Source organism: Solimicrobium silvestre (genome assembly GCF_002976435.1).
Lineage (GTDB): Bacteria > Pseudomonadota > Gammaproteobacteria > Burkholderiales > Burkholderiaceae_D > Solimicrobium > Solimicrobium silvestre.
The window spans coordinates 1-115,343 of record NZ_PUGF01000008.1 but is presented as its reverse complement, the minus strand read 5'-3'; the positions used below and the strand labels follow the sequence as shown (position 1 = coordinate 115,343).

Below are 115,343 nucleotides of genomic sequence, written 5' to 3'. Positions count from 1 at the left end.
TGAAGCCGTTAGATGGCATGGGCGGAGCCGGTGTTTTTAAAGTCAGCGCCGATGGCTTGAATTTAGGTTCGATTATTGAGACCTTAACCGGCAACGGTACGCGCACGATTATGGCGCAGCGTTATATTCCTGAAATTACGTTGGGCGACAAACGAATACTGCTGATCGGCGGCAAAGTCGTGCCCTTTTCCTTGGCAAGAATTCCGCAAGGAAGCGAAGTGCGCGGTAATCTGGCGGCGGGTGGTGTTGGTGTGGCGCAACCATTGTCGGCGCGCGATACGGAAATTGCCGAAGCGTTGGCACCGATTTTAGCGCAACGCGGTTTATTATTAGTCGGTTGTGATGTCATAGGGAACTTCTTAACCGAAGTGAATGTCACTAGCCCTACTTGTTTCCAGGAAATAACTCAACAAACAGGGTTTGATGTTGCTGCACTGTTTATTGATGAATTAGAGCGAGCATAAGTAATGGTTGGAATCCTCATCATGGCGCATGCACCGCTAGGCAATGCCTTTATAACGGCTGCTCGACATGTGTTTAGATGCATGCCTGAGCATCTTGAGGCAATTGATGTGATGCCAGATCAAAATCCGGAAGAAGTGATTCAGCTCGCCAAACTGGCGATTGCGCGTCTGAATTTAGGTAATGGGGTGTTGGTTTTGACGGATGTATGTGGTGGAACTCCTTCCAATTGCAGCCAAAAACTGGATGCGTTGGACCAAGTTGCGGTGTTGGCGGGCTTGAGTTTACCGATGTTGCTGCGGGCCCTTACCTATCGTCATGATAATTTGGACGTGGTGTTTGAAATGGCACAGGCCGGTGCACAAAATGGTGCAGTGAGAGTAGATAACCGTTTGCGGATAGCGCCAGGCTAATAGGACAATTAGGTGCTATGCGTTACAACACAAACAATTAATTCAAAAGTAAAAAGGGAATATATGGTGCAGGTGGAATTGGAAATTGTTAATAAGCTTGGTCTCCATGCGCGAGCATCGGCTAAATTCACGCAATTGGCATCAAAATACGCATCGGAAGTTTGGGTTATGCGGAACAATAAACGAGTCAACGGCAAATCGATTATGGGTGTGATGATGTTGGCGGCCGGTAAAGGCAGCCGGATTACCCTGGAAACGACCGGTACCGACGAACAAGAATGCAGCACTGCTATTGCTACCTTAATCGCCGAAAAATTTGGTGAAGGGGAGTAATAAGGTCGTAAAAGCTGAGGTAACAGCGGTAGTTAGCAAGGGACGGCGCTACCAATTTACCGTAACAAAATCGTCAGCCAATAATACAAATTAAAAACAAAAATTAAAAATAACGGAGAAACATGGCCTCATTTACATTGCAAGGTATACCTGTTTCACGCGGAATTGCGATAGGTCGTGCGCATTTGTTGCGCCCTGCTGCGTTGGAAGTGCAGCATTACCTGGTGGGGCAAGAGCAAGTCGAGGCGGAAGTACTGCGGCTGCAAAATGCCCTGGCAGAAGCAGAGCGTGAGTTGCAAAAAATCTGGTCTGATTTACCTGCTGATGCGCCCTCCGAGTTGGGTGCATTTTTGGATGTGCATTCGCTGTTTTTGTCCGATCCGATGTTGGCGCAAGCGCCGTTGGAAATTATCCGCACCCGTCATTACAACGCGGAATGGGCTTTGGTCACTCAAATTGATGTGCTGTTAGCGCAGTTTGATGAAATTGAAGACGACTACCTGCGGGAACGCAAAGCCGATATCGAACAAGTCGCTGACCGTCTGTTAAAACTACTGACCGGCAGCGCCACTACACTGCCCCCGAATGCGGGCGTGGATGAATTAAATACCCACATGATCGTCGTGGCGCGTGATATTTCACCGGCCGACATGATGCAATTCCAAGACTCTGCCTTCGTTGGTTTTGTAACCGATGAAGGTGGACGCAGCTCGCATACCGCCATTGTTTCTCGTAGTTTAGGTATTCCGGCCGTGGTGGGAATGGGTAACGCCAGTCATTTAATTCAGCAAGACGACTGGTTAATTATTGACAGCGTAGCTGGCGTGGTGATCGTCGCCCCGCAGCAGATTATTCTTGACGAATATCGCGAAAAGCAAGCAGCAATTCAACGCTTCCGTAAAAAACTCGCCAAGTTAAAAAAGACCTCGGCAGTTACCAAAGACGGCACGCCAATTACCCTGTTAGCCAATATCGAATTACCAGAGCATGCTGCCGCCGCGAATGAAGTTGGTGCTTCCGGCGTAGGTTTGTTTCGATCTGAATTCCTGTTCATGGGACGCGACGGCATCTTGCCTTCTGAAGAGGAACAGTTTGAAGCATATCGCGCTACCGTGCAGGCTATGAAAGGCCGGCCAGTTACGATACGCACCTTGGACGTCGGTGCCGACAAGCCTCTGGATGAAGCTGATGTTGCCACCTTGAACCCGGCCTTGGGTTTGCGTGCGATCCGTTATTGCCTGGCCGAGCCGCAATTATTCTTAACCCAATTGCGAGCGATTTTGCGCGCTTCGGCGTTTGGCAAGGTCAATATCCTGATTCCGATGTTGTCGCATTTGTTTGAAATTGATCAAACGCTGGCGATGGTGGCGCAAGCCAAACAGCAACTGATTTTGCAGGGTATTGCATTTGATGCTGACATTAAAGTGGGGGCGATGATAGAAGTACCGGCAGCTGCACTGAGCTTGCCGATGTTCGTCAAAAAAATGGATTTTCTCTCCATCGGCACCAACGATTTAATTCAATACACCTTGGCAATCGACCGTGCCGATTACGCTGTAGCGCATTTGTACGATGATGTGCATCCTGCGATTTTGCAGCTGCTCGCGATGACGGTCGCAGCGGCGGATAAGGCGGGAATTCCAGTCGCAATTTGCGGTGGCATGGCCGGTGATATCAAGCTGACGCGTTTGTTGCTGGGAATGGGTTTTAGAGAGCTTTCCATGCCGCCTGCGCAACTGCTGGAAATTAAACAGGAAGTGATGAATATCGATTTGCTGCTGTTTAATCCCATTATCAAAAAAATCTTACGCAGCTATGAGCCGGAAGTGATCGCGGAAGGTATCCGCGCATTGCAGTTGTTGTGATCAATCAGGGATCATATAAATGCGTAAATAAGCCTTATTTACGCATTTATTTTCGTCTTTTATACATCCTCATGTTGGAGTATTTTTTTAATTAATTTTTCAAATCGATGAGTTTCTGTAATACTGAAATGAGTTGTCAGTCAGTATATTTTGGTGATCGACGCTTCACGGCACAAATAAGACAACCATTTAAATAATGGGGGCGAATAAAGATGCTCACATCTAGGTTGTTAGATAACTGCGAATACTTACTTGACGCTTATAACGGAAGACACCATGAATGCCGACCTCAAAAACTTCAGAGAATGGTATGTGTACACCCTAAACGGAATGTATCCAAGGCGTGAATCCGGCATCGCAGTTTTCATACTTTCGCTTCCTCTTCTCGAACGCTACCTTCGGCAGAAAAACGGACTCACCCCGAGCGACGGCCTCTCTGACGCGTGTATGACTGATTTGTATAACCTGTTCGGAGCTCTAGCAAATGTGCAGGTTGCTAGAAAGTTCTGGAATGTTTATCGCAATGGCTTTTTGCATGAAGCCACGCTTTCTCTGAAAACGAGTGGTGGTAAGGACTTACCTGTAGGCGTGCTAAGTCACGACATACAAGATGCTATTACAGTCGAAGCTAACGGAAGTTTCTTGGTTCATCCAGTTCTCTTTAGCCAATGTGTCATACAAGTAATTGAGAAAAATTTTGCCGTTTTCTCTGGCGCAGGCACTTCATTGCCAACTGTCAATCGGTACAAACTCATTCCTGAGCCACCGAGTGGGCCACATTTCTACGAAGGAACAAGCGCAGCTTGGGTACCAAAGAAACCATGAGACGATAGGCAAGTCTTATTAAAGCGCTTGGATACTAATGGGGGGCTTTCATGAACTGCCTATGTCTCTTGTGGACAGAGACCACCAGTGTTCAGGACGACATGTTGAATGCCTGCTGCTTCCATTGCGGACATTGGAAGAAAAAAGCTATTTTCCAATTTTTAAATTGTTGTCTGTAATTAAAGAATGGCGGCAATGAGACGATAAAAAGTCGGCTCTGATTGACGACCCCTGATAATACCCATTGTCTGCTAGCGTACAGACTTCACCTTGAAATTCTTGTAAACAAGGTTATGGCAAGTCGGAAGACTTAGCCCAATATCCTGGAAAAGTCATGCCTGCAAAATTTCTTAAAATTCTGTTCTACATCACAGCACCCCTATTGCTCATCGTCGTTATTTCTATGACGTTGTTATTTACGTACGATTGGAACCAAGCGCGGCCATTCATTAACCGTACAGTATCAAGTAGCATTGGCCGTGACTTTGCAGTGCGTGGTGATCTGAAAATACAGCTTATATCTGGATCGCAGACGGAGTCTGGCTGGGAGCGTTATCTGACTACTCTTCCCATCCTGCGTATTAGCGCTGACGACGTACAAATCAGCAATCCTTCCTGGAGCCATGTCGGCGCTCAAATGGCAAGCGCACGCCGTGTTGTTGTGTTGTTGAAGCCGTTCGCGCTTCTGAGTAAGGAAGCGATTGTGACCGAACTTGATTTGGATACGCCGCTGGTCGTGCTCGAACGGCGGGCTGATGGAAGCAACAGTTGGTCGTTGCCAGATAACGGGCCATCGACTTGGGCTGTACAGATACAGCGTCTGGCCTTCGCCGATGGCAATATGCGTTACGTCGACTACGGCATCAATCTCGATTTACACGCTCGGGCTACTTCGGTTGCCGGTGATGCCTTAGCTGCGCCGGATCAAACTAAAAATGCCCTGACAGCGCAGCAATTCGGCCTTCAATTTATTCTTGGCGGCACTTACCATCACGCAGCTATATCTGGCAGTGGCAAGTTGGGCTCGGTGCTGACCCTGGAAAACAAAAGCACAGTTTTTCCGATACAGGCGGATATGCAGATCGGCGCAAACAAGATTGCATTCAATGGCGTTATCACCGACCCGCGCGCACCCTCCGGCATCAACGTGGAACTGACACTGGGCGGCACCAGCCTAGCGGCGCTCTACCCATTGACCGGTGTGCTGTTGCCTGAAACTGCGGCATACAAGACGCGTGGCCGTTTGCTGGGGCAAAAGGAACACGCTAATTGGAACTGGACCTATCAAAATTTCATTGGTACCGTCGGCGCGAGTGATCTGGCTGGCACGCTGCAGTATGTCTACCGTTTGCCGCGTCCACTTTTGCGCGGTGCCGTAACGTCTAACCAGTTGAGATTGGATGATCTCGGCCCGATAATCGGCGCAGATAGCAATGAACATAAAATAGCGCGTGGCGAGGCGCCGATTCAGCCTGACGGAAAAGCCTTGCCGGTCGAGCAATTCCATACTGCTCAGTGGGGAGCGCTTGATGCTGACGTGAAATTCAGCGGAAAACATTTGATCCGGACTCACGATATTCCGCTCGACAACATCGTCACAGATATTCATTTAGAGAACAAGGTACTCAGCCTGGCGCCGCTGTACTTTGGACTGGCCGGTGGTGACGTTACATCCAATATTGTGTTGGACGGTCGGAAGCCCGCGATTGATGCGCAGATAAAAATGGCGGCGCGTAACCTACAACTACGCGAGTTGTTCCCGACGCTGCAATCGATGAAAGCGAGTTTTGGAGAGATTAATGGCGATGCCGCATTGACTGGGCACGGCAATTCGGTATCGGCGATGCTCGCCAGCTCGAATGGAGAGTTGGTCGCAACGATGAGTCAGGGATCGGTAAGTCGGTATATCTTGGAGGCAGCCGGACTGAACGTTGCAAATGTGTTGTTCGTGAAAATGTTTGGCGATAAACAAGTGCGGTTGAACTGTTTGGTGAGTGATTTTGCCGTTAATGCGGGTGTGGCCGGGGTGCGGCATTTTGTTATAGATACCGACGACGCTATCGTTAATATAACCGGCGAAGTAGATCTGTCCCGCGAACTGTTAAATCTGGATGTGCGGCCTAATACTAAGGGAATGCGCATATTTTCCTTGCGTTCACCACTGTACGCCAAGGGCAGTTTCGAGCATCCAGATGTTGGCCCCTACAAGGGCCCGCTTGTGCTGAGGGCTACGGCAGCGATTGCACTAGCGGCTCTGTCCCCGCCAGCCGCTGCGTTGGCCTCGGTGAACTTGGGTACGACACCGATCATTGACTGTCCAGCGGAGTTGAACAAAGCGCTACGGACGCGTAGTGCACCAAAGTCTGAGCCGACTGCATCTCCCGCCGGGCGGGTCAGTAATAAGGAAATTCAAAAAAGTCGTGAGGAAAAATAAGATTGCCCTGCGGGTAAAGTTCCTACGCGAGCATAGTCATTTAAGTTATTAACGGTAGTTACATTGATATCGTATTGACGGCTGTAGGCGTTTTCAAGGAGCATTTGATTTCAGCCAGTAGGTAAGCTTGTTATGCCTTGTAGCTGGTGTTACCATAGTAACACCGTTTAATTGAAGGAGTCAGGTATGTCCACCACGTCGTTGAAACTTCCCGATAATCTCAAGCAACGTGCCGTTGCTGCTGCACAGCTGCAAGGTGTATCCACGCACGCATTCATGATCAATGCGATCGAGCAGGCTGCCATCGCAGCGGAATGTCGGGCTAATTTTATTGCGGAAGCGCATGCAGCGCGGAAGCAGATGTTGGAAGTCGATCAAGGCTATGACGCCGACGAAGTTCATGCGTACATTCAAGAACGCATCGCAGGTAAAAAAATTGCGCAGCCAAAGGCAAGATCTTGGCGCGGTTAATTTATTCGCAGATTGCGCTGCGCGACCTTGAAAAACTGACCGATTTCTTGCTTGAGACTGATCCATTAGCGGCTACGGAGACGGTTGAGTTAATCGAAGAGGCGGTCGTCATATTGAAGCATCATCCGTTGATAGGCCGGCTAGTCGAATTGGATCTGCGAGAATTGGTTATTTCTCGCGGCAAGACTGGTTATATTGCTTTGTATAGCTTTGAGGTTGACCAGAATGCCGTTTTGATACTCGCAATTCGCCATCAACGCGAGGCCGGGTATGCTGGTGGATGATGTCATCAAAGCGCTCAGGGCTGCAATCATCAATGCCGAGCGGGCTAGCATTCCTACATTTAGGGTAATTTGTTGGAATGTTAGCGCATGACTCTTTTTGAATTCCAAACTCCATAAGTCGGTGACACCGACGTCAACTCCCGCTTGAAACAGCAAGGTGCTGATCTTGCCGCGCTATCGGTTCTTGTGCCGTGGAAAATGCCTTCTACTCGCGTCTGGCGTATTGATGATTATGTTGCTTTTACAGGCAATAAAGTTGCTTTTTCTAAATTTGTGTTAATGTTTTAAATCGATGAATGGCTGACAGTTCACTTTAGTAATGCTGCCTTTCACTATATTTTTCAAATCAGACTCCAAAGAGATTTATATGGATATACAAATACAATCAATTGGTGTTGTAGATGCTATTCGACCACATGCTGAAGATGATTTTTGGGGCGGCGAGGAATCTTGCATAACGCTTTCAGATCAATTCGAACCTGAAGCACTGCTAGGCCTGTCTGAGTTTTCTCATATTGAAATTATTTTTTTATTTCATGAGGTTGACCCTGCAAAAATTGTCTTCGGTGCACGTCATCCGCGCAATAATTTGAATTGGCCAAAAGTAGGTATTTTTGCGCAACGAGGCAAGAATAGACCAAACAGACTTGGGAGCACAATTTGCCGTCTAATTCGTGTACATGGAAATCAATTATTTGTTTCCGAACTTGATGCTATTAATGAAACGCCAATAGTTGATATTAAGCCTGTGATGTCGGAATTTTTGCCGCGTCATGATGTCAGCCAACCGAAATGGTCACATGAAATCATGAATGAATATTGGCTTGAAAAAGCTAAATAGAATGTAAATTGACGGCGGGCTTATGGCCGGCCTTGTATTTGGCGGCGAAAGTCGATGCGTAGGGGAGCCTGGCGAGGGCATGTTTATGTGTTGGTCGATAATAAAACCACATCTTCGGTCGAAATGTTCGCTTCTCAAATGAAAGATAGTGGCATTGCTAAAATTGTCGGTAGTCAATCAGGAGGAACTGGTTGCGGATTTATGGCTGAAGGAAAGCCGCTTGAATTACCCAATTCAAAATTGAGATTTTGGATACCAAATTGTGCTCGGTTGCGTAGCGACATGGTTATTAATTCAACCATTTTTCTAAAGCATTCATTGGGCTATCAGAGCATATTTAAATCATATACGGCGTATCAGTAGTGTCCCAACGTTCTCACGCCAGGAGCTTGTAAGTTAATGATTTACTTGCATAAAACGACGAATTTGTTTGGTCTCGATTTGAACGTCGAGGCGCAAAATAGGTGCTTTTTGCGGATTTCCGCTCAACGCTACTATGCATCATGGCAAACTCGTTTTTTCGCAGATCATGACTTATCTGCCATTGACCACGTTTCGTCGATGCGTTGCGGCGCACCGGGGCGAACACATGGTCAAGAATTTTTCTTGTTTGGATCAATTCTTCGCTATGGCATTCGCTCAGCTGACCTACCGAGAATCCCTGCGCGACATCGAAGTCAATCTGCGGGCGCAAGCGCACCGGCTTTACCACATGGGATTTCGAGGCGAAACCATTTCTCGCAACACGCTGTCGAATGCGAATGCCACTTGTCCGTGGCAGATTTATGCCGATTTTGCGCAGCATCTGATTGCGATGGCTCGACCTCTGTATGCCGACGAACCGATGGGAATCTATTTGGACGCCACTGTGTATGCCTTCGATGCAACCACAATCGATCTGTGTTTGTCTGTTCATCCATGGGCGCCGTTTCGCTCCACCAAAGCTGCAATCAAATTGCATACTCTGCTCGACCTGCGTGGTTCGATCCCGACCTTTATTCATATCACCGACGGCAAGACCCACGAAGTCAATATTCTGGACGATCTGGCTATCGAGCCAGGTGCATTTTATCTGATGGATCGCGGCTACCTGGATTTCAAACGGCTGCATCGTCTCCACGAGCTGAACGCTTTCTTTGTAACCCGAGCCAAGAGCAACACCAAATTCAAGCGCCGTTACTCCCACCCGGTCGATCGAGCCAGCACCAATCTCATTTGCGACCAGACTGGCGAGCTGCCGTTGTATTACGCAAGCAAGGATTATCCAAGGACGTTGCGGCGCGTTGTCGTCAAAGACGAGAACGGAAAACGCCTCATATTCTTGACCAACAATTTTGCGCTCAAACCGGAACTGATCGCCGCGCTGTACAAGCAGCGCTGGCAAGTCGAATTGTTCTTCAAATGGATCAAACAACATTTGCGTATCAAATCCTTTTTGGGAGCCAGCGAAAACGCCGTCAAAACCCAAATATAGATTGCCGTCGCCACATATGTTCTTATCGCCATCGTGAAAAAACGGTTGCATTTGCCTCACAGCCTTTACGAAATTCTACAAATCTTGAGTTTGACTATGTTTGAAACAACACCTTTAAATCAACTACTTACGCCGCCATCAAATTTGCCTGATGGTGAAAATCAACCAGAACAGATGTCTCTCCTATGAGAAACGTTGGGACACTACTGACGGCGTATATGATTTAAATTTTAGGAATTAAAAAATCTACTCAACATTCGGTACCAAGCTCAACAAATCGGTTACACCGACATCTACTCCCGCTTGAAACAACAAGGTACTGATCTGACCGCGATGATGGGTTTGATGGTTGAAGAAATGCTGCAAAACGTCCTTGAGCCGTTTGTTGCTGGCAACGCCATCGGTTCTTGTGTAGTGCAGTATGCTTTCTAAATCAGCTTCCGTGATTTCTAAAACCAGCTGTTTAATGATTTGATCCAAAGATAGTCGGTGCTCAAACCAACTTGCCAAATCGGTAAATCTATTCTGGTTTAATCCAGTGGGTTTGGGGCTATCTTGAATTGCCAATAAGCTGGAAAACTGGGATGGATGGTGTGCAATACGTTGCAGCCAGATCGTATCGGCTGCAATCAGGTGATTTAGCGTGCCCATTATCGAACCAAAGAAAGCGCCCCGGTCTTGCAGTAATTCTTCTGCACTGAGTTTTTGTGCAGCATGAAAATTACGCAGGTTCATTTCCGCATTGTAGGTTGCAAATAAAACCAAATTTTCGCGCATGGGGTGCCTTCTTGTTGGGTGGAGTTCAGCAAATTTACATGAATTTATCAGCGCAGTAAATTAAATGCTGTGGCACAACCTAGGGACACCGTATTAAAACGTCATCCCTGCGCGGGGATGACGTTGTGGAAAGTGGGCGGCTAAAGCGCATTGCACCAGTTAATAAACCTCCGGCACGATAATGTCCGATGACATCGGCAAACGTTCATAGTCTTCATGGCGTTCACGCTGCGGTAAGGTAATTGCCTGATGCGTTATCTCTTCATACGGCATCTGCGCTAACAAGTGATGGATGCAATTTAAGCGCGCTTTTTTCTTGTCATTGGCCTGCACCAACCACCAAGGAGCTTCGGCAATGTTGGTACGTTCCAGCATGATTTCTTTGGCCTTGGTGTACTCTTCCCAACGCCGCCGCGACTCTAAATCCATCGGGCTTAATTTCCATTGTTTGAGCGGATCGTAAATGCGCCCTAAAAAGCGCGCATGCTGTTCTTCATCGGAGATGGAAAACCAGTATTTGATAACCTGAATTCCCGAGCGCACCAGCATGCGTTCAAACTCAGGAACCGTACGGAAAAACTCTTCATATTGGTCATCGGTACAAAAATTCATGACCCGTTCTACGCCAGCGCGGTTGTACCAGCTGCGGTCAAACAGCACAATTTCACCGGCGGCCGGCAAGTGCGAAACATAGCGCTGGAAATACCACTGGGTTTGTTCGCGGTCATTCGGTGCAGGCAAGGCCGCAACCCGGCAAACACGCGGGTTAAGCCGCTGGGTGATGCGCTTAATCACGCCACCCTTGCCTGCCGCATCACGCCCTTCAAATAAAATCACTACTTTATGGCCGGTATGTACCACCCAATCTTGCAGTTTAACCAGCTCGGCCTGTAAGCGAAATAACTCACGAAAATATAACCGGCGATTCTCTTTATCCGCCGCAGTCGGCTCAGGCGCGCCTTCATCGGTGAAGGATTCTAAAGAACGGTCGTCAACTAATTCCAGTTCTAATTCTTCATCATTACTATCGGCGAGTTCGCTATGTATACGGCTGAGTAGTTCTTCGTTATTTAATCTCATGGCTTAAGTTCCTATGGTTAAAAAAGGTGCGAAAACAGCCAATACAACGAACCGGAAAGCAAAATCGCAACCGGCAAAGTCAACACCCAGGCCATGGCCAGATTACGTATCGTCGACATTTGCAAACCAGAGCGATTCGCCGCCATCGAGCCAGCAACGCCGGACGAAAGTACGTGTGTGGTTGAGACCGGCAAGCCGAATACGTCGGCAGCACCAATCGTCAGCATCGCCACTAATTCTGCCGAAGCGCCTTGTGCGTAAGTTAAGTGAGTCTTGCCAATTTTTTGACCGACGGTCACAACAATGCGCTTCCAGCCGACCATCGTGCCCAGGCCCAAGGCAATCGCCACAGCGATTTTTACCCACAGAGGAATGAATTTGGTCGCGTCATCAATTTGCTTTTTGAATGCGGTGAGGTTGGCTTTGGTGTCTGCGTCAAAATTAACGGCAGGATTTTTATCAAGGACGCGGATGGCTTCGGCCACCAGATACATATCATTCCGGACGTTAGTTACATTGGTAGCGGGTACGTTGGCGAGTGAGCCGGATTCTTTGACGCGTTCACCAATAGCACCAGTTAACGTTGACAATGCCGGGAGGGCTTCCGGTGTTAATTCTTTGGTGCGAATAAAGGTGATGAGCGTGTCACGCGAAGCTGCTGTAGAGGCCGCGGGAGGCAAGGACAACGGCGCTGTATATTTGTCGAGTGAAATTTGAGTAACATGCGCGACCGCGACGAATTGCGTTACGTGGTCAACCGGCATGGCACGGTTCAGCGCATAAGCCATCGGCACAGTACCAACCAATATCAGCATAATTAAGCCCATACCTTTTTGGCCGTCGTTAGAGCCATGTGCAAAAGACACGCCGGTGCAGGTCAAAATCAGCAAGCCACGGATCCACCATGGCGGCGGCGTATTGCCAACTGGCGCTTCATATAGTTCTTTGCTTTTTACAAAAGCGCGCATTGCTAATAACAATAATGCCGCGCAAACAAAACCAACCAGCGGTGACAGTAATAACGAGTAACCAACCTTGGTCGCTTGTGCCCAATCGACACCGCTGGTTCCGGTGCGACCATGCATTAACGCGTTGGCAATACCTACGCCGAGTATCGAGCCGATCATGGTATGTGATGACGAAGCCGGCAGACCCAGCCACCAGGTACCTAAATTCCAGATAATAGCGGCGATCAATAAGGCGAACACCATTGCAAATCCTGAGCCGGAGCCAACTTGTAGAATTAGTTCAACCGGTAGCAGTGAAATGATACCGAAAGCTACCGCGCCGCTGGACAGCAGCACACCAAGAAAGTTAAAGCAGCCAGACCACATCACGGCAAAATTGGGCGGTAATGAATGTGTATAAATAACGGTTGCGACGGCGTTGGCGGTGTCATGGAAACCATTCACGAATTCAAAACCCAGCGCAATTAGCAAAGCCAAGCCTAGTAAAAAATAAGGCAGCCATTGCGTGGTGGTAGGGCCTGCTTCAGTGACATCGGCAGTCAGGCTCATTGCTGTGTAGATAAGGCCTAACAGCAGCAGAACCGCGAATAGGATCAGAGTCGCCGGCCCGGTTTTATGCTCGCTGAGCGCGGATGGAATAGTCGATGTGGCATGCGGCGGAACCGCCGCATTCAGTTGTGCGCTTGAATCCATGGCAAATTGCCCCCAAGAGTAAATTAATTAACCGGCTTAATTTACAGGCCATATGTGACTGACATATGACCTTATGTGGCTTGAGGTGGACAGTACAGCGCAACGAAGTCATTAACTCTGCTGCTCGTCGGAGGTAGATCAGCGAATCAGAGTGCAGCTAGCGCTTGCTCCAGATCGGCGATCAAGTCATCAACATGTTCAATGCCGATTGACAGGCGCACCGTGTCTTCGGTTACACCTGCTTTGATCAATTCTTGAGGACTAAGCTGACGATGCGTTGTGGAAGCCGGGTGGCACGCCAGCGATTTGGCGTCGCCGATATTGACTAACCGTGTGAATAATTGTAACGCATCCTGAAAGCGCCCTCCTCCTGCCAAGCCGCCTTCAACGCCGAAGGTGAGGATGCCGGAAGGCCGTCCACCCAGATATTTTTGCGCCAGCGCATGGTCGCGGTGTTCAGGTAGTCCGGCGTAATTGACCCATTTCACTTTTTTATGCGCCTGTAAATATTTGGCAATCTTGATGGTGTTGTCGGTGATGCGATCCATGCGCAAAGCCAGTGTTTCTATGCCTTGCAAAATCAGGAAGGCATTGAACGGTGAAATCGCCGCGCCCATATTTCGCAGCGGTACCACCCGTGCCCGACCTATATAGGCCGCCGCGCCCAGTGCTTCGGTGTACACCACGCCGTGATACGAGACATCCGGTTCATTCAGGCGGGGGAATTTTTCTTTATGGTCAGCCCAGGGAAACTTACCGGAGTCAACGATAATGCCGCCCAGCGAATTGCCGTGTCCGCCCAAATATTTGGTCAGCGAGTGCACCACAATATCGGAGCCGAATTCAAATGGGCGTAACAGGTACGGCGAGGGTACGGTGTTATCCACAATCAGCGGTATGCCGTGCTTGTGCGCGATGGCGGCAATTGCTTCGATGTCGGTGATATTACCTAAAGGATTACCGATCGCTTCGACAAAAATCGCCTTGGTTTTGGTGTCGATTAAGCGCTCGAATGAAGCCGGTTCTCGGTGGTCTGCAAAGCGGGTGGTAATGCCGAATTGCGGCAGCGTATGCGCCAGCAGATTATAGGTGCCGCCGTACAGAGTCGTCGCAGATACAATATTGTCGCCCGCTTCGGCAATGGTTTGAATTGCGTAAGTAATGGCTGCCTGGCCGGAAGCCAAGGCCAATGCGCCGATACCGCCTTCCAGTTCGGCCACACGTTTTTCCAGCACATCCTGAGTCGGGTTCATGATGCGCGTGTAGATATTGCCGGCCACCTTCAGATCGAACAAATCGGCGCCGTGCTGGGTGCTGTCGAAGGCGTAAGAACTGGTTTGATAAATTGGAACTGCGGCTGCTTTGGTGGTGGGATCCGGTGAGTAACCACCGTGTACTGCAATCGTTTCAAGTTTCATTACCGCTTCCCCATGACGAATGGCCGACAACATTGTGAGCCTCGTTGACATAATAAAAACAGGGGGATGGTTAGCGCAACGAATTAAAAGCTATATCCTTATTCGGTGCAGTACTTTAACGGAAGTGCATTTAAAAAAGGGCAGCAATTGAATAACCCTGATTTTAAGCCTGTCGAATTCGGCGGGTTTAAAAAGCAGGTTGGTCTGAATAGATTTTAATTCCCTGCACAACCAGCTGGTTTGTAGATGCGCTCAGCAGAAGCAGGATAAGTGGCCAGTTTATTGGCTGGGCGACGCGGGCGCGCAACCAGTTCGCCACCGCAATTGGGGCAGATATTGTTGAGTTTTGAATTGGCACAGGATGCGCAAAACGTGCATTCAAATGAGCATATTTTTGCTTCTGTTGCATCGGGAGGCAAATCGCCATTACAGCATTCGCAGTTGGGGCGTAATAGAAGCATGGTTTTTTTCCTTCAATGAAGCAGAGGGATGATGGTTAACAAGCCCCAGCATCCCTCTAAAAATAACTATGCGTTTAATTTGGCTAGCAACAACGCTTTCATCTCCGTCGGATTGCCCTTGCCCTTGGTTGCTTTCATCGCCTGACCTAGCAACGAGTTAATGGCTTGCTCTTTACCGGCGCGGAATTCTTCGACCGATTTCTGGTTGGCGGCCAACACGTCATCGATGATTTTTGCCAGTGCACCCGGATCGGAAATCTGCTTCAATCCTTTGGCTTCAATTACCTGATCCGCCAAATTCACGTCAGCAGATGGTGCTTGCCACATCGCGGCAAAAACCTCTTTGGCGATTTTGTTAGAAATCGTGCCGTCGGCAATGCGCTGCAATAATAAGGCAAGCTGCTCAGCTTTAACCGGAATGGCGGTCATTTCCATGCCTTCGCGGTTTAATGTAGAGGCAACGTCGCCCATCATCCAGTTGGCAGCAGGCTTGGCTTGCGCTGCTCCGGCGTGCGTAACTACGGCTTCAAAGTAATTGGCGCTGGCCTTGGTTTGGGTGAGTACCATTGCGTCATATTCCGACAGGCCGAATTGCTCGATGAAGCGGCTGCGCATGGCGGCAGGTAGTTCCGGCATATCGGCTTTAACGCGGTTGATCCATTCCTGGCTAATGACTAGCGGCAGTAAATCTGGGTCTGGGAAGTAGCGGTAATCTTGCGAATCTTCTTTGCTGCGCATTGAACGGGTTTGTTTTTTATCTGGGTCATACAAACGCGTTTCTTGCACTACCCGGCCACCGTCTTCAATCAATTCAATCTGGCGACGTACTTCAATGTTGATGGCTTCTTCCAGAAAGCGGAACGAATTCAGGTTTTTAATTTCGCAGCGAGTACCGAATTCAACTTGCCCAACCGGGCGTACCGATACGTTGGCGTCGCAGCGGAACGAACCCTCTTGCATATTGCCATCGCAAATACCCAACCAGGTTACTAACGAATGTAGGGCTTTGGCATAAGCCACCGCTTCGGCAGCGCTGCGCATTACTGGCTCAGTCACGATTTCTAACAGCGGCGTACCTGCGCGGTTTAGGTCGATGCCGCTCATGCCTTGGTAATCTTCATGCAGTGATTTACCGGCATCTTCTTCCAAATGGGCGCGGGTCAATTGCACTGAACGGATTTCGGTTTTACCGTCACGCTCCATCGCAAAGCTAACTACCCCGCCCTGCACTACCGGTAATTCAAACTGGCTGATTTGGTAGCCTTTAGGTAGATCGGGGTAAAAATAGTTTTTACGCGCAAAGACCGACATCGGCGCGATAGTTGAGTTGACTGCCAAGCCAAACTGAATCGCTTTTTCAACTGCACCGCGATTCAAAACCGGTAACACACCGGGTAAAGCCAAATCAACCGGGCTGGCCTGCGTGTTAGGTTCAGCGCCAAATTGAGTGGTTGAACCGCTAAAAATTTTTGATTTGGTTGAGAGCTGTGCGTGCGTCTCGAATCCAATAACGACTTCCCATTGCATGGTTATTCCTTTTTTATACAGATGGTGTTTGAGTATGCCAAGCAGTGGCCAATTGGTATTGATGCGCAACGCCGAGTAACTTGGCTTCGCTGAAATAATTACCAATCAATTGCAAGCCAACCGGGCGTTTGCTGTTCTTTTCGCCTTGTCCAAAACCGCAGGGAAGCGACATGCCCGGTAAACCGGCCAAGCTGGTGGACAGCGTAAAAATATCGGCTAAATAGTTAGCAACCGGATCATCGGCTTTATCGCCTAAATCCCAGGCAACGGTTGGTGCCACCGGCCCCATAATGACATCACACTGCTTGAACGCTGCTTGAAAATCTTCGGCGATCAAACGGCGAATTTTTTGCGCTTGTAAATAATACGCATCGTAATAGCCGTGCGAAAGTACATAGCTTCCTACTAAAATCCGACGTTTGACTTCATCGCCAAAACCTTCAGTACGCGATTTTTTATACATATCGGTTAAGCCATCGTAGTTGGCAGCGCGATGACCATAACGCACACCATCAAAACGGCTTAAGTTGGACGACGCTTCTGCTGGTGCAATCACGTAATACACCGGAATCGAGAGCTCGGTTTTTGGCAAAGAAATATCGACCAAGATTGCGCCTAAATCTTCGTATTTGGCTAATGCCGCGCGTACTGCCTGTTCTACGTCGGTAGCTAAACCTGCACCAAAAAATTCGCGCGGTACGCCGATGCGCAAGCCCTTCAGCGGCGTGTTTAAGTCGCGACGGAAATCTTCGTTTGGATGTTCTAAGCTGGTTGAGTCGCGGGCATCAAAACCCGCCATGCTATTGAGCAGTAAGGCGCAGTCTTCTGCTGTTTGGGCGATAGGACCACCTTGGTCGAGTGACGAAGCAAAGGCGATCATGCCGAAACGCGATACCCGTCCGTAAGTGGGTTTAATACCGGTCACGCCGCAAAATGAAGCCGGTTGGCGGATCGAGCCGCCGGTATCCGTTGCCGTGGCGGCTGGTGCTAAACGGGCAGCAATCGCTGCCGCGGAACCACCGGAGGAGCCGCCCGGAACAGCGCGTTTGTCCCACGGATTTTTGACTGCGCCGAAAAATGAATTTTCATTGGCGGAGCCCATCGCAAATTCATCGCAATTCAGTTTGCCAAGCGTAACCATGCCAGCCTGGTTAAATTGTTCAACCACCGTCGCGTCAAAGGGGCTGGTGTAATTGGCTAACATTTTGGAGCCGGCAGTAGAACGCCAGCCGCGCGTCACAAAAATATCTTTATGCGCAATTGGAATGCCAGCTAAGGCGTGCGGGTTGGGCTGCGCTAATAATTTGTCTGCGTGCGCTGCCTGTGCCAACGTTAAGGCCGGATCAACATGGGTGAACGCATTTAAATCGGATGCGGCAATACGGTTTAAATAATGTTGTGCTAACTCCGTAGCAGAGAGCTGTTTGCTGTGCAGCAAAGCTGAAATTTCGGTAAGCGTTTTGGTGTGCATGATGTAATGTGTTCTTGGCGATTGAGTGGTTCAACAGGATGCGAAAGGTTGCAAAAGAAAGCAAATAATTAAGAAGCGATTAGCTAATTATTCGATTACTTTCGGAACCAAATACAGGCCATCTTGCGTAGCAGGAGCGGATTGCTGGTAAGCCTCGCGATGGTTGGTTTCGGTCACCAGATCTTCGCGCAGACGTAATGCTAAATGATCTACAACCAAGGCGAATGGATGGCTGAGCGGTTCTATGCCAGCCGTATCAATCGTTTGCATTTTTTCTACCAATGCAAAAATGCCATTTAGTTGTTCTAAGGTTTTGCTGGTCTGTTCGGCGTTTAATTCCAAATGCGCCAAATGAGCAATGCGAGTCACATCGGTTTCTTTAAGAGACATAATTTTGAGGCGGCACAGCCGCAGTGGTTCTTTTCCAACTCAACAAAGCGGAGCAATAAGCTGAAAAGCAGACAACTTTATGGCAACGCAGTAGTTCTTGATTTGATTTGGGAAAGAAATAAATGGTTAAAAAAACAAATCCAGCTAAATGTCACAGCTAAAATGCGAATGTTATTGCATGTAACTGATCTAAATTTATGCAAATTATAAGGTAGAATGCGGGGTTAATGTCTGAGATGTGGTTGGACAACGCGCTAGACAACATGTAAGGCAAGTTTTAATTGAATTATCAGGCAATACCCCCTATTCCCCAAATACTAAACGCGCACCTTAGCGCACAGGATTAACATGTTCGGTTTTTTTCGTAGTTATTTTTCTAACGACCTGGCAATTGATCTAGGTACAGCAAACACCCTCATTTACGTACGTGGCCAAGGCATTGTTTTAGATGAACCTTCGGTAGTGGCGATTCGTCAAGAAGGCGGCCCAAACGGCAAAAAAACTATTCAGGCAGTTGGTAAAGAAGCCAAGCAGATGCTGGGTAAAGTGCCGGGTAATATCGAGGCAATTCGCCCGATGAAAGACGGCGTAATCGCCGATTTTACCGTGACCGAACAAATGCTGAAGCAATTTATCCGCATGGTTCACGACACAAAATTTTTCAAACCTTCGCCACGTATCATCATTTGCGTTCCTTGCGGTTCTACCCAAGTGGAACGTCGCGCAATTCGCGAATCCGCTTTAGGTGCAGGCGCATCGCAAGTGTATTTGATTGAAGAGCCAATGGCTGCGGCAATCGGCGCTGGCTTGCCAGTCTCCGAAGCGACCGGTTCGATGGTGGTGGATATCGGCGGCGGTACTACGGAAGTCGGTATTATTTCCTTGGGCGGTATGGTTTATAAAGGCTCGATCCGGGTTGGCGGCGATAAATTTGACGAAGCGATTGTGAATTACATCCGTCGCAACTACGGCATGTTAATTGGTGAGCAAACTGCAGAAGCAATTAAGAAAACCATCGGTTCGGCTTTCCCAGGTTCCGAAGTAAAAGAAATGGAAGTAAAAGGACGCAATTTGTCGGAAGGTATTCCACGCTCCTTTACCATTTCAAGCAATGAAATTCTCGAAGCGTTGACGGATCCGCTCAACAACATCGTGTCTGCTGTTAAAAATGCCCTGGAACAAACTCCTCCTGAACTCGGTGCTGATATTGCTGAAAAAGGCATGATGCTGACCGGCGGTGGTGCGTTGTTGCGCGACTTGGATCGTTTGTTAATGGAAGAAACCGGTTTGCCAGTGATTGTTGCTGAAGATCCGTTGACGTGCGTGGTGCGTGGCTCTGGCATGGCGCTAGACCGCATTGAAAAACTGGGCTCGATGTTCTCTTACGAGTAAAGAATCAGCGTCCAGCTGAACGTATGTAATCAGCCAGTTGCGCGCATGCACTCACGCCTTAGACAAGAAACAGCATAAAAACAGCACCAACACTTTGTTTTGACTGCTGTTTTTCTGTTTTTGTGCCGGATGAACAGCAAAGTGTAGTGCAAATTATTAATCGGTAATAATGATCAAAGACGATGGAATACAGACCACCACCACTGTTTAAACAAGGCGCGTCGGCACGTGTCAAAGTGGTCTTCTTCTCTTTGGTCGCCCTCATGCTGTTAGTGATCGATGCGCGCTTACAGACGCTTGAACTGGTGCGTCAAGTCGTTGGTTCCGCCTTATACCCCCTTCAAATGTTGGCAGTCATGCCGCGCGACCTGGCGTACAACATGGGCGATTATTTTACCCAGTTGACGGCCTTGGAAAAAGAAAATGCTGCGCTAAAACGCTCTCAATTAGAGCAGGCACTGAATGTGCAACATGGTCAGCAACTCCAATTTGAAAATGCCCAGTTACGCCGCTTATTGGCGACCAGCGAACATGTTCCGGTGAAATCGGTCATGGGCGAAATTCTGTACGATGCGCGTGACAGTTTTAGTCGCCGCATTATCGTCAATCGCGGCATTAAACATGGTGTCGCTTTAGGGCAACCTGTGATTGACGATCAAGGCGTGGTCGGACAGATTACCCGGGTGTTTCCATTCACTTCAGAAGTAACGCTGTTGACCGATAAAGATCAGGCGATACCGGTCCAGGTACAGCGTAACGGATTGCGTAGCGTGATCTACGGCAAGGGGCAAGTCGGTAATTTGGAGCTGCGCGTTCCTAGTAACGCCGACATTAAAGCCGGTGATATTCTGGTTACTTCGGGCATTGATGGCATCTACCCGCCAGGCTTATTCGTTGCGCGCGCTACGGTTGTTGAAAACAGCGCTTCCACTACTTTTGAACGAATAGTTTGTTTGCCGATGGCCGGTTTAGATCGTCATAAAGAAGTGTTGATACTATTGGTTGCAACGCACATCGAAGCGCGACCTGAAGACGAAGATAATAAGGCAAAAAAAGTTAACCGTAGAGTCACGCGTGACAGCGCGGAGTCAACGACTAAGGTAAAAGAACCGGTAAAAGAAGACGCGAAAGATGCAGTAAAAGAAGCAGAGAAAGTAAGCCAGCCATGAACCGCCCCCATTACATTTTATTGCCAGCGAGCTCGGCTTTTATTTTTATTAGCTTGCTGCTAACCTTTTTGCTGAACTTCCTGCCATGGGGCACGATGATAGGGGTACCCGATTTTGTGGCGTTGACTCTGGTTTTCTGGAGCATCCATCAACCACGTAAAGTCGGCATAGGTGTAGCTTTTGCCATGGGTTTGCTGATGGACGTGCATACTGCTTCTTTGCTCGGTGAAAATGCCTTGGCGTACACCTTGTTATCCTATTTCGCCATTACCATCCATCGACGGGTACTTTGGTTTACGCCGATGACACAGGCGCTTCATGTGTTCCCCTTGTTCTTATTGACGGAAATCATACGAGCAGTGATTCAATTGTGCGTCAATGGTAAATTTCCCGGTTGGCTATTTTTTGTTGAGAGCGCAGTGACCGCGGCATTATGGCCCTTGGCAACGTGGATTCTATTAGCTCCACAACGACGCACCGTAAATCGTGATGATACGCGCCCGATTTAACGCGTTGATTTATTCTGCATTTTCCCACTCGCTAAAAAGATAGCATGACTGAATTTAAAAACACCGAACGCGAGCTGTATTTTTTCCGGATACGCTTATTCGCGATAGCGGGCTTTATTCTTTTATGTTTTACGCTGTTGTTTGCGCGTTTCGTCTGGCTGCAAATCGTCAAGCATGAAGTCTATGCAACTCAGGCGGAAGATAACCGTATTTCGATTGTTCCCGTAGTACCCAACCGTGGCCTCATTCTGGACCGTAACGGTGTGGTACTAGCGCGTAATTTTTCTGCCTATACCCTGGAAATTACACCCTCTAAAATCAACCAGGATTTAGATGTGGTGATCGACCAGTTAGCTGAGCTGGTGGACATTCAACCCAAACATCGTAAGCGTTTCAAAAAACTCATGGAAGACTCCAAGAGTTTTGAGAGCTTGCCAATACGCACCCGACTTACCGATGAAGAAGTGGCGCGCTTTACTGTGCAACGATTCCGCTTTCCCGGCGTAGAAATTCAGGCGCGCTTATTCCGTCAATATCCCTTAGGTGAAATCGCTTCGCATGTGATCGGATATATCGGCCGTATTAGTGCGTCGGATGCTAAAAAACTCGACGCGTCTGAAGAAGACTCCGACAATTACTTTGGTACCGATTACATCGGCAAAGAAGGTTTGGAAAAAAGTTATGAGCGTCAATTACATGGCACCACCGGCAGTGAGGAAGTGGAAGTTTCGGCACGCGGTCGCGCAGTACGTGCGCTATCGCGCGATCCTGCAACATCCGGTAGCAACCTGATTTTATCGATCGATATCGAATTACAAAAAATTGTCGAAGAAGCGTTTGGCGACAAGCGCGGCGCATTAGTGGCGATTGATCCTGAAACCGGTGACGTGTTGGCCTTTGTTTCCAAACCTACTTATGACCCGAACTTGTTTGTGGAAGGGATCGATCAAGCCAATTGGGATAGCTTAAATACGTCCATCGATAAACCCTTGGTTAATCGTGCACTATCCAGTAGCTATCCGCCCGGTTCCACCTATAAACCATTTATGGGTTTAGCCGGATTGGAATTAGGGAAACGTACCCCCAGTTCCGCTATTGCCGACGCTGGTTATTTTATGCTGGGTGGACATCGGTTTAATGATGACAAAGTAGGCGGACATGGCATCGTCGATTTGTACCGGTCTATCGTTGTATCCTGCAACACCTACTACTATATGTTAGCCAACGATATCGGCGTAGATGCGATCCATGATTTTATGGCACCGTTTGGCTTTGGTGAAAAAACCGGCATCGATCTGGAGCACGAAAGCTCGGGCATATTACCTTCCACCGCATGGAAACGCGCCAGATATAAAAAGCCGGCCCAGCAAAAATGGTTTGCCGGTGAAACCATTTCGCTCGGTAACGGACAAGGCTATAACAGTTTTACCATACTGCAAATGGCACATGCCGTCGCTACGCTAGCCAATAACGGCATCGTCATGAAACCGCATTTAGTGAAAATGATCGAAGACCCGCAAACTCATGCACGTACTCTTACCGTGCCAAAGGAAAGCGCACGGATTCCGTTAAAGCAAGAAAATATCGACTTCATTAAGAACGCGATGGCAGGCGTGACGAAATTCCCTGAAGGTACTTCACGGCTGGTATTCGTCAATGCCGGTTATGAATCTGCCGGTAAAACCGGTACCGCGCAAGTGATCGGGATTAAAAAAGGTGAGAAATATAACGCCAATAATATCGCCTTACGTTTCCGCGACCATGCTTTATATACCGCATTTGCCCCCGTCGATAAGCCAAGAATTGCGATTGCAATGATTGTAGAAAACGGTGGTTTTGGTGCCGCTGGAGCGGCGCCGATTGCCAAGTTGGCGTTAGATTATTATTTGCTCGGCAAGCGTCCGGGCGATAAAGAAAAAGAAATGCTGAAGGAAATGGACAAAGATACGACGCCGGTAGAGCATGTTGATCCATCCCAGATGCAATCTGAAGCTGAAGCAAAGGCAGAAGCCGAGTCTGAAGGTGGTCCACAACCGGGTGCTGTTACTTCAGCGCCTAAAGAATAATCGGAGCATCCACTATGCGCAGACATCACTCGCCCTGGCAAACCATTAAACCTTACGTAACCGTATTTGATGGCCCGTTGGCGATCATCATTTTTTTGATTATGTCAGTCGGTATTGTCACTTTATATTCGGCCGGAATTGATTTCCCCGGGCGCGTGCAAGATCAGCTACGTAATATTTTGGTAGCGTTTATTGTCATGTGGATAGCGGCCAATGTGCCCCCACAAACCTTGATGCGCTTTGCTGTTCCCTTATATACAGTAGGTGTTAGTTTGCTGATCGCGGTAGCCATCTTTGGTATCGTTAAAAAAGGTTCGCGACGCTGGATCAATATCGGCATGGTGGTGCAACCTTCCGAGTTAATGAAAATTGCGATGCCGCTGATGCTGGCGTGGTTTTTTCAGAAGCGTGAAGGTGCTGTGGGTTGGCGTGAGTTTATCGTGGCGGCGCTGCTGCTAATATTGCCGATCGCTTTCATCGTCAAACAGCCAGACTTAGGTACGGCAATGCTGGTATTGGCGGCCGGTATGGCAGTGATATTTTTGGCCGGATTATCATGGCGTGTGATTATCGGTGTCATCGTATTAGCGTTAGCCAGCATGCCGCTGGTGTGGCATAGCATGCATGATTACCAGCGCGAGCGGGTACTTACCTTAATCGACCCCACCACCGATCCGCTCGGCAAAGGTTTCCATATTATTCAGTCCACGATTGCCGTGGGTTCCGGCGGTATTACCGGCAAAGGCTGGCTAAAAGGCACACAGGCGCATTTGGAATTTATTCCTGAACGCACCACCGATTTTATTTTTGCGGTATTTTCAGAAGAATTCGGTTTGATCGGATGTTGCGTTTTATTGGTGCTCTATCTGCTGCTATTTACCCGCGGTTTAATGATTGCGGCTAATGCACCTACTTTCTTTACCCGCTTACTAGCCGGCTCGATCACCACCATATTTTTTACCTATGCGTTTGTTAACATGGGTATGGTCAGCGGTATTTTACCGGTGGTTGGTGTGCCGCTGCCGATGATGAGTTATGGCGGAACGGCATTGGCGACACTGGGCTGGGGTGCTGGTATTTTGATGAGTATTCAGCGCCATAGAAAATTAATCCAGAGCTAGGGCTTCCTCAAAACCGCTCCAGCGGCGCTACCCTTGCAGGGCGCACACTGGCAAGCCAGTGTCGTTCCGCAGGCAACAACGGTGTTGTTGAATTCCCTGCGCCACCTCTCCTTGCCGTACATTCGTACTGTCTGTGTCGGCGCGGTGTAGTCGGGGTTTCAGGCGATATATCGCCTGCCGACGGAACGAACTTCCCACAGGGGGAAGTTTCCTTCGCGACCAAAGGATGTTTAGCCTTGCAGGAACAATTTTGCGGAAGTCCTAAAAACCAGTTTCAATAAACGGGAACAACGATGCATAGTTTGAAAAGCCGGTCTCAATTAGTAGCGATTACATTATTAGGTTTACTGCTAGCCGCATGTGGGAGCGCGCCGAAAGTAGCTGCTCCAAGTAGCGCCGGTAGCACAAATTCGACCAAGACTTCTTCCATTCCAAGTGCCGCGGGACAGCCAGCGCCTAACTTACCCAAAGCTGGTTCCGGCCGCGGTGCTTATTATAAAGATGACGGCCCTGGTGAAAATCCGCCGCCCGGCCTGGAGTTAACGTTAGATGCAGAACCGAAACTTGAGCCGTATTCAGTTTCCGGTAACAAGCCTTACGTGGTGTTTGGAAAAACCTATACCCCGATGATTGATGATCGCGCATTTAGTCAGCGTGGCACAGGCAGTTGGTATGGTAAAAAATTCCACGGACAACGCACCTCGTCCGGCGAGCTGTACGACATGTACAAAATGACCGCTGCCCATCCGACCTTGCCTATTCCTTCTTATGCACGGATTACCAACATCAGTAATGGCCGGCAGGTGATCGTAAAAATCAATGATCGTGGCCCATTTCATACCAATCGGATTGTTGATCTATCGTATACCGCGGCCTTAAAGCTGGACTATTTAGGTAAAGGAAGTAGTGAATTGCTGCTAGAACGTTTGTTGCCTGCCGACATAGAAAAAATGGCAGAAAACAAAAAGAATAATGTGGGCGATAAACTGGCCAGTGCTCCGCCGCCGGTTGTTACGTCTATCGTTGCTCCCACCGTTGTTGTTCCGGTAATTGCCGAACAAGCAGCTGCGGCACCGGTAAGAGTTGTGCCAGCCGCCACCGATACCGCCAGTTTTGAAGCCTTGGTTGCAACCCATGCCAGTTCAGAAGATGTTGCTCAAGTGCCGGTTGTGATTAGTACACCGAACAACACCAGCGGATTTTATTTGCAGTTTGGTGCGTTTGGATTGCGTTCCAATGCCGAGGCGACATTTACCCATTTGCAAAGCAAGCTCAAGCAATTGCCTGCTTTTGAAATCGTTCAGCAAGGTACTTTGTATCGCTTATTCAGCGGCCCTTTTGCCAGTCGGGATGAGGCTAATAATGCACTGCAACTGGCGATGAGTATTGGTATTCCCAAGCCGGTGATTGTGCAGCGTTGAGCAGTAAACTCGAGTTAAAAATGCTTAATTAAGAGAGGATTTTCGCCACTCTCATATGCTTCAACTATTTTTGAGCCATTTTTAACGTATTTAATGGGTTTTTCATTGAATACAAAACTTATTTATTGGCAGTAAATATTTAGCATTTTTTCTCATCATATCCATATCCAAAGCGCCACTGACTGAAACAAGGAAAGTGGTCGCATCTAGGCTACCCGCACTAGCCCACCAAAACGACATAGACGTCGATTATTTTTACACAGAGCAACGGAATAAATTATTTTTATGGATAAGTCATTGAATAAATGGCGTATTTAAAATTGGTATGAAATTTGCTTGTTCCTAATGAAATCATAAAAACGGGATTTTAAGGAGAACTAGTCATGAATACACGAAATCAAACTTTTGTAAAAAAAGCGCTCTTCGCGATGATGTTTGTCGGCGCAAGCGCGCAAGCTGTGCCATTCACCTATACCGGATCGATAGTCGACTACACCATCACCACTTCAGGAGTTTATGACCTCACCGCAGCAGGTGCACAGGGTGGATCAGGTAATGGTGTTGGTACCACAGGTGGTTTGGGTGCGCAGATAAGCGGTGATCTTTTCCTCACCACCGGTACTCAGCTGGGTATTGTGGTTGGTGGACAAGGCTTAACCGGTAACTTCGGCGGGCTGGCAGGCGGTGGTGGTGGTGGTGGATCTTTTGTCTACATCATCGGCTCAACCTCACCGCTGATCGTAGCCGGTGGCGGTGGCGGTGCCGGTTACATTGACGCGACAGTTGGCGGTGGCGGTCAAACTACAACATCTGGCCAAGCAGGATTTGGTGCTGGCGGCGGTGCGGGCGGTAGCGCTGGTTCCGGTGGTGCGGGTGGTAATGATGAAATTGGCGACAATGGCGGCGGCGGCGGCGGTTGGGGTGGTAACGGCGGCGATGGTGTCGGCACGACTTATACGCAAACCGGTGGTGCGGGCTTAGGCGGTGCGGGTGCTTTTAGTTTCTTGGCAGGTTTTGGTGACTGCGATCCTTCAGTTCCAGCATGTGCTAACGGCGGCTTCGGTGGCGGCGGCGGCGGCGGCTGGCAAGGTGGTGGTGGCGGTGGCGGTTATTCAGGCGGTGGCGGTGGTGATGGTACTACCGACGGCGGGGGCGGCGGTGGATCGTACATCGACGCTTCTTTTCTGAGCATCGGCTCGATGATTGGGGGAAGCGATACTTCCGATAATGGTGCCCCATTAGGCAATGCCAATAATGGTTTTGTGAATATTGATATGGTTTTGTTAAGCAACCCAGTTCCTGAACCTTTAACCTTGGCTCTGATGGCGATAGGCTTGGCTGGACTCGGATTCATTAGACGTAAAAAAGCACGTATTTAACGTACTTCCTTCTTTGTTCATTCTATTAACCCCGCTTCGGCGGGGTTTGTTTTTGATGATTCTGCTTGTTATACAGTAATGAAAATCGCATTGAATTGGTTTAGTTGCCATGGATGATCAAGCTCAGAATAAGAGCCCCAGCGGCAATTTGAAGCATTATGATACAATGCGATACAAAGCTCTCTATACAACATAGTGACGTACTATTTGGTGCGGGAATGGGGCTGATTTCATTTAAAGAAAATATTTCCAATGCGGATTCTTCATTACAGCAAGCCATTTACCTTTTCGTGGTTACAGTTTTTTACAGATTTCAAATGGGCATTTAAACAAATGCACTCGGGTCGTAAAGATGCATCCTGGAAACGTGCAATTCGATTCATGTTCCACACCATGTTTCATGTAAAAACCAGCGCAAATTGGCTGCGGTTTTTATCTGGAAATAGTGTGCTGGCAAACTCCACGACAGAAGCTACCTTCTTCGACCGGATCCATCGTCCCTTTTTTGATAAAAGAAGCAATACCCGCCAGCGCACGCAACTTTTGCTCGCTCATTTTGATATCCTGACTCATATTTTGGATGCAAAGCAGCTGCAGTCAGTAATGAGTGGGAGCGGTATAAATCTCGCTTCGTTAATCGGGAAAACTGGCGAAGTTATTGACGTTAACTTAACGCGCTTCCCCGATTTTGATAAAGAAGGCGGCGCATCGCTGGAGCTCACTGTCGATGGCAAAACAATTCTGCTGCTGACGTTTACGCTGACACGGAAATATAACAATATCGCACTCACTATCGGTGGAATTCAATCAAGAGAGCATGCCCAGACCGATTGCAGAACGTTGTTACGCGACGCTACTCACGCGTTGCACGGCATTCAGCCACGGATTTTAATGATTGAAACGTTGCGCAGTATTGCTCAGCAGCTGGCTTGTAACACCATTGAATGTGTCAATGAAAATAACCATATTTATCGCGCCTTACGCTACCGTAATAAACGGGTGATTCATGCTCAATATAATCAATTATGGTTATTAGTCGGTGGCATCGAAATGACGAATGGCAATTTTTCGATTCCAAGTTTTGTTGAAGAAAAATCAATCGAATCCAGACCGTCAAAAAAACGTAACGAATACCGTAATCGTGCCACTCTGTTACACAGCGTTCGTACCCAAGTGTGTGAAGTAATTCCACCTTTTAGTCTGATCAACAAGAACACGAATGCGGCCGCAACGGTAAAAATTGATGCGATATTTTCGAATACAACAATCGAAGCGTTATAGGTGATTGTTCGTAGTTGTTAAACAAGGGTGAGCTAATCGCTTAGGATTAGCTCAACTTGATTGCTGTCGTATAAGCCTTAGCGAACTAGCTTGATGTCGAAGCGTTGATTTTCGATAAGTCCAAGCAGGTTGCCGAATGGGGCTCTCAATTCTACAATGCGAAGCCATCGTCCGTGGATAATCGCACCAAGTCCCAGTGTGCAGAACACTTCCGGGTCAATATTTGCCCACTCCCCAAAACGACACATTCACGCAATTCTGGTTCTCCGTTGAGGTACTTTACAGTGCGTATTCCTCACCAATTTGTGCGGTGTTTTCTTATGCGAAAACGCGGCTATTTTCAGCGATAAATCCAGCCACATAAAACAAGAGTGCTAACGAGATACCTTGAAAAGGCAGTTTAAACCAGTATAGTTTTGCCATAGTAAGATAGGCACACAGCGTGACCAAACCTGTTAATCCAAGGAAATATGAGTGAAATAACAGCATAGGTTGCTGCGCTGCCAGGTAACCGAACATAACGCCAAATAAAATTGCACCAAGACTATGGCTCGCATTAAAACCGATCCATGCATTCCATATGCTAGTCCTACGACTAATAACAGGTGATGTTGTCTTCAATCGTTCCGTTAATTCGGCGTCACGCGGATGAAGTTTATTCCCCAAATAAGTAATCGCTAAATGAGCCAGACCTAGCAATAAAATTATTCCGGCACTAATGAGAACAAGCAGCTGTGCAAGCATGGTGATTTATCCTATCTTTTAACGCTGATTTCAACTGGCGCATGGTGTCACGAAAATAGTGGAAGTACAAAAATAGCTAACGCAATATCGATATCGTTCACTCATCCCCAAGCAGTTGCTCTAACCTTCTTGGGTAGTGGTTCAGGAAGTCACGTGTAATCGCAAAGTGCTCGGTATCTTCGTACGCAACTTCAGCAATCCCAGTTCCATCAAACTGCAGAATTTTGGCGTTTGGATACGCGAGCAAGATCGGGGAATGGGTTGCGATAATGAATTGCGATTCGTTTTGTACCAGTTGATGAATTGCCGATAATGCGGCAAGTTGCCTGTTAGGCGACAGCGCCGCTTCCGGTTCGTCAAGCAGATAAAGGCCGTTGCCACGAAACTTGTTTATCAATAATTGCATAAAAGCTTCGCCATGTGAACAGGCGTGGAGCGACCTGTCCGGTGTGCCAATTGCGTCCATATAGGTGGCGACATTGAAAAAACTTTCTGCCCTCAAAAAATAACCATCGGTTGGTTTTCGAAAACTCTTACGGAGCTTTAGCGATGCATGAAGCGGCGAGACTGAATCGGTAGTGTAAAGCAATTGAACATTCTTGCTACCTCCTTCCGGACCAAATCCCATAGCCAGGGCAATTGCTTCAAGAATGGTCGACTTGCCGGAACCGTTTTCTCCAACAAAGAAAGTGACGTCGGGATGGAATTTTAAAAAATTGAGTTCTTGTACTGCCGGAATGGAAAATGGATAGCTGTTCAGGTCAATATCGGCGTCAGGCCGGATTGAAATTTCTTGCAGATAGGGGCGCGCTGAAAGTGTGTTGGACATAGCAATTTCCTATCTACCTAGGGCTAATTCGATTTGTTAAATTTTTGAAATTGATGCCTCAATAGATGGCCAGATGACTGCTTGGGCAACAATGACTTTTTCATTGTTATAGGTAACTGAAGGCGGGCCATAGAGTTTGTAGCCAAGCGCGACAGCTTCGCTTACACGCATACAAAATTTTGCGTCATCTGGGCCGGTAAGTACCCGATAGGTTGGCAAATTGTCCGGTGGTGAAGAAGCGTTTGCATTCATTATGTAATTCCTGGATAGATGAGAATTTGCTAAAAGTAATTCTAGTTTTTTAAACGGGCATAAGCTATTCCCGTCGTCGCCTTAACCATTCATCTGCAACATCACCCATGTTCTTGACCATGTCGTTTCGTATCCATGCCATGAAATCTTTGTCGAATTTGAAATCGGTTCCACACTGAGTGACCAGAAAACGACGCACGTTTTGCGTGTTTTTGTAGTTAGTGTCAACGATGGTTGTCCGCGTGATGGGATTGCTGTGCCAATCAAAATCCATTTTTATCCTCAATTTTGGTTATGGCACAGCAGTGTGGTTTTGGTTGATTTAGCACGTTAAAATTTAACGAATCGGAATGAATTTATCCGACCAGCATTGCCAAGTTTTTGGCAACTTCACGTTTGCTAACAATCACGTGTGTCGCTCCATGCTCTTTCAAATGTTCCGCTTCCAGATCCGAACTAGCGCGTGCAATGGTGGTGATGTTTGGATTTAAAGAACGTGCGTAGGTGATCAATTGACCGGCTACGATTGCATCTGAAATGGTGAGTACCATACAGCGCGCCGAGTCAATTTTTGCGTCATCCAGCACACCCGGTGCACTGGCATAACCGTATACGATCGGAGTATCCGGGAGATGGGTATCGTGAATAATATCGGGATGATCTTCCACGATAATAAATGGCTGATGTTTGGCCTTTAATTCTTCACCGACCAGTTGCCCCAGTTCGCCATAACCGATCAAAATCGTATGACCTTGCTGCTGGGCGCACATGGCCGCGTTTTCTGTTTCTGGTTCTTTTGCATAGCCTTCGCGCTTATCTAGCCAAGGCTTTAAGTAGTCCACGCCAAAAAACACCAACGGGTTCAGGATGATGGAGAAAATTGCGCCGGCTAAAATCAGGTCGCGACCTTCGGGGGGTAAAATGCCGAGCGAAATTCCCAGTGTGGCAAGGATGAATGAAAATTCACCGATTTGCGCCAGGCTGGCAGAAATAGTCAGTGCAGTGCTGAGCGGGTAACGGAAGGCGAGAACTAACGCCATGGAAACCAGTGATTTACCGATCACAATAATGAATACCGTAGCCACTACCATGAGCGGTTCGCGCAGCAAAATAGACGGGTCAAACAGCATCCCGACCGAGACAAAAAACAGTACGGAAAACACTTCACGCAACGGTAATGATTCTTCGGCTGCGCGGTGACTCAGGTCTGATTCAGCCAGCATCATACCGGCAAAAAATGCGCCCAAGGCAAACGACACGCCAAACAGATAAGTAGAGCCAAGCGCAAAACCAAGCGCAATGGCGAGCACGCTTAAACCAAATAATTCACGCGAACCGGTAGCGGCGACGCGTTCTAAAATCCACGGAATAGCGCGCTTGCCAAACACTAGCATCACTGCCACAAAAGCGACGACTTTACCTAAGGTGATGGCGAGGGTGATGAGGAATTCGCCAGTACTTAATACTTCACCTGTTCCACCTAACAAGCCTGACAAAGCTGGAATCAACACTAAGGCTAGCACCATCATAATATCTTCAACGATCAGCCAACCGATAGCGATTTGGCCGCGTCGAGTATCGACCAGGCGTCGATCCTGTAATGCTTTCAGCAAAACCACGGTACTGGCGCAAGAAAGTGCCAAACCAAAAATAAGTCCCTGACCCAGCGTCCAACCCATGCCCCACGCCAGTCCCATGCCTAACAATGTGGCGAAGGTGATTTGCAATACTGCGCCGGGAATCGCGATGTATTTAACGGCTAACAAGTCTTTGAGTGAAAAATGCAGCCCAACCCCAAACATTAATAAAATCACGCCAATTTCAGCGAGTTCTTGCGCTAAATGCGTGTCGGCAACAAAGCCTGGCGTAAATGGCCCTGCGACGATACCTGCGACTAAATAACCAATTAAGGGTGGCATGCGTAGCCGGTTAGCTAAAGCGCCAAAAATAAAGGCAAGTACAAGGCCACCAATAATGGTGGCAATTAACGGTGTTTGATGCAGCATAGGCGTCTGCTTTCTATATAAGTGCTACAGGAATGGATTGCCACTAAAGCGACACAGCGAGAGGGAATGCGCAGCATTTACACGGAGCAGAAAACGGCGCAAACCTTAAGATAATTCAGAATCACCGCGTAATTCTAACGCAAGTTGATATAAAGTATTCTTTTTTTGTCCAGTTAGTTGCGCGGCTAAATTGGCCGCTTGCTTGACGGAGCAGCTCTCTAATAAGATAGTCAGCACGCGTTTAGCTTCCAGTAATTCGGCATCACTGTCCGGTGACGCGCCTTCTAACAACACGACATATTCGCCTTTTTCACGATGGGTATCTGCAGCCAGCCAAGCACTGGCGGCACCCAATTCACAACGATGAATTTCTTCAAATAGTTTGGTCAGTTCACGCGCTAACACTATTTTTCTGGTGCTTGGAAATAGCGCTGCAAGAGCCGTGATCGTGTCAATAATACGATGCGGCGCCTCATAAAAAACTAGTGTGGCAGTGGTGTGTTTCAGCGTATTGAGTACGCTGTCGCGTTGACCGGCTTTGCTGGGTAAAAAGCCGACAAAGTAAAATTGGTCATTCAATAAACCGCTGGCTGATAGCGCTGTAATCACCGCGGATGCGCCCGGCAACGGCACTACCTTCATCCCTGCAGCACGCACCGCATCAACAATCCGCGCGCCGGGGTCAGACACCGCTGGCGTACCGGCATCCGAGACCAAGGCAATGCTTTCACCTTGTTGCAAGCGTTGAATTATTTTCTGCGCGACTTCGTTTTCATTATGTTGATGTGCGGCAATTAGAGGTTTGAATACGCCGAGCTGCTTGAGTAATTGCGCGGTATTACGGGTATCTTCGCAGGCAATTGCATCCACTTTGGATAAAACATACAGCGCCCGGAAGCTAATGTCGGCGACATTACCAATCGGCGTAGCCACTACGTATAAACAAGAGGCTGGGTAAGATTGTTGCGCAGCATGGGATAACAGAGGGTGCAGTTCAGTCATGAAATAAGTTGAATGTGAGAAATGGAGGGAACAGAGGGAAGATTGTGCGCGTTACAAGTGGGCGTGACAAGTATTTATCACTATTGATGCTGCGGAGCACTCAACTAATGCGTTATATTTTCAGGTATATTGTCAAAATTCAATTTCTTGTGGAAAACTAATCATGACTAAAAAAATTGTTTTGATATTTTCAGCGCTGTTTCTTTGCTCCTCCCTGTTTGCTCAAGAACACATGTCACCGCGGCAGTGGGCGAATGCTGCAGACGTGGCGAACAGTAAAAAAGATTACCCAACTGCCATCGCCGATTACCAGCAAGCCATCAATGGCGGCTATAGTAATTTCGGATTGCTGTATAGCCTCGCCTGCGTTTATTCGCTGCAAAATAATTCCGAGCAGGCTCTGCTTGCACTAGAAAAAAGTGCCGCTATGGGATTGCGTTCGGCTTCGATATTGCAAAATGAAAGTGATTTAAACCCGCTGCATAGCGATCCACACTGGGCAAAAATTGTCGCTATCGTGACTAAGAATGAGCAGGCCTACCATGTTACGCATAATGATCCGAATGGCTTTAAATTCGTCACCAGCGATATCGATTTATTCTGGAAAACCTATGATCAGTTACCAACGGCTGCTGACCCCGCCTTACTGTGGGAGCGGAACTATTTGGACCGTGGAACGGTGGGTTTGCAAGGGTTTATATTTAGCCGGATTCAAAGTGGTGAGTTCTTAAATAAAATGATTCAGAGCGAATCCAAATTTTATGCCGGGATACGCAAGAATACGTTGCAAACAGCCAGTGTCGAGCCGCGGGTGCGAACTGCTTTGCGGAAGTTTAAATCACTCTATCCAGAAGCTAACTTCCCTGACGTTTATTTTGTGATTGGTAACTCCGGCACAGGTGGCACTTCGACGAATGACGGTTTAGTCGTGGGCACCGAAATATTTAGTTTAAGTGCTGATGTGCCAATAGATGAATTAAACGACTGGCAAAAATCAGTAATTAAAACGCCGGATCTTTTACCCAGCATTGTGATCCATGAATTGATGCATTTTCAGCAGAACTACGATTCCCCTGAAATGTTAGCCAGCGTGATTAAAGAGGGCGCGGCAGATTTTTTAGCGTCGCTGGTGGTAGACGGCAATTTTAATCAACGTATTTACGATTACGGTTACGTACATGAGGCGGAATTAAAGCAGCAGTTTTTGCTGGACATGAAAAAAAATGATGCAACGCACTGGCTCTACAACGGTGGCAGTGCCAAAGGCAGCCCCGCTGATTTAGGTTACTTCATGGGCTTCCGCATTACCCAGGCCTACTATCAACGTGCGACAGACAAAAAGCAGGCAGTAGTCGATATATTGAACATCAACGATTTCAATGCTTTTGTTGCGCAGAGCGGCTATTTTGACGGCAAATAAATTTCTGCACCCTTTATGTAAACCCACTAATTAATACTACGAGTAAAAAATGGCTGAACAAGAAATAAGTAAACACACCCTAAATGCATTGAAAACGATAGCGAATAAAGAGAATGATATTTGGCATAAGCTGCGCGAAGTTGCGTTGGAAATATTCATCATTGTGTTTGCGGTGACTTTAAGTATCTGGATGCATGAGCAGGGTGAACATCGGCATGAGCAACAGCAAGTGAAGTCGTTTTTAATTGGGCTGAAAGCCGATATTCAGAGCGACATTGCGGACATGAATGACAATATTCAGAGTTATCAGGAAGATGATGCGATTTATAGCTACCTGGCTAATTTGGGCCCGGCAACGACACTTGATAAAGTTAAATTTGAAGATGCATACGCACATGCAACTGTGGGCTTCAATCGTTTCTTTATTCCTCACAATAGTCGATATGAAGGTTTTAAATCGAGCGGTAAGTTGACCAGCATTGAGGACGATAAATTGTTGCAACATATTGTGAGCCTGCATGAAGAGGCAATGCCAGTTATTCATAATTCCGAAAGTGGTTGGATTTACAATCAAAACAGTTTAATTCACTACTTGGATGTGGCGCTAGATGCTCCTGAGGGAAGCGATCTCCCCTTTAAACTGATTACGGCACCCAAAGGAAAGCGTTTAAGTAAATCCATGATTGCGAGCCCGCAGCTTTATGAGCGCTACCACACCTACATTGAACTTGGCACTCAGATCATCAAGGAAATAGAACTGGCTTACCCGGATAGTGCGGTGAAGCAGGTGGCGGTTAAGTCGTAAGTTAAACGTCATAAAGAAGCAGGCGCTTAATATGTTTTTAGCGCCTTCTGCAGTTTTAAAAAGCCTATTTCAATATACTCCACTATTTTTTTGAAAAATTTAACGTATCCAATGCGTTTTAAGACGACATAAATAGAAAAAATAGACAGTATATAAATAGCCTAATGTAAAAAATTGGCTTCTAGGCTGATTATTGAATTTTTATACTTAGGTATATCTAAAATAAAATACGATTTTTTAGTAACTATTTTCTAGCGCATTGTAAGGAATTGAGTCGTTTATCGACCAACTAGAACAACAAACACGCTAACGAAATTCTATCGGTAGGATGCATTGCCAATTCAGGCATAAAAATGGACATTCGCATCAAGAAAGTCACCATTTGGCATTTGAAAAAAAAGCTGAAAAATCTCATTTCAAATCAATCACCTATAACTTTAAACGTTACCGTGGAAGCCTATTAAGTCAGACACGAGTAATCGAAACGCCAAACATTAAATTTATTTCATAATCATAAATAGCATAAAAAATGGAATAAGCTCAACACATCAAAGTGAATCAGTTTATTACATCCGTTTGGAAATATAGATTTTCCAATGACTATGTTTTCATTCATGTATAACTTTTGTGCCAACATTTGGCGTTCCGATGATTAACCTTGAAATAATTTAAAACGTTCGTAAGCAGGAATTAGTACGAATGCGCGAGTTAACCAGGAGTAATGAAAGAGAGGGTGTGCCATGAAACGAAAATTACTTTTAATGACAATGCTTGCGGTGGTGTTTTTGCCTGCATGTATGACGCCAATGGACTTAACGAAAAAGATCAGTTTCTGGGGTGATCCGGCATCCATATCATTTGCTGATAGAACGATCATCATTTATCAAAATACCAGCTATGTGAACGTAACTGGTGGCGAAATTATTAAGTTTATTGTAGGAAATAAATCATTTTCTTGGCATTTCAATGGAGCTGGCCAATATAACTTTGATTTGATGCTGGTTGCGCCACAAGGTATGTTGGATCACAGAGTAATGGCTTATGTTGAAAGTGATCCGAGGTTTGCTGGCGGGCGTTGATTTTCCAGGTAATTTAGCGTTTCAGCGGCCATATTTTTCAATCGAAAAACGGGTTACTTTTATTTAAACGTTGCTGGCGTGGTTGAAAGATACCTTAGAAAATTCCCTACTTGTCCAAATAGTCAGATCAAGGAACTTCCCGCGCTAGGTGTATAGCAATATTTCTTTACTCCGCTTGTGTAAAAGCATCCCAAATAAATGCAATATTACTCAGAAGTCCTGCAGTTGGCGATGTCGGCGGTGTTGCCGACGACAAAGCTTGGCTAGTCGCACAGACTAAAGAATCCGGTTCATGGCGGCTCGAGTGGAGCAGCTTGGCCGCACCAAAGCATTTGAAACTAGCAGTATTTTTTGCCAGCACTATACTACTTTCTTAGGCTAAGGAGAGTTATATGCTATGGATTGTTCGGGTCGCGTTGAGACGTCCACTCACATTCATCGTGCTGGCATTACTCATTTTTATTCTCGGCCCACTGGTCTATCTTTCGATGCGGACGGATATTTTTCCAGATATCAAAATACCGGTCGTTAGCGTAGTCTGGACTTACAACGGCTTACCGCCGAACGATATTTCTGATCGCATTATTACCTACTATGAGCGGCAGATGACCACTACGGTCAACGATATCGAGCATATTGAATCACAATCCTTGTCGGGGGTCGGCATCGTCAAGGTGTTTTTTCAACCGGACGTGAATATCAATGCGGCAGTCAGCCAGGTTACGGCTTTATCGCAAACAGTGCTGAAGCGATTGCCGCCAGGAATTACTCCGCCGCTGATATTAAGTTATAACGCATCGAGCGTGCCGATACTTCAATTGGCCTTATCTAGCAATACGCTGCTGGATAATCAACTATTCGATATTTCCAATAATTTCATCCGTCCGCAACTAGCCGAAGTTGAAGGTGCGGCGGTGCCGTCGCCGTATGGCGGAAAAAATCGCCAGATTCAGGTGGATTTAAATTTGGAGGCATTGCGCTCAAAAGGACTGGCACCGGAGGACGTAACCAGTGCGATTGATAAGCAAAATCTGATTCTCCCTGCAGGAACCGAAAAAATTGGCGTGTTTGAATACAATATCCTGCTCAATGCCAGCCCGAAAGTCTTAGATGAGCTGAATGATTTACCGATTAAGTCGGCAAATAAGTCGACCAATAAATCGACGATTTTTCTGCGCGATGTGGCACATGTACGGGACGGTTTTTCGCCGCAATACAATATGGTTCGGGTCGATGGACGGCATTCCGTGTTGACGACAATACAAAAAAACGGCACCGCCTCCACGCTCAGCATCATTGATCACGTCAAAAAGCTGTTGCCGAAAATCGAGGCTGGGGCGCCGCTAGGTTTGATTGTCGGCTTAGTCGGCGACCAATCGGTATTTGTCCGTTCGGCGGTCTCCGAAGTTATTCGCGAAGGTGTGATCGCGGCGACGTTGACTGGTTTGATGATTTTGCTTTTTCTGGGTAGCTGGCGCTCAACCATCATTATTACGATATCGATCCCGTTGGCCATACTATCGGCAATCATCGGCCTGTCTATTGTGGGGCAGACAATCAATATCATGACATTGGGAGGGCTGGCGCTGGCGGTCGGAATTTTGGTTGATGATGCAACGGTGACCATCGAGAACATAAATTGGCATCTCGAACAGGGCAAATATGTAAACGAAGCAATTATGGATGGTGCAGGTCAGATTGTGGTGCCCGCGTTTGTTTCCTTACTGAGCATCTGCATCGTTTTTATTCCCATGTTTTTCATGCGCGGGGTGGCGCAATACCTGTTCGTCCCGTTGGCCGAAGCAGTTATTTTTGCAATGATCGCCTCCTTCATCTTATCGCGCACCTTGGTGCCGACCATGGCTAACTATTTGTTACGCCCACAAGGTCGGCCCGAACATGGTGTTTCAGTTCCTACGCGCAATCTTTTGATCCTGTTTCAGCGCGCATTTGAGAAACTGTTTATCAAGCTGCGCCAAGGTTACAAAGAACTGCTGATGGTAGCGTTGTCCTTCCGGCTTATTTTTATACTGGGATTTTTGGGTTTCGTTTTTGTCTCGTTCTTGCTTTTACCCTGGTTGGGTCAAAACTTTTTTCCAACCGTTGATGCTGGTCAGATCAAACTTCACATTCGAGCACAAACTGGAACCCGGCTCGAAGAAACGACCCGATTATGCGACCTTATCGAACAGGAAATAAAGAATCAGATTCCATCAAGTGAGATTACCAATATCGTTGACAACATCGGCTTGCCGATCAGCGGCATAAACCTTTCCTACAGCAATTCTTCGCCGATCGGACCTGGCGACGCGGATATTCTGATTTCACTCAATAAGGGACATCGTCCGACTGCCGATTATGTCCGGCAATTGCGCGAAAAATTGAGTGATGATTTTCCCGGAGTTGCGTTTGCATTTCTGCCGGCCGACATTGTCAGCCAGATTCTTAATTTTGGCTTGCCGGCTCCGATTGATATTCAAATCATCGGATTTCACCGTAGTGCTAATCAAGAGTACGCAACCAAACTGATGAATCGCGTCAAGATGATTCCGGGACTGGTCGATTTACGTATACAGCAGGCATTCAATCAACCTGAATTTCATGTCAATGTGGACCGCGCCCGCGCGCTAGATGTTGGACTGACGCAGCGCGATGTGGCCACCAGCTTGTTAGTGTCCTTGTCTGGAAGCTTGCAGACCGCCCCCAACTTTTGGGTTGATCCGAAAAATAATGTTTCATATCCATTAGTTGTCCAAGTACCGCAATATCAAATGGATACACTCAATCATTTACAAAATATTCCAATCACTACCAATGCTGGCTTGCAGATATTGGGTGGGTTGGCAACGATCACGCGTGGGCAGGGGGCAGCTGTGGTGTCGCACTACGATGTGCAACCCACGCTGGATATATTCGGTTCACCGCAAGACCGTGACTTGGGTGCCGTTGCGAATGATATTAAGCGGATTTTGGCAGAAACCGCCACCGAAGTACCGAAAGGGTCAGAGGTTGTGTTACGCGGACAAGTCCAAGCTATGGACAGTGCCTATAGCGGATTGTTATTCGGATTGGTCGGTGCGATCGTGTTGATCTATATGCTGATTGTGGTTAATTTTCAGTCGTGGTTGGATCCGTTTGTGATTATCACTGCCTTGCCCGCCGCTCTTGCTGGCATAGTCTGGATGCTGTTCATCACCCATACCTCTTTATCGGTTCCCGCTTTAATCGGCTCCATCATGTGTATGGGCGTGGCGACCGCAAACAGCATTCTGGTCGTCAGTTTTGCGCGCGAACAGCATAACAACGGAGTGAGCGGCATGGTCGCGGCGCTGGAATCCGGTTTTTTACGTTTTCGGCCGGTTCTGATGACGGCATTGGCGATGATTATCGGCATGACGCCGATGGCATTAGGTCTTGGCGAAGGTGGCGAACAAAATGCTCCGCTGGGTCGTGCTGTGATTGGTGGCCTGATTTTTGCGACTTTTGCCACGCTCTTTTTTGTCCCGGTCGTATTCAGCCTGGTTCATTCATCCGAGATCATCCCTGTTGAACCTGCTACGGAGTCATCATAATGTCTGATAATCCCTTACCCTCGCTTCGGCGCAGTCCAACCCGTCGACTCTATTTGATTGGTGCGATTTTTTTGGTTGTAGCGCTGCTTATCGCACTGATCGGCATAACAAGTCGCAGCAAGCATGAACATAAATTAGAGGAGGGAGTGAAATCGAAACATATCACCGTTCAAGTGATTACACCTGAATATGGCCCCAGTATTCAGCCGTTGATTTTGCCGGGTAATGTCAGAGCAAATATTGAAGCGCCGATTTATGCACGGGTCGCGGGTTACCTTAAAATATGGCATACCGACATTGGAGCGCATGTCAAAAAGGGGCAGTTATTGGGGGAAATTGACACGCCGGAATTAGACCAGCAAATCGTGCGTGAACGCGCTAACCTGCTAGTTGCGCAATCCAACTTAGACCTTGCCAACATTACGTCAAAGCGCTGGCAAAATCTGGTTGTCAGTAATTCGGTTTCCCGTCAGGAATCCGATGAAAAAAGCGCCGACGCCAAGGCTAAAAATGACTTCCTGAACTCCGTCCGGGCACAGTTGAACAACCTTCTCGCCCAGCAATCATTCAACCACATCACCGCTCCCTTTGATGGCGTTATCACCGAACGGAATACCGATATCGGCAAGTTGATTAATCCCGGAAGTAATAACGGACAATCACTGTTCCAAATAGCGGACAGTCGTCAATTACGCATTTATGTGGATGTGCCTCAAAATTATTCCGCCGACATCAAAAAAGGCATGACGGCGGAGCTGCATTTTCCGGAACATCCTTCACAGGTTTTTCCCGCGACTCTGGTCAGTACCTCACAAGCGATACATGAATCGTCACGCACCTTGACCGCACAATTGCAAATGCAAAACACGGATGAGGAAATTTTGCCGGGCACTTATGCAGAGGTGCATTTTTCTTTGCCTTCCAAGGGTAACGTATTCCGTTTGCCAGCCAGTACTTTGTTGTTTCGCAAAGAAGGTTTGCAAGTCGCAACAGTGACCACCGACAATCACGTTGATCTTAAATTCATCACACTAGGACGCGATCTGGGCAGCGCGGTAGAAGTTACCTCTGGAATCAGCAGCAAAGATCGTGTCATAGACAGTCCGTCGGATTCGATCGCGCAGGGCAGCGTGGTTCGCATCAAATCGGCAGAAAATGTGCCTGTCATAGTAGATTCCAGTGAGCCGCCATGAAACCACTCCGCTACGGCATGATGTTATACGCGTTGGCTTGCGCTGCGTGTTCCCTGGAGCCAGTCTACCAAACGCCCGTCATGCCCGTTCCTGTAGCGTATAAAGGCGCAACTGAACTTTGGCAGCGTGCCCAGCCGTCAGATACATTATCGCGCGGCGATTGGTGGCTACGCTATGATGATCCGACACTAAATCAACTGATCTCTCGTTTAGATGCCGCTAATATTGATCTCACCATAGCAGTAGCTCACTTCGAGGAGGCCAATGCCTATGCCGAACAAGCGCATGCGGGATTATTTCCAACCATTACTGCTGGCGCATATACGACCAGGAACCGTCAATCAGATACCAGGGCACTTAGGTCATCGACACAGCCGGACGACTACGGCGACAATGCGCTCGGCATGACGTTGGGTTATGAGTTGGATCTTTGGGGGCGAGTGCGCAGCTTGGCCAAGGCCGGACAAGCTGGCGCACAAGCCGCCGCAGCAGATATGGAATCAATCCGATTGAGTCTTCGTGCTGAACTGGCTGATGACTATCTTGCTTTGCGCATTCTGGATAACAAAGCGAAGTTGCTGGCGGACGAAGTGGAATCATATAGCAATGCGGTGACTCTCACTCAAAATCGATTTCTAGGGGAAATAGATTCGGCTCTCAATGTTTCTCGCGCCAAAGCACAGCTCGCTACGACACAGGAGCGGCTTTCAGAGAATAGTGCAGAACGGGCGCTATATGAACACGCCATTGCCACCCTCATTGGTGAATCAGCGTCCACTTATTCTATTGCACCAGTCGTGATGGAACTGCATCTTCCTGATATTCCTTTAGAGCTGCCGGCGACCATACTACAGCGCAGGCCGGACATAGCCGCGGCAGAACGCCGCTTAGCTGAAGCCAACGCTCAAATCGGCGTAACTAAGGCGGCATTCTACCCAACCATCAATCTTGCTGCGACGGGAGGGTATGAGAGTACTTACCAACCAGGGTTACTCAGCGCTCCTAATCTATTCTGGTCAATCGGCCCCAATGCCTTACTCACTCTGTTTGATGCCGGACGCCGAACTGCCGTGGTGGCACAAGCGCAAGCTGCTTTCGACGCTGCAGGTGGTCAATATAGACTGACCGTACTGCGCGCCTTCCAGGAAGTGGAAGACAATTTGTCGTTACTTAATGAGCTTTATAAGGAATCCGTTGCATTGAACGATGCTGTGCTGGAAACCAATCACAGCTTAAATCTCGCTATGAATCTTTACCGCGCAGGTGCCGTGAGTTACCTCGACGTAGTGAGCGCCCAGACTTTAGCTCAACAGGCCGAATTTGATGCATTAAATGTACAAAAAAGAAGACTGCAGGCAAGCATTGGCCTAATACGAGCACTTGGCGGAGGTTGGAGTAGTAGCCAGAAAAACGATAGTCAAAATAGTGCATCCAAATAGGAGCGCCTGACGAATACACAGAAATATTAAATTACCATTCATTCAATTTGACTGGCAGTGAACTATTTTTTAGTCTAACGATTCAAGGCAGGAAGAAGTGCTAACGCCTTGTTTGCAGGGGTAAATTACCTAAACTTAATTAAGCATAATGTTTTGGGAGACAATGATGAACGGCTATCAATTAGAGTTTTTTACTTTGCAAGACTCATTCCATAACGGGGAAAAAATATCGGATTGGTTACTCGATGTAGCCAGATCACACAATATTCGTGGCGCCACTGTTTTTAAAGGTACTTGCGGCTTTGGTCATGATCATCACAATTATTCCTCCATACCGCTGTATGGCAATGTTGATCATCCTGAACAAATCACCTTGATTGTCAATGACGATGAATGTGAACGTTTGTTCGACATATTAAGAAAAGAAAATCTGCATTTATTTTACGTAAAAATGCCGGTTGAATTTGGTCAGGTAAGTTGAAATTTACTAAATCAGAGTACATATGTTGACAGCCAATGCGGCATTGACTGACGGCATAATAGTCCATGCAAAACATCAACGATCGCTCCCTATACTTAACTGACCATTCACGTATCGTTCAAAAAGTACTTGTTGAGAGTTAAGAGCTCAATTGATCATTTTTACACTGCTCAACATCTAAGTTGGCCGGTGGTTTTTTGTATGTAATCAATGACTATATTGATCCGAATATGCAATAAAAAACCCAGTTCAATAACACTGGGTTTTTACGGCGTAACAACAAAAAATTATTTTTTCGCTGACACCGTTGCATTCAACTTATAGCCATCCGTCAGCGTCTTCAAAAAGGCGATTACATCCTTAATCTCTTCATCCGAGAGTGCTGCCTGGTCACCTAACTTGCTGTTAAATGGCGCATCAGTTACGTCGACCGAGCTACGTTTGCTGGCCGGAATATCATTGTATTTCTCAACTTTGCCATGTGCGCTCGGATACCATTTTTCCGGCTGGGTTTCGCGCTCTACGTAGAAATGCATCACTTCATCTAACGATTTAAACACGCCGTTGTGGAAAAATACCTGACGGGTTGCGGTGTTGCGTAAGCTCGGGGTTTTAAAGAAGCCGCAATAGTTTTGCATCTTTGCCGCATCCTGGCGCAACGGGCCGCACATGCCGAGATCGGCATAGTGGGGATTACGATTGGCAACGATGTCTTTGTTGCGCGGTGCACCGAGTGCTTCAAATTGGTAGTCGGTAAATGCCGGTGCCAATACGCCGTCGCGGGACGGTTTTTCTAAATGGCAGCTCGCGCAATTCCCTTTTTTAGGATCTTTAAATAAGGTCAGGCCGCGCTCTTCTTGCGCACTTAAAGCGACTTTTTGCGCCAGGTAATAATCATATTTACTGTCGTAAGGATGAAAGCTGCGGTCTTCCGTCTGGAAGCGAGCTAAGGCGAAATAAGCTTCGCCTAATACGATATTGGGTGAGCTAAATACGCTAGGGCCGAATAGTTGTAAAAAGTCGTTGGCGTACGGTGATTTTTTAAATTTATCCAGTAAAGAGTGCGTATCTTTATTCGCCATTTCATTGGCCGCCATTAACGGGCCGCCAGCCTGGTCGGTCAGGTTTTGTGCGCGGCCATCCCAATCAAATCCGCCTTGCGGAACATTTTCTTGCACTACGGCGGGCGCACCGGCTGCTTGTGCCAAGTCTGCTTTGGCGTGGATAGCGAGTGGCGCGCGTACCGCTGCGTTGGCTGCTAGTGCTTGGCGTTCCGCCTCTATGTCGTCGGCCTCGGGTTTGAGATCGGGGCCGATCGAAAACGGCGGCGTGTGTTCATGGTATTTCAGCGACGGTACGGCGCGGCCGCCTTGTTGCTGCATGCCGGTGCCACCTAATTGCACGGCTAAATTATTCGCTGGTGCGTAGGCGTTGTCCGGGCTATGGCAGGAAGCGCAGGAGAGTTTTCCGGAGGCGGAAAGTGATGCGTCATAAAATATTTTTTTGCCTAGTTCCGCAACGGCACTGAGCGGTTGCGCGGGCGCTGATAAACGATTTTGCGCTCCTTTAGCCGCCAATTCAGCCGGAGTCGCTGCTGGTACTGTAGTGGGAGCTGATGCGGCGGAGATCGCAACAGTTGCTGCCGATTTTTCAGAATGACCGCAGGCCGCGAATAAGAAAACTGTGCAGGAAACGAGTAACGGTAGTGCTAGTTTTGAGGTAACTGCGCGGCGTTCGGATACAACAGGAATCAACATGCTCATAGTTATAAATAAATCGTAAATAGTCGTAATCAAGCGGTTCGTTAGCAACAATTGACGTCGCGCGCGAAGATTAAAGTCGCCTAGGGTAACCGACAAATATGTCAGTTTGATGAATTGGAAAATAAGTAGCTTAATAATAAAAATATTGCCGCATGTCATTAAGTTGTCATAAGTCATTCATAAAATCCACATCCGCATAACACGCAACAATTTCCGTACTTTAGTAATTATTTTAGTTAGCCGCTTTAGTTAACAATATTAATTAAGTTACTTGCTAGGGCGCGATTTAAATGCCTGAATAAATCAGGTGCAATCTCTCTTCATAACTCTGTGAGGGTTCAAATGAACTTGCAATCAATTTCTGTAAAGCAGCCATTGATGATGACAGCGCTAGCGTTGTCAGTATCTGCTGCCGTTATTACTGGATGTAGCTCCGGTAGCTCGCCTGCTGCGTCAGCACCAGCGACACCAGTTGTTGCCGCTGCAACTGCTGCTACACCGATTCAACACGTTGTGGTGATTTTCCAAGAAAACGTTTCGTTCGATCATTACTTCGGTACTTATCCAACAGCAGCCAATCCAGCCGGTGAGCCAGGATTTACGGCCGCTTCAGGTACGCCAGTAGCTAATACTTTGGCGACGCCGTTGGATGTGACCAACAAGTTTGCAGCGCTGACTAGCCTGAACTTGATGACAAAAAATCCGACAACGCTGAATGCAAAAAATGGCACGAACGCTATTAACCCATTCCGCTTAGATCGTTCACAAGTTGTTAATTCTGATCAAGATCATGATTACCAAGCAGAACAAATGGCGTTTAACGCCGGCGCAATGGATCTGTTCCCGTTGTCGTTAGGTGCTGCTAACTCTGGCACTACTGCTCCGTTGAATACCAATGGCCTGACTATGGGTTATTTCGATGGTAATACTGTGACAGCGTTTTGGAATTACGCTCAAAACTACGCAATGAGCGACAACTCATTTGGTACTACGTTCGGCCCGTCAGCACCAGGCGCAATTAATCTGATCTCTGGTCAGACTAACGGCGTTATCGCGACTAACTTGTCAACTGCTCAAGTAGGCAATTACTCTGCTGGTGGTGGTTATTATGGCGAATTGTCAGCTGACGGCAATGGCGGTATTAATTTGTCTGGCGATGCACAACCGTTAGGTGATGCTTGCATGACGCGCGATGCAGCGCAATTAGGCGGCAAAAACATCGGTGATTTGTTGAACGCTGGCAAAGTAAGCTGGGGCTTCTTCCAAGGTGGTTTTGATTTGAGCATCACTAATACCAATGGTACGACAGGTTGTAAACGTTCAACAACATCGGGCGTGACTGGTGTTACCAAATTAGATTACATTCCGCATCATCAACCGTTCCAGTACTACGCAAGTACACAGAACTTGACGCATGCACGCCCAACTTCAATCGCTGCAATCGGTAACACTTTGGTTCCTGGTACAACGACTGTAGATCCTGCCAACCATCAATATGATATCCATGATTTCTTTGATGCAGTTTCAGCAGGTAACTACCCAGCCGTCAACTTCTTGAAAGCACCAGGCTACCAAGATGGTCACACTGGTTACTCAGATCCGTTGGATGAGCAATCTTTCGTTACTCAAGTAGTCAACTTCCTGCAGCAGCAACCAGGTTGGGCTAATACATTGGTTATCATTGCTTATGATGATTCCGATGGTTGGTACGATCACCAAGCAAGCCCGATCTTGAACCCTTCAATGAATACTACGGCTGCTGCCCAGTTCACTAGCAACGGTTTGACTGCACCAGGTGTAGCCGATATGTTGAATGGTCCAGGCGCATGTACTTCAAACGGCGCAGGTTCTTTGCAAGGTACTCCGACAAAATTACTCGGTGCAACTGGCACGGCTGTTGCGCAAGGTCGTTGCGGTTATGGTCCACGTCTGCCGATGATTTTGATTTCACCGTATGCTAAGAAAAACTATGTTGATCACACTTTGACTGACCAAACTTCTATCTTGCGCTTTATTGAAGATAACTGGTTGGCTAGCCAACGTATCGCAGGTTCGTACGATGCTATCGCAGGCACATTGAACAACATGCTCAATTTGACTGGTACACCAAGCACATCGGTACTGATCCTTGATCCGTTGACTGGTTTGCCGCAAGAGTGCCCAACCTGCAAAAAAGCAGCTGTCGCAACGATTGTTAAGTAATAACCACCCGCTACATCGCTCTGCTTAAGTCGTATTAATAGAGCGGTTGAGTGGGAGTGCAATACAGTACTTAAAACCGCCCGCTATCTGAACTTAGGTGCAGATAGTGGGCGGTTTTTTTGCTTTCATCCCACAGAATTGGCAGTTTGTCGCAATCTTGAGTAGATTAAATTTTGTTTAAGTAAAGTATCGTCAGCTGTATTTTCAACCCCCTTTGTTTAAAAATCAGGAGATGAACTCATGCTGTCCATAAAAAATCTAAACAAGACTTATGCCAATGGTGTACACGCCATTAATAATGTTAGCCTGGAAATCCCGAATGGCTTATATGGCCTATTAGGGCCCAACGGTGCCGGCAAGTCATCGCTTATGCGTACCATCGCCACCTTGCAAGAGGCAGACAGTGGCAGCATTCATTTCAATGGTTTAGACGTTTTACGGCAGGGTGAACAGCTACGTCGTCAACTAGGTTATTTACCGCAGGATTTTGGGGTGTATCCCAAAGTCAGTGCGATCGATTTATTAAACCATTTTGCCGTTTTAAAAGGCTTAACCAACTCGGCCGAGCGCAAACAGGTTGTAGAAAGTTTGCTGCAACAGACCAATTTATGGGATGCCCGTAAACGCCATTTAGGTACCTATTCGGGCGGTATGCGCCAGCGTTTCGGTATCGCGCAAGCCTTATTGGGTTCGCCAAAATTAGTGATCGTGGATGAGCCAACCGCAGGCTTGGACCCGGACGAGCGTAATCGGTTCTTAAATTTATTAGCTGAAATTGGCGAAAACGTGGTGGTGATTTTATCTACCCACATCGTCGAAGATGTGACCGATCTGTGCCCGCGCATGGCGATGATCGTCAAGGGCCAAGTACTGGTGCAGGGCGAGCCAAACACCGTCATCGAAACGTTAAAAAGCAAAGTCTGGCGTAAGTCGGTCAGCAAGGCGGCGCTAGCTGAATATCAAAAACAGTTCACCGTATTAGCAACGCGTTTAGTGGCTGGCCAGCCGCAGATTAATGTGTTTTCCGACCATCAGCCGGACGACAGTTTTGTTGCGGTAGAGCCGGATCTGGAAGATGTCTACTTCCTGCATTTGCGCCGCTCTGCTGCCGAATCTGTATCACTCGCTGCTTAAGGAGCCTCCCATGTGGAAAGAATTCTTTAAGTTTGACCTGCGTTACCAATTACGCCAGCCGCTGTTATGGGTGGTTGCCTTCGTCCTGGCGGCGCTGGCATTTGGTGCCGCCACCAGTGACGAGATTACAGTAGGCAGTGCGATTGGTAACGTGAATCGTAATGCACCTGTTGTGATAGTCCAATTTCTTGCTATGTTCAGTCAACTATCCATGTTTGTGGTCACCATCTTTATTGCTGGTGCCGTGTTACGTGATAGTGAAATCGGTATTTCGGACATGATTTTTGCGACGCCAATGCGCAAGCTTGATTATTTAATGGGCAGGTTTTTAGCTGGCATGGGTGCGTGCCTGATGATTTTTTTGATCATTTCCATCGGCATCATGTTGGGGCCACTCATGCCGTGGGTAGACAGTGCACGGGTTGGGCCATTTTTAATCCAGCCATTCATCTACGGAATAGTGATATTCGTTTTACCTAATCTGCTGTTTATGAGTGGGCTGCTCATGTTATTAGCCGCCACTACCCGTTCTATTATTTATGTCTATGTGGGCGTCATCGCCTTTTTTGTGCTCTCGATTATGGCGCGTGTGTTGACCAGGGATGTGAATAACGAATGGCTTGCCAGTTTGATCGACCCGTTCGGGATGAGCGCATTCGGTAGGATGACACGCTATTTCACCGTACAAGAATCAAATACCATTTTGCCGAGTGTGAGTAATTATTTATTGGTAAACCGGCTTTTGTGGTCAGCTGTGGCCTTGCTGATGTTTGCCGCGACGGTGTTTTTATTCAAACCGCAACGCGCCGGTACCGGGCGTCGCTGGTTTGGGAAAGCGGTAGTTAAAACTGCAGAGGAGCCAGGTGTCATTGTAAGTACGGTAGAGCACATGCAAGTTGATGTTGTTTTTAGCCCATCAACAGCATGGAAACAATGTTGGAGCATATTATTTTTTGATGCCAAGGCGATCTTTAAAAGCGCGCCATTCCTGGTCATATTAATGTTTGGCATGATGAATTTTATTGCCGGAGCCAGTTTGGGCGGGAAATTGTATGGCACCAATTTTTATCCTGTAACGCGCCAGATGTTAGAAACGTTGAGCGGCAGTTTTAATTTTTTGTTGATCGTGATCGTCACTTTCTATGCCGGCGAACTTATTTTTAAAGAACGGCAAGCAAAAATAGCAGAAGTAATCAATGCGATGCCGATGCCAAATTGGGTTCCGCTCGCCGCAAAATGTACCGCATTAGTGGGCATTGTGATTAGCTTTATGACGGTGGGTGCGTTGGTCGGTATGTGTATTCAGCTAGTCAAGGGCGGTACCACCATTGAGGGCTTGCTGTACGTAAAAGGCGTGTTGCTGGGCGCAATGCCGTTTGTATTAATGGGATTATTCGCGATTGGGGTGCAAGTCATCTTTAATAATAAATTTATCGGTTATTTGCTGATGATTTTGTTATTCGTTTCATTGATGTTGACGGGCATGATGCACTTTGAGCACAACCTGTACAACTTTGCCGGTTTACCCGCGATTCAATATTCGGACATGAACGGCTACGGTCATTTTTTAACCGGTTGGTCGTGGTTTGCCGTGTATTGGAGTTTGTTTGTGGTGGCGCTGTTAATCATCGCCGCCGCATTTTGGGAGCGTACGTTATCGCCAGACTGGCGGGCGCGGATGCGTTTGGCCGTGCTGCGGTTAAAGGCGGGTTCAGGTATTGCGCTAGCCTTGAGTTTGAGTGGCTTTGCAATGACCGGTGCGTGGATTTTTTACAATACCAATGTTCTCAATAAATACATTCCGTCGGATGTGGAGATGGATAATCAAGCCAGTTACGAGAAGAACTATCGCCAATACAAAGATCTACCGCAACTCAAAGTGATTGATGTCAAAGCAGAAGTAGATATTTTCCCGGCAGAGCGCCGTGTGGCTATTCAAGGTCATTATGTATTGCAAAATAAAACCGCCCTGCCACTCGATACGCTACGGATTCAGCATGACCCGCGTTTCGAGACAAAATGGCTTAATTTGCCGCAACATCAAACGACGCTGGAAGATAAAGAGCTCGGTTTCATGATCGTTAAATTGGCACAATCGATTGCGCCCGGTGCCAACCTGGCACTGGACTTTAGCGTGAGTGATACGCATCAGGGATTTACCAATAGTGGCAAGCCCGACCGCGTGAATTTAAATGGCACCTTCATTAGTAGTGACATGTATTTTCCACACTTTGGTTACAGTACCAATATGGAAATGCAAGACCGTTACGAAAGAAGAAAACGCGGCTTAGGGGAGCCGGATCGTGCTAATAAATTAGAAAATGTGGCCGCTCTGGTAAACCACGTTGGTGGGCAAGATTCAGATTGGGTTAACTTTGATACCACGGTGTCAACCAGTGCAGATCAAATTGCATTGGCGCCAGGCTATTTGCAAAAAACCTGGACGGAAAATGGGCGGCGTTATTTCCACTACAAAATGGATAAGCCGGGTTTGTTTTTCTTTAGCTACCAGTCGGCTAACTGGGAAGTGAAAAAAGGTGATTGGCACGGTATGCCGATTGAAATTTACTATGACAAAAAGCATCCGTACAACGTTGATCGCATGATCTATGCAACTCAAAAATCGCTAGACTATTACACGCAGCAATTCACTCCGTACGAACATCATCAAGTGCGGATTCTTGAATTTCCACGCTACGAGCGGTTTGCACAATCGTTTGCCAATACCGTTCCATTTTCAGAAGAGATCGGCTTTATTGCCGACTTGCGCAACAAGGATGATATTGATTATGTGTATTACGTCACCGCGCATGAAGTTGCTCATCAATGGTGGGCGCATCAGGTTATTGGTGCTGATGTACAAGGTGCAACGATGTTGATGGAATCGATGGCGCAATATTCGGCATTAATGGTCATGGAAAAAGAATATGGCCGCGAAAAAATGCGCCGTTTCTTGCGTCAGGAACTTGATACTTACCTGCAAGGACGGGGAGGTGAAAAAATTGAAGAATTGCCGTTGAATCGGGTTGAAAACCAGCCGTATATTCATTACCGTAAAGGGGCACTAATCTTTTATCGCTTACGTGATGAAATCGGCGAAGAACCATTAAATCGTGCATTAAAGCGCTACCTGCAAGATAAAGCATTCCAGCAAGCGCCGTACACAACGTCGTTGGAACTGCTGGATTACATACGCGCCGAAACACCGCCTGAAAAACAGGCTTTGATTACGGATCTGTTTGAAAAAATTGTCATCTACGACAACCGCGTAACCGAAGCCACTACGGTGCACCGCCCAGACGGGCAATGGGATGTAACGATGAAACTGCATCTGGCCAAAATGGAAGTCGATGGCAAAGGTAAAGAAACGCCGCGCATCTATGACGAGCCAGCCGAAATTGCGGTGTTTTCCAGAGCGAAGGGTGCTGATGAAAAAGATGAAAAAGTACTTTATATTGCCAAGCGGGTGCTGCAAGGTTCCGATCCGGTGGTGACCGTGACAGTGAAAGAACAGCCGTTTGAAGTGGGGGTTGATCCCTATAACAAATTAATTGATCGGGTTCCTGGCGATAATCGTAAAGAAGTTAGTTTGAATGAAGATGGAGTGAAGTTGCAGTAGTATAGTCAGTGTTTTTAGTTTTCTGCGGGTTAGGACGTGTTGACCTTCATTTCCCAAAATGAAGGTTGCACGCCCTTGCCCGCAGTCGTGTTTTGGCGAAAAGTTGAACTTACTTACATGAAAACGAATAGGAAATAAGATGAATTTACACATTAAAACCAGTCATTATTTTTATCTGTTGACCGCATGTGCAGCACTCATTTCATTTGCTCCTCAATTATCTTATGCCGATGGCTTGGCAGACATGAAAAGCGCATTAACCCGTGGACAGGGCCAGACGCCGGTGAAAGCAATTTTTGATGTGAAGATCAAGAATCGTGAGGGAGAGGGTAAAGAGTTGGAAGAAACCAACGGATTAGCGAATGTGATGGTTGAAGATAATGCGCATGGTTTGCAACTTCAATTTGGCCGTGAATTGATGTCTAAACTAGATCTGGAACAACGCACCCAGGAACATGATTCAAAGGCAAAAACACCGACCGTGACGGCGGCGAAAGAATTGAGCTCGACGGAAGCGCAGCACATGCTGTATGCGGCATCGTCCATTTCACGTTCTCTTGAAAAAGCCGTTTTTAAAAGTGAGCGCGCTGAAAGCTGGAATGGCAAACCGGCCCGATTGCTTAGCTTTGAATACAGTCAAGACAAGATGAGCGAGAAAGACCGTAAATACGTGAAGAAATTTAACGGTACGGTTGATATTTGGATTGCTCAGGATGGAACACCGCTAGCTAGCCGTAAGCTGATGACTGTTTCTGGTAGCGCAATGATTGTGATTAGCTTTGAAAGCAGCAATGAAGAAAGCGAAGTATATGCCATGGTGGGAGATCGCTTAATTGTGACCCGCAAAGAAAATAAAACCAGCCAGTCGGCTTTTGGTGAAAAAGGCGAAAGTAGCACGGTTAAAACATTGCAAGTTCAATCTTAAATTTATGCAAACTTGCATTGAAATTAATGCATACTTTAACGTCCACTCGATTCTGTTCTACTAAGGAACTGGCTAATGCAATGGTTGACTAAATTAACAAAAAATCGCCAATTGCTAGGGCAAGAAGGAGAAAAGCAGGCGCTGCGTTATTTGCACGAACAAGGTTTGGTACATATTGAAAGTAATTTTCGCCGCCCTTTTGGCGAGATAGATTTAATTATGCAAGACCATTCCACGTTGGTTTTTGTGGAAGTGCGAAGCCGGGCGCAAAGCCAGTTTGGCGGCGCAGCGGCTTCCGTTACGCGTGCCAAGCAACGGCGCTTAGTGTTGGCCGCACAAGCCTACTTGCAGCGTTACCCGCAACCACCGCCATGCCGGTTTGACGTGATTGCGATCGATGCGGGTGTGGTGGAGTGGCTTAAAAACGTGATGGATGGTTAACATCAGAAACTTAATGAAACACAAGGAAACGAGTGCATTAGTCTATAATCTATCCATTCTTGAATAGATTATTTCTTTTTAGCATCTAACTGACATTGCCACGATTATGACAAATCAACAAATTCTTATGCACTTTCGTGAAAGTGCCGAGCTCAAAATGCAAGCCGCTGAACAATTGGCTGATCCGATTTCAAAAGCAGTGGAAATCATGTTTACTGCGCTGTCCAACGGTAACAAAATTCTCGCCTGTGGTAATGGCGGTTCTGCCGCAGATTGCCAGCATTTTGCCGCAGAATTAGTCGGGCGCTTCGAGCGTGAACGCTTGCCTTTGCCGGCAATGGCCCTCACCACTGATTCTTCCATCATGACGGCTGTTGGCAATGATTACAGTTTTGCTGAAGTCTATTCAAAACAAGTGCAAGCTTTCGGTCAGGCTGGCGACGTTTTGCTGGCGATTTCCACGTCGGGTAATTCCGGCAACGTAGTGCAAGCCGTGCAAGCGGCGCTGGAACGTGAAATGCATGTGGTGGCGCTCACCGGCAAAAACGGTGGTGTGATTGCTACGCTGCTGGGTGAAAGTGACGTTAATATTTGCGTGCCGCATGAACGTACTGCACGGATTCAAGAAGTCCATTTACTGACGATCCATTGCATTTGCGATGGAATTGATAATGCGTTATTTGGAGGAGAAGTGAATGAATAAATACCCACATGGCTTGCTTAAATTAACTAATTTAGCGCGACCATTGTTAGCTTTAACACTTGCAACTAGCGTGTTAGCGAGCTTATCTGGTTGTGCCGTTCTCTTAGTTGGTGGCGCAGTTGGTGGTGCAATGTCCGTGTCTGACCGCCGCACTCTTGGTGCACAAACGGAAGACACGACCATTGAACTTAAAGCAGGAAACCGTATTTCTACCGTGTTTGGTGACGCCGTTCACGTGAATGCGAATAGCTATAATCGCAAAGTTTTATTGACGGGTGAAGTCAAAGATGAAGCGACTAAAGCGCAAGTAGAAAAAGAAATTGGCGCACTTGAAAACGTACATGCTGTTGTCAATGAAATTCAGGTAACGCCATTTTTACCAAGCTTTAGCTCACGTTCTGCGGACACGTTGACCACGACTAAAGTAAAAGCAAAATTGGTGGGTACTTCCGACATTTATTCCAGCTCATTTAAAATAACGACCGAAGCCGGTGTGGTGTATTTAATGGGACGAGTATCACAACGTGAAGGCGCAACAGCGGCTGAATCGATACGTGAGGTTTCAGGTGTGCAAAAAGTGGTGAAAGTATTTGAGTACATTGATGAAGTTGAAGTGAAAAATTATCAAGCTAAGCCAGTGGAAGAAGCGACTCCGACATCCACATCGACGACGAACTAGTACAGTCGTTAATGTTATAAAAATGCCGCCCTCAATTTGAATTGAGGGCGGCATTTTTTATGCGTAGTAGGGTGAAGATATTATTCTTTACCATGCTCCGAACCTGATTCAGGCAAATCCATTTCTTTGGGTGGGAAAAAGAAATCACGGCCATGCTTGATAAAGCGCTTCCACAATAAAGCAATCAACTCACCCGTTTGTTCAAAGCTGACGCCACGTGAACGCATGGCGACAAATAACGCTAATGAAAAACTTACCGCTAAATTGACAATGCCAATTAAGACGATGCCAACCAGGGAAATAACCCACACTTGCCACGTTAGCTGATGCTCTAAGCCGACTAAGGCAAAGGCAAAATTGGCGCTGGAAAAAGTGATGTGACGGATATCAATCGGCAAGCCTAAAAAGACCCCGATCTGGCCTATGCTGCCGAGCATAATTCCAAAGAAAAAATTACCGGCTAATGCGCCCAAATTGTTGCCGATATAATCGGTCATGCGTTTCCAGCGGGCCATGCCAAACAGCCACTGCATGCTGGAAAGTTGTAGCAACCGTTCCGGTATGTGGCTGTAGCTGGCTTTGTTGTCGTAGTAGCCGGAAATTAAGCCGGACAAAAATAAACACACGCCGGCAATCGCTGCATGGAATAAGGACAAACTGGCAAATGGGTTGATATCGTCCAGCAAATGACGGGCTTTGTCTGGGTCAACCAAGTGGTGTCCGGTGCTGCTGTACCATGCCCAGGCAATTGCATACGCGGTAGGAATCGCAATGGCGACGTTACCTAAAATGGCGATGAATTGGGTGCGGATAACTTGCACTACCAATTCGCATAAATCATCCAGTTTGTGTTTGCTTTGATCTAGCGATTTGGCGATTAACGCGGCGGTCATCGCCGGTTGTTTGGTGGCAATCGTGAAGTGCATAATGTGCACCAGCATGAAGCCCAGCGAGTAATTCAAGCTGAATAAAAACGCATAACCGAAAGGTGCCAGTAATAGCTTGCTCATCAGGATTTTCATGGTCGCCATGAAGCCGACAATAAAGCCTGCGCCGGAAGCTGAGCGCAACATTTCAACCCATTCACGGCGGTTGCTGGCGACATAATGTTCGCCGCTGCGCCCAGCATGTTCGGTGACTTGCATGGTGAGTAATTGCGTGTTGGTGCCAATTAATTCACGGATGCTGTATTTACGATTGTCAAAGTAGACCAATTCTTTAAATAGGCGGAAGCCGATGTGCAGTGTCTGCTTTTTGTTAGGTGCTTCAATGAGCGCCAACATGATGCGCAAGCGCGCAATACTCTCGGTGACGCGCAATAATAAACGGGTCAAGCTGACTGACACACCTTGCTGTGCTGCGGTACGTCGAATTTTTATAACAATTTCTTCACATTGCGCTAATAGCACTTCAATTTGCTGGCTATCGCGATGGACGGCAGAATGGTCAACAACCCAATTGCGGTATTCTTTTATATAGTCATTGATCTCATCGTTTTGGCGCAAGAAGGGTGATTCATAACGTTCAATGCTAGGGTAATTGCGCACCAATTCCGATTCCAACCCAATCGCACTAATGCGGTAAGAAAGCACCTGCATGGCGGACATCAGTTCGTTCAAGTTGCTCTTTTGTTTGACGTGCGCACCACGAATACGGAAGCCGATTGCGTCGATTAGATCTAGCCAGACTTGCTCATCAACGCCATTAATCCAGACGTGATCATCGACCTGATGAAAAATAGTGCCGATCACATCGCGCAAATAATCGTTGTTGACTAGCGGCGGTAAAAATTTATACAGCAAGCGCTGCCAAGCTGCGCTCCAAAAACCTTCGGAGAGCGTAATGCCTGTGTCGGTGCACAGGTGCGTTATTTTGCGGCTAGATACCAATTCAAATAAGTAGTTGCGTAAAGCGACAGCATACTTCGGTTGCGCAGTCAGTTTGAAGCTGAGCGCGTGCAGACGGTCGGTTGCCAGCTCAATATTATCAGCATGCTTGGGGCGTATCGCCGCCACTAAATCGCGTATTAATTCTGTGTCGGATGAAGTCGGCGTGTTGGCAATTTGTTCGAGTATAAAATCAATCGACAAAGGTGCTCCTAGGAAATGGTGACTGCCAAAGATGAGCAGTTTAAAAGAGTCAGAAGTATGGCACAAATGAAGACGATGGCTATACGAGCACCTCGGGACACTTGCGCCAATAAATTGTGCCTTAAAATTGCAATGCGAATCGTAATGCGAATTGCTACGCGGCAAGTCCTTTAGCTAACACTTCTGCAACAAAGGCATTGAGTTCAATCCCGCGTTCTTTAGCTTGCACTTCTAGCTGCTGTACCAGTGTTGAATTAAGTTTGACTGCAAACGGAACCAGACCTAGCGCCTGATCAAGCTTGCGCTGCTCACGGCGATCAATTACCGCGACATCCCCTTTGCCAAATTCAGATGCTCCTGGTGCAACCATTTTCCCCATCAATTTTTTGGCACTGCTTTTTGCCATTCCGGTCTTTTTCATTGTGTATTCTTACTTAGATTCAAAACAGCTATTTTACGCAGGTTAAAAACGCAGAATATCTTTATTTTTATAAGCTGTATTGCTAAGATGGTATTTTTTAAAATCGGAAAGATGTCTTATGATGAGCATGCAAGCCACCGGTACATTTGAAGTCAAACTCATGCCCGAATCACTCAGCGGCATAGCTGAAAAGACCGGTCTTGGTCGCATGTTGCTGGACAAAAAATTTCAAGGGGACTTGGAAGCGAGTAGTCAGGGCGAGATGCTGGCTTTCCGTAGTAGCGTACCAAGTTCGGCAGGCTATGTGGCGATGGAAACGGTCAGTGGCACGTTGCATGGACGGAGCGGCAGCTTTGTACTGCAACACAGTTCCACCATGACACGTGGCGTTTCCGAGCAATCCATTACAGTTGTGCCTGACTCTGGAACAGAAGATCTGGCGGGCTTGGTTGGTCGTCTGGTGATTATTATTGTTGAATCGCAACACCGCTACCAGTTTGACTACACCTTGCCAGAAAACGCGTAATTTAATCTATTACATTGCTTGCCATGCCAGCGCAATGCCGATGGCCAGTGACGTCAGGCCGATACCTGCGCCGATCATGCGGCGGCGGTTAAGCAGGCTCCACAATAAAACGCCGGTCAGCGACAGAAAAATAATACTGCCTGCCACTGTATCGGCGAGCAGTATCCAACCTATACCAACGCCGTTGCCTTTATGCAGACTGTTCAGGCTGGCAAAAATATTGTTGTCGCTACGTTTAACACTGACAAAATTATTACCTAACCAATACTCAGCCTGAAAATTGACGCTGGGTGAGCTAAAAACGGCTGACCAGTGCGCTGGCTGTTTCATGCTTTTGTCGCCCCATGCCACGGTTTTTTGCGGTTCGCTGCGTACTTTTGTAGCAACCCGGTCAAACGCTAATTCATGTTGCAGCCAGTTGGCCAGTGCTTGCGCATCGGCAGGTGCTGGCATTGGTAACGGGAGCTGCAGCATGGTTTCCTGTGCTTGCGCGGCGGGAATTTTCAGGATGGTGCGGTGATTTTGCAGAATACCGGTGACGCCAAACAGCAAGCCAAGTGCCGCGCCCCACAGCCCGATCCAGCCATGTAATTTACGCAGCCATTTGAGAAAAATACTTCGTTTGCTACGTTTATCGTGAAGTACGTTGGTGACGACGCTGTTGATGACGCCGTTCGTGTGGTTAACGCTGTGCAGATGCTTGAGTTGAGGATTGTTCATGATTTTATGGCGCTCCCCACATGCGGAGCAGGTTGTGATAACAGCCGGTTAAATTGGTACGGGCAATTTCGTCTGCGCCCGATGCATTCAGTCGCTGAATTGCCGTGTCGAGATCAAACAACATGCTGCGTTGACCGTCATCTTTGATTAAACTTTGAATCCAGAAAAAACTCGCAATGCGCGCGCCACTGGTGACTGGCGAAACACGGTGCAAGCTGCTTGCCGGATAAATCAGCATATCGCCTGCCGCTAATTTGGCGCTATGTACGCCGTAAGTGTCTTCTATCATCAACTCGCCGCCTTCGTATTCGTCAGGGTCGGATAGAAATAGCGTGGCTGATACATCAGTGCGGATTTTAATGCCCGTGCCGGGAATCAGTCTAATTGCGCCATCGACATGGCTGCCGAATTGCATACCACCTTCATAGCGGTTGAACATTGGTGGATAAACCTGGTTCGGCAATGCGCCACTAATAAACAGGGGATTGCGTTCTAATGCGGCCAGAATCAGATCGCCCAGTTCACGTGCCACCGGCGTGTTTTCTGCAATTTGCAGATTACGTTTAACCGGCGCGCCCTGATGGCCTGCGGTGACACGGCCATCAACCCATGCCTCTCCTGCCTGATCAAGTTTTTCACGGATAAAACGTACTTGATCGGGGCTCAATAAGTGAGGAATTTTTAGCAGCATGGGATGATGGCTTTCTTGATTTAAAATTTAAAAATGGTAAGTGCCAGTCAGCAAAGCGGTGCGGCCAATACCTGGCACAGCACGTCCACCGTCAGACTGAATCAAGGCATCATAGTATTGCTTGTTGGTCAGGTTAAGCAAATTCAAACGAATGTCATATTTTGGCTGATGGTAGGCAACCGTTGCATCCCAACGGGTATAGGACGGAACCGATACGCGGTCTACATTACCCTGTGGCAGAGTGCTGGTGATGCCGGAATCAGCGACAAAACGATCCGACATATAAAATACGCCGCCACCCACTTGCCAGGTTTTGTTGATGTCATAGGTCGTCCATACATTGAATGTATTTTTTGGCGTATTGCCGGGCGTACTGCCCGCTGTGCCATCCACAGTATCGATCACTTTTGGATCAAGATGCATGTAACCGCTGGAGATTTGCAGTTGATCGGTAATATGGCCGACTGCACCAAGCGTAGCGCCTTTGATGAGCCAGTTGCCGGAAGCTTGATATTCACCGTTAGACACGCTGTAGACATTGTTTTGCTTCTCGTTGAATGCAGCAAAAGATACCATCAGTTTGTCGTTCAACAGATCCCATTTGCCGCCCAGTTCGTAAGATCTGGTGTTAGTTGGCGGTAAGCTTTGCTGACCGTTGGTGAGCGTCATTTGCTCTAACAAAGGATCAAACGAGGTGCCATACGAGGCATAGTACGATTGTTCTTCCGTCGGCTGATAAATTAAACCTTCGCGCAGGCTGGTAAAGCTGGCGTCTTGAGTCGCATGCGCTGGCAAGCTGATCGAATTATTAATTTGCGCATCGAAACGATCCCAGCGTACGCCTGTTACCACTTTCCAGTGTTCATTCAAACTTATGGTGTCGTTGACATAAATCCCGACCGTATTGGCCGTTGACTGTGCCAGATTGCCGTTAGTGGTCGTGACCGTGGCTGGCGTTGCGTCGCTTGGATTCATCAATGAAACAAAGCCGACATAGCCCGCTGGCATACCGGCGCCAGTACGGCTCAGGGTTTGATTACTGTAGGTATCGTGCCCAAATTCTGCACCGACGATCATTTCATGCTTGATTGTGCCGGTAACAAATTTAGCGATCAAATCGGTTTGGTTATCGACGCTGGTATCGACGATGTTGCGGTCATGACTTTGCAATTCCACCCAAAGTTTCGCTGGATTGTAATTGCCAAAAGCCGGTGGCGTGATGACGCCAGCCGCCGTGTTGGTGGTGCTGAGCGCATGTGCTGCTGACTCTTGCGCATCAGTCGTATAACGATTGAATTGGGTTTGGTTACGCAGAACAAATGTATCGTTGAATGTGTGTTTAACTACGCCATTGAGCATGGCGATGTCTTGGTTGGTCTGGTCCGATGCCAAGCCGTAAAACGTAGATGATGACGCTGTAACTGGGTGGCCGTTGAGTGACTCTACGCCGTAGTCGGGCATGTCGTTATTGTGTTGCAGTAGTGCTGAGATGGTGATTTCAGTTGGCTGCCCAATACCAAGCCGCAATGTCGGTGCAACGCCAAAATCTTTGTTGGACATTACATCGCGGGTTGTTTCTAAGTTTTGAGCGAATACATTGACGCGCAGCGCGGAAGTGTCTGACAGTTGGGTGTTGTCGTCGAGCGTAGTGCGTGCGCGACCGTCGGAACCGACTGTGCCGGAAACCGTCGCGAAGTTGCCGAGTTTGGCTTGCTTGGTTTCTTGATTAATCACGCCGCCGGTTGAACCGCGTCCGAACAACATGGACGACGGTCCTTGTAATACTTCCACCTGTTCCAGATCGAACAGATCGCGATAGTACTGACCACGATCGCGGAAACCATCCATGTAAATATCGGTACGTGCGGTAAAGCCGCGTAAATTGATATTGTTACCAATCTGCCCGCCTTCGGCTCCGCCAATCGTAATGCCCGGCACATTGCGCAAGGCATCGGCTAATGAGGTAGCGCCTTGCGCATCCATCAAATCTTTGTTGACCACGTTGACGGTTTGCGGAACATCGCGCAGAGCTTGTTCAGTCTTGGCACCAACATGCGTAACGGCGGGTGCGTAATCGCTGTTGGCGCGTTGCCCTTTAACGATAATTTCTGGTAACGGCTGTCCATCGGCGAGTTGATTACTACTGGTGTCGCGCGCAATAGTTGTAGCCGGTGCGCTGGTTTGCGCAAAAACCGGGGAAGACAATTGTTGTAAGGCGAGTGCGACCAGCAATGCCGGTTTTGTTTTTTTGATGGACATTAACGTTCCTGTAGATGAATAAAAGTAAAAAATAACGGGTAGACGCATTTTAAAATTCGATTACTTAAATACGAATGATAACGATTCTCATTATTATATAATAAATCTACGTGGAAATGTTTTAAATAGGCATTAAAAGTAAGTAGTGAGGAAAAGCATGAATTCAGCGCGTGTTGCCGCTAAGTTGTGTGAAGTGACTCGTTGAGGGGGGGACTGCTCGGTTGAATGATGGCGATGATTTCGGGGAAGATTATCAACCTTTCCCGTTTTTTTAAACTGTAGAGCACGTGGAGGGTATTGCTTAACTCATTGCTTAATTTATTGTTTATGCTGGCGTGCCAGCTCAACGAACGCCTTCAGGTAATTGATATCGCCATCCGTTTCGCGCACGCCCAAAAATATTTGCTTGGCGATGCCATCCTGCCCTAAACGAACTGGGCGAATACCCATCTTATCGGCATATTCGGCCACTAACCACCTCGGTAAGGCCGCAACGCCTCGGCCACTCGCCACCATTTGCAACATGATGTCGGTCGTTTCTATCGTTTTATGTTGCTTGGGTGTGCAATTGGCGGGTAAGAAAAATTGTTGATAAATATCCAGTCGCTCAATCGCAACCGGATAAGTAATTAACGTTTCTTCAGCAAGTTGTTGCGGAGTGACGAAGGTTAGCGCAGCCAAATGGTGGGTTTGGCTAACGACCAATACTTGCTCATAATCAAACACCGGTTCAAACAGCAAGCCCGGTTGATAGAGTGGATCTGGCGTGACAAGCAGATCAATTTCATAACCGAGCAACGCTTTGATACCGCCGAACTGAAATTTTTGCTTAACGTCCACATCCACATCAGGCCAACTAGTCAGATAAGGTGCGACCACTTTAAGCAACCACTGGTAACAAGGGTGACATTCCATGCCTATCCGTAATGTGCCGCGCTGACCGAGCGCATATTGCTGCATGATCTGTTCCGCATGTTCCAGTTGCGGTAGCAAGCGATTAGCTAATACCAGCAAATAGTGACCGGCCTGAGTTAAGCGCAGGCTGCGCCCTTCCCTTGTCCAGATTGGCGTTCCCAGTTGCGCCTCAATTTTTTTGATCGTATGACTAAGTGCTGATTGGGTCAGGCACAACACATCGGCGGCGGCAGTTAGAGAGCCCTGGCGATCGACTTCGCGGATGACGGTTAGATGAATACGTTCCAGCATGATTTTATCTATGAATTTAAATAATGGATAAATGAAATAATATCATTATTATTCATGAGTATCGCTAGTTATGATGGACGCCATTCATATCAGGAGTTCTTCATGGTTACCACACACAATCTCGGCTTTCCGCGCATCGGCGCAAAACGTGAATTGAAATTCGCGTTAGAAAATTATTGGAAAGGCGATGTAACGCTAGACCAGTTGGCAGAAACGGGCGCGCAATTACGTCAGCGCCACTGGCAAAACCAATCAGCTCTGGATCTGGTTCCGGTCGGTGATTTTTCATTTTACGATCAGGTACTCGACATGAGTTTTCTGTTGGGTAACATTCCAGACCGGGTTCGTCATCTGGATGGAAATACTTTAGATAACTATTTTCGGGTCGCCCGTGGCCGTTCTGCGCAAGATTCGTCGTGCAGCTGTGTGCATGCCGGTGAAATGACCAAATGGTTTGATACCAACTATCACTACATCGTGCCGGAGTTAAGTGCCGAGACTGAATTCTCCCTTGATGCTTCCCGATTACTGGCTCAACTTGCCCAAGCGCGCCAGCTTAAGGTGAGTGCAAAGCCGGTCATCATTGGCCCGTTGACTTATTTGTGGTTGGGTAAAACCCGGGACGCGTCAGATAAGCTGGCATTACTGCCGCGCCTGTTGCCTGCCTATATAACGCTGCTTAATCAATTGGCAGAACAAGGATGCGAGTGGGTGCAGATTGATGAACCTATTCTGGTGACGGAATTAGACGCAAGCTGGCAGCAGGCATTTATTGCTGCGTATGACGCGTTGCAGGCTGGCTCGGCCAAATTACTGCTGGCAACTTATTTCGGGCAGTTGAAAGATAACTTGCCACTGCTTTGCAAACTGCCAGTACAGGGAATACACATTGATGCCATCAATGGACAGGATGAAATCGGGCAGCTGATTCAGCAATTGCCAGCAGATACCGTGTTGTCTCTTGGCGTGATTAATGGCCGCAATATCTGGAAAACCGATCTCCATGCCACGCTGGAATGGCTGGAGCCGGTACACCGCTTATTACAAACCCGTTTGTGGATTGCACCATCCTGTTCTTTGCTGCACGTGCCGGTCGATCTGAGTAGCGAACAGAAACTTGATAGCAGAATTCAGTACTGGCTGGCGTTTGCATTGCAAAAGTTGGATGAGCTGCAAATTTTAGCTAAGGCATTAAATAATGGCCGTGTTTCGGTACAGGAAGAACTGATCGCGAATCATGTGGCAATTGAGCGTCGCCGAACTTCCAGCCTGGTACACAATCCGGCGGTGAAGGCTGCAATCGCTAAAATCGATGCGACATTGGGCAAGCGTAACAGTGCTTATGAGCAGCGCGCAATAAAACAATCGGCTTTATTGAAGTTGCCCGACTACCCAACCACAACCATCGGTTCTTTTCCGCAAACGACAGAAATCCGTCAGGCTAGAAATCAATTCCGTTTGGGTAATCTCGATGAAGTTGCCTATAAAGCCTTGATGCAAAACGAGATAGCACGTTGCGTGCGTGAGCAAGAAGCACTCGGTCTGGACGTATTTGTGCATGGCGAAGCAGAGCGCAACGACATGGTCGAATACTTCGGCGAGCAACTTGAGGGCTACGCATTCAGTCAGTTCGGCTGGGTGCAATCCTACGGTTCACGTTGTGTAAAACCGCCGATCTTGTTCGGCGACATCAGCCGTCCAAAAGCCATGACCGTGGAGTGGATCAAGTATGCGCAATCGCTGACCGACAAACCGATGAAGGGAATGTTGACCGGGCCGGTCACTATTCTGAACTGGTCGTTTGTACGCGACGATCAACCAAGGTCAGTTTCTTGCTATCAATTGGCACTGGCGATTCGGGAAGAAGTATTGGACTTGGAACAGGCTGGCGTGCGCGTGATCCAGATCGACGAAGCAGCATTGCGTGAAGGATTGCCGCTACGTCGCTCGCAATGGAGTGAATACTTACAGTGGGCAGTTGAGTCGTTCCGTATTACCGCTAACGGTGTACAGGATGAAACGCAAATCCACACCCACATGTGTTATTCGGAATTCAACGACATCATTGCATCCATCGCCAATATGGATGCGGACGTGATCACGATTGAGACCTCCCGCTCGGCAATGGAATTGCTGGATGCCTTTGATGATTTTAATTATCCGAATCAAATCGGCCCCGGTGTTTATGACATCCACTCACCGAATATCCCGAATCAGGAGCATATCGTGCAACTGATGCGTAAAGCGGCAGAGCGGATTCCGGCGCAGCGTTTGTGGGTTAATCCCGATTGCGGCTTGAAAACACGCGCTTGGGAAGAAGTGATTCCTGCGCTGAAAAACATGGTCGCTGCAGCCAGGGTTTTACGCGCAGCGGCCTGAGGCGGGGGAGATATTTGCCGCTGGATGGTCTAAATCTGGCCAGCGGTAACTACATTCAAGTGAAAGTAATGCACGGCATCAAAACATGTCAAGGTACTGTTTATGGGTTGTTTTTTCTCATTAAATCTAATAAAGTGACTATATTAATTTAATAGATAAATAAAATGCTTGAACTTATTACACCCAACCTCCTTAAGGAATTAGTCGCTGCCAATGTTGTGTGCAGTGCTGAAGTAGTGGGCGAAAAAGGTGGCTATGTCGTTCTAGTTAAATATGGCGTGGGAGAACGAGTTGTCGCTGCGCGGGACAATACTGGTCACATCAAACGTCGCATTTTTGCTAGTTTGGATTCGGTTGATAACTTTTTACGCAAAATTGTTCATATTGTTGATTACCGTGTTGCTAGTGCGAATTTTGAAGCAGCACCGCGTCAGGCACGATATGAAAAAAATTCTGCACGACTGAAAGAAGTGCACGAATCGGCGGCTTACGATAAATGGTTTCGGTCCCAGGTTCAGGAAGCGCTTGATGATCCGCGCCCAGCCATTCCTCATGAAGACATAAAAAAAGAATTTGCAGCGTTACGCGCCGAGTTGGCTCTAAAGGCTAAACTTTGATTCTAAAATGGAACCGGAAAGCACAAGAGGATAGGCGCAATTTTCTTGTTAGCATCGGGCAAAGTAGTTTGTCAGCGGCATTGAAGCATGATGAAGTAATCGAGGCCAAAGCCGAACTTTTATTAAATCCGTTGACTAGTTATAAAGCTGGTCGGGTGCTTGGTACACATGAGTTTATTATTTCAAAAAGATATGTTCTGGTGTATCGAATCAAAGGTGACGTTGTCGAAATTCTGCGTGTATTACATACAGCGCAAGCCATGCCTACAAATTTGCTTGCTTGATTTTATTTCCCCCAATGCTATTCGCTTGCTGTTCAACGGCGATCATAATTCATTACTAAATCGCTGCCGATACGCGCCCGGGCTAGTTGCAACCAGCCGTCGAAAATGACGACGTAGCGATTCTTCCGACCCAAAACCAGCAAGTTCTGCGACGTGTACTAGTGGAATGTGCGGCGATTCGAGCAGGTCTTTGGCGACAGCGACACGTTCCACAATCAGCCATTCAATCGGCCCTAAACCGGTTGCTTCCTGAAACTGACGCTGCAACGTGCGCGGACTCATCAAACTTTGCGCGGCTATTGATTTGACGGTGTGCGGCTGAGCCAAATTGGCACGTAACCAGTCGATCAGTTTTGCCAGTTTGCCCGCTTCATCAAACGCCATCGGGCGTGGCACGAACTGCGCTTGACCACCTTCTCGGTGTGGTGCGACGACCAAGCGTTGGGCTACTTGATTCCCAATTTTGGCACCGTAATCACGCCGCACCAGATGCAGCAGCATATCTAATCCGGCAGCTGAACCGGCGGAAGTGATGATCTGTCCCTCATCCACGTAGAGCGCATCACTTTGCACTTTAATTGCCGGATAACGCTGAGTTAGTCGTTCTGCGTAGCGCCAATGAGTTGTCGCACGTTTACCGTTTAGCACGCCAGCAGCTGCTAAGACAAACACCCCGGAGCAAATTGAACAAAGGCGAGCACCGCGCTCATAGGCAGCACGAATCTTGTCGAGCAAAGCGGCGGCTGGAAGTTCGTCCGCATCGCGCCAGCCGGGAATGATGATGGTTGCGGCACTATCGAGCAATGCCAACGAATGCGGTACTTCAAGTGTAAATCCGCCTGCCGCTCGTATCGGCCCTGTTTCAGCGGCGCAAATAGCGAACTCATACCAATCCACGTCGAGTTCAGGTCGCTTCAGGGCGAACAGTTCTACCGTGCATCCGAACTCAAAAGTGCAGAGGCCATCATAAGCGAGAGCAACGACAAGATGTTTTTTCATGGCGTAATCTTACCGTATATTGGCATATGCGCCACTGTTGATATGAGCGGACAAGTTAGATAATTCTCTTACACCAACCAAACCGGAGTTTATCCATGTCCATCGTTACTGAAGTCGTCGCCGCTCAAAGTGAGTTAGCCCTCACGCATTTTTCATCCATTTTTCAATTTGAAACTGATTGTTGGGACGTTCATCATGCGCTAACGACGGGTAATCCTGATTTTGTGTTGCTCGATGTACGCGGGCCGGATCACTTTGCAGCAGGCCATATTCCCGGAGCACAGCATTTACCGCACGGTAAAATTATTGAGATGAAATTAGCGCACTATCCTAGCGATACAATCTTCGTAACTTATTGCGCGGGGCCACACTGCAATGGAGCAGCCCGAGCGGCAATCCGCTTGGCGCGACTTGGACGCCCAGTTAAGGTGATGCCCGGTGGTATTACTGGTTGGCTGGATGAGGGCTTTGTGCTGGAAACGCGCGTGCAAGATTAATGAGGACTACTCTCAGCTCAGTACGGCTTGCACTGGCATCTGATGCCGCTAACTTGCTGACTTTAATGCGTGAGTTAGCGGTCTTTGAGAAATATATAGCCCAGTTTTGTGTAACCGAGGCCGATCTGTTAGAGCGGGGTTTGCGCGCTGACTCAGCCCGGCAATTTACTGCGTTTCTGGCTGAAGCGAGCAACGGTCAGTTACTGGGTTATGCCGTGGTTTATCCTGTGCCATTCACTTTTGATTTACGACCGAATCTGGTGCTCAAGGAGTTATTCGTTAGGGAAACGGCGCGTGGTTTAGGTGTTGGGCAGGCGTTGATGACAACCGTTGTCGCTCATGCAAAGCAGCAGGGCTGCGCGCGGTTAAAGTGGGATGTGATGCCCACCAATACTAGAGCAAAAACTTTTTATCGACGTATTGGCGGTGTGCCAGATAGTGCTTGGGAAAACTGGATCAGGCAATGTTAAAACTTTGCTCGGCAGCCTGGATGAATACGTGACCCGCTGGCGGCGTTAGTGTCGAGCGGGGTTAAGCGATGCTCAGCAACGATTGAAACCGACTATTTACCTTTTTGTCGAAAAATCATTTGTCCAAATCGAAAAATCACCGTTTGCTGGGCTATTCACTGCAATCGGATCATGTGGATTAAAATCTGGCGTATTGAATTTATGACAAATATTCACCCCTTGAAAAAAACCTGTCAGTGATGATTCCCAATACTTACTACCGCCATTACGATCTACGAACACCGCCTTGACCGGTACCAAATCCGATTTTTTCTTCTTATCCTCCCATAGCAGATAGCTAATATCAACAACGGTATGGCCTTCCAATGTACAAGGTGTTTTCTTGGTGCAGGGTATGCGCATTAATCGTCGATCGATATACTGCTTTTGCTTCACATCATAATCGAGAGGCCCTGCATCACCTGTACGTTCAAACCAAAAAGTCCATGTCTGATTCGAGTAATTATGTATTTGGCTCATACAATCGGGATTGGCAGACACGGACTGAAATGCACCAAATGTAATAAGGCAGAAAAAGGCTAGGTATTTATGATTTTTAATGTTGATCTTCATTTGAATTTTTCTATAAGTTGACCAAATATTTATTCGATAATATTGAATGCAAACGAAGTACAGTTTTTATAGTTCTTTCTGATCAACTGGTTGCCGTGTCAGCTTCCCGTCTTGGCACCCCAAATACGCACATTAAGACCGAGATCTTCAACTATTCCCGTAATCAAGCGTAGATTGAACACAATCTTTTGGAGCTGCACAGAATCGGTCAAGGACTTACTCATCAACGGCTCAAAGAAATCTTGGGGCATCTCAATTGCCATGAGTAAACGTCCATGAGAAAAACATGCTTGAAATGACCCGACCTTAGAATGGAGTATTTTGAATTTCTCCATCAAAGACGGAGTCATGATGTAGCGCGCTTCCACCTGGTCAGTCGCATAAACCGTGAACATATTGTTAAATTCAGGATCTTCAAGTAGTACCGGTGAACCAAACAATTTGTTGAATAAATCGAATTTCTTTTGTTTGACGAGCGTACGTCCGGCAAAGTGCTTGTTAAAGTCGGCAATAAAAAACAGGCCGCTGAATAGCGTTTCATATGTTGTTTGGGTGGTCGTTGAGCCATCAGAATCGGTCGTAGTCTCCACTCGTTTTTCCTGCGCGTGTACGAGCGAAAACTGTACTTCCACCTGTCCGATATTGCCGGTTATTAAATCTTTACCGGTGAAGCGATCCGGGTGCTGAAACAGGCCTGCCTCATTAAACTCATCAAGTTCTATGCCGTTATCAACGATATAGGACAGTGACGGGTCAACGTCTTCTAGCAGAATAGGTAATACCTGTTCTTTAAAGTCCTTGGCGACTTTGCTAATGAAATGGCGGTAGACAAATGCTGAGAAAATTAACCCGACAAATATCATCCCCACCATCGCGGCCGTTTCACCTCGGGAGTGCATAAATTTTGCTGCGGCCAGGGCAATGAGCATGACCGGAATCATCCAAATTTTCGCCCAAAAAGCACTAACCTGGCGCTCTTCTTCCAGCTTGCGTAGCATTATCCAGAGCTTATTTGTCGTCGCGATTGTCAGCCCCACACCTTAACAACATCACGCTCAACGGGCGCAGCTTCGAACCAGGCACGGGTTTGGTAGCCCATCAATTTTGCTGCAATACTGGATGGAAACATCTGTACGGCGTTGTTATATTCCGTGACAGCGGCATTGAAGGCACGACGTGACGCGGATAACTGCTCTTCCACTTCGTTAAGCGACATTTGCAACAAGGTGAAGGTTTCCACTGCTTTGAGATCGGGATAGTTTTCTGCGTGCGCAAATACAGAGCGCAGCTGTGAACTGATCTTGCCGTCCAGTGCTATTTTTTCGTCATTGCTGCAAGTGATGGCCTTCGTCCGGGTTTCAGTTAAGTCCTTCAGAACCTTCTCTTCGTAGCCCATGTACTTCTCGCACGAAGCGACCAGATTGGGGATCAGGTCAAAGCGCTTCTTCAACTGTACGTCTACTGACGCAAACGCAAATTCGACCTGATTCTTCTTACCAGTTAAGGAGTTGAATAACCCAATCGCGATGATTGCAACTACCACTGCACCTACAATCCATGTCCAATGTTCCATGTCTTCCTTTGTTTATTATGTTGTTAGTAACTACAAAAATTAACTTGTGTAATCCAATGTGGAATATTTTTTCTAAGCGACAGACCTTAACTTGGTTCTTGGTGAATAGATACGGTAATCGTGAACTATTTCTACCGCGTACATTCTGCTAATGCGACATATCGAATCAGTTGTACTTTTTTGTAGTTAAATTCGATTTGGACTGGCTTGAATTGTTCTTTCAATGCTGAGCTTAAAATCCAAGCCCGATTGCAAGTAACCCCGCCAAGACACCAAAGGCGACCACGGTTACCGTAACGATTAACAGTAAGCGTGGTTTGAACGAACGAGCCAGCATGGCGAGCGAAGGAATACTAATTGGAGGCAGTGTCATCAACAATGCACCAGCCGGACCCACGCCTAAACCAAGCGCTAACATGGCCTGGATAATCGGCACTTCGCCCGCCGTTGGAATGACAAATAACGCACCGGCGCAGGCGAAGGCCAATATCCAGCCCAGGTGATTGCCGATTTCCGGTCCGATATGCGGGAATAGAAAGGCACGTGCTGCGCCAAGCAAAAGGATCAAGATAATATATTCAGGTATCAGCCGGATCGCCATTTGCGCCAGGATTTTCATCCAGCGCGTAAACACGTTACCAATTAACGGGGCTTCATCAGTTGGTGCAAACTTAGTTTCCGCGCTTTGTATTTCTTCCTTGGTCATGATGCGATTGGCAAAGTAACCCAGACCGAAGACCATCAGCAGCCCGAGCGCAAGGCGTAACGCGCTCCAGTTCCAGCCGAGTACGAAGCCCATGAAAATTAACGTTGCCGGGTTGAGTACGGTGTTACCCAGCCAAAACGCGATAGCCGCGCCCGGAGATGCTTGTCGTGCTCGCAGGCCTGCAACAACCGGCGCGGCACAGCAAGTACACATCATTCCAGGAATTGATAACAAGCCACCGGCTGCAACGCTGCCAAAACCAGTGCCGCCGAGTGCCTTGGTGACCCAGTGTGGCGGTAATAATGCCTGCACGCCGGAGCCGAGCAACAGCCCGAGCACCATTGCTTGCCAGATTGCTTTTCCGTAAGCAAAAGCATAATTGAGCGCCGCATCAAGCGATGGCGGCGGAGGGCTGGCCGCAGTTCCCATTAAAATCGACTGGCCGATGGCATGGTTAGATGCGGCGACAAAAGCGCGATGATAGTACGGAGACCATTTCACATAAAACAGTCCTCCGACAGCAATTAAGATAAATGTTATCCAGCTCAGGGCTGAACTACTTGGCCGTGTCGAATTCATGCTTTTTATATCCAGTTGTGTTGTTTGGTCGGATTATCCTACTGTTTGCTAACAACAACGGAAAAAAGTTCTGGGATCAGTAAAGTTTAAGCAAGTTTATTTTTTGTCCATCGTCGCGAAATCTGACCTTTGAAGCAGTGGCAATTTAACTTGTGCGACAAGTCCACTGGCGCTCGACAGATTTGCACAACGCATCGCCACTTCACCACGTAGTTTAGTGACTATACTTTTTACTATGGATAAACCTAAGCCCGAACCGGTTTGCTTACTGCCCAGTATGCGATAAAAAGGATCGAATACGCGTTCCTGTTCTTCTTGTGAAATGCCCGGGCCATTGTCTTGAACTTCAATTACTGCCCAGGCATTGTCGATTTTAATCATGACATCAACCCGCCCTTCTATATTGGTATAACGAATTGCGTTGTCGACTAAATTACGTAACACCGTTACCAGGTCAACCTCACTTGCTTCAACGTATACCTCGGCGTTTTGCTCAAGCCCAATTTCTATTTTCTTTGAGTCGGCCAAGGGCATCATTTCTTCAAATACTGTTTTGACCACAAGCTGCAAAGATACCGGCTGAAGCTTGGTCGGCAAGTCGAGTTGAGCACGCGCCAGCGCAAGTAATTGCTCAACTAATTCATTTGCCCTTTTCAGCCCACGCCGGAACTCATGCAGTTGTCCTTGCACCGCATCAGGTAAAGCGTGGGTGGCAAGATTTTGGGTTTGAAGTGATAAGGCCGTTAGCGGAGAGCGCAATTCATGCGCCGCGTCTGCGACGAAGCGACGCTGCTGCTCAAGAACCAGCGAAAGTCGAGATAGCATCGAATTGATTGAAACAATAAATGGTCGTAATTCAGTAGGTAAATCATGGCTGTGTAATTCCCGCATATCTTCCGGGTGACGCGCATTGAGTTCGGCCGACAGTTTTGTTAATGGTGCCAGCATCCAGCGTAAAACGGCAATGATCAAGACGATCAAAAATGGAATTAGCACCAATATCGGCACCAAGGTGCGAAATCCTGCATGTTCTGCGATTTCATCCCTGACTTCAGTTCTTTGCCCCACCACCAATTTTTCCCCGGATGGTAAAGGGCGAACAAATACACGCCATTTTTTGTGCTGAACTAGTAACGTTTTTGTGCCATTAGTCAGGTTATTGGGAAATTTAATGTCAGTACTTGGTTCAGATGTAGCGACGCTAGAATTGGGGTCAATAAGCTGCACGATGAAGTGTGATTCAGGATCTTCCAGCTCACTTGGTGCCAGGGCATTGGCTTGCCCAACCGTTAATCGCTCGGCGTCAGTCATTGCCGCGATGTCGCGTAACTGATCGTCTTGCAACTCGTGCGCGTCATGAAATGCCGAGTAAAATCCTATCGCTCCAATCGACATTGCGGCGATAACCATGACTATCGTGAGAGCTAAAGCGATCCGGAATTGCAGCGAAGAGCTTAATTTTGTTTTGAAACCATCCATCCTAATCCTCTTACGTTTTTGATCGCCTGCGGCCCCAGTTTTTTGCGTAAGCCATGAATCAGAAATTCAATCGCATTACTTTCAACTTCTTTATCCCATTGGTAAAGTCGATCTTCTAAGTCTTGCCGTGAAAGAATCGCGCCGGGCCTGATTAACAGCGCTTCAAGAAGAGAGTATTCACGCGCGGATAAGCGAACCGGCAAGCCTTCAACGGTGGCTTCGCGAGTGACCAGATTTAAACTGATGCATCCATTTTCCAACAGCGAATTTGAATGCCCGCTTTTACGTCGGATAACTGCGCGGATACGTGCCAACAACTCGCCAATTTCAAAGGGCTTCAGCACATAATCGTCGGCACCAAGATCAAGTCCTGCAATGCGGCTCTCAACAGCATCACGCGCTGAAACGATTAATACTGGCGTGACATTTCCTGCATTTCTTATAGTGCGAAGTACCTCAAAACCGTCCGACTTGGGTAAGCCGAGATCCAGCAAAATTGCATCATAGTGTTGTGTTTGTGCGGCCGTTATGGCGAGCTGGCCGTCATTTACCCAATCCACCGCATAATGGGCATTTCTTAGTGCAAATGCCATCGCGTCGCCGATCATCGTGTCGTCTTCTACCAGTAAAATTCTCATAGTTTTTTTAATTATTGGTTATTTTCGCCGCGATTTTTATGCCATAACGTGAACAAATACTCGATTGTAAAACGGAAGTCTTAGCGCTGAATTAGCGTTAATTATTAGCTTCAATTATTTCAAAATCATGCCACTTTATTGTGACTTCTAAGTATTACCTAAGTAAGTGACGATATTGTGTGCTGGGTTGGACTTCACCCTGATCAACCATGTTCGCCAGAACACAGTTAAACAAATGCCATGTATGCCCACAAAAGGAAATAGCAATGAAATTCAATTTTAAACTCACCGCACTCTTGTTAGCCCTCAGTAGCACTGCCTTTGCTGCTGCGCCTGCCTATAAAATCGTCGACACCATCGCAATTGGCGGTGCTGCGAAATGGGACTATCTGTATGTCGATAGTGAAGCGCATCGATTATACGTAACGCACGGTACTCAAACTGAAGTGATTGATACGCAAACCAACAAAGTAGTGGGCACAATCGCGAATACACAAGGTGTGCATGGCGTGGCAATTGCCCGCGAGTTGGGAATCGGTTTTACCAGCGACGGGGTAACAGATTCCGTCAGCGTGTTTGATTTAGCTACCTTAAAAGTAAGTTCCTCCATCAAAGTTGGCACCAAGCCAGATGCCATTGTGTACGCACCGGTTAGTCAAAAATTGGTGGCATTTAATGGTAAGTCCAACAATGCCAGCATTATTGATGCAAAAACTTTGAAAGTCATTGCGACAGTTGCGGTTGCCGGTAAACCGGAATTCGCTGTTGTGGGTGCGGATGGTAACGTGTATTTCAACTTGGAGGATGTGGGGCAAATCTCTTCCATTAACTTGGCAACGAATACCGTGTCACAAACTCACTCATTAAAACCGTGCGAAGAACCAACGGGTTTGGCGATGGATGACAAACAGCATTTGTTTTCAGTTTGTGCCAATAACCTGATGATGGTGAGTACTACCTCAGGTAAAGTTATCGCCCAGCCTGCTATTGGCAGCGGCCCGGATGGCGTTGCATTCATGGACGGTTATGCATTCAGTGCCAACGGTGCAGATGGAAATATGACCGTTGTAGGTGAAGTAAATGGTAAGTTCCAGGCTGTGGCGACGATTCCTACTCAAGTTGGCGCACGTACTATCGCAGCTGACCCCGCGACACATCGTTTATACCTGCCAACGGCTGATTTTAAAGCCGCACAAGGTACTGAAAAACGCCAAGGCATTCCAGACACATTCCGCGTGTTGGTATTGCAGCAGCAATAAAGAAGCAGTAATTTAGTTGAACCTATAAGAAAACGTCACTCGTATGAAGAATTCTGCTTTGAGTAAGTTGTTTAGTTGCACTGCTCGCTTGATTGTATTGTTGAGTTTCCCCCTGTCTGCATTTGCTATCGGTGGCCCGCCGCTGGTGACGGATGATCCGGATACGCCGGGTGATGGGCATTGGGAAATTAATCTGGCGACAATTAGCCAACGTACTGCGTATGGCTACGCGGTTGCTGCGCCAGATGCTGATATCAACTATGGCGTAGGTGAACATATTCAGCTCAAAGCAGATATTCCCTGGACGTTTGCACAGCAGCCAGGCGAGGGTTGGAAATCTGGCCCGGGCTTTGCCAATTACGGCGTCAAATGGCGCTTTATTGATGAGGAGGATGCCGGTTTCTCGGTTTCCACTTACCCACAATATGAGCACAGTCTAAGTTCGTCTTCCATCACACGTGGCATTGCACCAAGTGGCGGCCAATTTTTTCTGCCGCTTGAGGTATCTACCAAGATGAATGAATTTGATCTGGACATGGAAGTTGGCCGCAACTTTGTGCAAGGCAATCCAAACCAGTGGGAAGCCGGTTTTGTGATCGGTCATGAATGCGTTAAAGATGTGGAATGCCTGGCTGAAATTCATGAAACATTGACCGATCGTTTTTCCGGTAATGCCAGCTCTACGCAAACATTACTAAATTTAGGCCTAAATTGGAAATTAACGGAATCAATGACCCTGCTTGCTGCAGCGGGTCGTGAATTTGGAAAACAAAGCAACAGTCAAATTTACTCTCTTTTTTATTTGGGCATTCAAATTACGCGCTAGTTGGTATTTAACGGCAGTCAGGTGTTATTCAACAATGCCTTGCGTGTGAGCGCTAAGAACTGCGCTTGTTCTGAGTCGGAAAGGTTTTTGAACGAGTCATCAATAACCTGTTCGGCAACGACTAAACCTTGTTCCAAAACATGTTGCCCTTTTGGGGTCAGGCTGTAGATCAGAGCCCGGCCCATACCTTGCTGACGTTCCACAAGCTCCTTCGCTATCAGACGCGTCGCTAGCGTGCCGAACGACTGATCAGTTTGAAAAGTTTCTTCTGCTAACGCGTGCGCCGATACGCCCGGGTTAGCGTCAATTGCTCTTAAAGCATCCCATTGCGCCAGGGTTGAGTCCACTTCGCGCAAGCCTATTTCTAAGCGCCGATGATTGAGATTTTGGAGTTGTTTGATCGCACGACCTAATTCAAGCACATTGATGTCCATAATTTAATGTAAGGATATTTATATAAATATGTTGCAATCGGCGTTTCAAGCAATTAATATAAACATGTTTATATAAGGATTGTTATTCTAACATAGGAGAGTAAAACATGGAAACGCTTACAGCACCAACTGTTTCAGGTCATTCTGCAACTCATTTTGAAGAACAACTAGATGCTGCTTTAGTCATGAACGCACTACTCAACACCGATGGCCGCGCCGCTATCAGCGACAAGGGCACGGGGCGTGCCATTCTGGTACTACACGGCGGTGGCGGCGTCTCGACAGTTTTTGGTTTATCTCAAGCACTCGTTGCGCAAGCGCGGGTGATTTTGCCCACGCATCCGGGATTCGACGGTACGCCGCGCCCCGCACACCTCGCTTCGGTCACGGAGTTAGCGCACTTTTATTTGACGCTACTTGAAAAACTGGGTTTGGATGATGTAGTCGTGATCGGTTCTTCAATCGGTGGATGGATCGCTGCTGAAATGGCCGTGATAAATGCTAGCCGCATTAAAGGATTGATCTTACTTAATTCAGTCGGTATTCAAGTGCCAGGTGAAACCTTGACGGACGTATCTCGACTAACGCCACCGGAGCTGATACGACTTGCCTCCCATAATCCTGAATTGATACTGCGCAATATGCCGCCACCGACAGCGGAACGTCAGGCTATTCAGGCAGCGAATGCGGCATCGCTGGCCGCATACACGAAAAGTACTTCAATGATGGCGCCGGGCCTACGTGAAAAGCTCGCACTCGTTGCGGTTCCTGTTTTGGTACTTTGGGGTGAGAGCGACGGAATAGCTGCCCCTAATTATGGCAAAGCCTATGCAGAAGCTTTTGCCAAAGGGAAGTTTGAACTCATTACCGAAGCCGGTCACTTGCCACAAATCGAGCAGCCAGCACGGGTGCTGGCGCATATTGAAAACTTCATTAGCGAGTTGGATTCGGCAGCTTAACGAACAGCCTCAGCGTGAAGTACTTCCGCTCATTGCTGACACTCTATTGCATGTCCAGGGTCTCGCAATAAATCGATTTATGACTCTGAATGTAGTCGCTCATCTGGTGGTAAGCTCTGAGCTGGAAAGTTACGTCGGCGGTAAATTGTAACCGCTCGCAGTTATTGAAGTGAGGGTTCCGGCGGGAATGCCTATTCGAATCTAGTGATAGAAATCCCTTAGATGTTTAAAGATAGAACATATAAAATACGTAAATTCAATGTTGAATTTACGTATTTTTTTCAAAATCTCGTGAAAAAAATCAATGCAGTTGGTGAGCTTTAATGAATTTTGAAGGGTGTAAAAATGCAACTATCAAACTATTTATTTTTTACTGATTCCTGTGAGCAGGCGCTGGAGTTCTATACACAATGCGGTCTTGGTCATGTCGTGCATACACTTCAATATGGCAAAGATGGCATGCCGGTGCCAATAGAATCACTGCGGGGGAAAATCATGCATGCCAAATTTGAAGGGCCAGGCGTGATGTTCTATGCGTCCGATAATCACGATGCAGAACCTATGCGAGGTTCTGCCCACATGCTAACGATGGATGACCGAAAACAAACTGAGAACCTTTTTGGTTACATGGCCAAGAACGGCGTCATCACAACACCGCTCGGCATGCAACCATGGGGAAACTTTTATGGAAAATTGACAGATCAGTTTGGCGTTCAGTGGATGTTTGACTGTCCAGTCTAGGTAGTCAATCGCAAAAAAATCAAATTCTGAAAAGCTGAATAGCCATTTCTGTACTATTTTTATCTCACCAACTACTGACCATCCACACCAACTGTGAACGTTCAAAAGTTGGTGAGAAACTTTTCCGAAAACAGGCCATTTTTTTCAGAAGTTCGTGAGAAACTGTTCAGAAGTTCGTGCGACTGTTGTCAATTCAGACTTAGGTCTATAGTTGTTGCTGTTGCCTTTGCCGGTACCACCGCAAAATTCCCAATTCGTCGTGAACAGCCCGGTAATTAATTGTGTTACCAGTTTGCGGAATGACGTAACGGCAAACACCTCTAAACCGCTTTAGATAATCAAATATATTCCCTGTTACCGCCTGGCTTTAAAACTGATCATTGCCAAAAAAACGCAAAGCAACATCAATAGCGGAGTGATGATCAAACTAGTCCAAGTGTCGCCTGAAATGTCTCCAGGAGAAACGACGCTCTCGTCAGGGGAGTCGGGCTTATAAAATACATGAACCTTAGATCCTACTGGATGCGTTGAGACAATCTGCTTCACATCAGATCCGCATTCACCACCAAACCTATAGTTTCGTCCCGCATAAAAATTCCCACTGACTGAATAATTGTATGTGAAGAGCAATCCGTAGTTACATCCTTTTCCTCTGTGGTGTGACCAATCGGATTGAGTGACTACGCCATCAACTGCTGGCCAGGATTGTGATCTGTATGCACTATATCCATCTTTCGATAAAGATAATCCAAAAAGGCCTAAAAGGACAAAGATCAAGATTGGGAGTGCAAGATTTTTCAACATTATCATCTCTTCATATGTAGCTGAAAGCGTTACTGAAAATTCTCACCAACTACGAAAGTTTCTCAACAACTACTGACCATCCACAACTACCCCAGCCTCATGCGCCTGCACATCAGCATGGTAAGAACTACGCACCATCGCACCAACGGCAGCGTGCGCGAAGCCCATTTTGTAGGCTTCTTCTTCAAACATTTTAAAGGTGTCAGGATGCACATAACGGCGCACCGGCAGGTGATTTCCGCTAGGCATCAAGTATTGGCCGATGGTCAGCATGTCGACATCGTTGGCGCGCAGGTCGCGCATTACTTGCAGAATCTCTTCATCGGTTTCACCTAGGCCGACCATGATGCCGGATTTGGTTGGCGTGTTTGGATGCGCTTCTTTAAACCGTTTGAGTAGGTTTAAGGAGTACTCATAATCGGAACCCGGGCGCGCTTCTTTGTATAAACGCGGTACGGTTTCCAGATTGTGATTCATCACGTCTGGCGGCGATGCTTTGAGAATTTCTAAGGCGCGATCCATCCGGCCACGGAAATCTGGCGTTAAAATTTCAATGCGAGTATGTGGGGATAATTCGCGCACTTTTTCTATACAGGCCGCAAAATGTCCAGCTCCGCCGTCGCGTAAATCATCGCGATCGACCGACGTAATCACTACATAGCTGAGTTTTAATTTGGAGATGGTGGTCGCTAAATTGAGCGGTTCGTTTTCATCTAAGGGATCTGGCCGGCCGTGTCCTACATCGCAGAATGGGCAGCGACGCGTACATTTGTCGCCCATGATCATGAATGTGGCAGTACCTTTGCCGAAGCATTCGCCGATATTCGGGCAAGACGCTTCTTCGCACACGGTGACTAAACCGCTGGCGCGCAGGATGTCTTTGATTTCATAAAAGCGGGTATTCGGCGAAGCGGCTTTGACGCGTATCCAACTCGGTTTAGCAAGCTTTTCGTATGGCACGATTTTGATGGGAATTCGCGACGTTTTATTCGCGCCCTTTTGCTTTTCGCTCGGGTTGTATTCTGGTGTGACAGGAGTTGCGATGTCGGTCGGATTGGTCATGATAGTAAATGCTGTAATTGGTTAGCTAATGTCATTTGCACTTCGGGCAACGTGGCGGTTATTCCTAGCGAGCGCATATCTACGCACGTTAAGTCGGCATATCCGCAGGGATTGATCGTGGTAAAAGGTGTTAAATCCATCGCCACATTCAGCGAAACTCCGTGGTAAGTGCAGCCGCTGGCACGTACTTTTAAGCCGAGTGCCGCAATTTTTGCGCCGGCCCATGCGCCATCACTCATATAAATACCCGGCGCGCCGGTTTTGCGTGCGCCAGCCAGATTATACGTGCTTAGGGTATTGATGACGGCCTGCTCTATTTTTTGCACAAATTCACGCACCAGACCTTGTCGGCGCTGGCGTTTTAAATCGAGTAATAAATAAATAACTACTTGCCCGGGCCCGTGATAAGTCACTTCGCCACCGCGATCAGTCTGCACCACAGGGATGTTGTTCGCATTCAGCACATGGCTGGTATCAGCCGCTAGACCCAAGGTGTACACCGGGTCGTGTTCGACTATCCACAACTGATCGGCAGAATCCGCCGTTCGGTTGTCGGTGTAGGCGCGCATGGCGGCAAAGGTGGTGGCAAAAGGTTCGTGACCGCGATCAAGAATGCTGATGGGGAAGTTGTTGACTGGCATAAGGCCGCTAGTGTACCAAAATTGCTGGGGGCTGAGTATGGATGCTTAGTTGCTAACGGTTGGCAGAAGGTGACTAAGAGGTTGGCGAAAATGGGCCAGCATAGTTTGAGTAATTAACTCAAGCTTGTTTTTAAATCTGAATTTGGTTCGTTAGATGGTTAGTTGTGTGCGAGTGAGCGGGAATTGATTTGGAATTAATGCCTCTATTTAATTTAAGAATACCCTAGTATTTATATTTAAATATGCACCTTATAGCTAATATTTACATTGATTTATTAATATACTGCTGAATAAATATGGGTTTCATTGGTAGGAAAGTCATTGAATTCGTTAAATTTTTTTAAAAATAGGTGGAGTATGTTATTCGGCCTAAAAAAGCTATTTTTTGCTGATTATTTGCAGATTTATTTTAATTTTCACGGCATTAAATCTGGTTTGATAGCCGTATTTACTTTCGTAAATCGACAACTTGACATTCAAAACCAGTCATTTATGAGCAAAATTTTGCCGAATAGAATGGTTTCATCAAAAATGATCCATATGGTTTGGGCAAAAATATCGAGTCTGTTCTGCGTAGGAGCGCAGTGGTGTTGCTGATTGGCGTAACTTGTTGGTATTGCTGATTAGGTAAACATGGGCGGAGTTATCGACGGATGTAAAGTTTAAAAAAAAGGCATTGCGATGCGACGCCGAAATAAGTGCATAACCTAGAAGCATAACCATTATAAATAGCAGCTGGAGACTTAAAATATGAAACTTCGCACCAAGCGTTTAAGCATCGTTATTGCAGTAGCATCTGCCTTTATGGCCACCGCGGCCACCGCACAGGAAGTGGCCGCAACGGCCCCACTTGCTAACCCTGCACCAACTACAGACGCACAACCAGCGGTACCGGTTGCTGAGGCTGCATCCGTTGATCAAACACCAGCCCCCGAGGTAAAGCAATCTGCTGCGGCAGCATCGGCAGCAGCAAAATCGGGTGGAATTCAAACTGTTGTTGTTACCGCGCAAAAACGTAAAGAAGATGCCAGCAAAGTGCCGCTCAGTATTAGCGTGCTTGGTGGTGATGAACTGACCTCACAACACATTGGCGATTACGCCGACATCACTCGCGCTATCCCGAATATTTCATTCTCAGGCGGTGGCGGTGGCGGCGATGCCGGCGATGGGCCGGGACTGTCAAATATTGAAATCCGCGGTATCAGTTCAAGTGCTGGTGCGGCAACGGTTGGTATTTATATGGATGACGTTTCCATGACGGTCGCCAATTTATACAGTATGGGTAGCGCTGAACCAAAATTTTTCGATTTGGATCATGTAGAAATATTGCGTGGACCGCAAGGAACCTTGTATGGCTCAAGCTCGATGGGCGGTACGATTAAATTCATTACCAACCAGCCAAATCTAAAAGAACAAACTACCGATGTGTATACCGAATTTTCTTCATTTAAAGGTGGTAAAGACAGCTATACCGGTAATGTTGTATTTAATCAGCCGCTGACACCGGGCGAACTGGCTTTGCGCGTTGGTATTCAAGGTGGACATCAAGGTGGTTATATTGATCAGGTTAATGCGAATGGCAATGTGATTGATTCTGGTATTAACTGGCAAGATGATTCTGTGTTGCACTTAGCCATGAAGTGGGCTCCAACCAAAAATTTAACGATCACGCCATCTGTTTTCTACCAAAAGGTAAAAACTGGCGATACCGATGTTTCATATACTCAAGTGCTTGAAAGCGGCCAGCAAAATGGCATTATTTTGCCGCCATATCAAACCAGTAAAATCATGCACGAACCTGGTAGCGATGAATTGCTGGTGCCTAGTTTGACGATTAGTTACGGCACGGATTTGGGCGATTTGACTGCAGTAACCAGTTACTTTAAGCGCACCTTCTCGCGTATTCAAGACGGTTCCGAAACCAATAGTGTGCAACTGGGTACCAGCGGCTCTTATATTGATAATGTTAATTATCCAGCCTTCGGTGCTGCGGTGGCCGCCTTGCCTTCCGCTGTTACGTTGAATAATCAAGTGGCACAATTTTCGCAAGAAATTCGCTTTGCTTCTAAACAGTATGAACCCGGTGGCTCACCGATTACCTGGCTGGTTGGTGCGTATGCTGCCAACGAGCACACGAGTATTATTGAAAACGATTATGTTTATGGTTTAAATAAAACTTTTTCAAATTTTGGCTTGAGCCCGACAGATCCGACCGTATTTGTTCCTGGCACTTATCTACCGGGTTTTCCTAGTGATAATACTTTCGCAGGCGGCTATAAGTTCCATGATACCCAACAGTCGATTTTTGGAGAAATGAGCTACTACTTTGTGCCGACCGTCCATGCCACAGTTGGGCTGCGCTATTTACATGCACAAGAGGTGTTCTCCAGTTTTCAGAGCCTGTTCTACAATGGTGGTAACACCACAAATGACTCTACGCAAAGCGGTAATAAATCAACGCCTAAGCTATCCGTTATTTGGGAAGTATCGCCAACCAGCTCGGTATTTGCTTCAGCAGCTGAAGGATTTCGGGTAGGTGGTAATAATGACGCGGTTCCGGCTACGTTATGCGGTTTGCCAGGACCGAATCCACTCTCATTTAATTCAGATTCATTGTGGAGTTATGAAGTAGGTAATAAATCACGTTTCCTGGATAATAAAGTGACGTTTAACAGCTCCTTGTTTTACGTTAAATGGAAAAACATGCAGCAAGAAATTGAACTGCCATGCAGCTTTGATTACAACGTTAATGTCGGCTCCGCAACTTCATATGGCGCAGAGGTTGAATTAAAAGTAAAACCAATTTCAAGCTTGTTAATTGACCTTGCTGGCGGTTATACCCACGCGACATTAGATAATAGTGACGGTGCGGAAACTGGTGTCGCAGGTGCTGTAGCTGGTGCAAATATTCCAGGCGTGCCACGCTATAACATTGCTTTAACAACGACCTATAACTACGACATTACCGATAACTACTTTGGTTTCTTGCGTGGCGCTGCACGTTGGACCGGTGCTAGTAATGGCGGTTTCTCTGAATTGCCAAATTCAAACGGCACGATCACTCCACCGAATCTTTTCGCGGGCGTTCCAAATCCAGACTTTAATCGCCCTGCTTATCACACGATAGACGCAAGTACTGGCGTTTCTTGGGGTGCGTGGGAAGCGACTCTGTTTGTGAAAAACATGTTCAACAATAATATGATCATCCAGCGTCCGATTGTGCAGGCGACATTAGGTGAAGTGTATCGGATGGAGCCGAGAACCATTGGTATGAGTTTGTCAGCCAAGTTCTAACTTTGTTTGACGTGTTGTAAAAAATCGATAGCCGAAATTAAGGCTATCGATTTACTTATCAATAAAGTTGTAGTGCGCTCAATAGAATAAATAGGAAAATGCAATGAACTCGAATCAAGAATGGAAATCCCGCAAAGATGCAGCGACACCGCGCGGTGTCGGCGTCATGTGCAATTTTTATGCAGCACGTGCGGAAAATTCTGAAATTTGGGATATTGAAGGCAAGCGCTATATTGATTTCGCGAGCGGTATTGCGGTAGTCAACACCGGTCATCGCCATCCGAAAATCGTCGCCGCCATTCAGCAACAATTAGAGCATTTCACGCATACCGCTTACCAGATTGTGCCGTACGGTAGTTATGTGGAATTGGCTGAAAAAATTAATCAACTCACTCCGGGTAAGCATGCCAAAAAAACGGCATTTTTTACCACCGGCGCTGAAGCAGTTGAAAACGCCATCAAAATTGCCCGTTCTGCGACCAAACGCCCCGGCGTAATCGCCTTCTCTGGCGCGTTTCACGGCCGTACTTCAATGGGCATGGCGCTTACTGGAAAAGTAGATCCATATAAAATCGGTTTCGGCCCATTTCCTGGTGAGGTGTATCACGCACCATTCCCAAGTGAGTTGCACGGCATGTCGGTGGAAGGCGCACTCAGCGCATTGCAAACATTGTTTAAAACGGACATTGAACCAGCCAAAGTGGCGGCTATTATTATTGAGCCGATACAAGGTGAAGGTGGATTTTGCGTCACGCCAGTCGCGTTCATGCAAGCGTTACGTGCCATCTGCGACCAACACGGAATTTTGCTGATTGCAGATGAAATCCAAACCGGCTTTGCCCGTACTGGCAAGTTATTTGCGATGGAACATTACGGCGTTATTCCTGACTTGATGACAATCGCAAAAAGCTTGGCCGGCGGTATGCCATTATCCGGCGTGTGCGGAAAAGCTGACATCATGGATGCGCCAGCACCCGGTGGTTTGGGCGGAACTTACGCCGGTAATGCGCTGGCAGTCGCCGCAGCGTTAGCGGTGCTCGATATTATTGACGATGAAAAACTGATCGAACGTGCCAATCAATTGGGACAACGCTTAACCAATCAACTGCACACCACGATGCAAGACCAAGGTGTAAAAAGCCGGGTTGCAGAAGTGCGCGGTTTGGGTTCAATGATTGCGATTGAATTTAAGCATCCGGAAAGCGGCAAGCCAGATGCTGACTTCACTAAAAAAGTACAGGCGTATGCATTAGATAAGGGTTTGCTATTGCTGAGTTGCGGCGTCTATGGCAATGTAATTCGCTTCTTGTACCCATTAACTATCACCGATGCGCTGATGACCGAAGCACTAGGTATTCTGGATGCGGCTCTTCGTGCCAACTAAGGAGTAATCATGCTAACTTTAAAAGACCCTAGTCTGTTTAAACAACAGGCTTATTTGAATGGCTTATGGTGTGACGCCGACAATGGTGAAAACATCGCTGTAACCAATCCTGCCACCGGAGTAACGCTCGGATTTGTGCCGAGTATGGGCGCGGCAGAAACGCGGCGTGCCATCACTGCTGCGAATGCTTCTTTTAAGGCATGGCGCTCTTTGTTGGCCAAGGAACGCTCCGCTATTCTGCGTAAATGGTATGAGCTAATGTTAGTGAATGCCGACGATCTGGCAGTGATTATGACCGCCGAACAAGGTAAATCATTAACCGAATCCCGAGGCGAAATTGTATACGCCGCTTCTTTTTTAGAATGGTTTGCGGAAGAAGGAAAGCGCATTTACGGCGAAACAATCCCTACTCCAACACATGGCCGCCGCATTATGGTTACCAAAGAGCCGATCGGTGTTTGTGCGGCGATTACACCGTGGAATTTTCCTTCCGCGATGATTACCCGCAAAGCTGGTCCGGCCTTAGCAGCCGGTTGTCCGATGATCGTCAAACCTGCCGCGCAAACGCCATTTTCTGCATTAGCGTTGGCCGAATTAGCGCACCGCGCTGGTGTTCCTGCCGGTGTGTTTAGCGTCATCACAGGCAAAGCATCTGCGATAGGCGGGGCAATGACTGCCAGCCCTATCGTTCGCAAATTGACCTTTACCGGCTCAACTCAAATCGGTCAGTTGCTGATGCGCCAATCGGCGGACACGGTTAAAAAATTGTCGTTGGAGCTTGGCGGCAATGCGCCATTTATCGTATTTGACGATGCAGATTTAGATGCTGCCGTTGAAGGGGCATTGGCATCTAAATTCCGGAATTCAGGACAAACTTGCGTCTGCGCCAACCGCTTATATGTGCAAGATAAAGTGTATGACGCGTTCGTTGCAAAACTTAGCGCAGCAGTTCAGAAATTAAAAGTCGGTGACGGCTCTGTGGCAGGTACAACGCAAGGCCCGTTGATCGATATCCATGCCGTAGAAAAAGTGGAAGAGCATATTGCGGATGCGTTGGACAAAGGCGCAAAAATTGTATTGGGCGGCAAACGTCACGCGCTTGGCCAAACTTTTTTTGAACCAACCATTTTGTCAGGAGTCACACAATCCATGAAAGTGGCGCGGGAAGAAACCTTCGGGCCACTCGCGCCGATTTTCCGTTTTCACACCGACGAAGAAGTCATCAGCATGGCAAATGACACCGAATTCGGCTTGGCTTCTTACTTCTTTAGCCGAGATATTGGCCGTATCTGGAACGTGGCGGAGCAACTTGAATATGGTATGGTGGGAATTAATACCGGCATCATTTCAAACGAAGTCGCACCATTTGGCGGTGTCAAACAGTCGGGCTTGGGGCGCGAAGGTTCTAAGTACGGGATGGATGATTATTTGACTGTTAAGTACTGGTGTATCAGCGGTATGTAAGTAAGATTTACGTAAAACCGCCCCAGCGGCGTTGCACTCTCCTTGCCGTACTAAAGTACTGTCAGCGTCGGTGCGCCTTGCCGGAACAATTTTACGTAAATCCTAAAAAACCAAGGAGATAACATGAAATTCTTTAAAATTTTTGCCAACTTTACGCCAGCAGAGCCGTAGCTTTTTTAATTCTGCAGGTCGAAAATAAGATGAACTTGCTGAAGCTAAGTTCAGAGCAAATACCAACGAAATAAGAGAGAAACTCATGTCTTTACGCCAAAATTTTTCATACAACGATATGGATCAGTGGCTCAACGAAAAGCGCGTTACTGAAATTGAATGTCTGGTACCCGATTTGACTGGTGTTGCGCGTGGAAAAATTATGCCGCGTACCAAATTCACCGAAGATCGCGGTATGCGAATGCCGGAAGCGGTGCTTGGAATGACGGTAACTGGTAACTATCCAACCGATAACGCCGCCTATGAGCGTGCTATTTCTGCGATTGACCGCGATATGATTTTGCGGGCTGATCCAAACACCATCACGATGGTACCTTGGGCAGCTGACCCAACCGCGCAAGTGATCCACGACTGTTATTTTTCCGATGGTTCCCTGGTTGATTTTGCACCGCGCTCAGTCTTGCGCCGGGTGCTGAGTTTATACGCAGAAAAAGGTTGGACTCCTATCGTCGCACCAGAATTAGAGTTTTATTTAACAGCAAAAAATATTGACCCGGATATTCCGCTACGCCCACCGGTTGGCCGTAGTGGCAGGGCTGAAACCAGCCGTCAAATTTATAGCATTGATGCGGTGAATGAATTTGATCCCCTGTTTGAAGATATTTACGATTACTGTGAATTGATGCAGCTCGATGTCGATACCCTGATTCATGAAATCGGTGCCGGCCAGATGGAAATTAACTTTTTGCATGGCGAGCCGATGGGCTTGGCTGATAAAGTTTTTTTCTTTAAACGTACTTTGCGTGAAGCGGCTTTAAAGCACGATATGTATGCCACCTTTATGGCTAAACCAATGACCGGAGAACCCGGTTCAGCCATGCATATTCATCAGAGCGTGGTGGATACTAAAACCGGTTTGAACATTTTTAGTAATCAAGACGGCAGTTCTTCCGAAGCGTTCATGCATTACATAGGTGGCCTGCAGCGTTACATGCCAGCCGCGATGGCGATTGTCGCGCCTTACGTCAATTCGTATCGCCGCATTGTGCGTCATACCGCCGCGCCGATTAATATTCAATGGGGTAAAGATAACCGTACAGTCGGCTTCCGCGTACCTGAATCTGGTCCGCAAGATCGCCGAGTTGAAAACCGTGTGGTGGGCGCTGACGCCAATCCGTATTTGGCCTTGGCAGTGACCTTGGCTTGTGGTTATTTGGGGATGATAGAAAAGCTTGAGCCAACGCCAATTACGGTTGATAGCGCCTACGATCTTGATTATCAATTGCCGCAAAGTTTGTCGGAAGCGTTAGAAGGCTTACGGAAAGAAACCCGTTTGCGTTACATCTTGGGTGACCGTTTTATTGACGTTTATTCCGCCATCAAAGAGTTGGAACACAGGGAATTTATGCAGGTTATCAGCCCTTGGGAGCGTGAGCATTTACTACTGCACGTTTAATCAACTATAGCTAAACCTAGCCTAAACTAAAAACCAGCAAGCACGCAGCGCAGAATAATGTTTTCCATTCTGCGTGCTTTGCTGCATCTAATCACCCACAAAAAGGTTGATCATGTACTCAAATAAATCAGATCCAATTGCCATCGTAACACCCTCAATTCGTGCATCAGACGTTCAGAAAAAATATGATACGCGTGCAATTCAAGAATTAGATGCCGCGCATTACATCCATTCCTTTACCGATACCAAAGCATTAGCCAGCGTAGGCGCGCGAGTCATTGTTAAGGGTCAGGGTATTTATATTTGGGATTCGGAAGGAAAACGCCTGCTGGATGGAATGTCTGGATTGTGGTGCATGAATGTTGGTTACGGACGTAAAAGTATTGCGGATGCGGTGTATGTGCAAATGCAGGAGCTTCCTTACTACAACAGCTTTTTTCAGACGACCAATGCTCCTGCGGCGCAATTGGCGGCTAAGTTAGTCGAGATTTCACCGCCGCAGTTCAATCATGTATTTTTTACTGGTTCCGGCTCAGAAGGTAATGACACCAATATTCGCATGGTGCGCCGTTATTGGGATCTGCTGGGCTTTAAAGAGCGTAACGTTATTATCAGCCGTCATAACGCGTATCACGGTAGTACTATCGCAGGCGCCTCGTTGGGCGGTATGTCCGGCATGCACGATCAGCAAATCGGTATAGCGATTCCCAACATCGTTCACATCGGCCAGCCCTATTATGTTGAAGGCGGCAAAGGGAAAACACCGGAAGAATTTGGGCTGGAAGCGGCTGGTTGGTTAGAGCAAAAAATTCTGGAAGTCGGCGCAGAAAAAGTGGCTGCTTTTATTGGTGAACCAGTGCAAGGCGCGGGCGGCGTGATTATTCCACCATCCACGTATTGGCCAGAGATTCAGCGCATTTGCGACAGGTACGGCATCTTGTTAATAGCCGATGAAGTTATCTGTGGCTTCGGGCGTTTAGGTCACTGGTTCGGATCAGAATACTTTGGTATTAAGCCGGATCTGATGACTTTTGCCAAGGGTGTCACTTCCGGTTATATCCCGTTGGGCGGGGTGATGGTAGGGGATCGGGTCGCTGATGTCTTGATTGAAAAAGGCGGCGACTTTAACCACGGCTTTACCTATTCCGGCCATCCCGTGGCTTGTGCTGCGGCGTTAGAAAATATCCGTATTATTCAAGAAGAGCAGTTAGTTGAAAAAGTACGCAACGAAACCGGCCCTTACTTGAAGAAAAAATTTGCAACGTTAGCGGATCATCCGTTGGTCAGCGTGGCAGAAACTTGCGGCTTTGCTGCTGGCTTAAATCTGGTGCAGAAAAAAGGCGCAACCGTGCACGACTGCGTACCCTTTGATTCAAAACTGGAAGTCGGAATGATCTGCCGTGGCCACATGTTTGGCAATGGCATGATTATGCGTGCCGTGGGGGACCGCATGATCATCGCGCCGCCGCTGGTGACCACGATTGCAGAAATAGATGAAATGATCGAGTTGATACGTCATTGCCTTGACGCTACGTTGGCTGATTTGAAAGCGCGTGAATTAATGTAAGTATTGGTTGACGGGTTTAAGTAGTACAGGCACAGAGTAGGACAGAGTTCTTCCTCGGTTTGCGTATCAAATACAGTTGATGTGTTTGATGCGCATTTTTTTGTCTGGCTAAATGCTAAGAATAAGAGAATATCTTGCAGGCAGGAAATTAATGTAAAATTATTCCACTCTGTTTTGTTGGATGTCTGCTTGAGCACTCCAGCTATTCACCATTAATTACATGTAAAGGTTCCCATGCGCGCCATCAGCTTTGTTTGCACTTCTTTTTTGTTTATTGCCAATCTCGCTTTAGCCACGCCGACTATGCCAATTAACGGCGCAGAATATACGACTTTAGCTACGCCACAGCCAGTGACGTCGATTGGTAAAAAAATTGAAGTGATCGAATTTTTTATGTACCACTGCCCGGCCTGTAATACCTTAGAGCCGGCATTGTTGGATTGGGTTAAAAAGCAGGGCGCGAATGTAGAGTTTAAGCGCATCCATGTCCCGCATAACGGGCTCAACGATGCTGAGGCGCATCTGTTCTTGACCTTGGAAGCGATGAAACTTGAAGATACCATGCACAGTAAAGTGCTGAACACCTGGCATGTTGAGCATCATCAATTATTGAGAGATGAAGACAATCTTGAGTGGGCAGTAAAAAACGGGCTCGATAAAGAAAAATTTTTAGGTTTTTATAATTCGTTCTCCGTGATCAGTAAGCTACATAACCTCAAGAACGTCATGGCAAATTACCATGTTGACAGCACCCCAACTATCGTCGTGGATGGGCGCTATTTAACTAGCATGGCATCCGTTGATGAGAGCAATAAAGACTTGGAGCACGTAGCGCTAGATAAAGCCACTTTGCAAGTAGTTGATGCTTTAGTGGCGCAGGCACGCGCTAGTAAATAATAAAGCACATTGCTTGGATGATGAGTTAAATCGGGCAAGCCTGCGTGTAGCATTGATCGGCTGTATCCGCCAAAAGTGAGTTGGCATTCAAGCCGTTTTTGTGAAAATTATGGTCGTTCAAAAAAACAAACCCTCCGTAGAGGGTTTGTTCGACTTCAGTTTATACAATTAAGCTGCTTGTTTTTTGCGTCTTGCAAAATAAAATCCAATTAGGCCAATGCCAAGGAGAGCAAGAATCCCAGGTTCGGGAACAGTCCCAGGCTGGGGAGCGGCCCCTTCCAAACGTATGTTGTCGATCAAGAAAGCGTCATTTTCTGCAGACGGACCAAACGATATTTCACTAATACCGCTGAGATTTTCTAGGCCAACAAATATTCCGCTATTACTATTTGGTCTGGCATTGAAGTTGAACGTATCCATTTCGTTATTTGCACTCAGTACGTTGATGGTTGTGTTTCCGTTACTCACGATTTCGAATCCGACCATGGAGTAATCCGTCGTAAAGTTGATCGTAGCGGAACTAGTGCAACATCCGCCGGGACCAGCAAAGTTATCGGCTCCAACATTACCGGCATCTGAGAAAAACGTAGTTCCGTAAGAGGTATCTGCCCAAAAATTGCTAAAAGTAACGCCAAGTCCGCTGTATTGGTTTGTGATGGGAGTAGAGTTGCTAAGTGTTTCGAATGTAATGTCAGGTCCGCTGCTGAATGATCCAATTCCAACAGATACTGTGGGCGTGGCATATGCGGTAGAACCCGCTGCTGTCATCAATACAGCTATAACTAGCGCTACTATTTTCTTCATGAATGAACTCCCTTGGTGTTAAGTTTTGGAATGAATTAATGTAATCAAAAATTGCCAATAGTGATTATGGTAAGCAAAAAATGTACCAGTTAATTATTTCCTTATATAACAATTACTTATGGGAAATTACTGGATGAAGAGCAACATCTATGTAAAATTTTCCGACAAAAATATAAAATAAAGACAATATATTCAACTAGTTATCTCTGAGTTGAATTTCACATCAGCGGATAAAGCTAGACAACAATTTGCACTTGAATACGCCTAACATTCTGAATTCCATTCTATTTAGTCGTCGTAAAAATTTTTTCACTACTTTTAAATAAAGTGTAAGGAATCCGTATTACCAAAGACAAAGGGTATGCAAACTGCACATCATCCGCTGTGATGGGCCATGAAGATGGCTATGTGGTGTTTTGCTGACCAACATTTCACTCTCTTTGAAAGGTAATACATGAAACATTCACCTCAGCTTTCAGCGCCACGGATTTTGGGCGGAATTACAATCAGCTGTCTGCTTGCTGCATTAAGCGCTTGCGGCGGTTCTAGCTCTTCAACGCCAGCGACAACATCTAATGCTACAGCGCCTGTCATTGCACCGCCATTAGCCAACCAGCTATATACGCAATCGAATGAAACCGCCAACGTGATTGTGCATTTTTCACGCTCTGCCACTGGCGCTATTACCGTGGTAGATCGTACTAGTACCGGAGGGGTAGGTACGAATGGGATCAAAAGTGGTGGCGCACCGGCCGCTCCAGGTCCTGATACTTTAGCTAGTCAGCATAGCGTCATCATTAGCCCGGATAAATCAACGCTGTTTGCGGTGAATGCTGGGGATAATTCTATTTCGGTATTTGCGATTAATCAAACCACCGGTAGTTTGACATTGGAAAAAAACACGTCAACCAATGGCCTTACACCGAACAGCCTGGCTTTTAATAACGGCTATTTATATGTCACCTTTCAAGGTGGCTCAGATCAATTAGGTGCTTACCAGGTTGGTAGCGGCGGCGGGTTAACTCAGGTAGGTTTGTATAGCTTGGCGGTCGCTGGTGCAGCACCGAATCAAGTCGTTATTTCACCTAACGGTAGTTTTGTGGTGGTCAGTGCTGGTCATGCCGCGAACGCCATCGTTTCTTATCCTATCAATGGTGACGGTTCGCTTGCTACGCCGATCGTAAATGTGACCGGTAACACGCCATTTGCTGGTGCGTTCATGCAAACCGCCAGTAACTGGGTTTATTTGTCGACCAATATTGGCGGCATGGGACTGGGTTCATTTTCGTTCTCAACGAGTGGCGCATTGACGGCCATTGCTTCTGGAACTAGCGGCGTTGCAGCGCCATGCTGGCTGAGTATTACACCGAATAACCAGTTTGCTTATGTGGGTAATGGCGCAGGTGCAATTTCATCTTATTCGGTCACAACAGCGGGTGCGGTGAGTTTATTAAGTGCGCAGGCGGCAACAGAGCCGTCAGCAATTACCGGTGTAAATAGTGTGGCGGCAGATTCGTGGGTTAGTCCAGATGGCTTGTATTTGTATTCCGATTATCTGGGTGACGATAAAGTGGTGGCGTATTCCATCAGCAGCACCGGTGTATTGACTAAAATTAATCAGGCAGTGCTTGGCACGGCAACCGGATTGAGCATGCAAGGTTTGGTCGGGATTTGATTTGATCAGGATTTCATTAGAACCGTCCTGTTCTAATGGATTTTGATGGTAGTTGTATGCGTATTACAGTAGTGAAGAATTTAAAGGCAGATCTTCTGTAGTGCGAATTAAAAATGAAATCTCGATGTAACCCAACGCAGTGGTACTTTGTGCGTTGGGTTTTTTTATATTACTGAACCCGTTTCTTTTCCTCTTTTTTGACTTTTTTATCGGCCTTTTTTTCTTTCATGGTTTTTGCTGGTTCCTTTTTTACTGCTTTTTTACTGTCTTGTGCTTTGCTCATGATTTTCTCCATTCATAAAAATTGATACACCATCGTTGACTACCTAATCGCAGTAATTGGCATCGGTGAGTGATGATAATACGTTGCGTAACATATGTGGCAAGTTTGTTATAAATATTGAGTACACTGCAATTAAATTGCTTCCAGTCTACAAAATTCAAGGTTGGGTCAATTCTCAATAAAATTTGAGAAATTGAATGGCTATGGAGCACTTCTTATATACCCTCAACTATGTTTTTTAAAATTAGCGTATCAAATGGCTTTGCCTGCGACAAAAAAGCATTTTTTAGACAGTATATAAATATCAAAAATATAGCTAATACGTTAATCTATAAAATAATACTAGAGTATGTAAAAAGTAAAACACCAATAAATAAATCGTAATTTAATCAAGTAAACCGCCAGCATTCCCGCTAAATGGGAATATAAGCTTGAATTTATAGAATGAACTGCTAGGATGGTAAGCACATTATCAGCCCAGTAGCTTATGCCCAATAGCCCATCCTCTTCTTCTGTTATCCCAACTGGCGAACGCGCGCTGCAGGTGCTTGCGCTCGTAGCGCGGCATGGCAGTTCGCTGACGGCACGGGAATTGGCAACTCAAGCCAAATTACCCTTAAGCAGTTTGTATCGGCATCTGGCTTCATTAAAGAAATGGGGTTTGGTGCAAGAGCACGGGCAAAGCGGGCTGTATCAACCGGGGCCGCTCAGTTTGCAACTGGCCTGGGGTTTTGATCATCATTCCTATTTAATGCAAGTCGCGCATGCGGAAATGGTTAGTCTGGTTGAAAAATCGGGCGAAAGCGTTGGTCTGCTGGTGTATCTGAATGGGCAAATAATTTGTCTGGATATGCTGGAAAGCCAGCAAGCCTTACGCTGCTCGTTTTCAAAAGGGCGAGCTAATTCCGTTGTGCATGGCGCGTCTGCCAAAGCGTTGTTGGCGCATTTACCGGGCGCGTTACTTGCCGCAATTTTGGCAGAGCATCCAACTGAAGCGCAGTATTTACCTGCGCAATTAGAGCAGTGTCGGCAACAAGGCTATGTGGTCAGTGTGGGTGAAGTGGATGCGGACGTATGGGGTGTGAGCGCGCCAATTTTTTCGTCAAAAAAACGCGTGGAATGTACGATTTCGCTGATGGCGCCAAACGCCCGTGCTCAACTTCGCGAACCGGAATTAATCGAGCTGACACTTGCGGCCGCAGCGCGCATCGGTCGTCAACTATCCGATTTTTAAATTTTCTTTTTTAGAGTTAATCATGACAAACCCATTTCACTTTAAAGCCGGCCACGCGCCGTTACTGATTTCCATGCCGCACGTTGGTACTACTATTCCAGCCGAGATCGGCGCAGAAATGGATGATATTGCGCAAGTTAAAAAAGACACCGATTGGCATTTGCCGCTGTTGTACAACATGGCCGAGCAATTAGGTGCATCGGTAATTAGTGCGGAATATTCACGGTATGTGATTGATTTAAATCGACCTAAAGAAGACAGTAATTTGTACCCCGGTCAAGACACCACCGGCTTGTGCCCGGTCGATACGTTCGGAAAACAAGATTTATACCGGGCTGGACATCTGCCTGATGCTCCACAAATTGCCGATCGTATCGAAAAATACTGGCAGCCGTATCACAGCCAACTCAGTAGCGAACTGGCGCGCATTAAAGCGCAACATGGTGTTGCAATTTTGTGGGATGCGCATTCGATCGCGTCGGTAGTGCCGCGCTTTTTTAATGGCAAACTGCCTGATTTTAATTTTGGCACAGCCGATCAAAAATCCTGTGCGTTGGAATTACAAGCGGAGCTGGCGGAGTTGATGCAAAAATCTGCTCATGCCACATCATTTAGCCATGTCTTCAATGGTCGTTTTAAAGGCGGCTACATAACTAGGAATTACGGTAATCCAGCCAATAATATTCATGCAGTGCAGTTGGAAATGAGCCAATGTGTGTATATGAATGAAACAGCCCCTTTTGCATACCGGCCTGATTTGGCGGCGCAGGTTCAGCCATTGTTGAGCGAATTATTAGCGGCTTGTTTGAGCTGGGCAAAAACACGGAGTAAGGAATAAGCATGAGCATTAACACGACATTATTTGCACGTAACGTTTGGTTAGCCGATGGCTGGGCCGAAAATGTACGCCTACATTGGAATGCAAGCGGCGATTTAACTCAAATTGAACACAATGCAAGCGCCGCTCTGCATGAAGTTATCGAGCAGTTCGTATTGCCCGGCATGGTCAATTTACATTCTCATGCGTTCCAGCGCGCCATGGCCGGCATGACTGAAATTGCTGGCGAAGGTCCGGACAGTTTTTGGACCTGGCGCGACTTGATGTACCGCTTTGCGCTCGCCATTAATCCTGAACAGATTCAGGCGATTGCGGCTCAGCTGTATTCAGAATGTCTGCGCCACGGCTATACCTCGGTGTGTGAATTCCATTATTTACATCGCGCTCCAGATGGTGCTTTTTACGCCAACATGGCAGAAACTGCGCAGCGCGTTATGGCTGCCGCACAAGCTACAGGTATTGGCATGACGATGTTGCCCGTGCTGTACAGTTATGCCGATTTTAATCAGCAGCCGTTACGCCATGAACAGCGCCGGTTTGCGACTAACCCAGAACAAATTTTGCAATTGGTAGAATTATTAGAGCCACTGCGTAATGGACAGACCGAAGTGGGCGTTGCACCGCATTCCTTACGCGCTGCTTCCACCCAGCAAATTAGTGAGTTGGTTCAGGCATTACCACCGCAGCGACCAATTCATATTCACATTGCGGAGCAGCAAAAAGAAGTGGATAGTTGCGTTGCGTTTTCAGGCAAGCGTCCGGTTGAGTTGTTGTTTGATACGCAAACGGTGAATGAACGTTGGTGTTTGGTACATGCCACTCATTTGTCTGACGGTGAAGTGACTCAGATCGCTAATAGTCGCGCCGTAGCGGGAATTTGTACCAGTACCGAAGGTAATTTGGGTGACGGATTTTTTCTTTTGCCTGATTATATTGCCCAGCAAGGCCGTTTTGGTATTGGCAGCGATAGCCATGTCTCGCAAAGCCCGATTGAAGAATTACGCTGGCTGGAATACGGTCAACGTTTGCGCGCTCAGCGCCGCAATATGTCTAGCGTCGCTGGTCAGCGCCGGATCGGTGACTTTCTATGGCAAGCTAGTCTGGAAGGTGGAGCACAAGCTTCTGGCAGAAAAGTGGGTAGTTTGGCCGCTGGAATGCGGGCTGATTTATTGGTGCTCGATGCTAATCATCCCAATTTGAGCGGGATTGCTGCCAGTGAATTATTGAATAATTGGATTTTTTCCGGTAATGATAATTTGGTGCGGGATGTATTGGTTGGTGGGCAGTGGCGGGTGAAAAAAGGGCAGCATTTGCATCAAGATGCTATTCAGGGGCGGTTTAAACAAACTATGCGGGAGTTACGGGCGTTATAGTTGAATGCAGTTAATTTGCATTATTTACGGCACTGGTTGAAATTTGTATGTGTTGAAGTTGTTTTTGACGTTGAAGTTGTTTTTGACCTACTCCCACTTCTAGTTCGGCCGGTTTTTCAGCGAGAAAAAGGATCAGAAGATCAACTTCAACTTCAAAATCAACGGCAACCGCAACCGCAATACATACAAATTCCGAACAGTATCGTGCGTAACACCAATTAAATAATACTCCGCGCCAACCGAATCCCCGTAAATTGCCAGCGTGTCTGCGTCGGGTAAAAATTACGATAGGTAATCCGGCTATGCGCGGGTGGCGTAGCAACGCTGCCGCCGCGTAATACATATTGATTCACCATCTGGCGTTCATAGTGGTCAACGGCGGCGTCGTTCTTTAGTTTAACGGCCGGATACGGCGCGTAGCTGGATGAAGTCCATTCCCAGGTATCGGTGAAAAACTGTTTTAACCCGGTTGCGGACGATGCTCCTTTAGGGTGCAAAATCAATTCTTCCATTTGCTTATTTGCGTCGACCGGGGCGTCCGTTAATGTCGGTAAGCCAGGCAAGCCGGGTAATTCAGGGATGATCGAATTAGCCGCAAATTCCCATTCAAATTCGGTCGGTAAGCGTGCGCCGGAAAAGCGTGCAAAAGCCTCCGCTTCAAAATACGAAACGTGGCAGACCGGGCGGTTTAAATCCAGCGGCATTAAACCGTGCAGCGTATATTCATGCCAAATGTCATCGATCATGCGCCAATATAACGGTGCTTTAATGTGCTCACGCTGCCGCCATTCAGCGCCTTCTTCTAACCACCACCGTGTTTCCGAATAGCCGCCTGCATTTATAAATGCCAGGTATTCACCATTGGTGATTTTGCGGTCAGCGATCGCAAAGGGATTTAAAAATACTCGATGCTTGGGTAATTCATTTTCAAAGCAAAACGTTAAACCGGGGTGCCCGATATCGGCTTGGCCACCTCTTAGTTCCAGCATTTTTAGCGTAGCAACTTTTTCTGCCGGTGCTAAAGGTTTATTGATATAAGTAGGATGGAAAGGATTCGAGCCTAATAAATGCTTAATATCGGTCAGCATTAGTTCTTGCGTTTGCTGTTCGCGCTGTAATCCTAATTCCAATATTGGATAGGCTTCGTCGGGCATATTTTTGATTAGTGCCATCACGGCATTATCAACATGAGTGCGATAAGTGCGAACCAAAGTGAGGGTAGGGCGGGTAATGACGCTGCGTTGTCCGCGTGGCAAATTCATTCCTGAACTTGGATTGAACAACATGGTAAAAGCAGGATGAAACGGCAAATAATCTTTGACAAAACGCGCCAATAAATATTTTTCAAAAAACCAGGTTGTTTGCGCTAAATGCCATTTGATCGGGCTAGCTTCCGGCATCGATTGCACGGCCATATCTTCTACAGATAAAGAAACCGTCAGGTTGATGCTGTGCTGCCGTATGGATTGATAAGTCTCTGCGAACTGACGTGATGCAACGCCGCCGTCCACGCGCTTGCTGGAGAAAAATTGTTGGTTTTTTGTATAAGAAACATTCATGTCGCTACCTGCCTTATGTACTTTTATTTTGCAAAGAAGGTGGAATCGCTGCTCTTAGGGAACAATTTAGTATAGTAAAAAAATCAGACATTACTAATAGGAAATTTTCAAAAACAAAATTTTTTGAAAATGCACGGCGCTAAAATGCAGCAGCAGATAATTTTTAAAAATGCTTTAAAGTAAAACTGGTATTGCCGTATTGAAATATTGCGTGTTGTCAGATATTTTATTGATTTGTAAGGATGGCGATGCTTTGTCGTTGATTTATTTTGATTTTTTCAAATTATAAAGCCATAGTTGCATTGAAGTCATGCTCAGATAACGCATTTTAAAGTTTGTGTTGTATAAAGTGGTATTGCCGAAAAGCATTAATGGGGCGATGTGTTTCGTGCTGAATGGCGGATTAATTTAGATATAAGTAAGGCCGAAAGCAAGGCTGAATTTACCGCATTAAAGAATGCCGATAGAATGATGCTTCTTGTTCAGCTTTTTGAAAACGTGCCCCTATAAAGTATGCTTACCCCACATCAGCTCGCCAATTTCCAACAAAACGGATTCCTAGTTTTACCTCAGTTAGCGGATTCTGCTTATTGCGCTGAAGTATTAGCTTTTGCGCAAAAACAACTGGCGGATGCAGTGCAGCCGCTGGAATTAGAAGCCGATACCGGTTATTTGGGTGCCCCGGAAAGCAAGGCGCATGCGGGCGGGGAAACAGTGCGGCGGTTATTGCAGGTAACCCTGCGGGGCAGTCTTATTTCAGACTGGGCCACAGGGCCAAGTTTGTCGGAACCTTTAAAGCAATTATTGGGTAACGAAATCAGGCTTTCGCAAGTGCACCATAATTGCATTATGACGAAACAGCCGCGCTTTTCTAGTGTTACTGGATGGCATCGGGATAGCCGTTATTGGCAATTTCAGCGTGCCGAATTAATTTCCGCCTGGTTGGCATTACGCAATGAAACTGTTGAAAATGGTTGTTTACTGGTTATACCTAGCTCGCACCGAGTGCAAGTTGAGGCGGAAGGTTTAGATACTGCGCAATTTTTGCGGGCAGATTATCCAGCTAATCAAGCATTGCTGGCGCAGGCCGTTGCAGTGCCGCTGAATGTGGGTGATGTACTGCTTTTTTCCAGCAATTTATTCCACGCTGCTGGCCACAATCAAACCGAGCTAACCAAGTTTTCTATGGTGTTTACTTACCGCGCTTTGGATAACCCGCCGCTAGCTGGTAGTCGTTCAGCTAGTTTGCCGGAAATAGCAATATAAGCAGTTTTAATCCAACTCTAACGCAATCAATTCCTGCACCGTCTGGCGACGCCGAATTTTTTTGATGTGTTCACCATCAACCAGTATTTCAGGAATTAATGGACGGGAATTGTAGTTGGACGACATCGAAGCGCCATACGCGCCAGCGTCATGAAACACCAGCAAATCGCCAATTTCGCACACGGGTAAATCTTGGCTGACTACTTCGCCGCCTTCTTCCTGGGTAAACACATCACCGGATTCGCATAGCGGTCCAGCTACCACGGTGGGGCGTAATGCACCGGCGCGTGGCGTTCCGTCTGGCGCATGAGCGCTAATGCGATGGAAGCTGCCATACATGGCGGGGCGCGCCAAGTCGTTAAAGCCCGCATCAACTAAAGCAAAAAAGTTACTGCCAACCTGTTTTTGGGCGCGTAATTCAGATACTAGCAAGCCCGATTGTGCGACTAAAAATCGACCCGGTTCAATTTCCATATGAACGGAATGCCCCAGCATCTTTTCAATCTGTTGCCGCGCTGCATCCCAAATTTGAAAGTAATGTTCAGTATCGACGTCCTCTTCGCCCACACGGTAAGGAATCGACAAGCCGCCACCAACGGAAATCGCGTCAATATCCAAGCCAAATTTACGTACATAGCGCACTTGTTGCGTCATTGCTTCACATACACTTTGTAAATGTGCGTAGTCCACGCCGGAACCGATGTGCATGTGCAGGCCGATTAATTTCAAGCCGGTTTGCTGAATAATTTGCAGGCATTCAGTTAAATGCTCATGCCAGATGCCATGTTTGCTTTGCTCGCCGCCAGTATTAGTTTTACGGCTGTGTCCGTGCCCAAAGCCGGGATTAATACGCAACCAGACCGGATGCCCGGGATGTGCCGCGCCTAATTGCTGCAACATTTGAGGTGAGCCGCAATTGACGGGGATATTCAGTTCAACAACCCGGGCAATGGTTGCTGTATCAAGTAAATCCGCGGTGAATACGATGGGTGAATGCCCAGCGTCGCCAGGATTAAATCCTGCCACTAAAGCACGTTCAATCTCACCAAGTGAAACCGAATCCACCATTACGCCTTGTTCGCGCATTAAGCGTAATAAATGTGTATTTGAGCAGGCTTTTTGTGCAAAACGGATTACATCAAACTGGCGTAAGCGGGAGATTTGGCGACGGATTGAGTCGGCATCGTAGATCCAGCACGGGGTGTGAACTTGGGTTGCAATTTGGGCAATTTGTTGCTGGCTAATCATGGTAAAGGTGCACAGTAGAAGCGCATATCGAATAAGGGAAGAGCTATACTATAGTCAGTAAACTTGCTAAATTGAAGGTGAGTTCAAAGGGGATTTTCTTAATTACCCTTGGTTTGATATAAATTACCGGACATTTGGCTATGAATGCAAAAATCGACAACTACGATCAGAAAATCCTCGGATTACTTCAGCAAGATGCACGGATCAGTCATGCCGAAATCGGCCGGCAAATCCATTTAAGCCAGCCCAGCGTTTCGGAGCGGATCAAACGCTTAGAAAGTAGCGGCGTGATTCGTGGCTACCATGCCAACATTAATCCCGACGCATTCGGCTATCAAATAACGGCGATGATCCGGCTTTCCACTCAACAAGGTCGCCCGTATGCCGACTTTGTTGCCACGCAGCCAGAAATTATTGATTGCTACACAGTCACTGGCGAAGACGGTGCAGTCATGCGCGTGCTGGCAACCGATGTGGCACATTTGCAGCGTTTAATTGATAAATTAAACCGCTACGGTTCCACCTCCACCGCCATCGTACTGACTACCCATGTGGCAGGGAAGGCGGTGAGTATGCCGGTGGCTTAAGTGCGTTTATTCATTTAGGCATCGGTGCCATCGATTCCAAATACGCAGCCACATTCGCTATACTTTCTGGCGTGAGATTGTGCGTAACGGCTTTCATTGCTATGCCATCTGGTCGTTGGTTGGTGAGCTGAAATACCATTAACTGCTTAACTAGGTAATCGGCATGTTGTCCTGCCAGACGTGGAAATTGATCCGCGCCTTCTGCATGAGCGCCGTGGCAGGCGGAACAGGCCGGAACGCTTTGAGCCTCTATGCCCTGTTCAAAAATAGTGCGCCCATCTGTCAACATGGCCGGCGTACCCGCCTTATCTACATTGCCAGACGGTGGTGGCAGGCTGGAAAAATAACTCGCCAAACCATTAATCTGAGCATCGCTCAGGTGCGAACTCAGACCCCACATATATTCAAAACCTTCCGGATCAGAGCGACCGTGGCTTCGGAATGCGGTAAGTTGGTTCACTATATAAGGTTGGGTTTGCGCGGCTAGATTAGGAAAGTTCGGCGAAGTGGAAACGCCGTGCATGCCGTGGCAATTGGAACATACCTGCAGTGCGGTGGTGCTGACAGGAATACTGGCGTCATTCAAGTTGCGTGAACGTTCTGGCGACGAGCAGGCGGAGATCGCCAGAATGGCAGAAAGCGCAACTAATTTGCTTAAATTAAGATGGTTCATAGTAAGGATGTTCATTTTAATACGCTCCCCACACATATAAAAACGCGGTGTTGTTGTCTTTGGCATTGCGGCCCGCCCCGTCGTAATTATTGCTTGCGCCATCAAACCGTTGGAAAGCGTAATACTGCAAGCCGATCCGAATATTTTGGATCGGTGTCCAGAAAACTTCCGGAGTCCAGCCACGGGTATCCGGGTTAGCCGTTGGGTTGGAATAAAGGGTCGGGTCCGATGTGCCGGTGGTGCTGAAATAACTCAGGCTACCGCCATATTTTGCCTGGTAAATGTAGGTCCCCTTCATTCTTAATTGACGTAAGGTATTGCTTGGATTGGTGGCAATCCCAGTAACATCACCGTTATTAATGGTTTCTTTTATATAGCTAAATTGAGCGGAAGCAGTGTGCGGATCAAGTAAATATTGGTACTGTGCATCGACGCCGCGATCATGGTATTGAATCGTCGGGCCGCTGGGATTGGTATTGTCAGGGTAGATGTTGGCGTTCAGCCCAAACATGCCGAGCATGACATTGTGTGCTCCCCATTCATGGGTAAGCGCGACACGTATATAAGGATTAGTACCGCTCAGTTTGGTTTGATTTTCGTCCGAAGTGCCTTTACTTAAAAATGACCAGACGCCGTTCGCGGTTTGATAGCCGCCAACTTCGGCATACAGTAGATTATTCCACAGCGCATAGGCATTAATGCCAGCCACTTGCGCGCCTAAAGAACTGACGATAGGCGCTGCATCGGGAGTCGTTACGCCAAATTGGGTAGGCGCATAAATTATCCAGGCAGGAGCCGAATTCCACGGGTCGGAAACGCTGGGATTATTGTTTAGCGTCACGCCAAAAATTAAATCGTTATTGGTATCGATGAGGCGATCAGCGTAGCGTAAATCAAAATTGTCCGATCCCCAGACACCTTGGTAGCCGCTGTCCCCACCATAATTATTGTATGTGGCTTGAGCAAAAATACCGATGTTATCCGTTACTTTGCCAGCTAAAAATACGCTGCCGGTTTGAAATATGGCGACCGCATCTTTGGCAAAGGTGGGATCACTATCTGGATGCAGGCTTTTGGTCAGACTGGCTACGCCCATCACCGAAACGGGAATGGTTCTTGAGCCGATGGTGTAACCAGTTAATTTAAATAAGCGTCCGTACGGGGTGAGTTCAGGAAACTGGCCACCTGCATGGCAAGCTACGCAGTTTTGCCCTGTTTGCCTGGCATAAGCCGGTACGGCGTGTGCAATTAATGGTGTGAGCAGGTTGCTGCAAAGCGTTATTAAGGCAATTAAACGGAGTTTGTTAAACCCTTTGCGTAGTCGGATGCTGGAAAAAATGATTGAATTCACGATGTTTTCCCTTTTCAATTGAGAGGACGTCAATTATTCCTAATAGAAACTTTATAGCCGCTTTATTGCATCAGCATTTGCGGTAAATCAATTGTTGTGAAGGTAGGAGCTCAGATTGCGCAGAAACAACAATGCCCGACATTTTTCCTTTCTACAGCATAGAACAAGCAGGGCTATAATGTGGATCTTCTGCTCCCTGTCTATGAGTTATCCACCATGAATCGTCTAGTGCACCTGCGCAGTTTTGTTTTAGTGTTGATTACGTTGGCAGTGCTATCGGCCTGCAGCAAGCAAGCGGCGCCGAATGTGAGCTTTACCGACTTGAAGGGCACTAAAATTAGTTTGGAGCAACTAAAAGGCAAAGTCGTGATGGTTAATTTTTGGGCGACATCCTGCACAACTTGTGTCGCGGAAATGCCTGAAATGATTAAAACTTACGAAAAATATCACGCACAAGGTTTGGAGTATGTGGCGATTGCCATGGCGTATGACCCACCTAATTACGTGCTCAATTTTACTGAAACCAGACAACTACCTTTTACCGTTACCTTAGACTTCGACGGAAAATTGGCGCAATCATTTGGTGATATCAAACTCACCCCAACGACTTTTTTGATCGACAAGCAAGGCAACATAATCAAAAAATACGTCGGCAAGCCGGAGTTTTCGCAGCTTCACGAATTAATTGAAGCGCAGCTCCGCGTGTAAAAGCGTTATTTTTACAAGTAATCATTTTTTATATAAACGTGCTAAGCCGGGCTATGTATCATCTTGTAGCCCCTCATTTTTATTTTTCTGCTACTTCAATTCCCCTCTTCATTCAGCGCCTCGACTGGCGAAAATTCAATTCACATAACAATCATTATCAAAAAACTTCGCTAAGTAATTTCCACAGTGAATAAATAGTTCTAGCCGGATACAAACGATTACAACTGAGACAAAGTCGCTGTCATTCCTTTTGAAATGCGTTGCGTTGCGTTAGGGCAGGGTGCGGTGGTTTTGTTATGAACAAGACCTACTCCATGTAGCTGCGATAAATGGTTGTGCGATAAATAGTGACGATTATTTCTTCAGGCAACGCCATGCAAAAATTGAAAAGAGTGAACATCAGGTAGCCTAATAATGTGGCTGCATCTTATTAATTACTTTCAGGGGAGAGTCTCATGCAACAGAAAAAACTTGTTCAAGCTCTAGTTAGCATCGGCTTAATCGGCTTGTTAGCCGCCTGCGGTGGCGGCGGTGGTAGTAGTGGAAGTAGCACGGGCAGTTCCGGTACTGGCGTGCCAACCGGCACGACTGGTACGGTTACGATGGGAGTTACAGATGGCCCGTCCGACACGTTTAATCATGTTTGGGTTACCGTAACCTCGATTTCTTTCCATACATCAGCAACACAGATATGGAGCAAAAGCGATGCAACGTGGCAAACAACCACCTTGCCAGCGCCAATTACCATCGATTTGGCCGCATTGAATAACGGTGCGTTGAACAATGTTTTTGCCAATATGACGTTGCCAGTTGGTACATATAAGCAAATTCGTTTTTTCTTTGCCAGTGACTCGGATGCGTTAAGCAGCTCTGCGCAGGCCATTAGCGATAACGAAACAACACCAACGCCATTGCAGTGGAATGACCAGGTGGAATACACCAATACACGTGGCACGGTGAGCGAAGCGCCGCTGGAAATTGCTTATCCAACTCAGGGTATGCAATTACTGGGCACATTTAACGTGACCGCTGGTAGCGCGACGAATTTAGTGACCGATTTTGATCTGGATAAAATCATTGTTCCTTTTAATCAAGATGGTCAACAAGCATTCACTATGCGCCCAGATTTGCGTTATTTCAATTTGACACAATCCGGTGCAATTACCGGCACGATTGATCCAACTAAGCTTTGTCAAACAGTGAGCACTAGTAACTGTGCTTTTAATCTGATTGTGCACGCTGAAACACTGAGTGCTGACGGAACTCGCCACGTAGACGTTCGTTCCACAAACGTAGATCCAGTGACCGGTAGTTTCACCTTGTCACCGCTGAGTTTGGTGGATAGCAATAACAATCCTATTACCTATGACATCGTGGTGCGTGGGCGCAATATGGAAACCATGTTGATTACTGGCGTAACACCAACCGGTACTTATACCGGTACGACAGTCAGTGGTGGTGCGGTGTTGCAATCGACCCCGTTAGAGCCGACGGCAGCGACTGAATATGGCACCAATTTGCTGACCCCACTCAATCCATTGACTAGCGGCTTTGCCGTATTCCAGCAAACCTTGCCAAGTACAGCGGCGATAGCAAACCCTGTACCGTATGAAATCCGTTGGTCAAATACCGATCCTTACACCGGCGTGTTCTATCGTGCCGGATGCTGGAATTCTAACTTTATGTTGACCAATGGATCGATTTCAGTTGCGCCTTATAACGCTGGTAATGCGTTGGTATTTACGTCGGTCACACCACAAGAAGGTAATGGGGGTTATAGCGTTGCGACCAATGAAGTGGTTTATTACAACCTCAGTAACAACTTGCCGCTCGCTGCGCCGACTACGGGCAACATCAGCAACTTTACTCCTCCGACCCCGACATTAGACAGTGGGATTAACCCTGGCAGCATTAGCGGCAATATCGCGATCAGCAATGCAAGTGCTTATGACCACGGCACCTTAGTCATTGCGCGTCTTGGTCAGATTATTACCAGTGTGGATGTCAGCAGTTTGTTAAGCTCTGGTGGCGGGACATTTACGGTTGGTAATATTCCATCCGGTAGTGCCACTGCGGCGGTGCCGGGTGCTTACTACTACTCGTATATTCGCTTATGGAAACATAACGTGAATAAACATGTGAAAATTGTGCCGATCACTGGCTCAATCGATTTACGTACCACCAACAGCGTGACCGGTATGAATGTGACGGTTGCTGCGAGTTAGTAATTTAGCTCTAATTTAGTCATAGCGTGCGCAGAGAAGTTCTGCCCACGGGTTAGCTTAAAAACACTTTGCGTTTTACCGCGCAGAGTGTTTTTTGTTTTTAATAGCTTGGATAAAAATCGGCAAATCCGACATAGTTAAAAAATTCCTGTTATGGTGGCGGCTACAAAAATGCATGGAAGCGATCAAACAGTATGTATAAAGGCGAAAAATTTAACAGCATCAGTCATTTGGTAGGTGCTGGGCTGGTAGTGATCGGCGCATCAGTGTTAATTACAATTGCCGGTTTCACCGGTGACTTTTGGAAGATAGTCAGTAGCAGTGTTTATAGCCTGACTTTGTTGATGCTATATCTGTTTTCAACTCTGTATCACAGCATTCGCGGTAAAGCTAAAGACGTCTTGCAAAAATTTGATCATTGCATGATTTATCTATTGATCGCCGGGAGTTATACGCCGTTTACGTTGGTGACTTTACATGGCACTACGGGATGGAAATTGTTCGGCATAGTCTGGGGTTTGGCGCTGATTGGCATAGTGCAGGAATTGTGGCTGGCTAACCAGGCACGGATTTCTTCTTTGGTGATTTATATTTTAATGGGCTGGTCGGTCGTGCTGTTCATTACGCCGTTAATTGCTGCGTTGGGATGGCATGGGTTTTATTGGTTGGCGGCGGGAGGGATTATTTACTCTGTTGGGATAATTTTTTATGTAATTGATGAGCGGATGCGGCATGCGCATGGGATTTGGCATTTGTTTGTGTTGGGAGGGAGTATTTGTCATTTTGTGACTGTGCTGTTTTATGTAGTTTGATTTGTTGATGTTTAATTTATTACCGCGATTAATTTAATGCTTGGGGTCGGGGGAAGCCCGCCAGCTACTCATTTTTTTGATTCGCCAAAAAAGAGTAAGCAAAAAAAGCGATCCAACGGCCGCTGAATTCCCGAATAATTTAGCTAAATTATTCGGCAGCGTCAGAATGGGAGGTAGGCCAAAATCCAAAAACCACAAACTCAGTATCGACACAAATCTCCTCACATAATCCCATCCATCACCTACAATGCCAACATTACGGGTTCCGCACCGTTTAGCGTTGAACCAATCCACCAAATCACCGAAATAATCTTATGCAAACTGACACTTCTTTTCAATCTCTTGCCTTATCTGCACCGTTACTCGCTAATCTGGATAGTCTGGGTTATACCGAAATGACGCCGATTCAAGCGGCTAGTTTGCCGTTGATTTTGCAACAACGTGACGTGATTGCACAGGCTAAAACTGGAAGTGGGAAAACCGCGGCGTTTAGTTTGGGGATCTTGGCTAAGTTGAATCCGATGTATTTTGCGATTCAGGGTTTGGTTATTTGCCCAACGCGTGAATTGGCTGATCAGGTTGCAAATGAATTGCGTCGTTTGGCGCGTGCCATTGACAACGTCAAAGTACTTACCTTGTGCGGCGGTACGGCCATGCGGCCACAAATTGTGTCGCTTGAACACGGTGCACATATTGTAGTGGGCACGCCCGGGCGTTTAATTGACCATATCAGCCGAGAGACGATTAAGCTCAGTACGGTACAAACTCTGGTGCTGGATGAAGCTGACCGGATGGTAGATATGGGCTTTTATGATGACATTGTGCATATCGTGAATGCCTGTTCACCGCGTCGTCAAACACTGTTATTTTCCGCAACTTTCCCTGATGACATTCGTAAAGCCAGCGAACAGTTAATGCACGAACCGGCCGAGGTTAAAGTGGATTCGCAGCACGCGGCTAACCATATAGAACAGTTGTTTTACTTGGTGCAATCAGAACATCGCAATGCCGCCGTTGCGCAATTATTACGTCACTACCGCCCCGTTTCCACCATTGCGTTTTGCAATACTAAAATCCACTGCCGTGAATTAACTGAAGAATTACAAGCGCAAGGTATTAGCGCATTAGCTTTGCATGGCGACTTAGAACAGCGTGATCGGGATGACGTGCTGGTGCGTTTTGCCAACCAGAGCTGCTCAGTGCTGGTTGCCACCGACGTCGCAGCGCGTGGTTTGGATATTCAAACGTTAGGCGCAGTGATTAATGTGGATGTCTGCAAAGACACCGAAGTCCACATTCACCGCATTGGGCGGACTGGCCGTGCTGGTGAAAAAGGCCTGGCGTTGAGCTTGGCGACACCGGGTGAGAAAAAATGGGTCAAGCTGATTGAGCAATACCAAGGTGAATCAGTGCGCTGGCATGAGCTGGCCGAGTTAGACACATCTAATGATTCAGGGTTACAGGCACCGATGCAAAGTATTTTCATCATGGGTGGTAAAAAAGACAAACTACGCCCGGGCGATTTACTGGGTGCGTTGACTGGCGACGTTGGGCTGAATAAAGAGCAGGTCGGTAAAATTAACGTGTTTGAATTTGTTACTTATGTTGCGTTAGACCGTCGGATTGCTGCAAAAGCGTTAGAAAAATTAAGTAGCAGTAACATTAAGGGGCGGTTGTTTAAAATGCGGATGATAGATTAAAAAAATAGAGTTCAATATTGCCGGACGCTATGATAGTTGATGTATCTTAACAGTGTTGTTATATAGTAAGAAAATTAAAACACCTCCTTTGAGGTAATGCCGTTCAGTTAAGACTGAGCGGCATTTTTTTTGGGGCGATGCAGAATATGGAAATTAACCATTGAATGTAGATCTTTTATAGCTGTAACACGATAAATAGTTGTATTTAATTAATCTAATATAGCCATATTTACGTAATTTTTAATTAATCCCAATGTTTAAAGTAGTGAGAAAGCAACAATATATCAATATGGTTAGAATTTTGTCGAAGAGGCAATCTATTTTGGTTTATGATAATTTCTTATTTGAAATATAAGGAGTGAAACAATCAAACTATGATGGCGTAAGTGTCTGTGTAATGAAGGGAATAGCATTAGTATGATTTTATGTAAATTGCAATTTTGCACTTTATAAATAATGTATATCTAACAATAAAACACTATGAAAAATATGAAAATGGCGAACGAATCTTGGTTAAAGCTAATAGCAGCGGGTAGCCTTTTGAGACAACTACCTATACTAATGCTAATAGTTATTACTTCCATAATAAACAGCAATGCCTACGCAACAACTTCAAGTATTTATGTCACCAATGGTGCTGTTCTTACATATACAGAAACAGCTCGCGCAATAAAAAATGTTGGTTGTTCAGATATTCCGACACTAATTATGTACACTTATGGGTCATTTTCCTATTCCGGTGCCCAAATCACAAATCCGACTGCAGTAGCAACTTTTGAATTCACTGGATGTCAAAATTCTAATTTGATTGATATACCCGCAACGCTAAATCTAAGTAATGGCTGTACAATTTTGGTCAACCCGTCACAGGGAGGGGTTCCAAGTGCATCATTAAGCTGCCCGAACGTCAGTATCCATCCTAAATATGTCATTGTCGGTGTTACCTACGCGCCACCAGGTCCATCAAGCTACGTGCAATACACTCAATCCAACTTGTTTGGAACAACGATTAGCGATAGTCAAACTTACAGTGCACAAACGTCATTAACAACTACGGCAAGTGCGGGATCATTACCTGGTTGGATTAGCGGTAAACTTCAGGTAAGTGCTGGCAGTTCTGCTACTCAGACCCGAACAAGTAGTAATGCCACAACATTGAGCTTTACGAATTTATCGAGCTATAAAGTAATGGGGCCTCCTTCTCCTCCTGTCAGTATTAACACGCCAATTAATCATAATTACGATGTCATCTGGCTCTGGTTGAATCCAGTAGCGATGTACAGTGTAGCGACAAATTATGTTCAATTTAATGGGTTTGCCTATAATGAAGCAGACTTAGCAGGAGTTGATATATATCCAGTCCTTGTCGGTCAACTTAACGGCAGCATTCCGATGGATCCATCATTAGTTCAAGAATTATCTCGTTCATGGGCGAGTGTTCAAACTTTTCCTGCGGGAGACGGTCCCGGTCTGACTCTTGCGGACTTTGCAAATATTCTTGCATCTGATCCATTTACCAATAGCGCCTATTCTGTTTCACCGTCGGCAACCACGTCTGGTGATAAACGCTTTACTCTTACTGGCTCAACTTCAGTAAATGGTGGGGCTCCTGCTCAATCATTTATTTATGCCCCCGGAACCGTTACTGAAACGTATAGCAATACCTACGTCAACTCTACATTGGCAAGTTCTGGTGTTACCAATCAGACAGCTCAAACATATGGTGTAGATTTTACCGTAACAGCAACCACACAATATGGTATATATTCTTTGGATTTGAAGACGAGTAACACACAAACTTGGACTTATCAACAGAGCAAGTCGCTAACTAATACTTCAACGCAAATTGATTTGCTTTCATTGGGTACGCCATGTGCATCCTGCGCTTACACTGGCCCAACTGTTTTTGAAGTATATCAGGACAACATATTTGGTACGTTTATGTTTAATCCTGTTCGTTAACATAGATATTACTTAAAAAGGGCAAGGATTACCGTAAGTGATTACTGTTGAAGCTGCGTTCATTAACAGGAATGGTGTCTTGCCCAACATGAGTCTTATTTTAAAAGAGTTCTGATTGATAATTTAGTATGAAATTCTGTTGACCAATTTCGGCACTATAATTTCTATTTTGCTAACGTTAGGAATGGTACGTCTTCCTGATCTATTTAATTTAAAGCCCTGCCAGTTTGGCGGGGCTTTTTTTTGTAAGTGCGCACGACGGCACACTTATTTGGATGTGGAAGTTCTCTACCTGCACGACATGAGGCGGGTTAGCTGGGTCGGACGGATGTGGCGTTGCCAAAGAGTTACTTTGATACATTAGTGTTGGTTTCGTTGTTGGATACGCAGCGACGCTTCCAGTGTGTTCAATGAACCGCGCGTAGAAGGGAGTCGCAAGGATAGGATGGCAAGAGATCCGCCTCTTACACGCTGATTTATTTTAAAAAGTGTTTACTTGATAGATTGCAATATTTTGTTATTGAAATTCAGTCTGCGTTGTCACATTTAGTTACACTCATGTCTTTGCAGAGTGAATTTTTAACAATTAAATTATTAATCAAAGATTATCAAACAATAATATTTTATCGTTAAACAATTAATATTATATGTTGCTAAAAAGAATTTTCCAACTGACATCAATAGGAAATATTTATAATAGTTTATATCTCATCTAATATTGCTATGAAATTATTAAAATTTAATTAACTTTATTATCGTTTAATAGCAATTTTGTATTTTTTAAATAAGCAAAATTAGCCAAAAACTAAATTTTCTATGGAATTTATTTTTTTAAGCTCAAAGTGTTGTTTTTTGTTTTGTTTCGTAACGGCATGTTGTTGACACGCAATTGTAATAAATGGTTTTATGTGATCCTCAAATTCAATAGTCCTTAAATGAATTTTGAAATGTCGTGGATAAAGCGATGATGTTGGCAATAAACAAACAAATTATATCTTTGGAGAAGTAACGATGATGATGGAAACTATTTTGTCTCGCTCACTGCGCCTGATGTTTTCAGGCAGTATGGCGTTAGGCATAGGCATGCTGGCACAACCGGCATTTGCGCAACAAGCGGACAGCACAACAATCGACACATCAGCACCGGTACAACGTGTTGAAATTACTGGTTCGGCAATTAAGCGTATCGCCAAAGAAGGTGCTTTGCCGGTTCAGGTTTTGACTCAAGCCGATATTAAGAAAACTGGTGCTACATCAGTTACAGATTTAATTCAAAATTTACCTGCAATGCAGGGATTCACTACTGCATCTGCCTCAGTTAATGGCGGCGGCGGCGGTGCTACTTCAGCAGCTTTGCATTCACTGTCAGCACAATACACCTTAGTATTGTTAGACGGAGTACGCATGGCTCCTCAAGGTGGTTCAGTCAATTTGGAATCCATTCCATTGGACGCAATTGAACGCGTTGAAATTTTGACTGACGGTGCTTCAGCACTGTACGGTTCAGACGCTATTGCAGGCGTAGTCAACTTTATTTTGAAAAAGAATAAGACAGACGGCGATGCATACATTACCGCTCAAGATCCACAACATCCAGGTGGACGTAGTTGGAGTGCTGGTGTAAGTAAAGGCTTTGGTGATTTAAACAAAGACAATTACAACGTATTGCTTAGCTATAGCCATGACGATCAAAAGCAATTGGAAGCGACCCAACGTAGTTTCTCAGCTAAGGGCGGTCTAATTCCATTTACAGCAAATGGCAAAAATTACGTTTTCAATCAAACTTCGATCAATAGCCCTATCGCCAACTTGTCGATTGTTTCGGCCGCTCCTAGCGATATTAACGGTACAAATGCTACTAGCGCGACTCTCAACCCATATGCCTTAGCAAATGCTGGCAGCTGTGGATCTAATCCTAATTCCTATGCGCATGGTTCTACATGCCGATTTAACTATGCTGCAACAGTACAAGATATTCCATCTTCTGTACGTGATAGTGGATTAGCAAAAGCGACATTTAAGATTGACGAAAATACGACTGCATGGGCAACCATGATGGTGTCACGCTATGCAATGACAGCGCAATATGCTGCATCCGCACAGCCATTCGCTATTAATTCAACTAATCTTGCCGGTGTTAACTCAACAGCCTATCAGAATCTGTTTACAACGTATGTTCAGCCATATTTAACGCAGACCGGTACTGTGATAACTGGCAAAAATGGTGGTGGTGTTACGGCGTATTACCGTACTGTTGCCATGGGCGGAAGAACTGATGATTATCAAACAGATGCACATCATTTTTCAGCAGGTATTTCAACTGCAGTTGCTGGCTGGGATCTGAATGGTGTTGTTACGTTATCTAATAGCGTATTGAAAGATACCGCAGCAGGCGGCTATGGTAATTTTAATGAATTCAATGCTCTGGTTGCTTCAGGTGCTTATGACCCAGTCATGAATACTGGCGGTGCATCTCTGCAAGCTGCGGAGATTACTGGACAACTGCTGAATAAAACGACATCGAACGACAATACAATCAAAGTTGGTGCTCAGCATGATTTATTTGAATTGCCAGGCGGTTCGTCGATTATTTCTTTAGGCGCTGATTTCCAGCATACTAGTTTGCAAGAATCATATAATCCGTTGCAATTGGCAAATAGTGGTTACGCATCTGCGCCTGCTGGAACAAATGCACAACTCGGTGGTTCTACTGCTCAAGTTCCATTTGATGCTAGCCGTAATAATGAAGGTTTATATGGCGAATGGTTGTTACCGGTAACGAAGACTTTAGAGGGAAATGTAGCTGCACGTTATGACAGTTACTCTAAAGTTTATAGTGGTTATGTGTTTCAAACACCTGCTTTAGGCGGAGCTCAATTACCAAATGCAGATTTGGGTAATACGTTTAGTAAGGCAACATATAAATTAAGTTTGCGCTTTACTCCGACAGATGCAGTTTTGTTACGCGCTTCATATGGTACTGGTTTCAAAGCACCTTCTTTAGGTGATATCGCGGCAACATCAACTTATGCAGGTACCACGGCTGGATCTTATACATGTCCATTCAATACTCCGGCTAGTTGTGCTAATGGTAGTGTTCCTGGTACTCCTCCAGCTCAAGCTAATCCAGTTCAGTATGACCTACTCTCTGGTGGTAACGCGAATAGTGGTTCAGGTGGATTGAAAGCAGAAAATTCCAAGCAATGGACAGTGGGCTTCCGTGTAGAGCCAGGTTTTGGATTAACTGCTGGTCTTGATTTGTGGGATGTTCAAATCAAGGATCAAGTTCTTGGTGCAGGTGTTCCTGAACAAACTGGTTTTGCCAATCCAACGCTTTATTCTTCTTTGTTCGTTAATCCTTACCAAGATCCTGTTGGTCACTATACGACTATTGGTTTTAACCAGGTTCCTCTTAATGGTGGTGTAGCAAACTACCAAGGTATTGATTGGGATTTTGCTGAAAAATTAAAGACCCCTGTAGGCCCGCTTTCGTTGGCTTGGAATGGTACATATATGATGAAGCAAAACTATACGTTCCAACAAAATGGTCCAGTTTTGACGGATTTGGGCACATTTGGTCCTGATAACAGTGTTGTCTTCCGCGTTCAAATGCGTGCTGTAGCTTCGTTGACTACCGGCAACTTTACTAACAACTTGTCTGCTAACTATAAATCAGGCTATCACGATGAGTTTTACGGCGCAAATACTGGCGCAGTTAAAGTTGTTAATGCAGATGGTTCAATGACAGCTGTTGATTACACTGGTCACGTAGGTTCATACACTACGTTTGACTGGCAAGGTCGTTACGACTACAGCAAAGCGTTGAATTTCACTGCTGGTATCAAAAACCTGTTTGATAAAAATCCGCCATTGTCATTAGTTAATGCCGGCGGTGGTAATCAAGTTGGTTACGATGGTCGTTACGCAGATCCATTGGGTCGTGCTTTCTACTTAACAGGCCACTACCATTTCTAATCTAGTTGGAAATTGTTAGGGTAGTTAATTAGTTGGACTTAAAAGGCGCTTTCATATTTATGTGGAAGCGCCTTTTTTATTGTGTAATACATATAAATATCCGAATAAAGGAAAGTTGACATATCTGAATAACGTTAGGTTACCGCAAAAAGTTCACATGACTTAATTGCTATTCTTTCTGCCGCGCTGAATCTACAATTCGCCGCTAAAAAGAATTCCATTCTCGCTCCCCCTATCCGCATTAAATAAAGTGCAATTAAGCATTTTTATTGAGCACGTATTTTTTAACTCCAGGATCAATGGCGTTAAGAAGATTTCCCCCAATTAATATCGGACAGGCCAATCCAGTTAAATAGAAAAAATTATCAAAATGTAGAGTCGTGCTGTTATTGAAAATACACGGCTAACTTTGCTCGGAACTAACTTACAAAAATTACTTTTGATTGCTTTCGAGAATTATTTGTTACGTGACCTTTTTCCAGCAATTTCAAGGTCAATCTCAATCTGTTTGGTTTCATTTAGTTACATTTTTTCTGTAATTCAATATTGATT

The 115,343-nt window shown here is 46.7% G+C and carries 97 protein-coding genes and 1 pseudogene (1 of these 98 running past the window's edge); 61 read left to right on the top strand and 37 right to left on the bottom strand.

Annotated features, from left to right (window positions below; genetic code table 11):
- The 11 genes and pseudogenes from gshB to S2091_RS10010 form a co-directional block, all read left to right on the top strand.
- Window positions 1–464, top strand: partial view of a glutathione synthase gene (gshB, locus tag S2091_RS10060; protein WP_105531685.1) — the end only. The gene continues 469 nt to the left of window position 1, outside the view; only the last 464 of its 933 coding nucleotides appear in the window; its start codon lies beyond the left edge, outside the window; its stop codon occupies window positions 462–464.
- Window positions 465–467: 3 nt separating this feature from the next.
- Window positions 468–875: a PTS sugar transporter subunit IIA gene (locus tag S2091_RS10055; protein ID WP_105531684.1), complete on the top strand. Its 408-nt coding sequence runs from the start codon at window positions 468–470 to the stop codon at window positions 873–875.
- Window positions 876–938: 63 nt separating this feature from the next.
- Window positions 939–1,208 (top strand): HPr family phosphocarrier protein, encoded by a 270-nt coding sequence (locus S2091_RS10050; RefSeq protein WP_105531683.1) that lies wholly within the window; start codon window positions 939–941, stop codon window positions 1,206–1,208.
- Between the two features lie 122 nt (window positions 1,209–1,330).
- Window positions 1,331–3,073, top strand: coding sequence for a phosphoenolpyruvate--protein phosphotransferase (gene ptsP / locus S2091_RS10045; protein ID WP_105531682.1), 1,743 nt, complete (start codon window positions 1,331–1,333; stop codon window positions 3,071–3,073).
- A 276-nt stretch (window positions 3,074–3,349) separates the two neighbouring features.
- Entirely contained in the window at window positions 3,350–3,898 is a 549-nt protein-coding gene (locus tag S2091_RS10040; protein WP_105531681.1) for a hypothetical protein, read from the top strand.
- A gap of 334 nt (window positions 3,899–4,232) precedes the next feature.
- Window positions 4,233–6,332, top strand: a complete 2,100-nt coding sequence (locus S2091_RS10035) for an AsmA family protein (RefSeq protein WP_105531680.1) — start codon at window positions 4,233–4,235, stop codon at window positions 6,330–6,332.
- Window positions 6,333–6,518: 186 nt separating this feature from the next.
- On the top strand, window positions 6,519–6,803 hold the full coding sequence (locus tag S2091_RS10030; protein WP_105531679.1) for a hypothetical protein: 285 nt from the start codon (window positions 6,519–6,521) through the stop codon (window positions 6,801–6,803).
- On the top strand, window positions 6,791–7,087 hold the full coding sequence (locus S2091_RS10025) for a type II toxin-antitoxin system RelE/ParE family toxin (protein ID WP_105531678.1): 297 nt from the start codon (window positions 6,791–6,793) through the stop codon (window positions 7,085–7,087). The genes S2091_RS10030 and S2091_RS10025 overlap by 13 nt, the downstream gene beginning before the upstream one ends.
- A 367-nt stretch (window positions 7,088–7,454) precedes the next feature.
- The gene (locus tag S2091_RS10020) at window positions 7,455–7,928 is read left to right on the top strand and encodes an SAM-dependent methyltransferase (protein WP_105531677.1); all 474 of its coding nucleotides are present in this window, start codon (window positions 7,455–7,457) and stop codon (window positions 7,926–7,928) included.
- 54 nt (window positions 7,929–7,982) lie between these two features.
- Complete coding sequence (locus S2091_RS24785; protein ID WP_105531676.1) at window positions 7,983–8,291, top strand: S41 family peptidase; 309 nt, start codon at window positions 7,983–7,985, stop codon at window positions 8,289–8,291.
- Between the two features lie 133 nt (window positions 8,292–8,424).
- Window positions 8,425–9,591: pseudogene (locus tag S2091_RS10010) on the top strand (IS4 family transposase).
- Between the two features lie 57 nt (window positions 9,592–9,648).
- On the opposite strand, the gene S2091_RS10005 reads toward S2091_RS10010, so the two are convergent.
- From S2091_RS10005 to gatC, 8 genes are all read right to left on the bottom strand, one after another.
- Window positions 9,649–10,179: a DinB family protein gene (locus S2091_RS10005; RefSeq protein ID WP_105531675.1), complete on the bottom strand. Its 531-nt coding sequence runs from the start codon at window positions 10,177–10,179 to the stop codon at window positions 9,649–9,651.
- A gap of 159 nt (window positions 10,180–10,338) precedes the next feature.
- Window positions 10,339–11,259 (bottom strand): polyphosphate kinase 2, encoded by a 921-nt coding sequence (gene ppk2, locus S2091_RS10000; RefSeq protein ID WP_105531674.1) that lies wholly within the window; start codon window positions 11,257–11,259, stop codon window positions 10,339–10,341.
- Between the two features lie 17 nt (window positions 11,260–11,276).
- Complete coding sequence (locus tag S2091_RS09995) at window positions 11,277–12,920, bottom strand: inorganic phosphate transporter (RefSeq protein WP_105531673.1); 1,644 nt, start codon at window positions 12,918–12,920, stop codon at window positions 11,277–11,279.
- Window positions 12,921–13,066: 146 nt separating this feature from the next.
- Window positions 13,067–14,338 carry an O-acetylhomoserine aminocarboxypropyltransferase/cysteine synthase family protein gene (locus S2091_RS09990; RefSeq protein ID WP_105531672.1) on the bottom strand — a complete coding sequence of 424 codons (1,272 nt, stop codon included), beginning with the start codon at window positions 14,336–14,338 and terminating at the stop codon, window positions 13,067–13,069.
- A 215-nt stretch (window positions 14,339–14,553) separates the two neighbouring features.
- Window positions 14,554–14,799, bottom strand: a complete 246-nt coding sequence (locus S2091_RS09985) for a DUF1272 domain-containing protein (protein WP_105531671.1) — start codon at window positions 14,797–14,799, stop codon at window positions 14,554–14,556.
- Window positions 14,800–14,865: 66 nt separating this feature from the next.
- Window positions 14,866–16,332, bottom strand: coding sequence for an Asp-tRNA(Asn)/Glu-tRNA(Gln) amidotransferase subunit GatB (gene gatB, locus S2091_RS09980; RefSeq protein ID WP_279337727.1), 1,467 nt, complete (start codon window positions 16,330–16,332; stop codon window positions 14,866–14,868).
- A gap of 7 nt (window positions 16,333–16,339) precedes the next feature.
- Window positions 16,340–17,797, bottom strand: a complete 1,458-nt coding sequence (gene gatA / locus S2091_RS09975) for an Asp-tRNA(Asn)/Glu-tRNA(Gln) amidotransferase subunit GatA (RefSeq protein WP_105531669.1) — start codon at window positions 17,795–17,797, stop codon at window positions 16,340–16,342.
- Window positions 17,798–17,884: 87 nt separating this feature from the next.
- Window positions 17,885–18,187 (bottom strand): Asp-tRNA(Asn)/Glu-tRNA(Gln) amidotransferase subunit GatC, encoded by a 303-nt coding sequence (gene gatC, locus S2091_RS09970; RefSeq protein ID WP_105531668.1) that lies wholly within the window; start codon window positions 18,185–18,187, stop codon window positions 17,885–17,887.
- A 348-nt stretch (window positions 18,188–18,535) separates the two neighbouring features.
- On the opposite strand from gatC, the gene S2091_RS09965 reads away from it, so the two are divergent.
- From S2091_RS09965 to S2091_RS09925, 8 genes are all read left to right on the top strand, one after another.
- Window positions 18,536–19,579 (top strand): rod shape-determining protein, encoded by a 1,044-nt coding sequence (locus tag S2091_RS09965; RefSeq protein WP_105531667.1) that lies wholly within the window; start codon window positions 18,536–18,538, stop codon window positions 19,577–19,579.
- A gap of 182 nt (window positions 19,580–19,761) precedes the next feature.
- Complete coding sequence (mreC, locus tag S2091_RS09960; RefSeq protein WP_105531666.1) at window positions 19,762–20,748, top strand: rod shape-determining protein MreC; 987 nt, start codon at window positions 19,762–19,764, stop codon at window positions 20,746–20,748.
- A complete protein-coding gene (gene mreD, locus S2091_RS09955) occupies window positions 20,745–21,257 on the top strand; it encodes a rod shape-determining protein MreD (protein WP_105531665.1) in 513 nt (170 codons plus the stop codon). Before mreC ends, mreD begins: the two co-directional genes overlap by 4 nt.
- Window positions 21,258–21,301: 44 nt before the next feature.
- Window positions 21,302–23,323 (top strand): penicillin-binding protein 2, encoded by a 2,022-nt coding sequence (mrdA, locus tag S2091_RS09950; RefSeq protein WP_105531664.1) that lies wholly within the window; start codon window positions 21,302–21,304, stop codon window positions 23,321–23,323.
- A gap of 14 nt (window positions 23,324–23,337) precedes the next feature.
- Window positions 23,338–24,444 carry a rod shape-determining protein RodA gene (gene rodA, locus S2091_RS09945; RefSeq protein ID WP_105531663.1) on the top strand — a complete coding sequence of 369 codons (1,107 nt, stop codon included), beginning with the start codon at window positions 23,338–23,340 and terminating at the stop codon, window positions 24,442–24,444.
- 293 nt (window positions 24,445–24,737) lie between these two features.
- Window positions 24,738–25,865 (top strand): septal ring lytic transglycosylase RlpA family protein, encoded by a 1,128-nt coding sequence (locus S2091_RS09940; RefSeq protein WP_105531662.1) that lies wholly within the window; start codon window positions 24,738–24,740, stop codon window positions 25,863–25,865.
- Window positions 25,866–26,248: 383 nt separating this feature from the next.
- Entirely contained in the window at window positions 26,249–27,244 is a 996-nt protein-coding gene (locus S2091_RS24645) for a PEP-CTERM sorting domain-containing protein (RefSeq protein ID WP_207769676.1), read from the top strand.
- Window positions 27,245–27,577: 333 nt separating this feature from the next.
- The gene (locus S2091_RS09925; RefSeq protein WP_165794962.1) at window positions 27,578–28,525 is read left to right on the top strand and encodes a VirK/YbjX family protein; all 948 of its coding nucleotides are present in this window, start codon (window positions 27,578–27,580) and stop codon (window positions 28,523–28,525) included.
- A gap of 318 nt (window positions 28,526–28,843) precedes the next feature.
- On the opposite strand, the gene S2091_RS09920 is transcribed toward S2091_RS09925, so the two are convergent.
- The 6 genes from S2091_RS09920 to rsmI form a co-directional block, all read right to left on the bottom strand.
- Window positions 28,844–29,269 (bottom strand): LIC_13387 family protein, encoded by a 426-nt coding sequence (locus S2091_RS09920; protein WP_105531659.1) that lies wholly within the window; start codon window positions 29,267–29,269, stop codon window positions 28,844–28,846.
- A 97-nt stretch (window positions 29,270–29,366) separates the two neighbouring features.
- The gene (locus S2091_RS09915) at window positions 29,367–30,098 is read right to left on the bottom strand and encodes an AAA family ATPase (protein WP_105531658.1); all 732 of its coding nucleotides are present in this window, start codon (window positions 30,096–30,098) and stop codon (window positions 29,367–29,369) included.
- A 36-nt stretch (window positions 30,099–30,134) separates the two neighbouring features.
- The gene (locus S2091_RS09910; protein ID WP_105531657.1) at window positions 30,135–30,350 is read right to left on the bottom strand and encodes a DUF1737 domain-containing protein; all 216 of its coding nucleotides are present in this window, start codon (window positions 30,348–30,350) and stop codon (window positions 30,135–30,137) included.
- Window positions 30,351–30,414: 64 nt separating this feature from the next.
- Window positions 30,415–30,624, bottom strand: coding sequence for a DUF6434 domain-containing protein (locus S2091_RS24460; RefSeq protein WP_105531656.1), 210 nt, complete (start codon window positions 30,622–30,624; stop codon window positions 30,415–30,417).
- A gap of 82 nt (window positions 30,625–30,706) precedes the next feature.
- A complete protein-coding gene (gene ybaL, locus S2091_RS09900; protein WP_105531655.1) occupies window positions 30,707–32,356 on the bottom strand; it encodes a YbaL family putative K(+) efflux transporter in 1,650 nt (549 codons plus the stop codon).
- A gap of 105 nt (window positions 32,357–32,461) precedes the next feature.
- The gene (gene rsmI, locus S2091_RS09895; RefSeq protein ID WP_105531654.1) at window positions 32,462–33,358 is read right to left on the bottom strand and encodes a 16S rRNA (cytidine(1402)-2'-O)-methyltransferase; all 897 of its coding nucleotides are present in this window, start codon (window positions 33,356–33,358) and stop codon (window positions 32,462–32,464) included.
- A gap of 163 nt (window positions 33,359–33,521) precedes the next feature.
- Between rsmI and S2091_RS09890 the strand changes: the two genes are divergently transcribed.
- From S2091_RS09890 to S2091_RS09860, 7 genes are all read left to right on the top strand, one after another.
- Complete coding sequence (locus S2091_RS09890) at window positions 33,522–34,778, top strand: tetratricopeptide repeat protein (protein WP_105531653.1); 1,257 nt, start codon at window positions 33,522–33,524, stop codon at window positions 34,776–34,778.
- 49 nt (window positions 34,779–34,827) lie between these two features.
- Window positions 34,828–35,583 carry a hypothetical protein gene (locus S2091_RS09885; protein ID WP_105531652.1) on the top strand — a complete coding sequence of 252 codons (756 nt, stop codon included), beginning with the start codon at window positions 34,828–34,830 and terminating at the stop codon, window positions 35,581–35,583.
- Between the two features lie 740 nt (window positions 35,584–36,323).
- Window positions 36,324–36,662 carry a CzcE family metal-binding protein gene (locus tag S2091_RS09880; RefSeq protein ID WP_105531651.1) on the top strand — a complete coding sequence of 113 codons (339 nt, stop codon included), beginning with the start codon at window positions 36,324–36,326 and terminating at the stop codon, window positions 36,660–36,662.
- 392 nt (window positions 36,663–37,054) lie between these two features.
- Window positions 37,055–40,234, top strand: a complete 3,180-nt coding sequence (locus S2091_RS09875; RefSeq protein WP_105531650.1) for an efflux RND transporter permease subunit — start codon at window positions 37,055–37,057, stop codon at window positions 40,232–40,234.
- A complete protein-coding gene (locus tag S2091_RS09870) occupies window positions 40,234–41,427 on the top strand; it encodes an efflux RND transporter periplasmic adaptor subunit (RefSeq protein ID WP_105531649.1) in 1,194 nt (397 codons plus the stop codon). Before S2091_RS09875 ends, S2091_RS09870 begins: the two co-directional genes overlap by 1 nt.
- Complete coding sequence (locus tag S2091_RS09865; protein WP_105531648.1) at window positions 41,424–42,866, top strand: efflux transporter outer membrane subunit; 1,443 nt, start codon at window positions 41,424–41,426, stop codon at window positions 42,864–42,866. The genes S2091_RS09870 and S2091_RS09865 overlap by 4 nt, the downstream gene beginning before the upstream one ends.
- 163 nt (window positions 42,867–43,029) lie before the next feature.
- Window positions 43,030–43,347: a DUF190 domain-containing protein gene (locus tag S2091_RS09860; RefSeq protein ID WP_207769675.1), complete on the top strand. Its 318-nt coding sequence runs from the start codon at window positions 43,030–43,032 to the stop codon at window positions 43,345–43,347.
- 287 nt (window positions 43,348–43,634) lie between these two features.
- Here the strand turns inward: S2091_RS09860 and S2091_RS09855 are convergent, their stop codons facing one another.
- A complete protein-coding gene (locus tag S2091_RS09855; RefSeq protein ID WP_207769674.1) occupies window positions 43,635–45,287 on the bottom strand; it encodes a cytochrome c peroxidase in 1,653 nt (550 codons plus the stop codon).
- Window positions 45,288–45,452: 165 nt separating this feature from the next.
- Between S2091_RS09855 and S2091_RS09850 the strand changes: the two genes are divergently transcribed.
- The 7 genes from S2091_RS09850 (at window position 45,453) to S2091_RS09820 (ending at window position 54,813) form a co-directional block, all read left to right on the top strand.
- Window positions 45,453–47,312, top strand: coding sequence for a phospholipase C (locus tag S2091_RS09850; protein ID WP_105531646.1), 1,860 nt, complete (start codon window positions 45,453–45,455; stop codon window positions 47,310–47,312).
- A 240-nt stretch (window positions 47,313–47,552) separates the two neighbouring features.
- A complete protein-coding gene (locus tag S2091_RS09845) occupies window positions 47,553–48,446 on the top strand; it encodes an ABC transporter ATP-binding protein (protein ID WP_105531645.1) in 894 nt (297 codons plus the stop codon).
- A 10-nt stretch (window positions 48,447–48,456) separates the two neighbouring features.
- On the top strand, window positions 48,457–52,065 hold the full coding sequence (locus S2091_RS09840; RefSeq protein WP_105531644.1) for an ABC transporter permease/M1 family aminopeptidase: 3,609 nt from the start codon (window positions 48,457–48,459) through the stop codon (window positions 52,063–52,065).
- A 139-nt stretch (window positions 52,066–52,204) separates the two neighbouring features.
- Complete coding sequence (locus S2091_RS09835; RefSeq protein WP_243405384.1) at window positions 52,205–52,990, top strand: hypothetical protein; 786 nt, start codon at window positions 52,205–52,207, stop codon at window positions 52,988–52,990.
- Window positions 52,991–53,065: 75 nt separating this feature from the next.
- Window positions 53,066–53,431, top strand: coding sequence for a YraN family protein (locus S2091_RS09830; RefSeq protein ID WP_105531643.1), 366 nt, complete (start codon window positions 53,066–53,068; stop codon window positions 53,429–53,431).
- 106 nt (window positions 53,432–53,537) lie between these two features.
- A complete protein-coding gene (locus S2091_RS09825; protein ID WP_105531642.1) occupies window positions 53,538–54,134 on the top strand; it encodes a phosphoheptose isomerase in 597 nt (198 codons plus the stop codon).
- Window positions 54,127–54,813 carry a BON domain-containing protein gene (locus S2091_RS09820; protein ID WP_105531641.1) on the top strand — a complete coding sequence of 229 codons (687 nt, stop codon included), beginning with the start codon at window positions 54,127–54,129 and terminating at the stop codon, window positions 54,811–54,813. Before S2091_RS09825 ends, S2091_RS09820 begins: the two co-directional genes overlap by 8 nt.
- A gap of 80 nt (window positions 54,814–54,893) precedes the next feature.
- On the opposite strand, the gene S2091_RS09815 is transcribed toward S2091_RS09820, so the two are convergent.
- Window positions 54,894–56,903, bottom strand: a complete 2,010-nt coding sequence (locus S2091_RS09815) for a site-specific recombinase (protein ID WP_165794961.1) — start codon at window positions 56,901–56,903, stop codon at window positions 54,894–54,896.
- Window positions 56,904–57,057: 154 nt separating this feature from the next.
- Complete coding sequence (locus S2091_RS09810) at window positions 57,058–57,324, bottom strand: hypothetical protein (protein ID WP_105531639.1); 267 nt, start codon at window positions 57,322–57,324, stop codon at window positions 57,058–57,060.
- A 121-nt stretch (window positions 57,325–57,445) separates the two neighbouring features.
- Between S2091_RS09810 and S2091_RS09805 the strand changes: the two genes are divergently transcribed.
- Complete coding sequence (locus tag S2091_RS09805; RefSeq protein WP_105531751.1) at window positions 57,446–57,850, top strand: DUF3224 domain-containing protein; 405 nt, start codon at window positions 57,446–57,448, stop codon at window positions 57,848–57,850.
- 9 nt (window positions 57,851–57,859) lie between these two features.
- On the opposite strand, the gene S2091_RS09800 is transcribed toward S2091_RS09805, so the two are convergent.
- The 4 genes from S2091_RS09800 to S2091_RS09785 form a co-directional block, all read right to left on the bottom strand.
- The gene (locus S2091_RS09800; RefSeq protein ID WP_105531638.1) at window positions 57,860–58,570 is read right to left on the bottom strand and encodes a PepSY-associated TM helix domain-containing protein; all 711 of its coding nucleotides are present in this window, start codon (window positions 58,568–58,570) and stop codon (window positions 57,860–57,862) included.
- A 4-nt stretch (window positions 58,571–58,574) separates the two neighbouring features.
- Complete coding sequence (locus S2091_RS09795) at window positions 58,575–59,261, bottom strand: Fe2+-dependent dioxygenase (protein ID WP_105531637.1); 687 nt, start codon at window positions 59,259–59,261, stop codon at window positions 58,575–58,577.
- Between the two features lie 27 nt (window positions 59,262–59,288).
- Window positions 59,289–61,520 (bottom strand): TonB-dependent receptor, encoded by a 2,232-nt coding sequence (locus S2091_RS09790; RefSeq protein WP_105531636.1) that lies wholly within the window; start codon window positions 61,518–61,520, stop codon window positions 59,289–59,291.
- A 318-nt stretch (window positions 61,521–61,838) separates the two neighbouring features.
- Window positions 61,839–62,726 (bottom strand): LysR family transcriptional regulator, encoded by an 888-nt coding sequence (locus S2091_RS09785; protein ID WP_105531635.1) that lies wholly within the window; start codon window positions 62,724–62,726, stop codon window positions 61,839–61,841.
- Between the two features lie 102 nt (window positions 62,727–62,828).
- Between S2091_RS09785 and metE the strand changes: the two genes are divergently transcribed.
- The 3 genes from metE to S2091_RS09770 all read left to right on the top strand — a co-directional run bounded on the left by metE (window position 62,829) and on the right by S2091_RS09770 (window position 66,006).
- Window positions 62,829–65,105 (top strand): 5-methyltetrahydropteroyltriglutamate--homocysteine S-methyltransferase, encoded by a 2,277-nt coding sequence (metE, locus tag S2091_RS09780; RefSeq protein WP_105531634.1) that lies wholly within the window; start codon window positions 62,829–62,831, stop codon window positions 65,103–65,105.
- Between the two features lie 164 nt (window positions 65,106–65,269).
- Window positions 65,270–65,722: an antitoxin PaaA2 family protein gene (locus tag S2091_RS09775; RefSeq protein WP_105531633.1), complete on the top strand. Its 453-nt coding sequence runs from the start codon at window positions 65,270–65,272 to the stop codon at window positions 65,720–65,722.
- Complete coding sequence (locus tag S2091_RS09770) at window positions 65,719–66,006, top strand: type II toxin-antitoxin system RelE/ParE family toxin (RefSeq protein ID WP_105531632.1); 288 nt, start codon at window positions 65,719–65,721, stop codon at window positions 66,004–66,006. The genes S2091_RS09775 and S2091_RS09770 overlap by 4 nt, the downstream gene beginning before the upstream one ends.
- Window positions 66,007–66,048: 42 nt before the next feature.
- On the opposite strand, the gene ftrA is transcribed toward S2091_RS09770, so the two are convergent.
- Window positions 66,049–67,005, bottom strand: coding sequence for a transcriptional regulator FtrA (gene ftrA / locus S2091_RS09765; RefSeq protein WP_105531631.1), 957 nt, complete (start codon window positions 67,003–67,005; stop codon window positions 66,049–66,051).
- Between the two features lie 95 nt (window positions 67,006–67,100).
- Here ftrA and S2091_RS09760 point away from each other — a divergent pair, with 95 nt between their 5' ends.
- Together S2091_RS09760 and S2091_RS09755 are read left to right on the top strand one after the other, a co-directional pair.
- Window positions 67,101–67,502 carry a rhodanese-like domain-containing protein gene (locus S2091_RS09760; protein WP_105531630.1) on the top strand — a complete coding sequence of 134 codons (402 nt, stop codon included), beginning with the start codon at window positions 67,101–67,103 and terminating at the stop codon, window positions 67,500–67,502.
- Window positions 67,502–67,972 carry a GNAT family N-acetyltransferase gene (locus S2091_RS09755; RefSeq protein ID WP_105531629.1) on the top strand — a complete coding sequence of 157 codons (471 nt, stop codon included), beginning with the start codon at window positions 67,502–67,504 and terminating at the stop codon, window positions 67,970–67,972. Before S2091_RS09760 ends, S2091_RS09755 begins: the two co-directional genes overlap by 1 nt.
- Before the next feature lie 96 nt (window positions 67,973–68,068).
- Here S2091_RS09755 and S2091_RS09750 read toward each other — a convergent pair whose 3' ends face one another.
- The 6 genes from S2091_RS09750 to S2091_RS09725 form a co-directional block, all read right to left on the bottom strand.
- Complete coding sequence (locus S2091_RS09750; RefSeq protein WP_105531628.1) at window positions 68,069–68,584, bottom strand: hypothetical protein; 516 nt, start codon at window positions 68,582–68,584, stop codon at window positions 68,069–68,071.
- A 98-nt stretch (window positions 68,585–68,682) separates the two neighbouring features.
- Window positions 68,683–69,582 carry a DUF3137 domain-containing protein gene (locus S2091_RS09745; protein WP_105531627.1) on the bottom strand — a complete coding sequence of 300 codons (900 nt, stop codon included), beginning with the start codon at window positions 69,580–69,582 and terminating at the stop codon, window positions 68,683–68,685.
- A gap of 29 nt (window positions 69,583–69,611) precedes the next feature.
- Window positions 69,612–70,157, bottom strand: a complete 546-nt coding sequence (locus S2091_RS09740; protein ID WP_105531626.1) for a LemA family protein — start codon at window positions 70,155–70,157, stop codon at window positions 69,612–69,614.
- A 232-nt stretch (window positions 70,158–70,389) separates the two neighbouring features.
- Entirely contained in the window at window positions 70,390–71,442 is a 1,053-nt protein-coding gene (locus tag S2091_RS09735) for a permease (RefSeq protein ID WP_105531625.1), read from the bottom strand.
- A 96-nt stretch (window positions 71,443–71,538) separates the two neighbouring features.
- Window positions 71,539–72,921, bottom strand: coding sequence for an ATP-binding protein (locus S2091_RS09730; RefSeq protein ID WP_105531624.1), 1,383 nt, complete (start codon window positions 72,919–72,921; stop codon window positions 71,539–71,541).
- Window positions 72,897–73,559, bottom strand: coding sequence for a response regulator (locus S2091_RS09725; protein WP_105531623.1), 663 nt, complete (start codon window positions 73,557–73,559; stop codon window positions 72,897–72,899). Before S2091_RS09725 ends, S2091_RS09730 begins: the two co-directional genes overlap by 25 nt.
- Window positions 73,560–73,825: 266 nt before the next feature.
- On the opposite strand from S2091_RS09725, the gene S2091_RS09720 reads away from it, so the two are divergent.
- Both S2091_RS09720 and S2091_RS09715 read left to right on the top strand, forming a co-directional pair.
- Window positions 73,826–74,818, top strand: coding sequence for a YncE family protein (locus tag S2091_RS09720; protein WP_105531622.1), 993 nt, complete (start codon window positions 73,826–73,828; stop codon window positions 74,816–74,818).
- A 43-nt stretch (window positions 74,819–74,861) separates the two neighbouring features.
- Complete coding sequence (locus S2091_RS09715; RefSeq protein ID WP_105531621.1) at window positions 74,862–75,644, top strand: hypothetical protein; 783 nt, start codon at window positions 74,862–74,864, stop codon at window positions 75,642–75,644.
- 17 nt (window positions 75,645–75,661) lie between these two features.
- Here S2091_RS09715 and S2091_RS09710 read toward each other — a convergent pair whose 3' ends face one another.
- A complete protein-coding gene (locus S2091_RS09710) occupies window positions 75,662–76,078 on the bottom strand; it encodes a MarR family winged helix-turn-helix transcriptional regulator (protein WP_105531620.1) in 417 nt (138 codons plus the stop codon).
- A gap of 107 nt (window positions 76,079–76,185) precedes the next feature.
- Between S2091_RS09710 and S2091_RS09705 the strand changes: the two genes are divergently transcribed.
- Together S2091_RS09705 and S2091_RS09700 are read left to right on the top strand one after the other, a co-directional pair.
- Window positions 76,186–77,037, top strand: coding sequence for an alpha/beta fold hydrolase (locus S2091_RS09705; RefSeq protein WP_105531619.1), 852 nt, complete (start codon window positions 76,186–76,188; stop codon window positions 77,035–77,037).
- A 345-nt stretch (window positions 77,038–77,382) separates the two neighbouring features.
- A complete protein-coding gene (locus S2091_RS09700; protein ID WP_105531618.1) occupies window positions 77,383–77,778 on the top strand; it encodes a VOC family protein in 396 nt (131 codons plus the stop codon).
- 354 nt (window positions 77,779–78,132) lie between these two features.
- Here S2091_RS09700 and S2091_RS24780 read toward each other — a convergent pair whose 3' ends face one another.
- From S2091_RS24780 to lipB, 3 genes are all read right to left on the bottom strand, one after another.
- Window positions 78,133–78,582, bottom strand: a complete 450-nt coding sequence (locus tag S2091_RS24780) for a DUF3592 domain-containing protein (RefSeq protein WP_165794960.1) — start codon at window positions 78,580–78,582, stop codon at window positions 78,133–78,135.
- 69 nt (window positions 78,583–78,651) lie between these two features.
- Window positions 78,652–79,644, bottom strand: coding sequence for a lipoyl synthase (gene lipA / locus S2091_RS09690; protein ID WP_105531616.1), 993 nt, complete (start codon window positions 79,642–79,644; stop codon window positions 78,652–78,654).
- Window positions 79,641–80,285, bottom strand: coding sequence for a lipoyl(octanoyl) transferase LipB (gene lipB, locus S2091_RS09685; protein ID WP_105531615.1), 645 nt, complete (start codon window positions 80,283–80,285; stop codon window positions 79,641–79,643). The genes lipA and lipB overlap by 4 nt, the downstream gene beginning before the upstream one ends.
- A 750-nt stretch (window positions 80,286–81,035) precedes the next feature.
- On the opposite strand from lipB, the gene S2091_RS09675 reads away from it, so the two are divergent.
- From S2091_RS09675 to S2091_RS09650, 6 genes are all read left to right on the top strand, one after another.
- Window positions 81,036–83,579, top strand: a complete 2,544-nt coding sequence (locus S2091_RS09675) for a TonB-dependent receptor (protein WP_105531613.1) — start codon at window positions 81,036–81,038, stop codon at window positions 83,577–83,579.
- A gap of 103 nt (window positions 83,580–83,682) precedes the next feature.
- Window positions 83,683–84,963 (top strand): 4-aminobutyrate--2-oxoglutarate transaminase, encoded by a 1,281-nt coding sequence (gabT, locus tag S2091_RS09670; RefSeq protein WP_105531612.1) that lies wholly within the window; start codon window positions 83,683–83,685, stop codon window positions 84,961–84,963.
- A gap of 9 nt (window positions 84,964–84,972) precedes the next feature.
- The gene (gabD, locus tag S2091_RS09665; RefSeq protein ID WP_105531611.1) at window positions 84,973–86,427 is read left to right on the top strand and encodes an NADP-dependent succinate-semialdehyde dehydrogenase; all 1,455 of its coding nucleotides are present in this window, start codon (window positions 84,973–84,975) and stop codon (window positions 86,425–86,427) included.
- 256 nt (window positions 86,428–86,683) lie between these two features.
- Window positions 86,684–88,054 (top strand): glutamine synthetase family protein, encoded by a 1,371-nt coding sequence (locus S2091_RS09660; protein ID WP_105531610.1) that lies wholly within the window; start codon window positions 86,684–86,686, stop codon window positions 88,052–88,054.
- A 112-nt stretch (window positions 88,055–88,166) separates the two neighbouring features.
- Window positions 88,167–89,621 (top strand): aspartate aminotransferase family protein, encoded by a 1,455-nt coding sequence (locus S2091_RS09655; protein WP_105531609.1) that lies wholly within the window; start codon window positions 88,167–88,169, stop codon window positions 89,619–89,621.
- 234 nt (window positions 89,622–89,855) lie between these two features.
- Window positions 89,856–90,518, top strand: a complete 663-nt coding sequence (locus S2091_RS09650; RefSeq protein ID WP_105531608.1) for a thiol:disulfide interchange protein DsbA/DsbL — start codon at window positions 89,856–89,858, stop codon at window positions 90,516–90,518.
- Window positions 90,519–90,686: 168 nt separating this feature from the next.
- On the opposite strand, the gene S2091_RS09645 is transcribed toward S2091_RS09650, so the two are convergent.
- Window positions 90,687–91,322, bottom strand: a complete 636-nt coding sequence (locus S2091_RS09645) for a PEP-CTERM sorting domain-containing protein (RefSeq protein WP_105531607.1) — start codon at window positions 91,320–91,322, stop codon at window positions 90,687–90,689.
- A gap of 454 nt (window positions 91,323–91,776) precedes the next feature.
- Here S2091_RS09645 and S2091_RS09640 point away from each other — a divergent pair, with 454 nt between their 5' ends.
- The 4 genes from S2091_RS09640 (at window position 91,777) to S2091_RS09625 (ending at window position 96,725) form a co-directional block, all read left to right on the top strand.
- Window positions 91,777–92,997 (top strand): lactonase family protein, encoded by a 1,221-nt coding sequence (locus S2091_RS09640; RefSeq protein WP_105531606.1) that lies wholly within the window; start codon window positions 91,777–91,779, stop codon window positions 92,995–92,997.
- A gap of 770 nt (window positions 92,998–93,767) precedes the next feature.
- A complete protein-coding gene (locus tag S2091_RS09635) occupies window positions 93,768–94,514 on the top strand; it encodes an IclR family transcriptional regulator (RefSeq protein WP_105531605.1) in 747 nt (248 codons plus the stop codon).
- Window positions 94,515–94,536: 22 nt separating this feature from the next.
- A complete protein-coding gene (gene hutG / locus S2091_RS09630; protein ID WP_105531604.1) occupies window positions 94,537–95,352 on the top strand; it encodes an N-formylglutamate deformylase in 816 nt (271 codons plus the stop codon).
- 2 nt (window positions 95,353–95,354) lie between these two features.
- Window positions 95,355–96,725: a formimidoylglutamate deiminase gene (locus S2091_RS09625; RefSeq protein ID WP_105531603.1), complete on the top strand. Its 1,371-nt coding sequence runs from the start codon at window positions 95,355–95,357 to the stop codon at window positions 96,723–96,725.
- Window positions 96,726–96,943: 218 nt separating this feature from the next.
- Here the strand turns inward: S2091_RS09625 and egtB are convergent, their stop codons facing one another.
- Window positions 96,944–98,284, bottom strand: a complete 1,341-nt coding sequence (gene egtB, locus S2091_RS09615; RefSeq protein ID WP_105531601.1) for an ergothioneine biosynthesis protein EgtB — start codon at window positions 98,282–98,284, stop codon at window positions 96,944–96,946.
- Between the two features lie 513 nt (window positions 98,285–98,797).
- Here egtB and S2091_RS09610 point away from each other — a divergent pair.
- Complete coding sequence (locus S2091_RS09610; RefSeq protein WP_105531600.1) at window positions 98,798–99,550, top strand: phytanoyl-CoA dioxygenase family protein; 753 nt, start codon at window positions 98,798–98,800, stop codon at window positions 99,548–99,550.
- A 6-nt stretch (window positions 99,551–99,556) separates the two neighbouring features.
- On the opposite strand, the gene lysA is transcribed toward S2091_RS09610, so the two are convergent.
- Window positions 99,557–100,798: a diaminopimelate decarboxylase gene (gene lysA / locus S2091_RS09605; RefSeq protein WP_105531599.1), complete on the bottom strand. Its 1,242-nt coding sequence runs from the start codon at window positions 100,796–100,798 to the stop codon at window positions 99,557–99,559.
- Window positions 100,799–100,938: 140 nt separating this feature from the next.
- On the opposite strand from lysA, the gene S2091_RS09600 reads away from it, so the two are divergent.
- Window positions 100,939–101,385, top strand: coding sequence for an Lrp/AsnC family transcriptional regulator (locus S2091_RS09600; RefSeq protein WP_243405382.1), 447 nt, complete (start codon window positions 100,939–100,941; stop codon window positions 101,383–101,385).
- Between the two features lie 10 nt (window positions 101,386–101,395).
- Here the strand turns inward: S2091_RS09600 and S2091_RS09595 are convergent, their stop codons facing one another.
- On the bottom strand, window positions 101,396–102,073 hold the full coding sequence (locus tag S2091_RS09595; protein ID WP_243405381.1) for a c-type cytochrome: 678 nt from the start codon (window positions 102,071–102,073) through the stop codon (window positions 101,396–101,398).
- Between the two features lies 1 nt (window position 102,074).
- Window positions 102,075–103,409: a cytochrome C gene (locus S2091_RS09590; RefSeq protein WP_243405380.1), complete on the bottom strand. Its 1,335-nt coding sequence runs from the start codon at window positions 103,407–103,409 to the stop codon at window positions 102,075–102,077.
- A 216-nt stretch (window positions 103,410–103,625) separates the two neighbouring features.
- Between S2091_RS09590 and S2091_RS09585 the strand changes: the two genes are divergently transcribed.
- The 6 genes from S2091_RS09585 to S2091_RS09560 all read left to right on the top strand — a co-directional run bounded on the left by S2091_RS09585 (window position 103,626) and on the right by S2091_RS09560 (window position 114,791).
- Window positions 103,626–104,117: a peroxiredoxin family protein gene (locus S2091_RS09585; protein WP_105531598.1), complete on the top strand. Its 492-nt coding sequence runs from the start codon at window positions 103,626–103,628 to the stop codon at window positions 104,115–104,117.
- A 455-nt stretch (window positions 104,118–104,572) separates the two neighbouring features.
- The gene (locus S2091_RS09580) at window positions 104,573–106,342 is read left to right on the top strand and encodes a DUF4382 domain-containing protein (RefSeq protein ID WP_105531597.1); all 1,770 of its coding nucleotides are present in this window, start codon (window positions 104,573–104,575) and stop codon (window positions 106,340–106,342) included.
- A 194-nt stretch (window positions 106,343–106,536) separates the two neighbouring features.
- Entirely contained in the window at window positions 106,537–107,154 is a 618-nt protein-coding gene (gene trhA, locus S2091_RS09575) for a PAQR family membrane homeostasis protein TrhA (RefSeq protein WP_105531596.1), read from the top strand.
- 314 nt (window positions 107,155–107,468) lie between these two features.
- Entirely contained in the window at window positions 107,469–108,854 is a 1,386-nt protein-coding gene (gene dbpA, locus S2091_RS09570) for an ATP-dependent RNA helicase DbpA (RefSeq protein ID WP_105531595.1), read from the top strand.
- 480 nt (window positions 108,855–109,334) lie between these two features.
- Window positions 109,335–110,816 (top strand): hypothetical protein, encoded by a 1,482-nt coding sequence (locus S2091_RS09565; protein WP_133166892.1) that lies wholly within the window; start codon window positions 109,335–109,337, stop codon window positions 110,814–110,816.
- Window positions 110,817–111,827: 1,011 nt separating this feature from the next.
- Entirely contained in the window at window positions 111,828–114,791 is a 2,964-nt protein-coding gene (locus S2091_RS09560) for a TonB-dependent receptor domain-containing protein (protein WP_105531593.1), read from the top strand.
- The last annotated feature ends 552 nt before the right edge of the window (window positions 114,792–115,343 follow it).

Excerpts from the sequence above, each read along its gene's own strand:
- S2091_RS09795 (WP_105531637.1), bottom strand. The coding sequence starts at position 59,261 with ATGCTGCTAAAAATTCCTCACTTATTGAGCCCCGATCAAGTACGTTTT.
- S2091_RS09875 (WP_105531650.1), top strand. The coding sequence starts at position 37,055 with ATGCTATGGATTGTTCGGGTCGCGTTGAGACGTCCACTCACATTCATC.
- lysA (WP_105531599.1), bottom strand. The coding sequence starts at position 100,798 with ATGATTAGCCAGCAACAAATTGCCCAAATTGCAACCCAAGTTCACACC.
- S2091_RS09995 (WP_105531673.1), bottom strand. The coding sequence starts at position 12,920 with ATGGATTCAAGCGCACAACTGAATGCGGCGGTTCCGCCGCATGCCACA.
- S2091_RS09785 (WP_105531635.1), bottom strand. The coding sequence starts at position 62,726 with ATGCTGGAACGTATTCATCTAACCGTCATCCGCGAAGTCGATCGCCAG.
- S2091_RS09880 (WP_105531651.1), top strand. The coding sequence starts at position 36,324 with ATGAAACGAAAATTACTTTTAATGACAATGCTTGCGGTGGTGTTTTTG.
- gatC (WP_105531668.1), bottom strand. The coding sequence starts at position 18,187 with ATGTCTCTTAAAGAAACCGATGTGACTCGCATTGCTCATTTGGCGCAT.
- S2091_RS09820 (WP_105531641.1), top strand. The coding sequence starts at position 54,127 with ATGAATAAATACCCACATGGCTTGCTTAAATTAACTAATTTAGCGCGA.
- lipA (WP_105531616.1), bottom strand. The coding sequence starts at position 79,644 with ATGACCAATCCGACCGACATCGCAACTCCTGTCACACCAGAATACAAC.
- S2091_RS09560 (WP_105531593.1), top strand. The coding sequence starts at position 111,828 with ATGATGATGGAAACTATTTTGTCTCGCTCACTGCGCCTGATGTTTTCA.
- rodA (WP_105531663.1), top strand. The coding sequence starts at position 23,338 with ATGCGCAGACATCACTCGCCCTGGCAAACCATTAAACCTTACGTAACC.
- ptsP (WP_105531682.1), top strand. The coding sequence starts at position 1,331 with ATGGCCTCATTTACATTGCAAGGTATACCTGTTTCACGCGGAATTGCG.
- S2091_RS09860 (WP_207769675.1), top strand. The coding sequence starts at position 43,030 with ATGATGAACGGCTATCAATTAGAGTTTTTTACTTTGCAAGACTCATTC.
- S2091_RS09610 (WP_105531600.1), top strand. The coding sequence starts at position 98,798 with ATGCTTACCCCACATCAGCTCGCCAATTTCCAACAAAACGGATTCCTA.
- lipB (WP_105531615.1), bottom strand. The coding sequence starts at position 80,285 with ATGCCAGTCAACAACTTCCCCATCAGCATTCTTGATCGCGGTCACGAA.
- metE (WP_105531634.1), top strand. The coding sequence starts at position 62,829 with ATGGTTACCACACACAATCTCGGCTTTCCGCGCATCGGCGCAAAACGT.
- S2091_RS10020 (WP_105531677.1), top strand. The coding sequence starts at position 7,455 with ATGGATATACAAATACAATCAATTGGTGTTGTAGATGCTATTCGACCA.
- S2091_RS09640 (WP_105531606.1), top strand. The coding sequence starts at position 91,777 with ATGAAACATTCACCTCAGCTTTCAGCGCCACGGATTTTGGGCGGAATT.
- S2091_RS10050 (WP_105531683.1), top strand. The coding sequence starts at position 939 with ATGGTGCAGGTGGAATTGGAAATTGTTAATAAGCTTGGTCTCCATGCG.
- S2091_RS09755 (WP_105531629.1), top strand. The coding sequence starts at position 67,502 with ATGAGGACTACTCTCAGCTCAGTACGGCTTGCACTGGCATCTGATGCC.
- S2091_RS09595 (WP_243405381.1), bottom strand. The coding sequence starts at position 102,073 with ATGAACATCCTTACTATGAACCATCTTAATTTAAGCAAATTAGTTGCG.
- S2091_RS09855 (WP_207769674.1), bottom strand. The coding sequence starts at position 45,287 with ATGACTTATGACAACTTAATGACATGCGGCAATATTTTTATTATTAAG.
- S2091_RS09870 (WP_105531649.1), top strand. The coding sequence starts at position 40,234 with ATGTCTGATAATCCCTTACCCTCGCTTCGGCGCAGTCCAACCCGTCGA.
- S2091_RS09985 (WP_105531671.1), bottom strand. The coding sequence starts at position 14,799 with ATGCTTCTATTACGCCCCAACTGCGAATGCTGTAATGGCGATTTGCCT.
- S2091_RS09915 (WP_105531658.1), bottom strand. The coding sequence starts at position 30,098 with ATGTCCAACACACTTTCAGCGCGCCCCTATCTGCAAGAAATTTCAATC.
- S2091_RS09760 (WP_105531630.1), top strand. The coding sequence starts at position 67,101 with ATGTCCATCGTTACTGAAGTCGTCGCCGCTCAAAGTGAGTTAGCCCTC.
- S2091_RS09940 (WP_105531662.1), top strand. The coding sequence starts at position 24,738 with ATGCATAGTTTGAAAAGCCGGTCTCAATTAGTAGCGATTACATTATTA.
- S2091_RS09645 (WP_105531607.1), bottom strand. The coding sequence starts at position 91,322 with ATGAAGAAAATAGTAGCGCTAGTTATAGCTGTATTGATGACAGCAGCG.
- S2091_RS10055 (WP_105531684.1), top strand. The coding sequence starts at position 468 with ATGGTTGGAATCCTCATCATGGCGCATGCACCGCTAGGCAATGCCTTT.
- dbpA (WP_105531595.1), top strand. The coding sequence starts at position 107,469 with ATGCAAACTGACACTTCTTTTCAATCTCTTGCCTTATCTGCACCGTTA.
- S2091_RS09850 (WP_105531646.1), top strand. The coding sequence starts at position 45,453 with ATGAACTTGCAATCAATTTCTGTAAAGCAGCCATTGATGATGACAGCG.
- rsmI (WP_105531654.1), bottom strand. The coding sequence starts at position 33,358 with ATGACTGAACTGCACCCTCTGTTATCCCATGCTGCGCAACAATCTTAC.
- S2091_RS09745 (WP_105531627.1), bottom strand. The coding sequence starts at position 69,582 with ATGCTACGCAAGCTGGAAGAAGAGCGCCAGGTTAGTGCTTTTTGGGCG.
- S2091_RS09565 (WP_133166892.1), top strand. The coding sequence starts at position 109,335 with ATGAAAAATATGAAAATGGCGAACGAATCTTGGTTAAAGCTAATAGCA.
- S2091_RS09810 (WP_105531639.1), bottom strand. The coding sequence starts at position 57,324 with ATGAAAAAGACCGGAATGGCAAAAAGCAGTGCCAAAAAATTGATGGGG.
- S2091_RS09805 (WP_105531751.1), top strand. The coding sequence starts at position 57,446 with ATGAGCATGCAAGCCACCGGTACATTTGAAGTCAAACTCATGCCCGAA.
- S2091_RS09845 (WP_105531645.1), top strand. The coding sequence starts at position 47,553 with ATGCTGTCCATAAAAAATCTAAACAAGACTTATGCCAATGGTGTACAC.
- S2091_RS09700 (WP_105531618.1), top strand. The coding sequence starts at position 77,383 with ATGCAACTATCAAACTATTTATTTTTTACTGATTCCTGTGAGCAGGCG.
- S2091_RS09740 (WP_105531626.1), bottom strand. The coding sequence starts at position 70,157 with ATGGAACATTGGACATGGATTGTAGGTGCAGTGGTAGTTGCAATCATC.
- S2091_RS09635 (WP_105531605.1), top strand. The coding sequence starts at position 93,768 with ATGCCCAATAGCCCATCCTCTTCTTCTGTTATCCCAACTGGCGAACGC.
- ybaL (WP_105531655.1), bottom strand. The coding sequence starts at position 32,356 with ATGCTGCATCAAACACCGTTAATTGCCACCATTATTGGTGGCCTTGTA.
- S2091_RS10030 (WP_105531679.1), top strand. The coding sequence starts at position 6,519 with ATGTCCACCACGTCGTTGAAACTTCCCGATAATCTCAAGCAACGTGCC.
- S2091_RS09890 (WP_105531653.1), top strand. The coding sequence starts at position 33,522 with ATGACTAAAAAAATTGTTTTGATATTTTCAGCGCTGTTTCTTTGCTCC.
- S2091_RS09830 (WP_105531643.1), top strand. The coding sequence starts at position 53,066 with ATGCAATGGTTGACTAAATTAACAAAAAATCGCCAATTGCTAGGGCAA.
- gatA (WP_105531669.1), bottom strand. The coding sequence starts at position 17,797 with ATGCACACCAAAACGCTTACCGAAATTTCAGCTTTGCTGCACAGCAAA.
- S2091_RS09650 (WP_105531608.1), top strand. The coding sequence starts at position 89,856 with ATGCGCGCCATCAGCTTTGTTTGCACTTCTTTTTTGTTTATTGCCAAT.
- mreD (WP_105531665.1), top strand. The coding sequence starts at position 20,745 with ATGAACCGCCCCCATTACATTTTATTGCCAGCGAGCTCGGCTTTTATT.
- S2091_RS09965 (WP_105531667.1), top strand. The coding sequence starts at position 18,536 with ATGTTCGGTTTTTTTCGTAGTTATTTTTCTAACGACCTGGCAATTGAT.
- S2091_RS09725 (WP_105531623.1), bottom strand. The coding sequence starts at position 73,559 with ATGAGAATTTTACTGGTAGAAGACGACACGATGATCGGCGACGCGATG.
- S2091_RS09715 (WP_105531621.1), top strand. The coding sequence starts at position 74,862 with ATGAAGAATTCTGCTTTGAGTAAGTTGTTTAGTTGCACTGCTCGCTTG.
- S2091_RS09675 (WP_105531613.1), top strand. The coding sequence starts at position 81,036 with ATGAAACTTCGCACCAAGCGTTTAAGCATCGTTATTGCAGTAGCATCT.
- egtB (WP_105531601.1), bottom strand. The coding sequence starts at position 98,284 with ATGAATGTTTCTTATACAAAAAACCAACAATTTTTCTCCAGCAAGCGC.
- S2091_RS09790 (WP_105531636.1), bottom strand. The coding sequence starts at position 61,520 with ATGTCCATCAAAAAAACAAAACCGGCATTGCTGGTCGCACTCGCCTTA.
- S2091_RS09865 (WP_105531648.1), top strand. The coding sequence starts at position 41,424 with ATGAAACCACTCCGCTACGGCATGATGTTATACGCGTTGGCTTGCGCT.
- S2091_RS10040 (WP_105531681.1), top strand. The coding sequence starts at position 3,350 with ATGAATGCCGACCTCAAAAACTTCAGAGAATGGTATGTGTACACCCTA.
- S2091_RS09910 (WP_105531657.1), bottom strand. The coding sequence starts at position 30,350 with ATGAATGCAAACGCTTCTTCACCACCGGACAATTTGCCAACCTATCGG.
- S2091_RS24460 (WP_105531656.1), bottom strand. The coding sequence starts at position 30,624 with ATGGATTTTGATTGGCACAGCAATCCCATCACGCGGACAACCATCGTT.
- S2091_RS09925 (WP_165794962.1), top strand. The coding sequence starts at position 27,578 with ATGCACTCGGGTCGTAAAGATGCATCCTGGAAACGTGCAATTCGATTC.
- S2091_RS24780 (WP_165794960.1), bottom strand. The coding sequence starts at position 78,582 with ATGTTGAAAAATCTTGCACTCCCAATCTTGATCTTTGTCCTTTTAGGC.
- mrdA (WP_105531664.1), top strand. The coding sequence starts at position 21,302 with ATGACTGAATTTAAAAACACCGAACGCGAGCTGTATTTTTTCCGGATA.
- hutG (WP_105531604.1), top strand. The coding sequence starts at position 94,537 with ATGACAAACCCATTTCACTTTAAAGCCGGCCACGCGCCGTTACTGATT.
- S2091_RS24645 (WP_207769676.1), top strand. The coding sequence starts at position 26,249 with ATGAATACACGAAATCAAACTTTTGTAAAAAAAGCGCTCTTCGCGATG.
- S2091_RS09580 (WP_105531597.1), top strand. The coding sequence starts at position 104,573 with ATGCAACAGAAAAAACTTGTTCAAGCTCTAGTTAGCATCGGCTTAATC.
- gabD (WP_105531611.1), top strand. The coding sequence starts at position 84,973 with ATGCTAACTTTAAAAGACCCTAGTCTGTTTAAACAACAGGCTTATTTG.
- S2091_RS09885 (WP_105531652.1), top strand. The coding sequence starts at position 34,828 with ATGGCTGAACAAGAAATAAGTAAACACACCCTAAATGCATTGAAAACG.
- S2091_RS09840 (WP_105531644.1), top strand. The coding sequence starts at position 48,457 with ATGTGGAAAGAATTCTTTAAGTTTGACCTGCGTTACCAATTACGCCAG.
- S2091_RS09705 (WP_105531619.1), top strand. The coding sequence starts at position 76,186 with ATGGAAACGCTTACAGCACCAACTGTTTCAGGTCATTCTGCAACTCAT.
- S2091_RS09920 (WP_105531659.1), bottom strand. The coding sequence starts at position 29,269 with ATGCTTGCACAGCTGCTTGTTCTCATTAGTGCCGGAATAATTTTATTG.
- S2091_RS09990 (WP_105531672.1), bottom strand. The coding sequence starts at position 14,338 with ATGAAACTTGAAACGATTGCAGTACACGGTGGTTACTCACCGGATCCC.
- ppk2 (WP_105531674.1), bottom strand. The coding sequence starts at position 11,259 with ATGAGATTAAATAACGAAGAACTACTCAGCCGTATACATAGCGAACTC.
- S2091_RS24785 (WP_105531676.1), top strand. The coding sequence starts at position 7,983 with ATGCGTAGGGGAGCCTGGCGAGGGCATGTTTATGTGTTGGTCGATAAT.
- S2091_RS09655 (WP_105531609.1), top strand. The coding sequence starts at position 88,167 with ATGTACTCAAATAAATCAGATCCAATTGCCATCGTAACACCCTCAATT.
- gabT (WP_105531612.1), top strand. The coding sequence starts at position 83,683 with ATGAACTCGAATCAAGAATGGAAATCCCGCAAAGATGCAGCGACACCG.
- S2091_RS10005 (WP_105531675.1), bottom strand. The coding sequence starts at position 10,179 with ATGCGCGAAAATTTGGTTTTATTTGCAACCTACAATGCGGAAATGAAC.
- trhA (WP_105531596.1), top strand. The coding sequence starts at position 106,537 with ATGTATAAAGGCGAAAAATTTAACAGCATCAGTCATTTGGTAGGTGCT.
- S2091_RS10035 (WP_105531680.1), top strand. The coding sequence starts at position 4,233 with ATGCCTGCAAAATTTCTTAAAATTCTGTTCTACATCACAGCACCCCTA.
- S2091_RS09825 (WP_105531642.1), top strand. The coding sequence starts at position 53,538 with ATGACAAATCAACAAATTCTTATGCACTTTCGTGAAAGTGCCGAGCTC.
- S2091_RS09735 (WP_105531625.1), bottom strand. The coding sequence starts at position 71,442 with ATGAATTCGACACGGCCAAGTAGTTCAGCCCTGAGCTGGATAACATTT.
- S2091_RS09585 (WP_105531598.1), top strand. The coding sequence starts at position 103,626 with ATGAATCGTCTAGTGCACCTGCGCAGTTTTGTTTTAGTGTTGATTACG.
- S2091_RS09625 (WP_105531603.1), top strand. The coding sequence starts at position 95,355 with ATGAGCATTAACACGACATTATTTGCACGTAACGTTTGGTTAGCCGAT.
- S2091_RS09720 (WP_105531622.1), top strand. The coding sequence starts at position 73,826 with ATGAAATTCAATTTTAAACTCACCGCACTCTTGTTAGCCCTCAGTAGC.
- S2091_RS09730 (WP_105531624.1), bottom strand. The coding sequence starts at position 72,921 with ATGGATGGTTTCAAAACAAAATTAAGCTCTTCGCTGCAATTCCGGATC.
- mreC (WP_105531666.1), top strand. The coding sequence starts at position 19,762 with ATGGAATACAGACCACCACCACTGTTTAAACAAGGCGCGTCGGCACGT.
- S2091_RS09775 (WP_105531633.1), top strand. The coding sequence starts at position 65,270 with ATGCTTGAACTTATTACACCCAACCTCCTTAAGGAATTAGTCGCTGCC.
- S2091_RS09660 (WP_105531610.1), top strand. The coding sequence starts at position 86,684 with ATGTCTTTACGCCAAAATTTTTCATACAACGATATGGATCAGTGGCTC.
- S2091_RS09600 (WP_243405382.1), top strand. The coding sequence starts at position 100,939 with ATGAATGCAAAAATCGACAACTACGATCAGAAAATCCTCGGATTACTT.
- S2091_RS09800 (WP_105531638.1), bottom strand. The coding sequence starts at position 58,570 with ATGAACAATCCTCAACTCAAGCATCTGCACAGCGTTAACCACACGAAC.
- S2091_RS09750 (WP_105531628.1), bottom strand. The coding sequence starts at position 68,584 with ATGAAGATCAACATTAAAAATCATAAATACCTAGCCTTTTTCTGCCTT.
- ftrA (WP_105531631.1), bottom strand. The coding sequence starts at position 67,005 with ATGAAAAAACATCTTGTCGTTGCTCTCGCTTATGATGGCCTCTGCACT.
- S2091_RS09835 (WP_243405384.1), top strand. The coding sequence starts at position 52,205 with ATGAATTTACACATTAAAACCAGTCATTATTTTTATCTGTTGACCGCA.
- S2091_RS09710 (WP_105531620.1), bottom strand. The coding sequence starts at position 76,078 with ATGGACATCAATGTGCTTGAATTAGGTCGTGCGATCAAACAACTCCAA.